Origin of the sequence: Nocardia aurea, from assembly GCF_003123685.1 — a bacterium.
Taxonomy (GTDB): Bacteria; Actinomycetota; Actinomycetes; order Mycobacteriales; family Mycobacteriaceae; genus Nocardia; species Nocardia aurea.
In genome coordinates this window covers 57,429-172,771 of the sequence record NZ_QCYJ01000103.1, presented here as the reverse complement: position 1 = coordinate 172,771, position 115,343 = coordinate 57,429, and the positions used below count along the sequence as shown (strand labels likewise).

Genomic DNA, 115,343 nt, shown 5'->3' with positions numbered 1-115,343 from the left:
GTGCCGTATCTGCGGAGTACGGCCATGCTCCACATCGTCATGAGCGCCTCTGCCAACGCCGAACTCGACGGAATCAACGCCGCACAAACCGCGCTGCTCCAAGGTCCGGACTCGCTGGCGCCGACCTTCGAGTATGCCCGCAACCACCAGATCGCAACCGATGAGAACTGGCCACGACTTGCCGCCGCCGGCGCCGCCGCGATCGACAGATTCGTGAACAACACCGCGATCGACGAGTTCGTCAACGCCGCACGAAAAGACGTAGCGGCCGGCTAGACAGCCAGCCCCGCACCACTGCCGCGCGTAGTAGGAGGCACCGCTCGTGATCGTCGTGCTGATCGTCCTGACGCTCGCCGTGGGCCTGATCGCCTTCGAACAGGCCTATGAGCATCGCGTCCAGGTCCTCAGCCAACCGGAATCCGAAAAACGGCGGTGATCACCCTTTCGGCCGACGTATCTACCTGGAAGTTTGCCGACCCTTGGCGAAGTAGAGGTCACCCGGGGTGGGCCCGGGCGCGAGTGAACGGTGCCGGTTCGATTGGCGATGTCTTTCCGATCATGCGACGTTGGGGGCACTCAGGCGCCATCCTTGTCTCTCGATCTCGTTCCCCAGCTCCTTCTACCGATCGGGATCTGATTCCTCGCAGAGGCGACGGACACCGCGATCCCCTGCTGGGCAGGAGTCGCCACCGCCGAGAAGGTCGTTTCGAAAGCGTGGGAGTCGAACGCATAGGGCGTGGTGTACTGGTAGCCCATCTCGAGTGTCTCCCGGGCCCGGAATTGAACAACGCTCCGATCCGCATCGTCGTGCAGGACATGACCTTGACACGGGCACCGGGCACCGTGGCGAGTCCGATGTATTGACGACCGGTCAGTGGCGCGGCCGTGGGCAGGTGCCAGATGCTGCCCCGCGCGACCGGATCGGTGCCGAGGATTGAGCACAGTGCCGCCTGCGGGACTCAGCAAAGACAGCGCCTGAGAGTCACTTAGGCGATCGAGCGCGGACCTCAGTCTTCGAAATCATTGGTGGGCTGTGGCATCGGCGTAGAATTACTTGCCGATTCGTTCGGCGCGCTGCGGACGCGAAAGCGCCACAACCTGGTATGACGAAGCGATTGTTCTTCCTGCTTGCCGCGCCAGCGCTGGACTAGCGCGCCCCTTCAGCAACGCCGAAGGCAAAATCATCACAGTCAGGAGGAAGAGTGGGCTGTCCCAAGCGATTGAGGCCACCTGGTCCGCCCCCCAGAGGGCAGACTCTGTAGCACGACAGTGAGATATTTCGTAGTTTCATAATTGGCAGCCTGGAAGCACTCCTCTATTGCCCACCTGGCTTCGGCGACCGCGACGCTTGTTCGTGCATATCCGGCGGGGAGGGCACCGAAATTCCGATCCATGATTCGGGCCAGTTCCCGGTCGATCAGCGCTCGCCCTGAGCTTCAGACTACGATGAACACTCCGAGCTGGGAATTCTCCGCCCACCCGATCATGTCCGAGTACCGGCGTTGCACCCCAGCCGATTCCCCCCCTTGTTGAGAAATCCGGTCTCGTCCACCACCAAGACCCTATCTGCACAGGCCAACGCCTATTCCACATGCGAACGCCGGCCGTCACGCAGGTCGTCGACACCCCACCCGCGACCCCGTCAACGCACCTCGCAGCATCAGCTCGACGCTTGTCGTAATCACGCGACCGCGCGGCTGATCACCAAGCGTTGGATCTGGTTGGTGCCCTCGAAGATCTGCGTGATCTTCGCTTCGCGCATATACCGCTCGACACGGAAGTCCCGGGTATATCCGTAGCCACCCAGCACCTGTACCGCATCGGTGGCAACCTTCATCGCAGCGTCGGACGCCACCAGTTTGGCCACCGACGCATGCCGCGAATACGGCAAACCGGCGTCGCGACGTCGCGCGGCGTCGAGGTAGGTGGCCCGAGCCGAGTCGATCGCCGCGGCCATGTCGGCGATCAAGAAACCCAGCCCCTGGTGGTCGATGATCTTCTTACCGAATGCCGTGCGCTCACCCGCATAGGCCAGTGCTTCGTCGAACGCCGCCTGCGCCAATCCCACGGCCACCGCGGCGATCCCGAGCCGACCGGAATCCAGTGCGCTGAAAGCGATCTGCAAACCCTGCCCCTCGGCCCCGATCCGACGTTCCTCACCGACGAAGGCATTGTCGTAATGCGCCGAGGTGGTCGGCACCGCGTGCAGACCCATCTTCTCCTCAGGTTTACCGAAGGACAGCCCCTCTGTGCCCTTGGCCACGAGCAGACACGAGACTCCACGGGATCCGTCACCGGTACGTGCGAAGAGATTGTAGAAATCAGCGATGCCACCGTGGGTGATCCACGCCTTCGCGCCGTTGACCCGATACCCGCCCTCGACCCCGGTGGCCCGACAGGCCAAGGCTGCGGCATCCGAGCCAGCCTGCGGCTCGGACAGGCTGTAGGCACCGATCATGTTGCCGCCGAGCATCTCCGGTAGCCAACGCTGTTTCTGCTGCTCGGTGCCGAAGGCCAGCAGCGGATGGCAGGCGAGACTGTGCACGCTCACCGCGACCGCCACCGCCGCCCACCGCGCCGCGATCTCCTCCAGCACCTGCAGGTACACCTCGTAGGGCTGCCCACCACCACCCCACGCCTCCGGGTAGGGCAGGCTCAGCAGCCCCGCCTCACCCAAGGTGGCGAAAACCCCGTCGGGATAGGTCTGCGATTTCTCGTGCTCGTCGACGATCGGGTCCAAGACCTTGTCGGCGATATCACGGGTCAGCGCGATCAGATCACGAGCCTCTTCGGTGGGCAGCAGACGTTCGACAACCACAGACTTCTCCCTTGAGGCACTACGAAACCCAGTACTAGATTACTGCCCAAAGTACTGAACGGCGGACAGTACTGCAAGGCGGCCTTCAGTACTATTGATCTCATGGAGCAGCTGACCCGACGGAGTTTCGCGACCCGACGCCGTGGCGAACTCTTCGACGCACTGCTCGATCTGTTCCTCACCGAAGGCTTCGCACACCTGACCGTCGATGACATCGCCCGCACCCTGCGATGCTCGAAATCCACCCTTTACACTCTCGCGGACAGCAAGGAACAACTGGTCCGCGCTGCTACCGTGCACTTCTTCCGACGGGCCACCGACGACATAGAGACTCGCATCCACGGCATCATGAGCGCTCGCGAGCAGATCACCGCCTACCTGTCCGCTGTCGGCATCACCCTGGCCACTGCGTCGGACCGGTTCATGGCCGACCTCGACGCGTTCACTCCCGCACGCGAGGTGTACGAGAAGAACACTCGGCTCGCCGCGCGCCGTGTCCGGCGACTGATCGACGACGGTGTCGACCGCGGCGAATTCCGCGACGTGCACGCTGCCTTCGCCGCCGACCTCGTCGCCACCATGATGGTCCGCATCCAACAACGCGGCGTGCGTGAGAGCACCGGCCTCGACGACGCCGACGCCTACCGAGAGCTCGCCGCTATCCTCACCGCAGGCATCAGTGTCTAGCGTCTAACCCTTTCCAATTGCGGCTGATCACGACCGGGCGGGCAGACCGAGGACCCGATGCGCTATGTGGTTGAGCGCGAACTCGTTGCTGACCGGTCCGGAACGCGACAGCCGCGCGTCCAGGTAGATGTCGAGCATGCCCTCGTTCTCCTCCCAGGCTGTCGCGCCCAGTACCTGCATCGCATGGTCAGCGGCGTCGTGGGCGAGATCGGCGGCGAGTAGTTTCGCGATGTTGATGTCGCCTGCGATGGTGTCGGCATCGGCACCTACATCGATGCGGGCCGCTGTGCGATACACCAGCATTCGTGTCGCCGCCAACCGGGCATGTAGAGCGGCCAGAGGGTGCGCGATCGCCTGTTCGGCACCGATGGGGTCTTTGCCGGCGATGACTCGGTTCTTGGCGTGCGCTATCGCACGGGTGAGACTATAGGCCGCCGTACCGGTACAGACGGCCGCCGTCAGCACCCGCTCGACATGCGTGAACGGCCACATCGTCAGCAACCCCTTCCCCTCGACGCCGACGAGCGCGTCGCCGGGAACCGAGACATTGTCGAACTCGAGCTGATACTGACGGACTCCTTCGCGGTAGCCCATCGCCACTTCCCGGATGGTTATGCCTGGCGAGCGCGGATCTACCAGCACAGTCGTATACCCGGCGGCACGGTCGCCGAGGTCGGCGCGCCCGAGAACCAGCACACGGTCGACCACGTCCACTCCGGAGACGACTCTCTTCAGACCGTTGACGAGGAAACGCTCGCCGACATTTCGGATCTCGGTCTCGACACCGAACATGTTGTGGCCCGAACGTGGTTCCGTCGCGGCAATTCCGAGGTGCGAAGCTCCCGCGGACACGCGAGGCAGCCACATCTCCTGCACCGACTGCGGACCGGCCGTCGCGATGGCGTAGCAGATCGACGCTGACAGCACCGGCATCCACAACACGATTCCCTGTTCAGCGAACGCCTCCAGCACGAGCGTCATCCGGAGAAGTCCGTTGTCGCCGCCCGACGGACCCAGCCCAGCCCACCCCCGGTCACGGAAGGCCGTCCATAACTCGGGGTGTATCTCACTGTGATCGATCAGATGCCGACGAACGTCGCCCGCCCGCGCCCCGAACTCGGCCGCTGTTCGTCGGGCCTCGTCCTGTAGTCGAGCGTGTTCACTCGAGAGTTCGAACGAATTGGCAGTGTGCACGAAGGCTGTCATCGGTACTCCGGCTTCTGGTCAGCTGACACCACGCGAGCAGAGTAACACTCCGGAGTAATACTCTGCTCGTGAATGGTGATCGACCAGGGACACGGCCGCCGAAGTGCTGCACCGATCCGGAAAGAAGCGGAAGAGCACTACTCTGCAAACGGTGGGAGTCCGCGAGCGAGTTCTTCAGGCAGCGTTGCACTGCTTCGACGAGGACGGGTACGAGCGGACCACGATCGCACGAATCCGGGAGCGCAGCGAGGTATCGAACGGAGCGTTGTTCCACCACTTCGCCAGCAAGGACGCGATAGCGGGCGCGCTGTACGTGGATTCGATCCAGTCGATCCACGACGGTTACCGCGAGGTGCTCGCCACCGGGCCGACAACAATCGCCGACGCCGTCGGCGGCCTGATCCGGCATCAGCTGTCGTGGATCGAGGCCAATGTGGCGCGCGCGCGGTTTCTCTACTCTCAGGGCCGACTCGACTCATCGAGCCAGGACGGCACGCGACTGCGGAGCATGAACGACGATATTCTCGGCTCGTACCGAGAGTGGTTGGCACCCTTGATCACCCGTGGTGAAGTTCGCGATCTGCCGATGACGGTAATGGTGGCCGTCATCACCGGGCCCGCTCACGCCATGGCCCGCCAATGGCTCGCCGACCAACTTCCCGGCTCGCTGATCGACTACGCCCAGGATCTGACCGACGCCGCGGTCGCCGGTCTCAGCGCAAACGCGACCGAGCCGAGCGGGCACACCGCGCGCCATATCGAAGGCCGGGTACGAGTGCAACTACTCGATGCCGACGGAGCGGTACTCGCCGAAACCGAGGTCGGCACGACACTCAACCCCCCGACGCACCGCGCCGCACATCGATAGCCGCCGAATACCCGACCCGCGGCGGCGATTCCGTTCACCACGCCGAGCGATACAGGCGTCACAGCTCCTGCCGAGCCTCTCGGGCACAATCGCGCCTTTACCGACCTACCACCTTCAGATAGATTACATAGTGAACTATGTAATCTATGGTGGCGCATCGGGCGCCGCCGTGAAAGGACATCCGAGATGCAGATCAACGACAGCGTGGCAGTCGTCACCGGCGGCGCCTCCGGCCTCGGCCTTGCCACCACCAAAGCCCTGCTCGCCGACGGTGCCCGCGTCGTCATCATCGACCTCGCCTCCTCCGACGGCGAGGCCGTCGCAAAGGAATTGGGCGATCGCGTGCGTTTCGTCGCCGCGGATGTCACCGACGAGAGCGCGGTATCCGATGCCCTCGATGTCGCCGAATCACTCGGGCCGGTGCGGGTCGCGGTCAACTGTGCGGGAATCGGCAATGCCATCAAGACCGTCGGCAAGAACGGCGCCTTCCCGCTCGACGCCTTCACCAAGGTCGTCACCGTCAACCTCATCGGCACCTTCAATGTGCTTCGCCTCGCCGCCGAGCGCATCGCGAAGACCGAACCCGTCGACGGCGAGCGCGGTGTCATCATCAATACCGCCTCGGTCGCCGCCTATGAGGGTCAGATCGGTCAGGCGGCCTACTCCGCGTCCAAAGGCGGAGTCGTCGGCATGACCCTGCCCATCGCGCGCGACCTCGCGTCCTTGCTCATTCGCGTCAACACCATCGCACCGGGGCTTTTCAAGACCCCGCTGCTCGGCAACCTCCCGGACGAGGCTCAGCAGTCCCTCGGCGGCCAGGTCCCGCATCCGTCCCGGCTCGGCGACCCGTCGGAGTACGGCGCCCTCGCAGCGCATATCGTGGCCAACCCGATGATCAACGGTGAAACCATCCGCCTCGACGGCGCCATTCGGATGGCGCCGCGCTGAGGTTGTCCGGGAGCGTGGGGTGGTTCGCACGACAGCAGACCACCCCACGCTGATAGACCGGTCAACCTGGCTCGCGCGAGCGCCACCATGGTCGGTCATCAGTTGGCGCCCGAACACCGCGACATCGAGCGCCGCGGGGTGCACGACGAGGATGTACTCGACCTCCTGCGGATAGATGTTCACTCCGCCCGGAGAGGATCGGATAACGATCTCGCGTCAGGTACCCGCCGCGTCGGGGAAGGTCTCGTCATCGATGAATCGCGGACCGCGAATCATCGCCCAAAGTCGGTGGGCAGTATCGAGCACCCTCTCCGACGACTCGGTCTCGTCGGAACGCAGCCAGTACGACAGAAAACCCAGAATCCCCCCTGCGATGAACTGTGCCGACTCGTCGGCGTCGGCCCCTGCCACGCGCCACTGCACCAAACGTTCGGCTAGATGGCCCGCAACCATCTCACGCGCGATGCCCGCCACGCTGCGTGCGCCGATCATCCTGCGATAGACCACACGATGCTGATTGACCTCACGAAGAAAATCGACCAGCGCCCCCGGTATATCGGACGAGTCCGGCTCCCCACCCGCGTCGGCGGACGCACGGATCTGCTCGATCAGCGCGTCGGCGGCCAGTTCGTCCAGAGACGCGTAGTGCAGATAGAACGTCGGCCTGCTGACTCGGGCACGCTTGGTGATATCGGTGACCGAGATCTCGTTCCATTCGGCTTCGGCGACGAGGTCCAAAGCAGCGGTCCGGAGGCTATCGCGGGTACGCACCACCCGCGCATCGAGCCGTTCCGATGCGAGGTCGAACGCCTCCGACGAACCAGTCGTCACCATTCCTCCAGCAATCCGGGCGAGCTGCACGACATATGTCGCACAACCACCGTAGATCAGACCGCTCCGAAAGCCTGTCACCTACCGACTTATCTCGGTGGTCGGAGCCGAAAGCGACTACTGGAATACTGGCCCCGCAGACAAAAGTGACCGTACTGCGCCCGGTCGATCGGCCATCTCGCCCGAGAGCGGTATCGGCCGGGCATCACGAACGGGAGATCAGGCCGATGTCGCGGCCGCAGCGCCCACGGCCACCACTGCCTCGTCGACCTCGGCATTCTGCAGTGCCGCCATCCCGGGAACCTCGGACCTGTTCCGTAGCACCCCCAGTAGCGCGAGCGCGGCGATACCCCAGACCGCCATGACGGCCAGGTCGGCTGCTATACCGTGGCCATCGAAATACACGATCGCGCGCAGCGCGGACAGTCCGCGGGCCGTGGGCAGGATCTCGTGGATCCAGCGATAGAACTCGGGTGCCAGATCGAGCGGGACGGTAAGCCCGGAGGCGGTCACCCCGCCGAAGACCAGGACCAGCAGCGACAGCATGATCATCGCCGGGCCTATCAGCCGCATACCTGCCAAGGTGACCAGTCCGCTGACCAATGCCAGTCCCGCCAGTAACGCCGTGCTCGCCGAGGCATTATCGGAGAAGATGTCGAATATCACCCAGCCGTACAGGGTTTCGATACCGGCGACTACCACCGACATCACCGACACGGTCAGCACCTGCCAGCCGATGGGCAGGCGTGCCGCGATCATGCAGACGATCAGGCCACTGAGAAATCCGCCGACGATCGCGCCGATCCCTATGTACAGCGCGCTCGTACCGAGTCGATCCGCCGACGGTAGCGGCGCCACATCATGGACTTCGACGGGTGTTCCGAGGGATCGGGCCACCGACGAGAACAGCGTTTCGGCAGCGGTGGCCGACTGCGTTCCGCCCGCGGAGGCGATGTAGAGATCTCCGGTCACCGGATCGTAGGCGGCTCGCAGGTCGAGCCCACGCAACTGCTCCGCGGCGATGTCCACGTCAGGGAGCCGCCGTACATCGAACCCCTCGGCTGCGACGGCAAGTCGCCCGACCACAGTGTTCGCCTGCGGGGTGTCGCCGATGACGGCCACCCGCAACCCGTCGGGGGTCGGCGAGTGCAGAGCGCCGATGAACATACCGGGCAAGAAGATCAGGAAGAACAGCGGCAGCATCAATACACCGGTGATCAGTCTGCGCTGAGAAAGCGCTGGATCCATCACCGGTGCGGGGGTATTCGGCATGAAGGTCGGCTCCTGAACGATGTCGCGTGGTGTCATCGGGCAGCCCCCGCGGGTTCGCCCTCGACCGCCGCCGCTGCCTCGGCCGGGGGCTGTTGCGCGCCACGAAGCCGCGACAGCCAGATCAGTCCGGCGCCGAGGCCGATCCACAGACCGATGATCGACAGATCCGCCCCGATGCCGTGTCCGTCGAAATAGATCGTGCGGCGCAAAGCGTCGAGCACGGCCGAGGTCGGCAACCAGGAATGCAGATGTGTGAACAGCGCGGGGGTCATATCGACCGGCACCGCAGCGCCCGATGACGGGATACCGAGAATGATGAGGATGACAATGCTGACCAGTGTCATCGCGGGTCCGATGAGTTTGATGCCACCCGATTGCAGTAGACCGGCGGTGACAACGGCCAGCCACACCAACCCGGCGACCGCGAACAGATTGTTCGTGACCGCCCCGTACATGCTGTAGGCAACGAAGGTCGTCACGATAGCGGCGATCATCCCCATCAGCGCGATGATGCCGAGTTCGGTGCGCAGCGACAGCCCCGACACCGCCAGATTGAGCACGGTCGCGGTCACGAAACCGGCCAGGATGGCGGCGAGTCCGACGAACAGGAAACTCATACCGAGGCGATCGAAAGCGGGCAGTGGCGCGATATCGCGCACGGTCAATGTCATGCCCAGCCCATCGGCGACGGCCTCGAACGCCGTTGTCACCGTGGCGGCGGCGGCGGCGCTGCCCGCACCGGCCACATACAGCGTGCCAGTCGCCGGATCGAACGCACCGCGGATGTCGAGAGTTTCGAGATGCGCGCGCGCGGTGTCGATATCGGCCACATTCCCGATATCGAACGCGGGCGCCATTCGAGCCGATAGTACGGCTACAAGCCGCGTGGCCTGCTGATCGGTGCCGATCACCTCCACGCCCATGGCGCGCGGGCTCGGTTCATGTAGGGCGTACAGGTAGACACCGGGCAGCGCGATTGCCATGAACAGCGGAAATATCAACGCGCCGAGCATGAGCTTCGCAGTGCTCTGCCACCCTCGGTCACGGCTCGGCCGAGATGAATTGGCCACAGCTCTCTTCCTCAGAACGGACGAACGAGATCATTTACAGATGTAAATTAGCACAACACCTGTAAAAAAGAGCAGCTAAAAAGGTGACCTGGCCCTCGTCGTCGTCATCGACCCGAGCCTGCTCCAACGAAGATGTTCGTCGCCAAGAATCTGTGGCCGAGTGCGCTTCGCCGCCGCGGACGTCACCGACGAGGCGCGGTGTCGGATGCGCTCGAGGTCGACGGCTAGGCGAAGCACCTGGATATCGGTCGACGCACTTACCTGGTGCCGGCCGCGCGGTGGTCGGCAATCAACTGCCGCCGCAGGATCTTCCCGCTCGGCAGCCGTGGAACCTCGCCGAAACCGACCGAGCGGGGCGCCTTGTAGTGCGCCAGCTTTTCGCGGCAGTAATCGATCAGTTCGCGCTCGAGGCCCACTCCACAGGTCACTCCCGGAGCAGGTTGGACGACGGCGTGTACACGCTGGCCCATCTCGTCGTCAGGCAAGCCGATCACCGCTACGTCGAGCACCGAGGGATGCGAGATGAGAACATCTTCGATCTCTTGCGGATAGATGTTCACCCCGCCGGACAGGATCAGATCGGACCGTCGGGCCGACAGGTAGAGATAGCCGTCCTCGTCGACGTGCCCGAGGTCGCCCAGCGTATTCCAACCCTTGTCGTTGAACGCCTCCGCTGTCTTGGCCGCATCGCCGAGATACTCGAATCGTTCGACGTCACCGAACCAGACGGTGCCTACCTCGCCGGGGCCGAGCTCGCTACCGTCGGCGTCGCAGATGTGCACGACACCTCGAACCGCCCTGCCGACCGAGCCTCGATGCTCGAGCCACTGCGGCGTGTCGATCATGAAGAAGCCGGTTCCCTCGCTGCCGGAGTAGTACTCGGTCAGCGTGGGCCCGAACCAGTCGATCATTCGCTCCTTGACTTCCACCGGACACGGCGCGGCGGCGTGCACCACCAGTCGAACGCTGGATACGTCGTAGCGCTCCCTGACTTCTTCGGGCAACTTGAGCATCCGCACGAACATGGTGGGGACGAATTGCGCGTGGGTCACCCGGAATTCGTCGATGAGTCGCAGGGTGCGTTCCGCGTCGAACTTGTCCATCACGATGGCGGTGCCACCGTTGCGCACGGTGCCCATGGTCCATCCCAGCGGAGCGGCGTGGTAGAGCGGCCCGGGACTGAGGTAGACACTGTCGGGCCCGAAACCGAACGCGGTGCCCATCATGTGGTCGATTGCCAATCCGGTTCCGAACGGGTGTCCGGCCAGTTTCGGAAGAATTCCTTTGGGGCGTCCTGTCGTTCCGGAGGAGTACAGCATGTAGTAGCCCTCGCACTGGTCATCTATCGGCGTGTTCGGCAGTCCTGCGACCACGTCGTCGAGTCGCTCGACGGTGTCGGTATCGCCGCCTGCCAGCAATCGTGATCGCAGCTCGGGCGCGGCGACTTCGGCCGCCTCGGCGAGATCGGTCAGCGACGCCGAGTGGATCAGCATCCGCGCACCGCAGTTCGCGACGATATAAGAGGCCTCGTCGGCGCTCAGGTGCCAGTTCACCGGCGTGTAGAGCAGGCCGGCCCGCTGCGCGGCCCACACGACCGGGAACAGCTCGATCTGGTTCTGCATCAGGATCGCGATATGGTCGCCGGGCCCGAGTCCCCGGGACCGGAAGAAGTGCGCGATCCGGTTCGAGCGCTCCTCGAGCTCGCGGTAGGTCAGCATTGCGCCGCCTGCGGCCATCACGATCGCGGGTTTGTTCCCGTGTCGGGCCGCCAGTTCCGTGAGATTCACGCCGTACCCCTTTTTCTGGTCGAGTGGTGTCGGAGCGAGCCTGTTCAGCCGTTCTCCGACAGGGCCTTACGCCACTCCCCCGGCACGCGCGCCTTGTCGAGTTCTTCGGCGAGCCGGTCTACGACCGTCTGCACGCTCGGCACGTCATCGATCACCCCGGTCGAGTGACCCGCGCTCCACACCGACTTCCACGGTTTGATGCCCTCGGGCAGGTTCGGCCGGTGTCTGCCGCTCGGACGAGGCAGGTTTTGCGGGTCCAGGCCTGCCCGGATCATCGAGGGGGCGAGGAAGCTCGCGGGGAGACCGGCGATCGCGTCGGTGAAGATCACGTCTTCGCTCTTGGAAGTGACCAGCATTTCCTTGTGACCGTCGACGGCGCCGGACTCCGCGGTCGCGATGAATCGGGTGCCCATCACGACGATATCGGCGCCGAGCGCGAGCGCGGCCGCGATCCCGTTACCGTCGGCGATCCCGCCGGCCAGCATGATCGAGCCGTCGAAGAAGCTGCGAACCTTGGGCAGGAACGAGAACGGCGACAGCGTGCCCGCATGACCGCCTGCTCCCGCGCAGACCAGCATCAGCCCGTCGACGCCCGCTTCGATCGCCTTCTCGGCGTGCCGGATGGTGGTCACATCGTGAAAGACCTTGCCGCCCCATTCGTGTGCCGCGTCGACGACTTCCCTCGGATCGCCCATATTGGTCAGGATCAGCGGTGCCCGATGCTTACGCACGGTGGCCAGCGCCTGGTCGCGCGCTGTCCGGTCCATCGCCGCCGAGGCGAGCATATTCACGCAGAACGGCGCGAATTCGGCGCCTGCGTCCACCGTGGCCTTCTCGGCTTCGCGAATCGCGTGCAGCCACGAATCCAAGGTTTCCGGGCTGCGCGGGTTGGCCGACGGGAAAGCCCCGATGATGCCTGCTCGGCAGGAGGCGATGATCAGGTCCAGATTGGAGACGATGAACATCGGCGCCGCCATCACCGGGATCCTGAGCGAGTTCCAGTTGATCATGGGTTGCCTCTCTCGGCGAAGTATTCCTTCCGCAAGTCGGCCTTGCGGATCTTGCCCACCGCGGTGCGCGGCAGTTCGTCGACGATCACCAGCTTTTCCGGCGTCTTCTGCTTGGCCAGTCCGGATGCGGCGAAGTGCTGACGGATCTCGTCGAGATCGAGTACCGCATCGGGTGCGAGTACCACGACCGCGGCGGCGACCTCGCCGTACCGTTCGTCCGGCGCCGCCACCACCGCGCTGTCGGCCACAGCCGGATGAGTGCGCAGCACATCCTCGATCTGGCCGGAGGAAATCGTCTCGCCCGCGCGGATGATGACGTCCTTGATCCGATCGGTGATCGATACCCGGCCGTCGGAGTCGAGGTGGCCGAGGTCGCCGGTGCGCATCCAGCCGTCGTCGGTGAACGCGGCGCGGTCGAGCGCGGAGTCGCGATAGCCGACGAATTGGTCCGGTCCGCGGGTGATGATCTCGCCGACGGCCCCGACCGGCACGTCGCGGCCGTCGGCGTCGATGACGCGGATCTCCACGCCGGGCAGCGGTGCGCCGTCGGTGTGGAGGCGGGCGTCCTGCGAATCGTCGACGCCGCACACGGAGATCGTCGGATGCTCGGTCGCTCCGTAGCACCGGTAGGTGGTGATGCCCGCCGCCGCGGCACGCCTGCCCAGTTCGTCGGGAACGGTCGCCGCGCCGACCATCAATTCAGTCAAGGTCGTCAACTTGTCGCCCCGGTCGGCGAGATCCAGGATCCCGGCGAGGTGGAACGGGGTACCGACAGTGGAGGTGACTCCGTACCTGGCGATCAGATCGACCGCATCGTGTGGATCCCAGTTCTGCATGTACACGCTGGCGGTCCCGTGCACTATCGGGCGCAGGATGCTCGCGACACCCGCGATGTGGCCAGGCGGGAACGAGACGAGATGCACCGACGCCTCGGTCGTGTTCTGCAGGTGCGGCATGGTCCGTTGCTCGGCGAGCATCGAGTTGTGGGTGTGCTGAACACCTTTCGGCGCCGAGGTGGTCCCGGATGTGTAAACGAGCAGGCATACGTCGTCGGAGCGAACCTGCGGCCTGCGGTATCCGCCGCCCGTGTCGAGCTGCGCCCACGCTGTCGCGCCCGCGTATTCCGCGTCGCCTACCACCACGATTCGCTCGAGGGTCGAAACGGCGGACAGCTCTGCGATCCGTTCGGTGTAGCGGATCGAGCGGACCCGATCCGGCATGATCAGGACCTTCGCCTCGGACTGTTCGAGGATGAACGACAACTCGGCCGTGCCGTAGATATGCACGACCGGGACAAGCGTCGCTCCGGTGAGAAGTACCGCCTCGTAGGCCACCGCGCATTCGAACTGATTGGGCAGTTGCACTACCACCGTGTCGTTGGGCCCGACGCCCATGCCCTGTAGCGCGGCCGCGATCCGCGTCGCCTCGCGATGAATCTCGCCCACCGAGGTTTCGACCGCAGTGGCGTCGCCCGCGAACACCATCGGCACGTCCGCGTGGACCGAACCACCGACCTCGCACACGTCGATGACGGTGCGGTCGGAGTACCAGCCCGACCGATACCATTTCGCGCGCAACGTCTCCGGGTCGAAGACTGTCGTGTCGGACGCCATCACACGTTGGCCTCGTTCAGGCGGGGAGACCGCCGCAAGTGCTTGTGCCGCAACGCGCGGGGTTCGTAGACCAGGTCGGCGCGGGCGATCGTCGTGCCTGGAGCGACCACGTCATCGATGAGGTCGAGCACCTCGTCGGTCAATACGGTATCGATGACCTTCAACTGGCTCTCGAGTTGGTCCATCGTGCGCGGACCGATGATGGTCGAGGTCACCGCGGGATGCGCGAGCGTGAATCCGAGCGCCAGGGTGATCAGGTCCGTGCCCGCTTCGGTTGCGATGCCGTCGAGGCGGTCCAACAGTTCGAGTTTGCGTTGCGCGCCGTCGGAGTCGAGCCGCCACGCCCCGCGACCGAGACGACTGAAACGTGCCGCGTCGCCGCCCGCGTTGTCGTTGCGATACTTTCCGGTGAGCCAACCGCCGTTCAACGGACTCCAGACGATCGCGCCCATGCCATATCGCTGGCAGGTGGGAAACACATCGCCCTCGGCGCCGCGCACGAAGATCGAGTACGGCGGCTGTTCGCAGCGCGGTTTGACATGCCCGCGATCGGCTGCCACCCACTGTGTTTCGACGATCGCCTCCGCGGGAAACGTCGATGTGCCGACCATCCGTACCTTGCCGTCACGGACCAGGTCCGAAAGTGCGCCGAGTGTGTCATCGAGATCGGTGGCCTCGTCGAGCCGGTGCACCTGGTACAGGTCGATGTAGTCGGTGCCCAGGCGGCGCAGGCTGTCCTCACAGGCCCGTACGATCCAGCGGCGTGACGCCCCGCGATGGTTGGCATCGCGACTCATGGGATTGAAGAACTTGGTCGCGACCACCACGTCGTCGCGTCTGCCCGCGATCGCCTTGCCGACGATCTCCTCGGACTCGCCGCGGGAGTACACGTCGGCGGTGTCTATGAAATTGATGCCGGCGTCCAACGCTCGGTCAATGATTTTCCGGCAATCGTCGTGGTCGGTGTTGCCGAGCGCTCCAAACGACATCGCGCCGAGGCACAGGCGCGAGACGGTCACTCCGCTGCGCCCGAGATGCTTGAACTCCATACCTATCGTCCCTTCCACACGGGTGCGCGCTTTTCCACGAACGCGCGCGGCCCTTCCTTGGCGTCCTCGGTCTGGTGAATACGCTGGTGCTCAGCGTGGCAACGCGCCCAGTCGTCCTCGGCGTTGACGAACCGTGAGTCGACCAGTCCGGCGACCAAGCGTTTGTTGGCCCGCACCGCCAGTGGTGCATTCGTGGCAATCGCCTGCGCCAACTCGATCGCCGTCGCGAGGGCTTGCCCATCGGGCACTACCCGATTGACCAACCCCCACTTCTCGGCTTGCGTTGCACTGAATCGTCGACCGAGAAGCAGGATCTCCATCGCGACTGTTCTCGGCACCCATCGCGATAGCCACACCACTCCTCCGCCGGAGGCGATATATCCGTTGCGCACTTCCGGCAGGGAGAACTCCGCGGATTCCACCGCGACCACAAGGTCACAGGCCATCGCGATCTCAGCGCCGCCCCCGATCGCGTGGCCGTTGACCGCGGCCACGACCGGCTTGTCGATCGGATGCTCGCAGATCCCACCGAATCCCCAGCCGCGCTTGGCAGGATCGGCGGGTTCGATTCCGCGACCGTCGGCCATCGCGGTGAGGTCTCCTCCACTGCAGAAGCAGGAACCATTCGAACCGGTCACCACGACAGCCTGCACAGCGGGGTCATCTCGCGCGTATTCCAAAGCATCACCGATGCCTTCGGCGACCGCTGAATCGACGGCATTGCGAACCTGCGGGCGATTGATCGTTATCACCAGGACAGCGCCATGCAGTTCGGTGAGGACGACGCTCTCGACCGATTCACGAACGGCGGCTTCTCGGATCGCGATGGGATCACGCGTGTCCTCGCCGGGGGACACTTCGGCGTGGTTCATAACGCCGATCCCTCGTTCGAGGCGGCCCGTATGCGCACCGGCCGGTAGCACACACCCAGCAATGCCGTCGCCGCCACCAGGCCGAGCCCGGCGGACAGCCCGAATCCCGACCACCCGATGAGGATGTTCTTCCCGAAGATCGCCCAGTCCAGACTTATTCGCCCCGCCCCGGCGATGGCGACCGATACGGCGCAGATCGCGAGGTTCGCGTTGTACTCCCACCCGTTCGAGGCGATGAAGAAGCCGTGGTCTCGGTGTACCGTCCACGTGGCCACCGCCATCAGTGACACGAACGCGGCGGCGGCGAACGGAGTGAGCAGACCGAGCGCGAACAGGATTCCGGCACCGATCTCGGTGCAAGCCGCAAGCCATGCCTGTAGTCGGCCCGGACGCATACCGATACTGTCGAACCAACGCGCGGTTCCGGGAATTCGTCCACCGCGGAACAGCTTTCCGTATCCGTGGGCAGCCATCGTCAGTCCCGCGCCGACACGTAGCAGCGCCAGACCCATGTCGATCGGGGTCATGAGATCTCCATTTCGGGCGGTATCAGCTCAGCCGGGCAAGTACTGTGCCCGCGGCGCGGTCGCGCAGATTCTCCGGTCGGCCGAGCGCGACCTGGTTGGCGATGCCGCGGCGCAACAGCAGGTGCGCGGGGTGTTCCCAGGTGAAACCGATGCCGCCGTGAATCTGAACGCAGCCCTCGGCCACCGAGACCGCGCTGTCCATCGCGGCGGCCGCGGCGATGTCCGCGGCGAGCCGTGCCTCGCTGTCGTTCACCTCGTGTTCCGCTGCGGACAACACCTGCCCGCGCGCCCCCTCCGCGGCGACCAACATGTCGGCGCAGCGATGCGAGACGGCCTGGTACGAGCCGATCAGGTGACCGAACTGCTCGCGCTGGCCGGCCCAATCGACGGCCAGAGCCAGCGCCCGGTTCGCGACGCCGACCGAATCCGCGGCGACTACCACCTGCGCGACTCGCCGAGCGGCGTCGAGGATCCGGGTCACCTCCGCTCCACGAGCGATGATCTCGGGCTCGACCCCGTCGAGCACGACAATCCCGATCGTGGCGGTGACGTCCACCGATTCCTGCGGGGCGACCTCGGCGTGGATGGGATTCACGATGCCGAGAACGAGTTCGCCGGTGGTCGCCTCACGGGCGAGGACGACCAGTCGATCGGCGACCGGCGCACCCGACACCCGTTCTACCGACCCCGACAGCCGGGCACCCTCCAAGGCCGGCAACGGGCCGTCGATAGCCCAGCCGTTGTCATCGACCGGGACGACGAACGCCGCGGTGGCTCCGTCGCACACCGCGCGGACAGCCTCGACCGCGGATGCCTGCCGCAGCACTTCGAGCGCGATGAGTGTCGGAACGAGCGGTACCGGGGCAACCGCGTAACCAGCCTCTTCGACAGCGACCGCGAGCAATCGCAGGCTCGCACCGCCCCCACCGAGTTCCTCGGGAACCGCGAGACCGGGCAGCCCGAATCTGACCAGTTCGTTCCAGAGCCCTTTATCGTAGTCGGCGGTCTCGCGTGCCCAGGACAGCAGCCGATCGGTGCTGGTATAGGACGCCAGCGCCTTGGCGAGAACCTCACGCAACGCGGCCTCGTCCTCCTGCGGCTCGGTCAGCGGGCGGCCCGGCGCGACCGGCGCCGGACGAGTGCCCTCGCCGCGGTGTGACGGCAGCCCGAGAACCTGCTCGGCGATGGCGTTGCGCTGTATCTCCGCGGTACCGGCGCCGATGGTCGAGGCCCGGGTCATGAAGTAGCCGTACGTCCATCGGCCGCCGTCGACCGCGCCCGGGGACCGGTTGCCCAGGGCCGCGCCCGCTCCGGTCAGGCGCTGGGCCAGCCGATGCAGTTGCTGTTCGAACTCCGACTTGACCAATCGGTTGACCGAGGCGACGCCGCCCGGATCCGCTTCGCGCAGTACGGCGTCGAGCGCACGCGCACTGTTGGCCGCGATGGCTCGCACTCCGGTCTCCACGGCGGCGAGTTCCTGACGCACCAGGGCGTCATCGGCGTAGCCCTGGGCGATCGCGAGGGAGAACACCTTGTCGACCAGCCCGCGGTAGCGGAATTCGTCGGCGAGGAAAGCTGTCGCTCGTTCGTGGCCGAGGGAGGTGCGCATCACCGACCAGCCCTTGCCCTCCTCACCCACCAGGTTCTCCGCGGCCACCACGACGTCATCGAAGAAGACTTCGGCGAAGTGGTGCCCACCGGAGGCATCCGCGAGCGGGCGAACGTCGATGCCGGGCGAGTTCATCGGGATCAGCAGGTAGCTGATTCCCGCTGTTCCGCGGCCGGCCGGACCGGTGCGCACCAGCGCGAACATCCAGTCGGCCGCTGTTGCCTGGGTGGTCCAGATCTTCTGGCCGGTGACGCGGTAGTTCTCGCCGTCGCGAACCGCCCTGGTCGACAGCGAAGCGAGGTCACTTCCCGCGCCGGGTTCGGAGAAGCCCTGGCACCAGATCTCATCGGCCCGCAACAGCGGCTCGAGGAAGCGCTTCTTCTGGGCTTCGGTGCCGTAGACGATCAGTGTGGGCGCGACGATGAAGGCGATCGGGTGCGGGTGCTTCGGCACACCGGCGGCGCTGGTCATCCGGTAGTAGTCGAGCTGATCCTCCAGACCGAGATCGAGACCGCCGACAGCCGTCGGCCAACCCGGTGCCGCTAGTCCGGCGTCGACCAGCTCCGACTGCCAGGCCCGCGCGGCCGCAGCACGCTCCTTCGGAGTCTTCGGCCGTGGCCGAGTCGCGTAGGCGTCGAGCAGGGCGGTCAATCGAGCGCGCCAGTCGCCCGTCCCGATCGGACCCTCCGGCGACTCCGTCATCGATCCCTGCACCGCGCCTCCTCCATCATTCCTCAATAATTACTAGGTTAACTTAGTGATAGATTACAGCCAGGTGACCGAGATCGGAAGTACCAACGAAAAACCGATGGGTGGCGCAGCGTTGCCGCCGCGCCACCCATCGGTACCCCGCACTCTCAGACGCCGGGCAGAAGCAGTTCGCGCGCCGCGGCCCGATATTCCTCGCTCGGTTCGACCGAGCCGGAGCAGCCGTCGGCGGTGTTGACATCGACCGAGCAGGACGCCGCGACCTTCACGCCTTCCTGGAAGAGCCCGGCACGGAACTCGATCGAGGACCGACCGATTCGTTGCACTCCGATGCCGAGCCGAACCTCGCCCGGGTAGTTCACCTCCGCGAGGTAATCGATCTCGAGATGGACCAGAACGGTCCGCCGCGACACGCCATCGGACAGCGACTCGTCGATCAGCCGATGCAGGCTGACACGTCCTTCTTCGAAGAATCGCGTGATCGCGACGTTGTTCACGTGATCGTAGGCGTCGATGTCAGCGAATATCAGACTGATCTCGCGATGACAGGGATACGACTCGAGCGACAGAGAATCGGTCAAGCAGAAACTTCCTGTCCGATGGTGTTCGGTGCGGACGATCGAAAGCTGGCCCCGGCCATATCAGCGGCGGTCGCTGTAGACCATTTCCTGTGCCAGGCTCGCCACGATCCGGCTGCCGTCGACGACAGTTCCCGAATACCAGCCACGTTTGCCCGCCGACACCCCCCTCCCGAGGTCGACGAAGATCCAGTCGTCCCAGCGCGGCAGGTGATGGAACCACAACGAGTGATCGATGCTCGGTCCGAGAACCTCGCTGCCGACAGTGCGTCGCAGTCCCGTCGAGAAGTCCGACATGTAGGCGATCGCTGCCGCATGGAGAAGCGAATCATTCTGTGGCAGTGGGCAATTGGGTCGCACCCAGAACCTCGCCGGAAAGAACTTCTCCGGACCGGACCAGTCCTGGACCCGGACCTGCAGCGCCAGTTCCGGATCCGGCGTGACGGCCGGGCATCGCTGCGGCGGAGCCAGCGGAACTACCTCCGAGGCAGTGTGCTCCTCACCTACCGCGGGTGTCCGAAAAGACGCCGACATGCTGAAGATGACTTCGCCGTCCTGCTGTGCGACGACGCGGCGCGCCGAGTAGGTCCCGCCGTCCCGGTCGTTCTCGACCCGAAAGATCACCGGGCGAGCACCGTCACCCTTGCGGAGGAAGTAGCCGTGTAGCGAGTGCGGAAGCCGTTGCCGATCAACGGTTTCGCCGCAGGCCAGTAGCGCCTGCGCGAGAACCTGCCCGCCGTACAGCGCGCGATCGACCTCGAACCGGTGCACGGAACGAAACAGGTCGCGGTCGATGCGGTCCAGCATCAGCACGTCCGTGAGCGGGACCGTCCGCAATTCGTCCGCGTACGCAGGCTCAGCTAGCTCCGGCATCTCAGATCGACTTGGCCGGGCGCTTGTCGAACCGGTCACCGATATCCTTGCCGTCCGGCCGCCACGATGCCGCGGCCTCGGCCTCCAGCCCGAGTGCGTGCGCGACCGAAGCGCCCGCGCCCTCTTTGAGCAGTCGCAGCATGCGCTGGACGGCCACCGGGTGGCTCGCAGCGATCGACCCGGCGATAGCGAGGGTGCGCTCCATCAACTGCTCGTGCGACACGACCTCGTTCGCCAGACCGATGCGCAGCGCGGTCGCCGAATCGATCGGATCACCGCTGAGAATGATCTGGGTCGCGGCGGGCAAGCCGACGATCCGGGGCAACATCGCGCTGCCGCCCCAGCCGTTGAGCAGACCGATCGAGGCGTGCGTGTCAGCGAAGACAGCATTTTCCGAGGCGATGATGAACGAGCAGTTCACCGCGAATTCGAATGCTCCGGTGTAGCAGGGCCCGTTGACTGCGGCGATCACCGGCTTGCCGATCGCCCGCACGGCTTGAGTCGGCGTGGTTCCCTCGGTGCGCGGCGGTGGACCCGTCAACGCTTCGGGCAGGTCCACGCCGGAGGAGAACGCCGTGCCTGCCCCGGTGATCACCACTACCCGAACGTCGGCGTCGGCGTCGGCCTTCCACAGTTCGCGCTTGATCGCCTTTCGCATGGCCCGATTGATCGCGTTGCGTCGATCTGGCCGATTCAACGTCAGAATCGCGACGTGGCCGTCGCGAGTCACCAGGACCGGCTCGTGCTCGATCTCGTCGTTCTTCTCACCCATCGGGACTCCTCCACATTCTCAAACGAATTCGACTACTGCCCGGGTGAACGCGTCGTTGTCATCTCCGGCGGCGGTATGCCCCGCCCCGCTCAGTTCGACGAACTGCGCGGTCGGCACCACCTCCAGGAACTTCTCGACGGCGTCCCTGCTGACCACATCGGACATCGCGCCTCGTACGACGAGCATCGGCACTCCCAGGTCGGCCGCGACCGCCTCCAGTCCGCGTACCCATGCCTCCAGGTCCCGCTCCGGCTTGCGGAGGAACTGCGGGTCCCAGTGCCATCGCCAACGTCCGTCCGGACGCTGCCTCAGATTGCGGCGCAAGCCTTCCTGGCTGTGCGGTCGCGTTCGGTGCGGCAGGTACGTCGCTATCGCGTCCGCGGCCTCGGCGAGGTCGGCGAAGCCGTCCGGGTTGCCCTCCATGAAGGTCCTGATCCTGCGGCTTCCGCTACCCTTCTCGAACCGCGGCACCACGTCGACCAGCACGAGTTTGCGAACTCGCTCGGCGCCGAGTTCGCTCGCGGCCTGGAGGCCGGTCAGTCCACCGAGGCTTGCTCCGACGATGGTGACCGGATCTCCGATCGCGTCGACCACCGCGCACACATCCCGGGCGAGCGTGTCCAGCGCGTACTCGGCCGCCGAATGCGCCCACGCACTGTCGCCGTGACCGCGAGTGTCGACCGCGACGACGCGAAATCCTCGGTCAGCCAAGCGGATACCCGTTTGCTTCCAAGAATGCCGAGTCTGTCCGGTTCCGTGCAACAGCAGCACCACGGGGTCGCCGTCGCGGCCCCACGAATCCCCCGCCAGCCGCAGTCCGCCCAACCCGCGGAATTCCACGGAACAATCCGAATTCGTCGTAGCGATACTCATCGCAGCTGTGTCCGACACCGTCAGGAGACCGCGACCGGATCCGAGATCAGTGCCGAGTTCCGACGCAGGACGGTCTCGGCCTCGGCGGCGATCCGGGTGACCAATTCACCGGCGGTCGGGATGTCGTTGATGAGGCCCTGCACCATCCCGACGGTCCAGATACCGGCCTCGGGATCGCCGTTCTCGTAGACCTTGCGTCCGCGTGTACCCGCGACGAGTTCCTGCACATCCTTGAACTGCCCACCCTTGGCGAGGATGTCGACCACCTCTTCGCTCACCGAGTTCTTCGCCGCGCGCATGGTGTTGCGGAGCTGTCGGAAGATGAGCTGTGTGTCCAGTTCGGTCGCCGCGACGATCTGTTCTTTGATCTTCTGATGGATCGGGCTTTCGACGGTGCACATGAATCGGGTGCCCATATTGATGCCGTCCGCGCCCAACGCCAGCGCGGCGGCGAGCCCTCGACCGTCCGCGAAGCCACCGGAGGCCAGGATCGGGACGGTCAGCTTGTCCGCTGCGGCGGGAATCAGCACCAATCCAGGGACGTCGTCCTCGCCGGGGTGGCCCGCGCACTCGAAGCCATCGATGCTCAACGCGTCGACGCCCAGGCTCTGTGCCTTGAGAGCGTGCCGCACGCTGGTGCATTTGTGGATCACTTTGACACCGTGCTGCTTGAAATGCTCGACGTGCACCTGCGGATTGGAACCCGCGGTCTCGACGATCTTCACCCCGGAGTCGATGATCGCGTGCCGGTACTCCTCGTACGGAGGCGGATTGATCGACAGCGTGAGGGTGAGATTCACGCCGAACGGCTTGTCGGTCATCTCACGGGTCCGCGCGATCTCCCGGGACAGATCCTCCGGGGTCGGCTGGGTGAGTCCGGTGATGATGCCCAGACCGCCCGCTTCCGAGACCGCCGCGGCGAGCTCAGCACGGCCCACCCACATCATGCCGCCCTGGACGATAGGGTGCTCGACGCCGAACTCTTCGGTGAAGCGTGTCTTCAACATGGTGGGACTCCTAATCGTGCGCGGTGGTGGCCAGCGGCGAATCGGGCCGATAGAAGACGGCGTCGCGCTTCTCCAGAAAAGCCGCCTTGGCCTCTTGCGCCTCGACGCCGACGATGTTGTTGGCTTGGACGTGGTTCTCGCGCTGCAACGCGTCCGCGATGCCACCACCGGCAGCGGCCGCGTCGAGCAGCTGTTTGGTCAGCGACAGCGCCTGAGCGGGCGCGTGCACCAGGCGGCGGGCCATGATCTCGACGGTGGTATCGAGATCCTCGGGGGCGACGACCCTGGTGACCAATCCGAGCGCCGACGCCTCGGCGGCCGAGAGTATGTCACCGAAGAAGGCGAGTTCTTTGGCCTTCTGGAGTCCGACGAGTCGCGGAAGTAGCCAACTGCCGCCGAAGTCGAGCGACAACGCGCGGCGGATGAAGATCTGCGAGAACCTCGCCCGTTCGGTGGCGACGACCATGTCGCAGCCGAGCGCGAGGTTCCAGCCTGCGCCGACCGCGACGCCGTCCACCTTCGCGACGGTCGGGATGGTCAGCGCGGCCAGGGCTTCGGCCGCGTGGCTCGCCCGCTTCATGTAGTCCAAGGCGTCCCCGTCGAAGCCTTCGAGATCCGCCCCGGAACAGAAATCTCCGCCCGCTCCGGTCAGCACCATCACCCGGTCACCGTGGGTCCGTTCGATCTCGGTGAAGACCTCGGCCAGCTCGCGCCACATCGTCGGATTGCCGGCGTTCTTCTTCTCCGGCCGCGACATTGCGACCGTCACCACACCGTTGTGGCGTTCGACTTTCACCGTCTGCATCTCGCCCACCTTCTCGTCGTCATTCGTGACACCGCCGCCACGGACCAGACATAGATAACATAGTGCACTAAGTACATGCACCGCAAGGCGGGATTAGACGGGTGCCGCGGGCACCGCCCGAACGGAAACAGTTAGTTGCTCTCAGCACTTTTCCATCGGCGGCCGAGGCACTTTGCGATTTGCTCGCCATCGACAGATCCTCAGCGCTCGAGATCGTCGTCACGAACCAATGAATCGAATGCGCACCTAGTGAACTTAGATTGCTTATTGACACATCTCACTTGCCCACCTACGTTTACCTGACCTCTTGTTTGTGACCCGCATCACGGCACAGACGGCGCGGCTCGGCCGCGCGCAAACGCCCTGAGAAAAAGGAACTCCATGACCGACATCCGTGATAGTTCGCTATCCATCAAGGCCAGACTGGGTAGACTCGGCCTGATCGCACTGATTCCCGCGTTCGCCCTCGCCACCGCGTGCAGCGACGGAAGCGACTCCACGAGCACGTCGGCCGAGGCCCCGAGCAGCGCCTTCCCCGACAAACCGGCGACAGGCAGTCCCATCAGGATCGGCCTGATCAATCCCGAAGGCGGGCCTGCGGTTTCGCAGCCGTCCAACCGCGAGGCGGCCGAGGCGGTAGTCGCGTACGCGAACGCGAATCTGGGCGGGATCGCCGGACATCCTGTCGAACTCGTCGCGTGTGCGAGCAAGGAAGATCCCGCGTCGAACCGTGACTGCGCCAACAAGATGGTCGAAGCGAAAGTCTCCGCTGTCGTGGTCACCGCGACCGCTTACGGCGACACGATGGTCCCGATCATCGCCGGAGCCGGCATTCCCTACCTCACACCGGCCGGCGTCAGTGGCGCGGAGATGACCACCCCCAACGCCTTCACACTCACCGGAGGGTTCGCGGGCACCCTGAAGTCGATGGCGTCCTACGCCGGGAGCAAGGGCTACAAGAAGGTGACCGCCTTCGTGACCGATTCCGGTGCTGCGGCTCCTACGGCTAAGGCGATGGGTGGACCTGCCTTCGGTGCCGCGGGCATCGACCTGCAGGTCGTGCCCGTTCCGCTCGGCACGCCGGATGCGACGCCCCAGGTCAGCTCCGGGATCTCCAAAGACGTCGGCGCCATCGCCGTGATCGGTGACGCGACGATGTGCACGTCGGTGCTCAAGGCCCTCGGCACTCTCGGGGCGTCCCAGGACAAGATGCTCATTCAGCCGTGCCTGGATCCCGCGACCATCGAGGCGGTCGGCGACGCGATCGAAGGCGCCCACGTCTTCACCACCGCGGACCTGGTCTCCGACGACGCCGAAGCGGTGCTCTACCGGAGCGTGATGAAGAAGTACGCACCGAAGACCGATATCGCGGGCTACACCTACACCGGCTACCAGGGCATGCTCGGCCTGGTGCGCGCGGCGCAGGGCGTGACCGGTGAGCCGACCGCCGCGGCGGTCTCCACCGCGATCAAGACAGCCACGAACGTGAGCCTGCCCGCCGGGCACGGCATCACCTTCAGCTGCAACGGCAGCTCGATGTCGATCCTGCCCGCGATCTGCAGCACCCAGCTGGTGACCGTCACGATCAGCGACGGCAAGCCCTCCGATCCGCAGATCACCAAGTAATTCGGCGCACTCAGCGAAATGATCGGTACCCGAGGAGCTTTCCGTGACTGACCATCTGGTCTTCCTAACCCTGGGGCTGGGCAACGGGGCCGTGTACGCGGCCCTGGGACTGGCGCTGGTGATGACGTTCCGAAGTTCGGGCGTCGTGAACTTCAGTACCGGCGCGGTCGCCCTGTACGTGGCATACACCTATGGATTGCTGCGTAAGGGGCAACTGCTCAACCCGATTCCGGGGATGCCGAAGACCGTCGATCTCGGAGGGCGTCTCGGCCTGGTACCCGCGATGGCGATCTCGCTCGCCATCGCGGGAGTACTCGGAATACTGATCTACGCGATCGTATTCCGCCCGCTGCGCACCGCGCCTCCGGTCGCGAAGGCAGTCGCTTCGATCGGTGTGATGCTCTTCGTTCAAGCCCTGCTGGCCGTTCGGGTAGGTACCACACCGGTTTCGGTGAAAGCGATTCTGCCGTCCGGGGTGCTTTCGGTCGGCGATACCCGCATCCCCACGGACAGACTGTGGTTCGCGGGAGTCATTCTCGCGCTCGCGCTCGTACTCACCCTCTCGTTTCGCTGGACCCGATTCGGGCTTGCCACTCGCGCCGCCGCCGAATCGGAGAAGGGCGCCCTGGTCACCGGGCTCTCGCCCGAACGGATCGCCTTCGGCAACTGGGCGCTGAGCACGGTGGTGGCCGGGCTGAGCGGAATCCTGATCGCACCGATCGTGCCGCTCATCCCGGTCTCCTACACACTGTTCATCGTGCCCGCACTCGCGGCGGCGCTGGTCGGCAACTTCAACGCGCTCGGCCTCACCGTTGGCGCAGGTCTCGGCATCGGCATGTTGCAGTCGGAGATGACGCACCTGCAGAGCACCGTGAGCTGGTTTCCCCAGTCCGGCACAGCCGAACTGGTCCCGCTGGTGATGATCCTGATCTTCCTGGTGGTGCGCGGAAAACCGCTGCCGTCCCGTGGCGCGATCATTCAGCAGACGCTGGGCCGGGCTCCGCGTCCGCGTAATCTGCTGATCCCCACCGTGGTTTCGGTCGTCGTCGCCCTCGCCGCGCTGCTGCTGACATCCGGCAGCTACCGCGCCGCCGTGATCACCACCCTGATCCTCGCTGTCGTCGCGCTGTCCCAGGTGGTCGTCACCGGCTTCGCCGGTCAGATCTCGCTGGCGCAGCTCACGCTGGCAGGTGTCGGCGCGTTCACCCTCAGCCGCCTGACGAACGACCTCGGCATACCGTTTCCCATCGCTCCGGTGATCGCCGCGCTCGTCGCCACCCTGATCGGGGTGGTCGTGGGGCTGCCCGCGCTTCGGATTCGCGGACTGCCCGTCACCGTGGTCACCCTGGCGCTGGCGGTTTGCCTCGAGGCCTTCTGGTTCCGCAACAGCAATCTCAACGGCGGACTGCTCGGGGCCCACATCGAGAACCCCCGCCTGTTCGGCATCGATCTCGGTATCGGGGTAGGGGCGGGGTACCCGCGGATCTCGTTCGGCATCGTCTGTCTCATCACCCTTGTCCTGATCGCATTGTGCGTCGCCAGGCTGCGCACCAGTCGCCTCGGTGCTTCCATGCTCGCGGTGCGCGCCAACGAGCGTTCTGCCGCCGCGTCCGGAATCGACGTCGCGCGAACCAAGATCAAGGCCTTCGCCATCGGTGCGTTCATCGCCGGACTGGGTGGCGCCCTGATGGGCTACCAGCAGACGCTCGCGACGGCGGAGTCGTTCTCGGCTATCGCGGGAATCGGCCTGTTCGCCATTGTCTACATCGCCGGAGTCACATGTGTCTCCGGCGGCATCCTCGCCGGTGTCATCGGCGGGGGCGGCGTCCTGTTCATCGTCATGGACAGATTCATGCATTTGGGCGACTACTACGCGATCCTGTCCGGAATCCTTCTGGTACTGACCGTCATCCGGTATCCGGAGGGCCTGGTCGGGTACCTGCACGGGTACACGGCACGAATCCGCGAGGTGGTCGGTCGTCTTCGCCCGGTCCGGACCGGCGAGCCTGTCACGACACCGGCCCCGACTCCGGTCCGTGCCCCGCAGCTTCGAGAGACCTCCGACGAGATCCTGCTGGCCGCGCGGGGAATCGGCGTTCGCTACGGCGGTGTCGTGGCACTGGACGATGTCAACTTCGACGTCCGAGCCGGCGAGATCATCGGACTCATCGGCCCGAACGGCGCGGGCAAGACCACCTGCATCGACGCACTGAGCGGATTCGCTCCCGCGTCGGGCACGGTGACACTCGGCGACCTGCGCGTGGACGGCATCGATCCGCACAAACGGAGCAGACTCGGCCTCGGCCGCACGTTCCAGGGCATCGAGTTGTACGACGATCTGACCGTGCGAGAGAACGTCGAGGTCGGTGTAATGGCTGCGGCGCACCGTCCGGACGGCGGTGCCGCGCCTTCGAACGCCGACATCGATGCTCTGTTCGGTGTGCTCCACCTGGGCGAGGTGGCCGATCGTTCGGTCAGCGAGCTGTCCCAGGGGCAACGCCAACTGGTCTCTGTCGCCCGCGCCCTCGCCGGACGCCCCAGGATCGTCCTGCTCGATGAACCGGCCGCAGGCCTCGACAGCACCGAAAGTCGTTGGCTGGGTGAGCGTTTGAAAGGCGTTCGAGACGCGGGCGTGACGGTTCTCATGGTCGATCACGACATGGAACTCGTCCTCGACATCTGCGACCGGATCGTCGTTCTCGACCTCGGCCGCGTCATCGCCGCGGGCACGCCCGACCAGATCCGATCGAACCCCGATGTGGTGCGTGCCTATCTCGGCACCACCCACGCACCCACGGAGGTATCCGTATGACCACCGTTCTGGCATGTGCCGGAATCGACGCGGGCTACTCGGAGGGACGCCCGTGTGTGCGCGGTTTCGACCTCGCGCTCGCCGAAGGCGAGGTGCTGTCATTGCTCGGCCCCAACGGCGCGGGCAAGACCACCCTGTTGATGACCCTGGCCGGACTGCTGCCCAGTCTCGGCGGCACGATTTCGATCGCGGGCACCGTCGTCAAGCCCGGCCGCGCGCGGGCGTCGTCGCGAGCCGGGTTGGTGCTGGTGCCCGACGATCGCGCGCTGTTCACCGGTCTCACCGTGAAGGAGAATCTCCAGCTCGCCCGCGGCCGAACGGGGCCGGTCGTCGCCGACATCATCGAGTACTTTCCTCGGCTCGGCGAGCGGCTCGAGGTCGCCGCAGGCATGCTCTCCGGCGGTGAACAGCAGATGCTCGCGATCGGGCGAGCCCTCATGCAGAATCCGAAGGTCCTGCTCATCGATGAACTGAGCATGGGTCTGGCTCCGGTGATCGTCGAATCACTGCTACCGGTGATCCGCAGGGTCGCCGACGACAGGGGCGCCGCGGTCGTACTCGTCGAACAACATGTGCGACTGGCGCTGGAGATCGCCGACACCGCGATCGTTCTCGCACACGGACGCGATGTCCTGCGAGGCGGCGCGGCCGAACTCGCGGCCGCGCCGGAAAAGATCGAGCGCGCCTACCTCGGAGGCGTCGAGGCCGAAGCCGTAGTGTGACCGACCACGCGCGCCGCTGATGCCGGGCCGATTCGTCCTGGACGAATCGGCCCGGCATCGGTGATTCGACTCGGAGAATGCACTCAGGGCTGTCCGGGCCGCAGTGACACGAACAGTCCCTCCGCGTCCGCGAGCAGGGTGTCGCCATCGCGTAGTTCCGCGGTCAGGTAACGTTTACGGCCCTCTTCCCGGTCGAACCTGGCGGCGAGGCGGAGTTCACGATCCAGCGGTGTGATGGCACGGTAGTTCACGTGAAGATACGCGGTGCGCGACCTGGTGCGCCCGCCCGCGTTCGCCAGTCGTCCGAGTACCTCGTCAAACACCAGCGGTATGGCTCCGCCGTGGACCGCTCCCCCGCCACCGAGATAGAAGCGACTGAAACTGACCCGGCCGTGCACGTTGTCGTCGTCGCCGTCCTCCACCACGAACGCAGGTGCCATCGACTGGCCGCGGCCGGGAACATCCAGATGACCGGCAACCGATTCGGAATACGGGACCTGGTAGGCCGACAGCAGTCGTTCGATCTCATCGATTCGTTTGGTCACCTCGATGATCTCCGATACCGGCGGATTCGATCCGGCCACCCGATCCTGCATTTTCCGCAGGGATTCGATCATCGCGGCGAAATGCTGCGTGCTATCGGCCGTGACCGCCACTTTCCAGGCGGATTCACCCGACAGGGGGCTGAGATCGTACGGATTACCGCTGTCCGTGTGCGACATGGAACGTCCCTTCGAGCGTGAGAGCGTTCGGCGACGAGCCGACCGGTCTCGATGGTCATCCACCTTCGGTTCGATCGATACCGCGACCTGCTCACGCGCGGCTGTCGACGCTCTATCCCCGGCGTCCCCGTTCGGAAACGTCCGAAGGACGCCGCAAGACTCGAGCCGACGATGCGGGGTCGATAACCGAAAGGATACTGCGCTCGGCCGATGGGCGACCGACGCGCACGACGAAGACCGCCTCCGCCGGCACGGCTGAGACGGTCCTGTCGTATGAAACCTGCGACTTCACTAAGAGCGCAACCGAATCGTCGGCTACCGCGACTTCCAGACGGGAGCGCGCTTCTCCGCGAAGGCGAGCGGGCCCTCCTTGGCGTCCTCGCTGCTCATCAGCCCTTGCCACTCGGCCTCCGAATGACCCCATCTGCGGTTCTCATCAGGTCGGTCGCCCGCCTCGATGCCAAGCGCGATCCGCTTGCTGGCCTGCACCGACAGCGGAGCGTTGACCGCGATCCGTTCAGCCAGCGTGAGCGCGGCCTCGACCGCGGTCCCTTCCGACACGACCTGGTTGATCAGCCCGTACTCCCGTGCGGTAGCCGCCGAGATCGGATCGCCGGTGAGGATCATCTCCATGGCAAGGCGCTGGGGTATCTGCGCGGGCAGTCGGAAAACTCCGCCTGCGCCCGCGAGCAATCCGCGCTTGACTTCGGGCAATCCAAAGGTGGCGCTCTCCGCCGCGACGATCAGATCGGCCGCGAGGGCGAGTTCGGTGCCGCCGCCGAGCGCGGTGCCGTTGACGGCCGCGATGGTCGGTTTGCTGACAACGTGCCGGACGAATCCAGCGAAGCCCCAATCCTCGTTGCCGGGGGCGAACACGCCCTCACCGCGCGAGATCGCCTTGAGATCCGCGCCGGCGCAGAAGGACTTGTCGCCGGAGCCGGTGATCACGATCACGCGGATCTCGGGGTCGTTCTCCGCCTCGACCAGTCCCGCGCCGACAGCCGCGCTGACCGACGCGTCGACCGCGTTGCGGGCCTCGGGGCGATTGATGGTGATCAGCAGGACGTTGCCCTTGCGCTCGACCAGCGCGCCGACCTGGGTTGACGCCGTCATGACCGCACCAACTCGAGAATCGTCGCGTTGGCCTGGCCGCCACCCTCGCACATTGTCTGCAGCCCGTAGCGAATGTCGTTGCGGCGCATGTGGAAGATCATGTCGGTCAGAATGCGGGCGCCCGAGCCACCGAGCGGGTGCCCCAGGGCGATGGCGCCGCCGTTGGGGTTCAGTTTGTCCTCCGGCGCGCCGATTTCCTTCTGCCAGGCCATCGGCACCGGCGCGAAGGCCTCGTTGACCTCGAAGACGCCGATATCGTCGACCGACAAGCCGGACCGTTCCAGTGCCTTCTCGGTGGCGGGAATCGGGGCACCGAGCATCATGACCGGATCAGCACCCGCCACGACAGCGGTATGGACCCGGGCGATGGGCGTCAGGCCGTGTTTCTGCGCGAACTCGTCACTGACGATCAGCAGTGCCGCGGCGCCATCGGAGATCTGAGAAGCGTTGCCTGCGTGGATGACACCGTCCTCCTTGAAAACCGTCTTCAGACCGGCCAACTTCTCGACGGTAGTGCCGCGACGAATACCTTCGTCCTTGGAGATCACGGTTCCGTCGGGCAGGGTGATGGGCACGATCTGCGCGTCGAACAGGCCCGCGTCCTGCGCCGCCGCGGCACGTTCGTGCGAGCGGGCGGAGAACGCGTCCACCTCGGCACGCGTCAGTGCCCACTTCTCGGCCATGATCTCGGCTCCCACACCCTGGTTGGGCGCGGCGTTGTAGCGTTCGGTGAATTTGGGGCTGATCGGGCTGCCACCCGCAGCCACCGACGCGGTCATCGGCACCCGTGACATCGACTCGACGCCACCGGCGACGACGGCTTCGTAATGACCGGCCAGCACACTGGCGACCGCGAAATTCAGTGACTGCTGCGATGATCCGCACTGCCGATCGACGGTGACACCGGGCACCGACTCCGGCCAACCTGCGGCCAGTACCGCGTTGCGCGCGATGTCGTGGGTCTGCTCGCCGACCTGCCCGACACAGCCCCAGATCACATCCTCGATCAGTTCGGGCGCGATGCCCGCCCGCGCGACCAGTTCCTGGAGTACCAGGGCCGACAGATCAACGGGGTGGATACCGGACAGTCCACCGCCGCGTTTTCCGACCGGGGTCCGGACGGCCTCGACAATTACTGCACCCATGGGGCTTTCCTTTCTACAGTCCGAGCGAGCGCCCGATGATTTCCTTCATGACCTGGGTAGAGCCGCCGTAGATCGTCTGGATCCGAGCATCGGCGTAGGCCTTGGCGATCGGATACTCCAGCATGTAGCCGTAGCCGCCGTGCATCTGTTGGCAGGCGTAGATCAGGCGCTGCTGCAATTCGGTGGTCCACCATTTGGCTTTCGCGGCGTCGGTGCCGTCGAGGGTGCCCGCGTTCAACGCGGTGATACACCGGTCGACGTAGACCTGCGCGAGATCGACCTCGGTCTCGAGTGTCGCCAGCTCGAACTTGTTCGCTTGGAAGGATCCGATCGGCGTGCCGAATGCCTTGCGGGACTTGACGTATTCGAGCGTCATGTCCAGCAGTGCTCGACACGAGGACACAGCGGTGACAGCGATGGAGAGGCGCTCCATCGGCAGGTTGTGCATCAGGTGCACGAACCCCTTGCCGACCTCGCCGATCACATTCGCCGAGGGAACCCGCACATTGTCGAAGTTCAACTCCGCGGTGTCCTGGGAGTGCAGGCCGAGCTTCTCGAGGTTGCGGCCGCGCGTGAAACCCTCCATACCGCGCTCGACGGCCAGCAGGGTGAACGCGCCGCTGGCCTTGGCCTCGGCATCGGTGCGCGCGACCACGATGACGAGGTCGGCGTGGATGCCCGACGAGATGAAGGTCTTCGAACCCGTCAGCACCCAGTGGTCGCCGTCCTTGTGCGCCGACGTCCGAATCCCTTGCAGGTCACTGCCCGCGCCGGGTTCGGTCATCGCGACCGCCACGATCAGTTCGCCGCGCGCGAACGCGGGCAGCCACCGGGCCTTCTGCTCAGCGTTGGTGAGCCCGAGCATGTAGGGGGCGATCACATCGTTCTGCAGGGTGAAAGCGGGGCCACCCGACGACGCCCGGGACACTTCCTCGGCGACGATGGCGTTGTAGCGGAAGTCGTCGGACATGCCGCCCCCGCCGAACTCCTCGGGAACTGAGAACCCGAGCACGCCGAACTTCGCGGCGTCGACGTAGAGTTGCTTGTCGATGATGCCGTCCTTCTCCCACTGCTCCTGGTGCGGAGTCGCGTAGCGGGCCAGGAACTCACGTACCGTTTCGCGGTACTGGTCGTGTTCGGTGTCGAAGATTTCTCGTTGCATCTTTGCTCTACCTTCCCGATGCGATTGCTGAGACCGATTCGGATTCCTCTATCTCCGAGACCATTTCGAGGAGTCGGCGGCGGTCCACCTTCAGCGAAACGCTCCTCGGCAGCTCCGCAACCGTGTAGATCCGCACCGGGATCTCGTAGGCGGTGAGCTGGTTGCGGCAGAATGCCTTGAGTTCGTCCTCGACGACCTTCGCCGTGCTGTCGCGCAGTTCGACGACCGCGACGGGCACCTTCCCGAGCCGTTCGTCGTCGCGGCCGTACACCGTGGCGTCCAGGATCGCGTCGTGGGCGCGCAGCGCCTCGGCGACCGTTTCGGGATGGACCTTGAACCCGCCTCTGATGATCGCGTCGTCGGCACGGCCGTCGATGTAGACGAATCCGTCCTCGTCCAGGTGGCCGAGATCCGAGGTGCGTACCCATTCGTGCTTGCCGTTGCCGGTCTGACTGGAGCTGACCTCGAGGCGGCCGGACTCACCGAGCGGTAGGATCGTGCCGTCCTCGGCGACCGCCCGGAGACTGACTCCTGGCATTTCCCGGCCCACGCTGCCGCGTTTCTTGGTCCACCACTGCGCGTGCATGGGCTTCGTCCATCCAGCGATGGCTCCCGAGAACTCGGTGGCTCCGTACATGATCAGCACAGGGATGCCGTACTTGGCGGTGAACTCGTCGGCGAGATCCGGGTTGACGAATGTCGTCCCAGCGGTGATCGCACGCAAGCTGGACAGATCCTCGGCTGGGATGTCGGCGCTGAGCACCGCCCGGATACCGGCGGGCGGTAACCCCGCGACCTTCGGTCGATGTTCCTTGACCGCGGCACACCAGCCCCCGACGGTGAAGCGTGGAAGCAGAACGAACGGCCTGGCTTCGGCGAGGTTCTGCAGTACCCCCCACAGCCCGCCGATATGCACGATCGGGAGAGTCACCAGCGCCACACGCCCGCTGAGCAGCTTCCGATCATCGGGGCCTGCCGCTCCGGTGTGTCCGTGCACGGCGGCGAGCGCCGCTTCCAACTGACGCCAGGTCAGTGGGATCCGCTTGGGCGGGCCGGTGGTGCCGGAGGTGAACATCTCCACACCGACCGCGTCGGTGGTCACACTGTCCGGCTCCGACCGGGCATTCATGGCGGGGGTTTCCTCGGTTGTCGCGACGACCTGCGAACCATCGACCGCGAATCCGATCATGCCGCCGACCACCGCCGCCGACCGGAACAACGGCTCGTTCCACATCGCCGAAGATGCGAGGACCGCGCTGGGACGCGCGCCCGTCATGTCGGCGGTCAGCCGAGCCACCGGCTGCATGGGGTTGAGGGTGATGACAGTCCGGCCCTGACCGAGTATCGCGATCAGTGCGGCGATCGACTCCATCCGGTTGTCGAGAACCACCCCGATTCTACTGCCCTCTCCGCACCCGGCCCCGGCGAGTTCGGTGTCCAGGGTTTCCGCGAGTGTCCGGACCTCACCCCAGGTGAACCAGGAATCGCCCTGCTGAATCATGGCAGCGTCGTCGTCGGCCTCCCACAGCCTCGCCAACGCTTCTCTGATACTCGTCATTCGTAACCTCCCACTCTTGCGGTAGCGGGCCACCGAGCCGGGACACGCCGGCCCCGGCCGTATCGATCGCCATGATCACGCAATCCGGAATCCCGGCTGTCGTATGCTCTATTCAGAAGATAGCTGACATGGTTAACTAGGTCAACATTCAAGGGAGTGACATAGTGGATTTCGCATTGAGCGCCGAGCAGGAAGATCTTGCCGCCAGCGAACGCGCCTGGCTGACCAAGCACGACCCCATCGCCGTGCTCCGGCCGACCATCGACGCAGGCCCGGCCCGAGTTCCCGATGCCGCCGTCGAACACGTCGTCGAGTCGGGACTGATCGGCCTGCTGACCGACGAAATGGGCGGAACCCATGTCGACCTCGCCGTGCTGGTCGAAGAACACGGCAGGGCCGCCAGCGCCGTGCCGCTGGCCGAGTTGGCCCTCGCCACCGCGCAACTCGACGAACTCGATCACCCGCTGACCGCACTCGCCGAGGCGAACGCGAACGGCGCGGCTTCGATTCCGCTCGTGCTCGCCCCGGCTGACAGCGCGGCTCTGGTCGCCGAGATCAAGGGCGCGCAACTGTCGATCAGCGGTGCGACCCGTCCCGCCACCGCGCTGCTGGACGCCACCGGATTCCTTGTCGCGGCGACTACTTCGAACGGAACCGAAGTTCTCGCCCACGTACCGGGCATCGGTGCGGGCGTGGGCATACGAACGCTGGAGACACTGGACCTCACGAGGTCCTGGTCTGTCCTCGACCTCGACCTCTCGGTGCCCGCAGAGGACTGGGTGGCCGTGCCGACCGGCACCGTGGCCTACCTCGAGGATGCACTGGCCTTCTATCGGAAGATGGACGCACTGGGTGCGGCCGAGCGTCTCGTGGAACAGACGGTCGAATACGCGGGCCAGCGCACCCAGTTCGGCCAGCCGATCGGCGCGTTCCAGGCCGTCAAACACCACTGCGCCGACATGGCACTGCAGACCGAAGCCGCGCGTGCGACACTCTGGGCCGCCGCCGTCGCACTCGACGGCGCCGATTCCGCTCGGCGCGCCACCGCGGTGTCGGCGGCCGCGGCGTACGCGGGTGAGGCGAGCAGCACGGTCGCCTCACTGGCGCTTCAGGTTCACGGCGGTATCGGATTCACTTGGGAACACGATCTGCACCTGCTGACGCGCCGGATCAAGGTGGACGAATTGCTGAACGGCTCGGTCAGCTGGCACCGTCGCAGGCTCGCTGACGCCTGAGCCGAGAGCCGTTCCCACCGGAGATTTTTCGAGCCCCATCCCAGCACCACACCACAGACGAGGCATCCGCGTATACCGCGGATGCCTCGTTTCCTGATTTCGAACCGGAGTGCCATGAAAGTCGATCTGCCCCTGTCCTCCCCGACCGGAGCGCTCGCCGACGTCGCGGCCATGGCCCGCGAGGCGGAGTCGAGCGGTTTCGACGGCGTCGCGTACAGCGAGGTCGTCTCGGATCCCCTGTTGCACCTGACCATCGCGGCCGGCGTGACCGAAAGAGTCGATTTGCTGACCAACATCGTGGTCGCGTTCGCCCGGTCGCCGATGACCCTGGCCGTCCAGGGCCGGGCCCTGCAGGACTACAGCGGCGGCCGACTCACCCTCGGGCTCGGCAGCCAGATCAAGCCGCACATCGAGCGACGATTCTCGATGACCTGGAGTTCACCTGCCCCCAGAATGGCAGAGTTCGTTTCCGCGATGCGCGCGATCTGGCACTCGTGGGCCACCGGCGACGTGCTCGACTTCCGGGGTGACTTCTACACCCACACGCTGATGACACCGATGTTCACGCCATCGAGCGACTTCCCCGCGCCGAAAGTGCTGCTGGCGGGGGTCGGCGCGAAGATGACCGAGACCGCGGGCCGAGTCGCGGACGGCCTACTGCTGCACCCGTTTTCGACGGACCGATACCTGCGCGAGGTGACACTGCCCGCGCTCGCGAAAGGGCGCGACAGCGACGCCGCCCCCACGCATGCCCCGGAGATCGTCAGTTCGGCGTTCGTCGCCACCGGCCACACCGAAGAGGAGATGAACGCGGCAATGGCGGCGGTACGACAGCAGATCGCCTTCTACGGCTCGACCCCGGCGTACCGGGTGGTGCTCGACCTGCACGGAATCGGCGAACTCGGCGAGGAACTGACGCGATTGTCCAAGAGCGATCGGGAAGACAAGTGGTCGGAGATGGGAGCACTCATCGATGACGACGTGCTCGCCCTGTTCGCCGTGACCGGCTCACCCGACGACGCCGCGGCGGCCTTGCGCGCCAGGGTCGGCGACGTGGTCACACGCTACGAGATCAACAACATCGGCGTCCGGACACCGAGCCTACAGATCGCGCTCGCCCACGCGCTGCGGCAGTCGGCGGCGACCTGAGCTGCCGCGAACCCGGGCTTGCGCAACGAACTCTCCCCGGCATCGCGGTGCGGCGCCGGGGAGAACCAAGAGTAGGACGGTCCGGCGACGTCAGCGCGGCATACCCAGCCCACGCTCGGCGATGATGTTGCGCATGATCTCCGAACTGCCGCCCGCGATCGTGTACGCACGTGCATAGAGGAATTCGTCCTGCCACCGCCCGTGGTCGACAGCGGCGGGGTCACCTTCGACCAGGACGCCCGCCTCACCGCTCAGTTCCAGCGCGAATCGCGAGATCTCCACGCCGAGTTCACTGAACATCAGCTTGGCCATGGGCGCGTCCTGCACTCGCTCGGTGCCGCGCGACCATCTGCTGATGTTGGCGTAGACCAGTGCGGACAGCGCCTCGACCGCCGCGCTGAGCCTGCCGAGCGTCTCCTGGACCGCGCCGTCCTCGATGGCCGGGCGGCCACCCCGGTCGACCCGCTTCGCCAGGTCGATGAGCGCGTCCACGTTCTGGCGCAACAGCACCACACTGGTGGCGACGCCGGTGCGTTCGTGCCCGAGACTCGAATTGGCGATCCCCCACCCGGCGCCGAGCTCGCCGATCAAGGCGTCCGCGGGCAGTTCGACACCGTCGAGGAATACCTCGTTGAAGTCCGATGTACCGGTCATCTCACGCAGCGGGCGCACGTCGATACCGGGCAGGGTCATATCGATGATGAAGGCGCTGATGCCCTTGTGCTTGGGCGCGTCCGAATCGGTGCGCGCCAGCAGATAGCCGTACTCGGCCCATTGTCCGTTGGTGGTCCACACTTTCTGGCCGCTGACCCGGAATCCGCCGTCCTCGGTGCGCACCGCCTTGGTCCGCAACGACGCCAGGTCACTGCCGGAGCTGGGCTCGCTGAACAGCTGGCACCAGGTGTCCTCGCCCGAGCGGATGCCCGGCAGGTAGCGCCGACGTTGTTCTTCGGTGCCGAAGTCGATCAGAGCGTAGGAGACCAGACCACCCGCGCCCGCGAAGTGCGGCGCTCTGGCCCTGGCGATCTCTTCCCCGACCACCACATCACGCTCGGTCGAGTGGGCACTGCCGCGACCGCCGTACTGCTCCGGCCAGTCACCGCCCAGGTATCCGGCGGCGTAGAGCCTTCCGATCCACTCGGTGATCAACGCATGCTCTGCCCGGTCCTCGGCGGTACGCACCCCGGCTTTCGGCGTGATCTTCGGCGCGTTGGCCTCGACGAATTCCCGTACCTCCAGCCGGAACCGCTCGAGTTCGGGGCTCATTCCGTAGTCCATCTCAGCTACTCCTTCTGCGGATGCCCGCGGCGACCCGACGGTCAGCGGACCTCGTACTTACGGGTGGGCGTCTCCGACCGGACGACCTGCGCCTGGCCGATCGGGTTGCCGATCACCGTGTACGCCATCGCGGTGGCCAGCGCGTGCGAGCGCCCGGTATCGCGCGATTCCCAGATCGCCCGGACGCTGCCCTGCACCGCGGCCGCGGGCTTCGCGGCGATGCGTTCGGCGAGTTCCTGCGCGCGGTCCCGCAGTCGCTCACGTGGTAGCACCTCGCTGACGAAGCCGATCTGATGCGCGCGTTCGGCCGACATTCGTTCGTCCAAACCGAGCAGAACCATACGCAGCACCTCGCCGATCGGAATGCGGTGCGCAAGTCCGATCGGCTCGAGCGCCGCGACCAAGCCGTAGGAGACATGTGGGTCGAAGAACTGCGCGTCGTCGCTCGAGAGGATGATGTCCGCTTCGTTGAGCCAGTACAGAGCGCCACCCGCGACCATCCCGTGCACCGCGCAGATCAGCGGCTTCCAGCAGCCGTTCTGCTTGGGCGACAGATCGACGCCGGGATCCTGCCTGCTGAACGGGTTCTCCGCAAGGAAGGTCCCCTCCTTCACATCCACGCCGGTGCAGAACGCGCGATCGCCGTTGGCCCGCAGCACGATCACGTGCACGTCGTCCTCGTCGTCGGCGAACCGCCACAGCGCCCTGAACTCCGCGCGCATCGCGTCGGTGAAGGAGTTCAACCGATCCGGCCGGTTGAGAGTGATGGTCAGGACATGCTCCTTCAACTCCGCGATGACCGTGGTCAAACCGTTCAGATCCATCGTTCCTCCTACAGTCGCCTGTGACATTTCCGAACTATACCTATATAACTAGGTCAATCATCTAATATTCGAATTGCGGGTCATCAGCGGGGGTCGACTACCGCTACGGTTCCGTACAAAACTGACTCAGTCATCCCGCACGCTCGTGTCATCTCTTGCCGCTGCGGACGACCGACCACTCCCGAAGGCCAGGAACCGACCATGTCACAAAGCCTGCTGTTCTCACCGTTGACGCTGCGCGGCGTCACGATCAAGAACCGTCTGTGGGTCGCGCCCATGGCCCAGTATTCCGCCACCGACCACGGTGTTCCGACCGACTGGCATCTCGCCCATCTCGGCGGTATGGCACGCGGAGGCGCCGGACTGGTGATGTCGGAGGCCACCGCGATACTGCCCGAGGGACGCATCTGCATCCCCGACGCGGGGATCTGGAGCGACGAACATGCCGAGGCGTGGTCCCGGATCACCCGGTTCATCGTCGCCCAGGGCGCGGTTCCCGCCATGCAACTCGCCCACGCGGGCCGCAAAGGCAGCACCCAGATCCCGACCGAGGGGCGCGACGCGATCGGCGAAGCCGAGGGCGGCTGGCGTACCGTGGCGCCCTCCGCGATCGCCTACCAGGGATTGCCGGTGCCGCACGCGCTGACTGTCGAGGAGATCGCGGACACCGTCGCGGCCTATGCCGCCGCCGCGCGGCGGGCCGTCGCCGCGGGTTTCCAGGTATTGGAAGTCCATGCCGCGCACGGCTATCTGCTCAACGAATTCCTGTCCCCACTCGGCAACGAACGTACAGACCGATACGGCGGCGATTTCACCGGCCGCACCCGCATCCTGCACGAGGTCGTCGCGGCCATACGCGCGGTTGTCCCCGAGTCGATGCCGCTGTTCGTGCGCCTATCGGCCACCGACTGGGCCGAGGGCGGGTGGACCATCGAGGACACCGTGCGGCTGTGCGCCGCGCTGGAGGGTACCGGCGTCGACATGATCGATATCTCCAGCGGCGGCATGGTCGCGCACCAGAAGATCACCGTCGGCCCCGGCTACCAGGTCCCGTTCGCGCGGGCAGCGCGCCAGGCCTGTTCCATCCCGGTGATCGCGGTCGGACTGATCACCGACTCCGGCCAGGCCGAACAGACCCTCGTCGACGGGGCGGCCGACGCGGTCATGTTCGGCAGACAACTGCTGCGGGACCCGCACTGGCCCTTCCGCGCCGCGGTCGAACTGAAGTCGGAGTTGCGCTGGCCCGGTCCCTATCGCTCGGCCCGATACCAGGGAAGCATCCCCTGATTCCCACCCGCGCCGCCAGGCGGGTCGTCGTACGACAACTCGTCGGCTGTGACGTGACCGCGGTCGAAGTCCAGTGTGTCCTTGGCTTCGCGACGCGGTCGAGGAGGCGCACTCGCTCACAGGGAGAGGGTGGCACCGAGTGGCGAGGCGGGTGTGAAAGTGACCGGTAACCCGATGAAACCATTGACCACGCCGATCGAGGGATACGGCTGCGTGACCCCCACAACATAGTCCGGCATCCGTCGCAGGACCTCTTCGAGCACGATCCGCGCTTCCGACCGCGCGAAGTGGGATCCGAGACAGCGATGGATTCCGAGACCGAACGACTGATGCCTGTTTGGGAAGCGGTCGAGGATCACCTCATCGGGGTCATCGAACACCTCGGGATCGAAGTTCGCCGACGACCAGGAGACGAAAACTCGTTCTCCCGCGCCTATTTCCTGATCGCCGACGACACACGGGCGGGTCGTCGTGCGCGCCAGTCCGGCGACCGGCGAGAAATACCGCAGGAACTCCTCGATCGCCTTCGGAAGTAGATCGGGGTTCGCACGTAGCAGATCGCGCTGTTCCGGATTCCGGTGCAGCCATTCCAGCGCGTTGCCGATCAGACTTCCCGTGGTGTCGACACCGCCGAAGATCACCAGCGTGATGATTTCCATCAGCCTGTCGTCCGGCAGCGTCGCTCCGTTGATCTGCGCCTGTACCAGATAGGAAATCAGATCGTCACCGGGTTCCGCACGACGGCTGGCGATGACTTCGGTGACCTGGCCGAGGATCGCCACGAGATTGCCCATGGCGCTGAGGTATTCGGGCGTTTCGGGTGCCGAATGAATGAGCGAGTGTGTCACGTCGGAAAAGACCTGCCAGCCATCGAGCGGCATACCCAACAGCGCCATGGTGAAAATGGCGGGCACCGGCGAGGCTATGTCGAGAATCAGGTCCCCGCGTCCGGACTCGATGATCGAGTCGATGCAGTAGGCCGTAGCCTCTCTGACGAACGGCTCCCACTTCTTCGCTTCCGCTGGTGAGAAATGACTGGACAGCAACTTCCGGTACTCGAAGAACTCCGGAGGATCCATTTCGATCGGAACCTGCCGCATCGGACTTACCGGAATAGTGGTTCCGTGATGAGCGCCATTGGGTAACCGGAAATAGGACGAAAAGGTCTCGTCGTCACGTACGACCTCTGCGACGTCGGAGTACCGACTCACCACCCAGTACCCGTCGTGCGCCTCGGTATGGGCGACGGGGCATCGATCACGTAGATCGGCATTGACCTGCCGCCAATTCCTGGCGTACTCGGATGAATGATGATCGAAAGACACGATATTCATGGGACCTCCAAGCGCTGCGATCCAGCGGTGCCGGAGCACATCAACGAATGATTTCGACAGCCTGTTCCGGGCAGGTCGTAGCTGCCATCTCCGCGGAAGCTATGTGTTCTTCCGGCACGATCACGTCCCTGACGGTCGCGTATCCGTGCTCATCCAGATCGAACAAACCGGGCAGAACCGCAGCACACAAGGCATGGCCCTGACAGCGCTGAGGGTCGACGGAGATCCTCACTCCCTCTCCTTCGTGAAACGGTGTAGACCACTGCGGATCGAGCGGTTGCAGCACGGACACGGCGGCGCGTCGGTCCGGCGCGTACCGCGCCGGACCGCCCAACCTCGCCGATGCAACCAGTGGCACTTTCGGCCTCCGAGCAGAGTTTCCTCAGTTGTCGCAGGCGACTACTCCAAGCGCGATCAGCTCGTCGATGCGCTCCTGCCCGACTCCGATCTCGCTCAGGACCGGGCGGGTATGTTGGCCGATAGTGCAGCCCGCGTCGGCCTTGGTCCGCGAGCGCGAGAAGCGGGTGAGCGGGGCGAGCCGCCGGTGCTCATCGAAGATCGGGCTGACCGCCGCGACACTGTATCCGGCCTCGAAGAAGGGGTCGGTTTGCAACGCCGATTCGGAGTTACGTTCGAGAATCGCGACGCACCCCACATCGGTGGCGGTGAGTTCGTCCTCCCACTGTTGCTTGTCCTTGTTCGCGAAAACCCCGGCGAGCACCTGCGCGAGGGCCTCGTCGTTATCGCGACGGTCCTGTGGAGAAGAGAAGCGCGGGTCCGAAGCCAGATCGGTATACGGCGCGAGCGCTTTGACCAGCGTCTCCCACTCGCTCGGCAGCGGGGCGGCGAGGAAGACCCAGCCGTCGGCGGCCTGATACATCCGGTAGAGCGCGTCGAGGCCGTAGAAATGCGCGTCCGCGGTGGCGATTTCCGGTCGCCCCTCGTAGCTGACGTTGTACGAGATCAGCGCTTGATGCACCGTGCCGAGCATGGTGGTGACCATGTTCGAGAGTTCGATTCCGTTGCGCTTGGCGTAAAGACCGACCAGCATCGCCGAGGCGACACCCAGTGCAGCGATACCGTCGGATTGCACGGCGGGCACCGCGCCTGCCGCGTGCAGGGTTCGTCCTCCTGCGCGCAGAGCGTCCATATCGCCGGGTGAGTTGGTGGCATCGCGGCCATCGACGGCCGACAGTCCGGTGGCCGCACCGATGGAAGGGGCATAGGCAGGCCGGGCGGCGTAAGGGCCGTCGACACCGTAGCCGGGGGTGCTCAGATATACGAGATCCGGATTGATCGCCTTGAGCGTTGCCTCATCGATCTTCGCCCTCGCCGCAGCCGCGCCGCGGAAGCACTGCAGCACGATATCGCTACGCTTGACCAGCTCGTAGACCAGTTCCAGTCCCGCGGGTGACGCGAGATCGATCGCGACGCTCTCCTTGCCCTGCAGCACCTTGGCGCCGCCGGCTTCGGGGAAGGCCACGAGGTTGCGGATATTGTCACCCTCGATCGGTTCGACTTTGATCACCCGCGCCCCGAGGTCTGCGAGCAGTGTCGCCCCATACGGTCCCGCGAACATCGTTCCGAATTCCAGCACCGTGACTCCGCGCAGCGGCAATTCCTCCGGCGCGGTAGCGACCGCCGCCGGTGCCTGCGCGGACGTCCCTAGGACGGCGCGGACCTCGGCGTCGTGCTGACCGGGAAGTGGGGCCGGACGCAGCGTCGTCAGCGGCTTGCCGTCCAGGTGGATGAGGGTGGACGGTTGGCGCACCGGACCGATCCCCGGGTTGTCGACGCTGACGACACGACCGTCGGCCAGCACCTGTGGGTGGTCCAATGCCTCGTCGGGCGTACGGAACGCCTCCGCGCTGATGTCGCGGTTGGTCTCGAAGACCTGTTGCCATTCCTCGAACGTCCGGGAGCCGACGCGTTCGAGCATCATCTCCCAGAATTCCGTCCGCAGTTCGGCGGTCGGAAGCATGGGGAACCCGGCCCATTTCGGGTCGGCCAACTCCTTCAGCAGATCGAGTTCGGTCAGCCACGCCTGCATCAATCGCGGCGCGGTCTGTGCGAACTGGAGCCAGCGACCGTCTTTGGTCGCCGCGATCAGCAGAGCGTAGATCAGGTACGCCTGCGGGCGGCCGTCGTCGTCGTAGGCGACGTCCATCGGACTGAAGGCGTCGGGGTATCGGTCGAGAACCATCTCGTAGAACCAGTTGTACGGATCCATCGCACCCATACCGGTCACCAGGTTCGACTCGACGACCTGCCCGCGGCCGCTCGACATTCGCTCGATCAACGCGGCGAGGATGCCCTGAACGGCGGCCTGCGACGCTCCGAACGACGCGTAGGGTGCGGTGACGAACGCCGGACCCGGGCGGGTGGTCAACTGGCGTTTCTCGAACATGACGCCGGTCTTGGCCATCACCAGAGCTTCCCAGCCCTTGTAGCCCTTCCACGGGCTGGTGCTCCCCCACCCCGTGATCGAGGCCCAGATCAGTCGCGGATACTTCTCGGCCACCGACTGCGCGGTCAAGCCGATCCGATCCGTCGAGGTCGGACGCATGGTCGTGATAAGTACGTCCGCTGTTCCCAGTAGGGCGCGCAGAGTCTCGAGGTCGGCGTCGGCGTGCAGGTCCAGGGTGACACTGCGTTTGCCGCGCAGCAGTCCGGGCCATCCCGCGTTATCGCGCAGGGCGCTGCCGCCGGGGGGCTCGACCATGATGACGTCTGCGCCGCAGTCCGCCAAGAACTGACTCGCCTGCGCGCCCGGCAGTGTGGTCGAGAGGTCGACGACCACCAGTCCCGCGAGGGGACCCGAACTCGTCTCGTGGTCCGGTCCTGTCGTCACAGTGAATTCCTTTCGTACAGAATGATCGGCACCGCAGCGCGACGCCTTCGCCCGTCATCGCGTCGGCGGGCGGGAGGAAAAGATCAAGCGATGGCGATGTTCTTGAAGCGGAGGAACTCCTCGATGCCCTGTCGGCCGCCTTCCTTGCCGATGCCGCTGAGGCCGATGCCGCCGAACGCGCGATTGACACCGAGGTTCATCGCGCCGTTGATCAGGACTTCACCGGTGACCAACTCTTCGGCGACTCGGTGCGCGCGGCGCAGATCGTTGGTCTGGATGTAGCCGGACAGGCCGTACTCGCTGCTGTTGGCGATCTCGATCGCCTCCTCCTCGGTGGCGAACGGAGTGATGGCGAGCACCGGGCCGAACACCTCCTTCTGCGCGAGTTCCGACCCGGGGTCCACGTCCGCGAACACGGTCGGTTCGAGGAAGAATCCGTCGGCGAGCGCCCCTCCGACCCGGCGGCCACCGGTGACCAGACGTGCGCCGTCTGCCTGCGCGCGCTCGATCATGGCGAGGATGCGATGCAGAGCTGCCTCGTTGACGACGGGCCCGGATACGGTCCCCTCGGCCAGCGGATCGCCTACGGTCAGGTACTGGGCGAAGGCCTTGACCCGGCCGATCATCTCTTCATAGATGCTGTCCTGCACCAACATTCGGGTCGGCAGTGCGCAGCCCTGACCACTGAGAGCGCCGATGGACATCATCGTGCCGTGCGAGCATGCCTGGTCGAGGTCGGCGTCGGCGAACACGATATTCGCCGATTTGCCGCCGAGTTCGAGGACCGACGGCTTCATCAGATCGGCGCAGCTGTGCAGGATCTTGCGCGCGGTGTCGGGGCCGCCGGTGAAGGTCACCTTCTTGACCAGCGGATGCGCGACGAGCGCGGCGCCTGCCTCCGGAGCACCCGGCAGCACGTTGACCACACCCTCTGGTATCCCCGCCCGCTCGACCAGATCAGCGAAGAGTTCGGCCGTGAACGGGGTCAGCTCGGACGGCTTGACCACCACCGTGTTGCCTGCGGCGAGCGCGGCCGGAATCTTCATCGCGAGCGAGATGAGTGGCCCGTTCCAGGTGATGATCACGCCGATCACGCCGTACGGCTGTCCGAGCGAGTACGAGAACTCGCCATCCGGGCCGAACGCTCCGGTGACCTCCGAGGTGAGCTTGTCCGCCCAGCCCGCGTAGTAGCGGGTCCACTCGATGGACGACGCGACCAGGCCTGCCGCCACCGGCACGGGGGTCCCGTTGTCGAGCGCACCCAGGCGAGCGAACTCGTCGGCGTCGGCCTCGATCAGGTCGGCGAGCCGGGTCAGCATGCGCCTGCGCTCGGCAGGCCGGGTCCGGCGCCAACTCGCGAAAGCCTCGTGCGCGGCACGCACCGCCCGATCGACCTCGGCCGGGCCCGCCAACGGAATCAACGCGTCCACCTGACCGTCGACCGGGTTGATGTGCTCGTGTACGCCGCCCGATCCGGTCACGATTCGCTCGGCACCGATTCGGAGGTGCACCGCGGGCCTGGTCGTGTCGACTGCCTGACTGCTCATGGATGAGTCACTCGCTTCACTGCGATCGAATGAGAGATAACAACGCCATCTTAGTTATCTATGTTGCGTAGCTCACACAGTATTACGGACTCTATATGTCCGCAAGTAGCAAATATCGGACCACCGATGCGCGACATCGATCAGGGGGTGTGATTGGTTGATCCGACACGAACACGCAGACACTCGCCTCGAGGGGAGAACCCACATGGCCCGGCAAGCCGCACCGCTCGGGCGCCCGCGTGACCCCGAACTGGACGAGAAGCTGATGACCGCGGCATTGCTCGAGTACGCCCGGCTCGGCTGGGGTGCATTCACCATGCAGGGCGTCGCGAGGCGGGCGGGCGTCGGAAAGGCGGCCCTCTATCTGCGCTGGGCGAACAAGGAGCAACTGCTGGCCGACAGCGTCGAATCGGTGGCGCTGACCTTACGCGTCAATGTGGATACCGGCTCGCTGACCGGCGATTTGACCGCGCTGGCCACCGCGTTGCTCGAGCATTTCCTGGATCCCATCGGCTGGGCGACTCTGCGTATCACCATCGATGTCACCGCCGAGTTCACCGATCTGCAGCCCTTCCAGCAGCGCATCGTGAAGTCCCTGCGCGCGTCGGCGGCCGGAGCCTTCGATCGCGCCGTGGAGCGCGGCGAAATGGCCCGCGGCACCGCCCACGAGCCGCTGATCGAGTCTCTGTTCGGCTCCGTGCTGATGCATACGCTGTCGCGCTCGCAAGAGGAACGCGACCATGCCCGCGCGCACCCCGGCGAGCACGTCGGCCCGCTGGTCGATGTGATCGTTCGATCCGTCCAACCAACAAAGAAGTGATTGCACATAGATAACCCAGTGGGTTAACTTGGGTCCAAATCATGCGCCCACACCCGCACACGGGCATCCGATGGTGAACCGTGTCGAATTGACGGAGGATCACCATGACCGGCCTCGAGGGCAAAGTCGCCCTGATCACTGGCGCCGCACGCGGGCAGGGCCGCTCCCACGCGGTGCGCTTGGCGAGCGAGGGGGCCGACATCATCGCCCTCGATATCTGCGCCGACATCGACACCATGGACTATCCCAACGCCGATTCGGCGGACTTGAAGGAGACCGTCACCCAAGTCGAGGCGCTCGGCAGGCGGATCGTGGCCATCGAGACCGATGTCCGCGACGCCGCCGCGACCCGCGCGGCAGTCGACCACGGCTACGAGACTTTCGGACGGATCGACATCGTGCTGTCCAACGCGGGCATCGTGCGGCTCAGCGACGGCCCCGACGACTACGCCCGCGCGTGGCAGGACGTGATGTCGACAAACCTGAGCGGCGGATTCCACGTCGTCACAGCCGCGGTTCCGCATATGGTCTCCGGCGGGCGGGGCGGTTCGATCGTGTTCACCGGATCCACGGCGGGCGTGCGTCCCACCGCGAACCTGAATCCCGCCGCACTGGCCTATACCGCGTCCAAATGGGGCCTGGTCGGCATCTGCAAGCAGTACGCCGCGTCGCTGGCAGAGCACTCGATCCGGGTCAACATCGTGCACCCGACCGGCGTCGCGTCCGGCATGACGATGAACGAGGCGATGGGCCGCCTCATGCAGGAGGCCGCCGCGGGAGGCGACAACTCCATCGCCCAGATGCAGAACGCGCTGCCGATCGCGATCCTGCAACCGAGCGACATCTCCGACGCCATCGCATTCCTCGTTTCCGATCAGGCCAAATGGATCACCGGGGTATCCCTACCGGTGGACGCGGGATTCTCCATCCGCTGAGCCTCACTCGTCGGATGGGGTCGGCACAGGCCGCCCCACTCGCGCAGAACCTCGAAGGGACTTCGAGGTTCACGGCGACGATCTCGTCGGCGAGTCCCGCACGCGGTACGCCTCACTCCCGAGGTGAACGGTCAGCCGAGTCCGTACTCCTCCAGGAGGGAGGCGTACCGCGCGCGGGCGGCGTCTCGGCGCGTCGGAATATGTTCGGAGGGAAAGAGTCCCGCAGCAGGTCGATATCCGTCGAGCACCCGTTTGGCGACAGTCGTCTTGTGCACCTCGGTAGGGCCGTCGGCCAGGGCCAGCGAGGGCACGCTTGTCCACCATTCGTAGAGCGGCAGTTCGGTGCTGACGCCGAGTGAACCGTGAAGCTGTACGGCCCGGCCGATGATGTCGGCGAAGACTTTCGCCATCGCCACCTTGCACATCGCGATATCGGTGCGTGCCGCGCCGTACGGCTCGTTGTCGATGATCCACGCGGTCCGCATCACCAGCAGCCGGAACTGGGCCAGTTCGATCCACGAATCCGCGATGAACTGTTGAACCATCTGCTTGTCCGCGAGCAACTCGCCCTGCGTGCGCCGCGACAGCACCCGCTCGGCCATCATGTCGAACGCGCGTCGGCATTTGCCGACCGTACGCATCGCGTGGTGCACCCGGCCACCGCCGAGTCGGGCCTGCGCTACCTCGAACCCCTGTCCGGGGCCGCCGAGAATCGCATCGGCGGGCACCCGCACGTCGTTGTACCGGATGTAACCGTGCGTGCCCTCGTCGAGTTCCTCCCGATCAGGCATCACCACGACGTTGCGAATGATCTCGATTCCCGGCGTCTCGGCGGGCACCACGAACATCGACATCCGTCGATAGGGAGATGCGTCAGGATCGGTGACAGCCATGACGATGAAGAAGGCCGCGTAACGGGCATTGGAGGAGAACCATTTCTGTCCGGTGATGACCCACTCGTCACCATCGCGGCGTGCGGCGCAGACGAATTCCTTCGGGTCGGCGCCCGCCTGCGGTTCGGTCATCGAGAAACACGAGACGATATCGCCGTCGAGCAACGGCCGCAGGTACCGCGACTTCTGCTCCGGGGTGCCGAACATGGCCAGTATCTCGGCGTTACCCGTGTCCGGCGCCGCGGTACCGAACACGGTCGGCGCCCACATCGAGCGGCCGAGGATCTCGTTCATCAAAGCGAGCCGGACCTGTCCGTAGCCCTGTCCGCCGAGTTCAGGTCCGAGGTGACATGCCCACAGCCCCCGTTCGCGCACCCGCTGCTGCAGTGGTCTCAGGATCGCGCGCGCAGCCTTGTTCTCGGTGTTGTACGGCTGACCGATATGCGGGAACAGCAAGTCCAGTGGCTCACACTCTTCACGGACGAAGGTATCCATCCAATCGAGCTCGGCTTGGAAGTCGGGGTCCGTACGGAATTCCCACATGGTTCTCGGATCCTTTGTGTCAGAGGAAAAATAGTGTGCGGACCGGTGACGGTCACTGCCCGAGCAGGGCCATCGCCTCATCGAGCAAACCCGGCAGCGCGGGCTCCATCCGCCGAAACGGTGCGGGCATGACCTCCGCCTTGCGGGCCCGCTTGATCAGCAGCGCGGTGGCTGCGGCTTCCTTGTACCGGGTCAGCGCGTCGAACCAGGTCAGATCGGGAACAGCCTGTCCGAGTGCGTGCTCGTACTCCCGGACCACCTCCGCGATGATCGGCGTGCCGCACGGCTCGACACCGGGCGCGGCCGGGTGGTGCGCCTCGTCGGTGAAGTAGGTCAGCCAACTCAGGTCGACCCGCGGATCGCCGACCGACCAGATCTCCCAGTCGATGATCGCGGTGACCCGATCGCCTTCGCACAGGGTGTTGCCGAGCCGGTAGTCACCATGGTTGATCACCGGCTCGACCGGTTCGGGCATGCACCCGCGTAGCGCCTGCGCACAGGTTCTGTAGTCGCCCTGCAGGTCGGGCGGTGCAGTCTCGAACGCTGTTGTCCACCTGTCGATCTCGTTGCCCAGGGAGACGATGGACTCGTCACCGAGACCGACCTTCGCCGGCTCGACACGGTGGAGGTGGGCGAGTATGCGGGCTGCGTCGAGGTATCTGGCTCGGATTCGGGGCATCGACGCGACTTCTCGCGCCTCATCGAGAATCGGCTCGACACACTCTCCCGCAACCAGATTCATCGCCACGAACGGCGAAGTCCGGGGCGGGACGCCCTCGTCTTCGAACAGCACGGCGGGCACCCGCACGCCCGGCGCGTGCGCCAAGGCGGCCATCACGCGACTCTGTCGTAGTACGTCCCTGTTGCGCACAGGCGCCAACCCGGGCGGCGCGACCTTCAGCACGACCGGGATGTCCACCCCCGGCGCAGTCAGGGTCGCGGTATAGGTCAGGCTCGATGCCCCACCGGCCAATTGCCGCACGCCCGACACCTGCGCGCCCGCGATGGACCGTGCCGCCGCCGAGGTCGCGCGTACCGCGAGTTCATCGGCGAAGGTCGCCTCGTCCAGCCGAATAGCCGAATCTGACTGTCGCATCGAAATGTTCCTCTCAGAGCGAGAACAGGACCGCTCACGGGTCCGGCTACAAAAATCGAACTCTCATTCTGAGAACATCATTCTGACTTCAGTGATGGATGTCAACCCCGGAAACAGCGAAACGCGGGCCCGGAAACCGGGACCCGCGTTGCGACAGAACACTATCGATGAATCAGAGCGTCAGATTCTCACGCCTGGGCCGGGCGGAACACCGGCAGTTGCCAGCCGTCCGAAATCGGCCAGAAGGTCACCTCCAGCTCCATCCCGATCCGCACCTCGCTCGGATCCACGTCGATGACATTGGTGACCAGCCGAGCATCACCGGCACCCTCGAGCGAGACCACCGCACCGACCATGGTGATGTCGGGAATTCCGGGGAAGCCGTGGATCACCGCGTAGCTGTAGACACTGCCGCGCCCCGAGAGCTGTTTCCAGTTCTTCTCGGTGGACTGACATTCCGGACAGAACGGAGTCGGCGGCATCCGGAAGTGCCCGCACGAACCACACTGCAGCACAACGAGTTCACCGTCCTTGGCATGTAACCAGAACGGCTCGGTGTCACTGTTGGTGGTAATACGGACCGCTTCGGCAGGCAACGCTGTCGCACGCACGTCACTCATGCCGCGCTCCCCAGGATCAAGCCGCTGACCGGCAGCGAAGCGGGTCCGCCTGTGGCAAGGGCGAACTCGGCATCCTTCACCTGGTTGATCGCAGTACCGCGCATCTGCTCGACCGCCTCCTTGATATGGGTCATCCCGATGATGTAGGCCTCCGACAGCTGGCCGCCATGGGTATTGACCGGGATCGACCCGCCTTGATAGCGGATCGCACCGCTCTCGACGAAATCGCCACCTTCCCCCTTGGCGCAGAATCCGTAGTCCTCGAGTTGCATGAGCACCATGGGTGTGAAGTGGTCGTAGAGCAGTGCCACGTCGATGTCCTCGGCGGTCAAGCCCGACTGTTTCCAGAGCCGTTCGGCGATCGGCGCGTTGCCCGAAGACGCGAAATACTCATCGGGCATCCCGTACCAGGCGAACGCGCGGCCCCACTCTCGACGGCCGCCGTGCGCGACCGCGACGACCGGAACCGGCTTCTGCCTCAGATCCGCGGCCCGTTCGGTACTTGTGGTGATGACCGCGACGGCCCCCTCGGTCTCGAGACAGAAGTCGTAGAGACAGAGCGGATCGGCGATCATACGCCCGTTGAAGTACTCCTCCTTGGTCAACGGCTTCTTCTGAATCGCCTTGGGGCGGTTGAGCGCGTTCTCCCGGGTGGAGATGGCGATCTCAGCGAACGCGTCGCGACGAGTGCCGTATAGATGCATATGCCGACGCGCCAGCACCGACATCAGATGCCCCGGACCGGACAGCCCCGACGGCTGCAGGAAGGAGTTGATCGGATCCGGCGCGCTGGCCGCGAACACCGAGCCCAGGCGCTGTCTGTCCTGCTGCAACGTCATCACCGTGACCACCGTGGTGGCATCCCCGGCCATGATCGCCGCACGGGCGAGTCCGATCGAACCGGCCGCACCGCCGCCACCGGAGGTCAGCGACGCAGTGAAGGTGACCTCCGGGATACCCAGGGTCTCCATGAAGTCGGCGGTGTCCATCTTGTCGCCGTATCCGGCGCCCGCCCCGGAGTAGTAGGCGAATCCGTCGATTTCCTTGACCGAGATGCCCGCGTCTTCGCACGCCGCCAGGATCGCCTTGCCCGCCAACTCCAGATTCGTCTGCGGAGCGGACCCGCCGCGTTTGTAGTACGGAGTCGCCCCTACACCGACGATCGCGACATCCCTCAAGCCGTTGGACACATCAACACTCCATTCTGGTTGCCGCCGATCACCGACGCTGAATTTTCGCGTGTGGATCAGACACAGCACGCACCCGCATCATGTGAATACGAAGCCACTTCACATATATCACATAGTAATCTATCAAGAACAGGAGGGCGCCTACCGCACGACCCTCTCGCCCAGTATGGTCGCCGAAAGTTCAAATCTCCCTCGCGCCGCGGAACAACAGACCCCACCTGGCGGCCCACGTCCGGCGCGAACAGAAGAGCGACGGCCCCCACCTGCGCAATCACACAGATGCGCCTCGCTGACCCCGACGCAGGGGCGACATGGCCACCACACACACCCGGGATCGCGTCGCCGCAGGTCCAGACGACCGCATCTGCGCTTGCGTCGCAGCGACCAGCATTACCTATTGAACTTAGTACGATATATTGTAGTAGCTTGGGCAATTCACCGGGCAGGTGCGGCGCACACAGTCCGCACGCGGATACCCCGCGCGCCGACCAGATGGTTTACTTGGCCGACGAAGATGAACTACGGGAGGTAATAAGTGGCTGACAGGGCCCTCGCACCGATCTTCGACTCGCGCAATGCGGCGTCTCGCCCCATCCGGACGCCGAAGACCGCCGAACTGGTTGCACGCAACCTCCGCAGCATGATCATCGACGGCAGCCTGAAGGACGGCGATCACCTCCCGAACGAGGCCGAGCTGATGGAGCACTACTCCGTCAGCCGCCCCACCCTCCGCGAGGCGGTGCGCGTCCTCGAATCCGAACGTCTCGTCGAAGTGCGCCGCGGGTCTCGCTCCGGTGCGCGCGTGTGCGTCCCCGGCCCCGAGATCGTTGCACGACCGGCGTCGCTGCTGCTCGAATTGTCCGGCGCCACAGTGGCGGATGTGTTCGTCGCGCGCGAGGCCATCGAGCCCGACGCGGCCCGCATCCTCGCGACGGAGGGCACCGAGGAGGACTTCGACGAACTGGAGCGAATCGTCGACGAGGAGATCCCCGCGGCCTTCGCCTCCGACAACCTCGCCGCTGGCACTTCGGCGTTCCACTTGCGGATGGTGCAACTGTCCGGGAACGCGACACTGGCCATTATCGCCGGAATGCTCCACGAGATCACCGAACGCCACACCGGCGCGGTGCTTCTCGACACCCGCCCGGACAAGGAGCGCTACGAGTCCTCGTACAAACTCGAGATCCGTTCCTGCCGACGGTTGATCAAATTGCTGCGCGCCCGAGACGCGGAAGGCGCGTTCACGCACTGGCAGAAGCACATGGTCAACGCCCGCCTGTCACTGCTGGAGGGCCGTGAAGACGTCCAGGTGCGCGACATTCTCGATTGACCCTCCCGACAACGTGCGCCGAGTGAACGGTGCGGTTTCGGGCATCCCCGAACCCGCCCCCGGCGCCCGGACAAGCCGAATCGCCGGGTGGCAGCGCACACCCGGCGATTTCGTTTCGACTTCCCGCTCGTAGAACCGGATTCAGTTGGCGGGCTTGCGGGCCGCGGCCCTCAGCTCACCGTTCCGTGCGAGCATCTGTGCGGCGACCGCCTCCAGGTCCTTGGGCGCGCTCGGCAGTGCGACCAGGCCGCCTTCACGGCTCGGCAACGCGATGGTGGCACTCGCGGGGCAGGTGACCTCGCCGCGCTGGCTGGTACCGCGGAACTCGACGTCGACCAGGTAGCGATCGCCGTCGATCCGTTTGCCGACGACTTCACCGGTGATGGTGTGGGTGTCGCCCTGGTAGTTGAACTTGCGCATCTGGCTCGACATGCTCACCAGCCATGCGTTGTCGCCCATCCAGTCGGTGATGTAGTGCGAGAGCCAGCAGTCGCGCATCATGCCGTAGTCGTACGCGGCGGGCAGACCGATCGAGCGCGCGTAGTCGCTGTCCCAGTGGATTCGCTGCGCGACGTCCGGAATCCCCTGCTCGTTCGGAATGTAGAACGCCGCGATGCGCTGACGATTCTGATAGGTCAGGCGGCCGGTCGACGGCGTGTAGGGAGCGAAACCGTAACCACCGGAATGGAAGACAACCATATCGGTGGTCGTGAGCGGTCCCTTGGCCATCGTGCCGAGGTTCTCGCCCACCGCGACGTCCTCGAAGTACCTCGTGTCGGCGCCTCGGCGCCGTTCGGCCGCGTAGATCTCATCGATCTTCGCGATGTCTTCGGGGGTATAGGTGGCAGGCTCGGTCGCCTGGTACTTGTTGCGCTTCTTCGATTCGTGGCGCTCGGTGTGGATCGTGATGACCTTCTGCACCTGAACGACTTCGGCACGCTGGTTCATCTGCACATGCGAGCGGGTGACGATCAGGGAGCGGCCCGCGAACTCGGACTCCTTGAGTTCCACGTCACTGAAACCTTGGAACGAGTACAGGGTGTCACCGTCGTAGACAGGGCGATACCACTCGGTCGTGGTCCCCGAGACGAATACGTGGATGCCTCGGAACGAGGGGCGGCGCTGCTCCTTGGGGACCGGGTCGGCCAGTAGTCCTCGGGTAAGGGCGATATTGATCATCGGGGGCGCGATCTGGCCGCCCCAGCGGGTGTCGAGGCCGTACTCCTCGTCGACGAAGAGCGGGTTGTCGTCACCGTAGCTGCGCGCGAAGTTGCGCATGACATCCGGCGTAGCGCGGGTGAACTGCTCACGCTGGGTCACCGCGTGGTAGATGCCGACCAGATCTCGCGCGCGCTGGATGTCCTGGTCGCGGAAGGTGTACACCTGCGGCGCGTCGTTCTGCTTCTCTTCCGTGGTCGTCATCTCTACCTCCGTGATCGTGAGCTGATGTGGGCCCGCGCGCGATTCCGCGACCGAGTCCGATACCCGAGGGGCGCACATCCCACCTTACATAGAAAGTAAACTAAGTAAAAGAGGTCGCGCCTTCTTCCTAGTCCAGATATATATCTAAGTTATCTATGTAACGCCGCCTGTCGGGCGAAGAAACGGCGGTGCCCCTCCCATCCGGGAAGGGGCACCGCCGTCGATCGGATCCAGCGTTCAGGCCACGACGTCGTCGGCCAGAATCCGCTCCAGCACATGACGACGCACGAGCTTTCCGGTCTCGGTGCGGGGCAGTTCGTCCCAGTACACGATCCGCTCGGGCGTCTTGCTGCCGCGCAGTACCGCGCGCACGTAGTCCTGCAGATCCTCGGCGGCCAGCTCCATACCGGCGCGCACCACGACGGCCGCCTCGATCCGCTGTCCCCACTCTTCGTCCGGCACACCCACGACCGCGGTGTCGAGCACTGCGGGATGCCGGAGGATGACGTCCTCGATCTCGGCGGGCGCGATGTTCTCGGCTCCACGAATGATCGTGTCGTCCAGACGTCCACCTATGTACAGGTATCCGGCTTCATCGACGAACCCTTTGTCTCTTGTGTCGAAGAAGCCGCGGTCGTCGACCGCGCGTCCGATACCCGCGTACTCGGCCGATACCTGCTCACCCCGCACGCAGATGCTGCCGGTGACACCGGGACCGACCACCGCACCGTCCGCGTCTCGGATCTCGAGGTCGATGCCCGGAACCACCCGCCCGACCGAGCCCAGCCGAGCACGAACGGCGGGCTCGGCACTGGCGAGCGCTTCCCGATGATCATCGGGTCCGAGCACCGCGACCGTGGAGCTGGTCTCGGTCAGCCCGTAGGCATTGACGAACCCGACCTCGGGCCACATCCGCAGCGCCCTCTCGATGAGGGCGGTGGGCATCGGAGCCCCGCCGTAGGCGAGACTGCGCAACGAGGGCAGCGACTTGTCGTCGTCGGCTTCGATGATCCGCGACAGCATTGTGGGGACGACCAGCGCATTCGTGATCTCCTCCTCGCGCGCGAGCTGGAGCCACTGCATGGGGGTGAACTGTTCGAGCACCAGGGTTCGTCGACCGGAATACAGGCTGGTGATCGCATTCGCCACTGCCGCGATGTGATAAGGCGGAACACTGATGAGCGCGGCGTCCGCGGGCTCGGCGGAAGCGAACTCGACCGACCCGAAGACGTAGGAGGTGAGATTCTCGTGCCGCAGCAACACACCCTTCGGAGCCGAAGTCGTGCCACTCGTGTAGATCACGACCGCCGGTGCGTCGGAATCGGTTGTGACATCGTCGCCTGCGGCGGGTTCGGCAGTTCGGGCCAACCACTGCTCGGGAGTGAGAGCAGCCAGGCCCGCATCCCGCATCGCGGACACTTGCGCTTCGTCGGCGATGCCGATCGCGCGCGGATGGTTGGCGAGCAACGCCTGGAGTTGCTCGGCACCGAGTCGATAGTTCACCGGAACCAACGGCACCCCGGCCCGCGCCGCGGAGAACATCGCGACCGGGAAGGCAGGGCCGTTGACCGCGAGGTAGACCACCGCGTCGGCACCCGCTTCGCGAATCGCCGCGGCACCCGCCTGGGACATCTCACCGAGTCGTGCAGCCGTGATTCCGCCGTCGCGACGACCGATCACCACACGATCCCCGAAACCATCGATCGCCATGTCCAGCAGCATCGTCAAATTCATTCGAAACTCCACTAGGTTCGCGTACTGGTCGAATCGGCCGTCAGTCCGACGACGGCAGCGGTTTTGCCTCTTTGACCTGCAGCGAACGGTCATCTATCGCCAGCGAACCGTCACCCCCCTTGGTGCACAGCACCTCGAGACCCGTTTCCTCATCGACGTAGCGCTTACCGAGCAGCGTGCCGGAGCGACGTTCGGGGTCGATGCCGCTGCCATCGCCGAGTCCTGCGCGGCCCGCCACCATCTCCGCACCGCCACAGGTAAGAGCGATCTCCCCCTGGGGTGCCCGCACGACGATGAGTGCGGTCGCGTCGGTGGTGCTTGCCAACGACTGGCCTACTTTGAGAATCACGTGTACCTCCATCTGCGTCTCCGACCGGAACTGGCCAGCAGTCTCGGAATCTCACCGGCCTGAGACTCCTGTCACGTAGTTAAGATAGTACTATAAGTGAGAGAGGTGCAGTAGAGCCCTCCCAGAATAACGACGCCCCTCGTGCAGTCCTCACCAACTCCACGAGGGACCACCGGATAGGAACACATATGGAGATCAACGGTAAGAACGCGATCGTCGTCGGCGGCGCCTCCGGCATGGGCAAGGCCAGCGCCGTCGCTCTCGCCGCGGCGGGTGCGCGAGTCGCGATCCTCGACCGGGAAGCCAGCGACGGCAAAGCGATCGCCGACGAGATCGGCGGCGTCTTCCACGCCATCGACATCACCGACTTCGACGGTACCGAAGAGGTCCTCGCGGCCGCGGTCTCAGACCTGGGAAGCCTGCACATCGCTGTCAACACTGCAGGAGGTGGCACGGTCAAGAAGACCCTCGGCCGTAACGGTCCGCACGATCTCGAGACCTTCCGCCAGGTCATCGACCTGAACCTGATCTCCACCTTCAACCTCAACCGCCTGCAAGCGCTGCATATGAGCAAGAACGAGGCAGAGGACTCCGAGCGAGGCGTCATCATCAACACCTCCTCCATCGCGGCGTTCGAGGGCCAGATCGGCCAGGTCGCCTACACCGCGTCCAAGGCGGGCATCGCCGGTATGGCCCTGGTGATGGCCCGCGACCTCGGCCCCCAGGGCATACGGGTACTCGCCATCGCGCCGAGCCTCTTCGCGACCGGCGCCACGGCGGGTTTCACCGACGAGCAGGTCGCGCCGCTGGTCGAGGACGCCGCGTTCCCGAAGCGGATGGGGCGACCGGAAGAGTACGCGAAACTCGCGCTCGCCATCGTGGACAACCAGATGCTCAACGGTCAGTGTCTGCGACTGGACGCCGGTCAGCGGTTCGCACCCCGCTGATTCATCCACACCAGCAAGGAGCTCGCTCACCATGTCGTTGGCACTGACGGATGACCACCTCGCTATCGCGGACGCGGTCCGATCGTTCCTCGCCGATCAGAAGGCGCGGGAACTCGCGCGGGCCTTCCTCGACAGTCCGGACGCGGACGCGTCCGGACTGTGGCAGCAGTTGGCCGAGCTCGGCTGGCTCGGGCTGCACCTGCCCACCGAGGTCGGAGGCGACGCCTACGGGCTACCCGAATTGGCGATCGTCGCGGAGGAACTCGGCGCGGTGATCGCGCCGATCCCGTTCGTCGCGACCGTCGTCACTTCTTCCCTGCTCGCCGCCGCCGACGCGAACACCGCGGCGCAGGCGCTGCTTCCCGGATTCGCGGACGGTTCGCACCGCGCGGGACTCGGCCTCAGCGGTGCGCTGGTCGACGACGGGACCGGCACGGTGAGCGGCATCGCGGGCCCGGTCGTGGGCGCAGGCGCGGCCACCCTGCTCGCGGTTCGGGTCGGAAACGACATCGCACTTGTGCGAGCGGACGCCGACGGCGTCGACTCCGAAGTCGTCGACGCGCTCGATCACACACTGCAGATCCGTAACGTGACGCTGCGGCGGGTCACCCCCGAAGCAGTCCTGCGCGATGCTGCAGCAGTCGCCGCCCGCACCGCGCAGATCCTCGGCGCCGCCGAAGCGGCCGGCGGCGCCCGGGCCACCCTCGAGCACGCATTGGGCTATGCGAAGGTCCGTGAGCAGTTCGGACGCACCATCGGCTCGTTCCAGGCTGTCAAACACCACCTCGCGAACATGCTGGCCGGTTCCGAGCTGGCAGTCGCCACAGCCTGGGACGCCGCGCGCGCGGGCGTGGACGGTGTACAGGGCGCGCTGGCGGCGAATGTCGCGGGGGTGATCGCCTACGACCAGTACGTTCTCAATGCCGAGAAGAGCCTGCAGATCCATGGTGGGATCGGCTTCACCTGGGAGCACGATTGCCATCTGTATCTGCGCCGCGCCCAGAGCATTCGAGCGTTGTTCGGTGCGGTGGGCGTCGCAGGGGACGCGGTGTACGCGAGTGCGGCCGAGGGGGTGCGGCGCGAGTACGCCGTCGATCTACCACCCGAGGCCGAGGGGTTCCGCGCCGAAGTATCCGCGTTCGTCGCCGAGCTGAGCACCGCGCCGGAATCCGATCGGCGGCCGATGCTGGTCGACTCCGGCTATCTGATGCCGCACTGGCGCAAGCCTTTCGGCCGTGCGGCCGGTCCGGTGGAACAGCTCGTCATCGACGAGGAATTCACCGGGGTGGAATTGCCGCACCTGGGTATCGGGGCCTGGGTCACGCTGACACTGAGCCAGCACGGCACACCGGCGCAGATCGAACGGTGGATTCGAGCGAGTCTGCTCGGTGAACTGGTCTGGTGTCAGTTGTTCTCCGAGCCCGGCGCCGGTTCGGACGCGGCAGCGGTGAGCACCCGTGGCGTGCGGGCCGAAGGCGGCTGGCGAGTGACTGGACAGAAGGTCTGGACGTCGAACGCGCAGAACTGCAATCGGGGGCTGGCGACCATACGGACCGATCGCAACACGCCGAAACACCGGGGAATCACGGCGATGGTTATCGATCTCGACGCCCCCGGGGTCGAGGTGCGTCCCCTACGTGAGATCACCGGCGACGCCGTGTTCAACGAGGTGTTCTTCGACGATGTATTCGTCCCCGACGCCGATGTCGTCGGCGAGGTCGACAACGGCTGGACAGTCGCCCGCGCGACACTCGGCAACGAGCGTGTCTCCATCGGCGGCATGGCGCACGGCCGGACACCTTTCGACCTGATCGATCTCGTACGCGCGGGCGGAGCCGATGCGGCGAAGGTTCGGGAGGTCGCGAACCTGCTCGCCCACGAACAGGCGCTGCGGGTGCTGAACCTGCGCCACGTCGCCCGTGCCGTCACCGGCGCTGCGCCTGGCCCCGAGGGGAGCGTCACCAAGATGCTCTCGGCCGAGCATCTGCAGCACACCGCCGAGGCCGGTATGCGGCTCGCGGGCGCGGCCGCGGTGGTGGGACAACTCCCGGAGGTCGGCCGCGACTACCTGTTCGGCCGGGCGCACACCATTGCCGGCGGCACGTCGGAGATCAATCGCAATGTGATCGCCGAGCGGTTACTCGGACTTCCTCGCGAGCCGATGCCACGCTGACCAGCGCTACTCGGGTGCCTTCTCCCAGCGCCCCGGCGTCCCGACGACTACCACCGCCGGGACGCTGGGGCTCTACCCGCGCAGCAAGAAGTCTTACTTAGTTATATACTTCGATTCATGTCCAGTTCCCTAGAGGCAGGCGTGCTCGATCCCCCGCGCGACCCTCATCCACCACTCGGGCGCATCCTCGAACTCGAGGAGGTCGACACCGACCTCTACCTCGGCCGTTCCTACAACGACACGGCCTTGCGCATATACGGCGGCCAGGCCGTCGGGCAGGCTCTGGTCGCCGCGGGCCGAACAGTGCCCCCGGAACGCCGAACACATTCGCTGCACGGGCATTTCATCCACCCCGGCAACCCGCACTCGCCCGTGCTGTACTACGTCGAGCGAGTCAGAGACGGCGGAAGTTTCACCACCCGATCGGTGCGGGCGACTCAAGCTGGACAGACCATCTTCCTGCTGACCGCGTCCTTCCAGCGCCGCGAAGAAGGGCTCTCATACCAGGCCACCGAATCCACCGCGCCCCCGCCGGAGGATTTGCCCACCTTCGACGACTCGGTCGACCCGGAGTATCTGGCGGGGGCCGCGTGGCTACCTCATCTACGCGCGAACATCGCCGTCGATTTCCGATTCCCGGAGGAGTATCCGCGAATCGCCAACGCGCGCGGCGAGTCCCGCCCCCCTCGCCAGAGGGCTTGGGTCCGGACAGCCGAACGGCTCGACGCCGACCCCCTGACCCAGGCGGCTGGCTTCGCGTATGCCTCGGATCTGTTCCTCCTGTCATCGACGCTACCTCCGCACGCCGTCACCATCGACGAGCCCGGCCTGCAACTCGCCAGCCTCGACCACACCGTCTGGTTGCACGAGGAATTCCGAGCCGACGAATGGCACCTCTACGAACAGGAAGGACTGTGGACCGGCGGCGCCCGCGGACTCGCACGTGGCCACCTCTACGACCGCAACGGCGTTCTCGTGGCCAGCACCGCGCAAGAAGGGCTGCTGAGACTGGGAAGAAGTCGTGCGTAGCCGCGAACTCTCTGCCGCACAACAATATTGACTCGACTATCGGCTGGCAGGTGCGCCCGTCCATGCTGTCGGCGGGATGCCCGCGTCAGGGAGCAATGTGCGGCGAGCGAACGCGATCCACTCGACCAGGTGCGGATCCTGATGCGGATTACGCGGCTCGAAAGCATAGGTCATTGCTACCCCCCGCATGCCAGTATTCAGCATCTCACGAACCGCGATGTAGCCCGGTTTCGCCACCAGCGCGGGACCGAAGAAATTATCGGTGGCCGAACGCACCATAGCACCCATCACATGCTCCTCCGGAATCAGCGCAGCCCTGAGGTGCTCGTGCGAGCGCGCCGCCATCCACAATTCCATCGAGGCCCAGAAATACGGCTGCTGATATGTCATCCACATCGCCTCCACCGCGACTGCGATACGCTCGTGCTCGCTGGTCGGCCAGTCGGTGCGCGAGCCGAGGTGACGCACCCGTTCGGCAGCGAGATGATGGACAGCCGCGATCAACAACGCGTCCCGTGACGGGAAGTGGTGCAGAAGGCGGCCCCGCGAAACAGCGGCCGCTTCTTGGATCGCCAAAGTGGTCGCGCCGGAGTATCCACTATCGACCAGGACCCGAACCGCAGCATCCAGAATCTGGATTCTGCTGATTCGGCTACGCCCTTGCTCGCGCGCTGTATCGTCCACCCACCCGCCTCCTGCTCGACCACCGACTCCGATGATCGATCATCATCCAGTGACGTCGCGACCGATCAGTCGTCGGGCGATCATCCACTGCTGCAATTCGTTGGCTCCTTCGAAGATCTCCAGAATCTTGGCATCGCGATAGAGTTCTTCGAGCCGCACCGACTCTCCCGTTTCTGCGACCTGGCGGGCGAAACCGTATCCGCCATGGATCTGCATGGAGTCGCGCACGGTGTCCACAGCGATCCGAGTTCCGAAAGCTTTTGCCATCGCCGCCTCCGGTTCGGCCGAGTGGTCACCACGGTCCAGCCGGATCGCGGCCTTCTGATAGAGGCTGCGGGCCATCTCGATCTCGGTAGCCCGTTCGGCCATCTTGAACTGCCAATACTGCATCCTCCCGAGCGGCCCACCGAATAGATTTCGGGTGCGCAGACGATCCACCGCCAGATCCAGCGCGGCCTGCGCGACGCCCACGCCCGCGGCGCCGATCCCGATCCGCCCTCGAGTCAAGCAGGACAACGCGACCGACAGGCCTGCGCCGGGATCACCCAGCAGATTCGTTCGCGGTACGAACACATCCTCGAAAACGATGTCCGCAGTGAGCTGGCCGCGGTGGCCCATCTTGAGATCAGGGGCACCGACCCGAACTCCGGGTGAATTGCGCAGGTCGATCATCAGCATGTTCATCCGGGCGCCACTACGGCACAGCACCGCAGCCCATGACGCCACTACGCTGTTGGTGATCCATCGCTTACGTCCGTTCACCAGGAAGCCGCCCTCGGTCGGGGTCGCGATAGTCTGCAACGCGTCCACCGACAGATCACTACTCGCAGCGGGCTCGGTCGTCGCGAACGAGAAGGCCTCCGTCCCGGACACGAGTGCGGGCAGCAGCCGCGATCGCAGTTCCCCGCTCGCGAAACTCAGAGCTTGCGGTACCAGGATGCACTGCCCGTCGTACACGCCAGCCATCGATGACGAGTGGTACGCGATCTCCTCTGTGGCGGTGCATGTGCCGAGCATCGGGAATTCCAGTCCACGACCATATTTCGCGTCGAATGGAAGGCCGAACAAACCCTCGGAAGCGAGTCCGCGGAAAGCATCCCACGGAAAGTTTTCCACCGACTCCGCCTGCTCCCCGATCCGACGCGCCACGGGCGCGACCACACGGGTCACCGCTGCTCGAGTCTCCGCACGCAGCGCGACAGTCTCGGCGGGAAGCCAGGTGTCGTGCCACATCGAGTCCTGCGTGCGGCGAATCGCAGTTGCGACGACGGCGTTCTGTGTCATGGGATGCCCTCCGGCTCGGCGCATTTCGTGTGAGCGAGTATGTCGATGAGGCCCACAGCAGATCAACCAACAAAACAGTCAATCCAGACTGTTGATTAACGGTACGATGATCTAGGCTCGATTGCAAGCAGCATTCGATATCACGCATTCGAGGCCGCCTGCCTCGATCATGCAAACAATCAGATCAGACTGCAGAATGTGATCCGGCGTCTGAACCTATCCGACCATGAGATTGGCCAATCGAACATTGCCACGGGCGACCAGTCGCGCGGCCTCGTCGCGCACAGTCACCTCCCACAGTTGCTGGCTGCGTCCGCGGTGCAACGGAAGCGCCTCCGCAGACAGCGCACCCTCCGACACCGAGCGGAGAAAGTCGGTGTTGTTGTTGACGCCCACAACATTCCATTCCGGCCCGGCCCAGGCCGCACCCCCGACGCTCGCGAGCGTCTCGACGATCGCGCAGTAGACGCCTCCATGCACGATGCCCGCGGGCTGGTGATGTTCGGGCCCGATCTGCACCGTGCAACGAACACGATCCCCGGTGACCTCGATCCAGGACAGACCGAGCACTCCGTTGAATCCGGCCGTGACGACGACGGCATCTTCACTCATCTTCGCTCCTGTCGAAATATCTTCTGTATCAACGTGGCCCATACGACCAGCCCACCCCGGATGGGACAGGCGGGCAGGGCGCTACTCATTCCGGGCCCGCGCTTCGATTCCGAGCGCGCCCTTGATCGATGACGGTGGTCCGTCGATCGGCGACGCGGGATGGATCGAACCCCTCCATCCACGCGCGAGAGGTCGCATCCTCGACGACCAGCGCCGGATCGACGAGATGAGCCTCGGCGCGGCGGTACGACTCCAGTAACGTCCGGACGCCCGCCCGATCGTTGCCGACCACCGAGACCGCCACCTCGATCGCCGCGGGTAGAAGCTCCTCATGCGGCACGACTTCGGTCACCAGACCTACCCGCAGCGCGGTCGCCGCGTCGACGAACTCACCCGACAGGCTCATGCGGCGCGCGAAGCCGCGTCCCACCGTCGCAGGCAGTCGGGAGGTCAGACCCCAGCCGGGGAGGACTCCGACTCCGGCATGGGTGTCGGCGAACCGAGCGCGCTCCGAAGCGACGAGGAAGTCACAGGCCAGCGCCACTTCCAAACCGCCGGTGATCGCCGCACCGTTGACGGCGCCGATCATCGGTTTCGACAGTGGACGCCAGGGATGCCCGATCGGGATGCCCGCCTCCTCGACCCGAACGGCATTGTCTCCGGTCGCACCAAGTTCACGCAGATCCAATCCCGCGCAGAACGCCGGATCGGTGCCGGTCAGGATGATCGCGTCGACGCGATCATCGTCGTCCGCGGCGGCGAGTTCGCGACGTAGCGCCTCGATCAGACCACTGGTCAGCGCATTTCGTGCGGCCGGACGGTGCAGCGTGAGGATGAGGACCCCACCGCGCTGTTCGACGAGCAGGATCGGCTCCCTCGGTACTTCGGCGTTGGCCATATCTACTCCTCGACGCGTCACCTGCCGGTCAACCATCGGACAGCTTACCTGACTTGTTAATCTAGGTTATCTAGGTAATGTGTTGCCGTATCCGCGCAGTCCGCGCCGACCGAGGACGTCTCCGCGCACGGTGCTGTGACATACGGCGACGTAGCCACCCGGACAGTGCGCGACGCTCGACAGCGAATCGGTGACACAAGGAGTTCGAGTGACCAACCCGCTGACCGACCGGCTCGCGGCGGCCGTCGAATCCCGACTCCACGCGTACCTCCCGCCGGAGACCTTCACCGCGAACACCCCGGTCGGGAACTGCCAGGGCGTGACGGATCAGGTGGCGATGTCAGGAACTCCCATGCACTACCCCACGGTGCTGGTCAGGTCGAAAACCTGGCCGCAGGTACCGAAAACGATGATCTCACGGTATCGCGTCTGGGCAGCCCCGCCACGGATCCTCAGGATCAGGACGCCCGCCACCCGTGCACTTCGTACTTCCCGAACTGTTGGGCCGCGGCGGCTCGAGCAACCTGCGACTCGACAGCATCGGCAAGGCTGTCAGCGAATACTCGCGCGCCCGCGTGGTCGAACTACCCGTCGAACTACTCGAACATCAAGTGATGCGACGGTCGGGCGACCTCGTGAGCGAGAACCCGAATGAACGATTTACAAGGAGGCACCGGTTTGGTAGTCGAAATCCCAGCGGGCCTGGTCGCCAGAGGACCGGCCGAGCCCACACCACCTCGGCGCCCCGGGTCCGTGCGGCGCACATCGACCATCGATATGCGGTGGCCCGACGGCCCCGGAACCCGACTCCGGCTGGCCGGGCGCGCACGCGATCTCCTGACACCCCACGACGGCGGCGATCCGGCGGTGCTGCGCGAGGACAGCATGCGGGTGGGAATCGACTCCGCGACGCGCACTATCGAGGAGATCGACACCGATCCTCCTCGCCCGAATGTGGCGAAGTTGATCGGCGCGCGAGGCGGCGGCAACTCACGCGCTGTGCTCGCCGCGGCCATGGCAGACGAGTCCTCGGCGGGAACCCCGCTGTACCTGCTGCTCGACGACATCGCGGGCGCGTCCCTCATCGCCGGGTTCGCCTACTCGCGATGGGTCGACCGCGACCTGCTCATACAGGCGGTCAGCGCCGGGCCGGTCCGCGATATGACCGGCATCTGCACGGGATTCCAACCCGGTTCCGGCGCCCTGATGCCGGATGGTTCTTCCAAATGGAATCATCAGGTCCGGCCCGTCGAACCCCTGCCGCGCGCGGACGACGCAGTGAGTTGGCACGCGCTGGAAGAGATCACGGACATGTCGATGCGTCGAGCACGCCGTATCGACGTACACGTCGGGGAGGTCATCTGCATCGACTCGATGTTCCAGGACAGTTCGACAATGCCAGCGGGAGGCCGCGTCGCGGTACACGAGTACCGCCTGACGGCCACCGCACATCCGGACACCGGGGAGCTGCTGACGATCGACGCAGACCCCCGCGTACTGCCCTACGACGAGTGCCCCCTTGCCTCACGCAATGTTGAAAAGATACTTGGCACAACGCTTTCCGAACTCCGCGCGGTCGTGCTCGCCGAGTTCTCCGGTATCGAGGGCTGCACCCACCTCAACGACGCGATGCGGGCACTCGCCGAGGTTCCCAGCCTGGTCCGGGCCCTGCGTTACGACGAAAGCCCCGAGCGTCGACGATAGAACCGAGCTTCCACCACGACCGGGACGATCACCCGCGGCGCTTACGCCATCCCGATCCCCCCGAGGCAGAATCGCAGCAGATGCTCGCGGTCGGCCGCGGTCGGGATCGTGCCGCTTTCGTGATAGCGGGTGGTCATACTGAGAACCAACGTTTGCACCAACAGCGCGGAGCGCTCGTGATCGACAACTCCGGCGTCGGCCAGAACCGCGTCGAGCACGCCCAGAATCCGTTGGTGACCGACGGGTTCGATCTCACTCTTGTCCCGGGCGACCTGGCCGACATTCCACAGGATCACCGCACTGAGTTCCGACAGACGGGAGTCCTCGATCTGCGCCAACACGCCGTCGATCCAGGCTCGGATCCGATCGTGGGCGTCCGAACACTTCGAGACACGATGGTCCAAATAGCTGCACAGCGTCAGCAGTCCCTGCTCGTAGGTCGCCACGATGACGTCATCACGCCCCCGGAAGTGGCGATAGAACGCCTGGTTCGTCACGCCGGCCTCCCGAACGATCTCGGCCACCTTGGGAACCTCCGTCCGCCCCTTGCGGAGCATGACGTCCTGGGTGGCACGGATCAGTTTCTCGACCTCGTCGTCGTACAGCGCCTGCCTGGCGGGATTGGCGACCCGACGTAGGTGGCGACCACCGGAAAGGACCGATCCCGCGACTTTCCCGCTGCGGTCGGTCACCGGCACCCCCCTGACTTCAGAACGACGGTTCGGAAACGACGTTCTGACTCTAACACTGGCTGCGGGACCACCGGTCTACGCGGGGAGGCTTCCCGTGTGAATGCGCGCTTGGCGCAGCCCCTCTTCCTGAGTCGGCGCCCGGGTCTCCCACTCACCGCATGTGCAGAAGGCGCGGTAGTGATCGCCTTCTGGCAGCACGGCCTGGCCGTCGTGCCAGCCACCGGTATTCGCGATCGCCATGAAGAATTCCAGCGGCTTCTCGTTCAGACCGCTCTCGTCGTCGTCCATCGTTCGTTCCTCGCTCTCGACTGTCCGGCCGGTTCGATCAGTGCGCGTCGACGGGGACCGGCGGGACATCCGGGAACAGCTCGTAGAAGGTGCCCTGCGTGATCCGCAGCCGAGTCTCGTCGCAGATTCCGTCGAACAGCCCTTTGAGAGTGTCCTGGGTGTGTCCGAAAGTGCCTTCCATATGCGGGTAGTCACTGCCGAACATCACATTCTTGTAGCCCATGTGCTCGTAGGCCGCGACCGCGGTCTCATCGTGCTGGAACGAGGCGTAGATCTGGGAGAACAGGATTTCCTTCGGATCGCGCTTCAGCTTGGGCCGCACCGCCATATGGTGCTGACGGTAGCCCTCGATCATGCGGTCACCGAGGAACGGAACCCATGTCGCGCCTCCCTCGGAGATGAGCACCTTGAGATCCGGATGGCGGTCCAGCGCACCGGAGGCGACCATCTTCATCGCGGCGCGCTGACCGGAGAACGTGGTCTCGGTGTAGTTCATGACCGCGCCGCCGGGACCACGGTAGGTCTGACCGGCACTGCCCGAGGTCATATCGACCGGATCCGTACCGATGTGGAATGCCAGGACGATGCCCGCGTCCTCGGCGACCGCCCACAGCGGCTCCCAGCTGTCACGGTGCCAGTCGTCGGCGCTCGGATGCGGCGTCGTGGGCAGGAATACCGCCTTGAAGCCGTGCTCTGCCGCCCATTTCAGCTCTTCCACGGCGTCGTCGACATCCAGGGTCGAGATCTGCGCGGTGACGACATAGCGGTTCGATACAGCGACGATCTCCTCCAGCGCCCACTCGTTGCTGGCACGCATGCAGGCTTTCAGGAGTTCCGGGGTGCGAAAGGTCGACGCCCACATACCCAGCGACGGGAAGATGACCTCGCCCCACACGCCCTCCTTGTCGAGGTCGTCGAGCCGAGCGCGCGCGTCACGGACACCTTTGGGCTTGTGACTTTCCTCCACGAACTTCACCGCCGCCGAAGAGGGCAACTTTCGCCGGAACGACTGACCGTCCACGTGCACGGTCTCCCACTCTCCGTCGGCTTCCTTCTCCGCGCGCGGAGTGAGGTCTGCGAGGCGTTTCGGCAGTCGGCTCTGCCAGAGGTCATCCGGCTCCAGGAAGTGCGAATCGCCGGAATTCGTCCAGATCTTGGTCACGTCTATCTCCCAACAGGTTCGAAGGCGCGGTCACGATGCCGGTGGAACACCAGGTCGGCCGCCACGAATCCAGCATCGCACCTCCAGATGCCCTTGTCCAGACATTTTTAATCAATATCCATTATCTTTTTGCCCGATCCTGCGATGCTCTGCCTTCCACTACGTCCCATCCTCGATCATGTAAGGTCATAACATTAGGTTTGGACATACTTCCGGGACAGGTGTTCGATGACAGACGCGCCACGCACCGTCGAACGCGCAAACACGCGCAAACATGCGACCGGCGAGACAACCCGGGTCGCACTACTGGAGGCAGCCGAGCAACTGTTCGCCACCCGAGGACCGGACGCCGTCACTTCGCGCGAAATCCAGCTGGCCGCGGGCCAATCCAACTCGTCGGTGATCGGCTACCACTTCGGATCACGCGACGGACTGATCCGCGCGTTGATCGAATACCGCCTGGCCGACCTCGACGCGGACCGGCAGGCCGTACTCCACCAGATGCGCGCCGACGGCACCGAGGCCGATCCGCGCGCCGTGGTCTGGCTCATCGTCCGCCCACTCGCCAACAGCATCGGCGCCGGGCAGATGTTCGTTCCGTTCCTCGCCAGGCTCAGCGAGAATCCGGAAGCCCGCACCGAATACTGGCCGCAGCACCTCGATGACCCGTGGAGTTCGGATCGCATGGAGGAATTGGTCGAGGCGGCTCTACAGGATCTACCCGAACGCGTGCGCCGGGGCCGCACCTTTCAGCTGTACAACAGCGTGTTGAATCTGCTCGGCTCCAGCGCGCGGACGACACACCGCATCAGCGAGGCTCAGCTGCACAACTACGTCGACGGCTGGGTCGGGATGCTCACCGCCCCGATCTCGTACGAGACCCGCGGACTACTGACCGAGTGAACCGACGTGACGCGCGATCAGTCCCACAAACGCCCACACGGCAACACCGGCAGATCCGGGTTCACTCTGCCGTCCAGCAGAACCTGCACCTCGGAGGGCCATCGCCGCACCGCCGCCGCGAAGTTCCGCCCTTGACCGACCGTCGCCCGGAACTCCAACAACAGCCCGTCGGCGAGCAGGCACACTCGGCATTGCTCTTCACCGGACCGATCTCCACCACGCCGCGCCACATCGTCGGCCTCATGCCCGAATTCGCCTGGCACCTCATGATTCCAGCCCATAGCGCGATTTCCGATCATCGGTGACACCCCACTCTCGGGATGTCCTTAACTAAGTATACCAAGTGAACCTGATTAGTTAGGTAACGATCCACCCGTCGACCATACTCTGGATCACGAATTCGACCATATGACAACGCATCACCATCGGCGCATCCGAACGGATCGGCTCGCAACCGATCGCGATCCGACGCACCTCGATCCACTCGGGCTCGATCACTCATTTGCCGATAATTAACTTAATAATTCATCTAAGTTGCCTCTATTTACGATAGCAGGTCCGATCCGTGGCCGCCAGGCGGCCTGTGCCCCGAGTCGCGCCGGAGTCGCTCGGCACTCGAACTTGTTCATCCGGGATGATGATGTCGAGGGGACCGTTCGCCAAGGTGTCGACCAAATACTCGAAGCCTGCGTCGTCGCCGCTCAGGGAGTCCAAAGCCGCTCGAACATCCTTGCGCAGAAAAGGCATTGCCGGTTGCAGGGAACTCCTGGGGTCGCATCGCATGTAGCGGAACGCCGCGCTGTCACCGCTGCACGAGTCCAGAATCGCCGCGAGCTCGGCGCGGGAGAACCCGGCTTGCTCGGCCAGTCCGCCCGCGGCTTCCGCGATCTGCATGTGTGCGGCGAATATGAGGTTGTTGAGGAGTTTCACGGCGGTGGCGCGACCGATCTCGCCCAGCGGGCTGATGGTGCTCGCGTAGCTCGCCAGAGCCGGTCGGACGATCCGCAGGTCCGCGTCGGCGCCGCTCGTCAACACCGTCAGTCCGCCGCGGCCGATATCGTCAGGGGTCCCGCTGACCGGTGCGTCGACGAATCCGACTCCCGCCTGCCGTGCCGACTCCGCCAGATCGCGCGTAGTGGCGAGGGTGCTGGTGACATGCGATACGAGCACCGCGCCGGGTGGCAGCCGAGAGATGATGCCCTCGGCGCCGAGGGTGAGTTGCTCGAGCTGTTTGCCGGAGAACACACAGACGATGCAGATCCGGCAGTCCGCGAACGCGTGCGCCGGATCGGTGCTGACCAATGCTCCTGAGCGCGCGATACGCTCGCGCCCCTCTTCGCTGCGCACGTACACGCGAACAGGGAAGCCTGCTCGACGCAGGCGCTCCACCATCGGAGTCCCCATACGACCCGCGCCGACGAAGGAGATCACGGGCTCGGCGGTGGTGTCCGTGGACAAGGGAGGTCCTTTCGTCGAGGTCCCGTCGTCGGCGCACCCGCGACGTCGATGAGAATCTTGGCGTGGGGACTCGCCGCCTGTGCCGCCCATGCCGCCGAACCTTCGTCGAGCCGGCGGTGGACCACGATCGGCACACGCAGGTCCGCCTCGCGGGCGAGGCCGAGCAGCCGCCGCCACACCCCGTGCCGCTCGGCGGGCGAACGCTGGCCGGTGCCGACGGTGGTGTGCGTTCGGTAGAGCAGATCACCGGCCGCGACCGACGCGACCGATCCAGCCAAGGTGCCGACCGTGACCAGTCGCGCACCCCACCGGGTCGCCTTCAGCGCCGCCTCGAACGGTCGGCCGTAGACCAAGTCGATCACCACGTCGAAGCCCTCGCCGCCACTGGCCCGGCGCATGCGGTCGACGTCGTCCTCGGCACCGGTCATGACCACGACCTCGTCCGCGAGGCCACGCGCCCTGACCGCTTCCAGCGCTGCGGCGTCGCGGGCCGCCGCGACGACGGTCCCCGCCCCGAGGTGTCGTCCCAGGCGCAGGCCGAGTTGTCCCAGTGTGCCGGTGCCACCCACGACGAGCAGGCGGTCTCCCCGCGTGAGCCCCGCCGCCTCCAGCGGCAGGAGAATGCCCGTGCCCGCGATGCCCATCGTGATAGCCGTCGCGTCGTCGACGTCGTCCGGGACGTCCCAGACCTCGTCGGAGGGCACCAGCGTGCGCTCGGCGAGGGCGCCGTACGGCGCCACGGATCGCTCGCCGAAGTAAACCCGGCGCCCGTCCTCGGCACGCCCGACACCCTCGCCTCGGACAACGCACGGGTACTCGATTCCGAGCCGGTAGGCACCGGCGACATCCCAGCCACCGAGTCCCGCGGTCTCGACGTCGATCAGGACCGCCCCGTCCCTGGCCGTCGGCTCCGGCAGGTCCCGCAGGACGGGGGGCGCGCCCCGCTTCTCGATCACGACCGCGCGCACGAACTCCCTCCTCGAGGTCCCGGTTCGGATAGCGGCGGCACAGCGGCGTGGTAGCCCTCCAACGGGATGTCCAGTGCGGCGACGACGCGGGCGACGTGGATATACCAGCTGACCGTGAGGACGAGCTCCACCATCATCTGCTCATCGAGATACGCGGCGGCGGCGTGCCATGTCGCATCGGAGACGGCGCCGTCGACGAGCTCAGCGGTCAGGGCGAGAACCGCCAGCTCGACCGGTTCGAACGCCGCATCCACGCCGCCGGCGGACGCGAGCGCCGCCACCTTCGCCTCGGATACGCCCGCCCGCACCGCGAGAAGGATATGACTGCGCCACACATAGTCGCTTCCGCACAGTTGGGCGCACCGCAGGACGGCGAGTTCACGCAACGCGCGCGAGCTGCGCGCGTCATCGCGCAGCGCCCAGGCGAAGTCGATCCATCCTTGCAGCAGGTGGGGCGCGGCACCTAGCGCCTGGTAGAGCCGGGGGACGCCGCCCGCCTCCCGGGTGACGTGGGCGTAGATGGCGGCGAGCGTGTCGTCACCGTCCGGTTCGGCTCGCAGCGTCACCCGGCTCATATCGTCACGTGATGACACCGCGCTCCTTGAATTCGATGATCCGCTCCCAGTCGTATCCCATCTCGAGTAGCAGTTCCTCGGTGTGCTGGCCGTGCTCGGGTGCCGCGACCGGGGTAGCCGGCTCCTCGTCGAACTGAACCGGGTTGGAGACGACGGCGAGTTTGCCTCCGCCAGCGGTTTCCAGGACCGGCAGATAGCCGTTGGCCGCCACCTGTGGGTCTCGATGAACCTCTTGCGGAGTTTGCAGCGGCGACCAGACGCCTTCGATATCGGCGAGCGCCTCGCGCCACTCCGCCACGGTCCGGCTGAGGAATACGGCCTTGAGTTCCTGGGTGCACTCCCGCGCGTTCTTCTCGCGCATGTTGTGGCTGTCGAAACGCTGGTCATCGATCAGGTCGGGTCTGCCCATCGCGGTCACCAGCTCGTCCCAGTAGCGGTCCGACTGGAGCATCGTGAGGTTGAGATAGCGACCGTCCTTGGTGGGATACATGCCGACGGTCGGGTTGATCATGGCCTCGGGGTCATAGCGGTAGACGTCCTGCTCCGGGAACAGCCCGGCCGACGCCATGTCGACCGAGATGTTCCACATCGCGAGGTTCAACAGCGAGACATCTACGACGGACGGCTCACCGGTTCGCTCACGCCGGAACAGTGCGGCCGTGAGGCCGCCCGCGATCGTCAGGCCGCCCATCACGTCACCGAAGGCCGAGCGCATCCGCACCGGGTACTCGCCCGGCGGACTGATCGCGTAGCCGATGCCGCCGCGAGCCCAGTAGGTCGACGAGTCGAATCCGCCCTTGTGGGCGTCGGGACCGCGCACTCCCGCGCCGTGGCCACGGCCGTAGATGATGGCCGGGTTGGCCGCGCGGATGTCCTCCAGCTCGATGCCCAGCTTCTTCCTGGCGTCGGGCAGGAAGTTCGTGAGGAAGATATCGGCGGTCTTGCACAGTACGTAGAGCAGCTCTCGCCCCTCGTCGCTGGTCAGGTCGAGGCCGAAGCTCCTCTTGCCCCGGTTGGGGACCTCCATCATGTAGTTGACGCCGCCTGCCTGCTGCGGAAGGAATTTCGAGTTCACCAGGCCTCGCTGCGCGTCCCCGGTGACCGGGTGCTCGATCTTGACGACGTCGGCCCCCCACTCGGCGAGGACCGCACCGGCCGAGGGAACGAAGGTCCACATCGCTACCTCGATGATGCGCACACCGTCCAACACGTTCGTCATCGCGTCCTCCAGTTCCTCCGGGTGCCGGGGCAGCCGAGCTACCCATGTGTCATATGCGACAATAACCGTCCTTCTTGTATCATACGGTCGAGACGCAGCTCCGCGTCAACAGCCCACCGGAAGGCAAAGGAATGACGACGGCTTCCCCCGCGGCCACCCCGCCCCTGCCGCGCCTCACACCGGAGACGGAATTCTTCTGGGCCTCCGGCGCCGATGGGTTGCTCCGAATCCAGCGCTGCCCGGAGTCGGGCACCTGGTATCACCCACCCCGCCCCGACTGCGGTCCCAACGGCGAGTACATCCCGGTGCCGACACCGGTCAGCGGACTCGGCACGGTCTTCAGCTTCACGGTGAACCGCCAACCCTTCCTACCGAGCATCGTGCCGCCGTACATCGTGGCCATCGTGGAACTCGACGAACAGGAAGGGCTCCAGTTGATGACCCGGCTGGTCAACTGCGCCACCGGGAACGTGCGCATCGGGCAACGCGTCCGCGTCATCTTCGAACAGCACGACCGGATCTATCTCCCCTTCTTCGAACCCCTCATGGACGGCGCCGACCGATGACGAGAAAATTCGAGCACGACGCCGCGATCACAGGTCTGGGCCGTTCCGACATCGGTCGCAGGCTCGGGCGCTCCGGTCTCGACCTGACTGTGCAGGCCGCCCGCGCCGCGGTCGCCGACGCCGGGCTCACCATGGCCGATATCGACGGTCTCGTCGCCTGGCCCGGGGAGTACCCGGCGGCTCCGGGGTTCAACGGACCGAGCCCGTGGCGGGTCAAGGGCGCACTGGACCTGGAGCTGAAATGGCATCTGGCGTGCCAGGAGGGTCCGGCCCAGTTCACGCCGGTCATGGCGGCCGCCATGGCGGTCTCCTCGGGCCTGGCGCGACATGTGCTCGTCTACCGCACCACCGAGGAGGCCACCGCGCAGGGCGCCGGCCGCCGACTGCGGACCGACGGCGGCGACCTCGGGGGCGTGACCGGCTTCCTGCAATGGCACCGCCCGTTCGGTGCGCTGTCCGCCGCCAACTGGCTGGCGCTGAACTATCAGCGATACCTGCACGAGACCGGCGCCCGCCGCGAACAGGTCGGCTGGCTGTCGGTGAGCCAGCGGCGCTACGCCGCCGACAATCCCGCCGCCATCCTCAAGGATCCGCTGACCATCGAGGACTACCTGGCGGCACGGATGATCAGCGAGCCGTTCTGTCTGTTCGACTGTGACCTGCCCGCCGACGGTTCGGTCGCGCTGGTGGTCTCGGCCGCCGAGACCGCGGCGGACGCCCCGAAGGCGGTCCGAATCGAGGCCATCGGCTCGGCGATGAGCAACAATCCCGGATGGGACCAGTGGCGCCATCCCCACCAGATGGCCGCCCAGGACGCGGCCAGGCACCTGTGGAGCCGGACCGATCTGAAACCCGCCGACGTCGACACCGCCCAGCTCTACGACGGCTTCACATTCCTCACCGTGGTCTGGCTGGAAACCCTCGGCTTCTGCGAATACGGACAGGCGCCGTCCTTCGTCGAAGGTGGCAAGAACATCGCACTCGACGGCGAACTGCCGCTCAATACGAGCGGAGGCCAACTCTCGGCCGGACGCCTGCACGGTTGGGGACACCTCTACGAGGCCTGCGCACAACTGCGTGGCGAGGCAGGCGATCGCCAAGTGGCCGGAGCCCAGGTCGCGCTCGCCGCCGCGGGCGGCGGTCCGCACGGTGGCTGCCTGCTGCTCACCACCTGACGAGAAGGACCGCATCCATGGCACTGGACGGATTCGACCTGCACCATGTGGCGCTGCGGATACGGCCCGGCACCGAGCACACGACCGAGGCATTCTTCGGCGAGGTGCTCGGGCTGCGTCCCGACCCCGGCGCCCGCGAAATTCCCGGCATCCCCCTGTTCTGGATGGACGTCGGCGACACCCAGGTCCACCTGTTCGCCCTCGGAGGAACCTCGGAGTACGCCCGTACACCCGACCGGGATCCGTTCACCCAGCACGTCGCGTTCGGGGTCCCCGACATCGCCGCGGCGTGCGCGGAGCTGGACCGGCTCGGAACGCCCTACTGGAAGGTCGGCCGAGACGAGAACCGGCAGGTATTCATCTACGACCCGAGCGGAGCCATGTTCGAACTGCACCAGATCGGCACCTGCAGGTGCAAGTCGGTCGCGCGGGCCGATCACACCGCCCAAGACAACAGCACCACCGCGTGACGGTCACACGGGAAGTCCGCGGCCGTGTCCGCGCGCGCTTCTCCTTCCCGTGACGCGGCGGGGTGTGGTCGCGACCAGCGGCGCGCTCTTCCGGGCCGCCCGACGGTTACCGGCCAACGTCGCGACCGAACTCCCCGTCACCGGCGCCGATCTCGGCGGACAGCGCGCCTACGACCTCGGCTTCGTGAATCGCCTGACCTCCGACGGGCAGGCGCCGGCCGTCGCCATGGAACTGGCGGATCTCATATGCCGATCGTCCCCGCTGTCGGTGTCCGAGACGCAGCGCGCCCAGCGCGCCGTGCCGGCCGACGAAGAGCGGTGCGGGTGGGCGGCGACCGCGACGGCGCGACAGGCGATCCGCGGGTCCGCCGATAGCTCACCGGCCCGCCCTCCGGGGGGTATCCAGCACCGGGGTATTCACGTCGATGACCACCTTGCCGACGACATCGCGTGCCGCCAGCCGTTGTAGCCCCTCGCGGACGTCCTCCAATGAATGAACCGAGCCGACCCGCGGCCTGACCTCGCCGCGAAGGTAGCGGTCGAATATTTCGCGCCGGTGCGCGGGAGCCACCTCTGGCAGATGTTCCATGATCGTGCGGTTCTCGAAGCCGACCATCCGCACCCCCTTGAGCAGCACCAGGTTGAGCGGGATGCGTGGAATCTCGCCGGAGGCGAACCCCACGACGACATACCGCCCGCCCCAACGCATCGCCCGCAGTGACTGTTCCGCGCTCGCCCCGCCCACCGGGTCGACGACGACATCGACTCCGCCGCCGGTGATCTGCTTCAGTCGCGATTTGAGGTCCTCGGTCGAATAATCGACCGTCGCCACCGCGCCTGCGGTCGCGCACGCCGCGAGGCGGTCGGTGCCACGGGCGATCGCGATCGGACGGGCGCCGAGAGCGCGGGCGATGTCGACGGTCGCGAGACCGACGCCGCCCGCCGCGCCGAGCACCGCCACCCACTCACCCGGCTCCGCGGCGCCGAATGTGCGCAAGGCGTGGTAGGCGGTCGTATAGGTGACGCTGAACGCGGCCAGCGAGCGCGGATCCACCCCGTCCGGGGGAACCACGGTGACGCGGTGGGCGTCGATCACGATCCGGTCGGCGAGCGCGCCGTGAGTGCCGAGTCCGCACACGACGTCACCCACGCCGATACCGGTGACATCGGAGGCGACATCGAGCACACGCCCCGAGAACTCGCATCCCGGCACGTAGGGCAGTGTGACGGTCGCCTGATAGGTACCCGCCATGATCAGCAGGTCGGGGAAGTTGAGCGCCGCGCAGGCCACGGCGACCCGGACCGTGCCCGGCCGAAGCTCGGGCTCCGGGATCTCCCGGATCGAGATGACCTCCGGGCCGCCACGGTGGCGGACGAGGGCGGCCCGCATCAGCCGCGACCTCCGTGCGGACCGACGACGTTGCGCAGCACACCGATACCACCGACCTCGGTCTCCACCACGTCTCCCGCCCGCAGGAACCGACCGTTCTCCAGACCGACCCCGCACGTCGTGCCGGTCAGGACGACGTCTCCGGGCGCCAGGGAGATGCGCGGCTTGAAGAAGTCCAGGATCTCCGGGACACGCCACAACATCCGACCGGTGGTGTCCTCTTGTCGGACCTCGCCGTTGACCCGGCAGACGATCTTCAGGTCCAGATCCGCCGCAGGCTCGAACTCGTCGGCCGTGACGATCCACGGGCCTATCGGCGTGCTCGCGTCGTTGGCCTTCATGCTGACCATATCCGGGCCCTTGTCACCGACGCGGAAGTTCCGCGCGCTGATGTCGTTGGCGACGGTATAGCCCAACAACGCGGACACCGGGCCAACCGTCAACGGGGACACGGGTCGACCGACGACCGCGGTCAGCTCGACCTCGTAGTCGAGTTCCTCGGTGATCGCGGGGTTGCGGATCTCGTCGTCCGGGCCGATCACGGCCGTGATCGGTTTGATGAACGACGCCAAGTGGGTCGGCCGCTCGGTCCGCCCGAGCCGCTGTAGGTGCTTCCAGTAGTTGGCCCCGACGCCGAGGATCTTCGCCGTCTGCTCGACCGGAGCGAGAAGTCGGACGTCGGCACGGTGCACGGTGGTCCCGGTGGTGGGTAGGTCCCGGAAGCCGGAGGCGACAAGCGCCGGAGCCCACTGCGCGATCGACCCGTCGATCGGCACGACCCGATCGTCTACCAGCACACCCCAGTGCCTGCCCCTACCGTTGTCGTAGCGGGCGATTCTCATTCGTGCCTCCAGGTGGGTTCGTGGGTGAGGTCGGCGGTGGGGCGGGCTCGGTCGGCGTCGCGCACCGTACGGCGCAACGCGATGTGTCGACCGATGAAGTCGGGCCGCGCGCCCGCGGCCCGCGCTGTGCCGGTAGTGCCGGAACCGACGACGACCATCGTCGCCTCGGCCGCAGCGACCACCTCTCCGGTCGACTCGAGGTACATCTCGGCCGACACCAGGCGCCGTCGCCCGTCGTGACCGACGATGCCCGCGCGGACGACGAGCGGCGTCTCGACGGGCACCGGACGCCGGTAGTCGATGTGCAGGCTCGCCGTTCGCGGCCGCTCCCCCAGTGCGAACACGGTGCGGCCGAGCACGTCGTCGAATACCGCTGCCGTCCACCCCCCGAAAGCGGTGCCGGGGCCCGCGTGCCAGTCGGCAGGACAGGCCCCTGCGGCCACGCACGCCTGCCCGACCGGGTCGACGGACCAGCTGGTCAACCCGAGACGGCACACCCGGCCGGACCGACAGCCACCGCACAGGGCCGACGAGCCGTCCGGCCCGGGTGATACATCGGGCCGGGACGGACAGCTTCCCACCGTCGAACTCCTTCGCTCGGCCTGCGGCTCAGACCGCGGCGGCGGGGAATTTCACCCGGAGTTCGCCGAGGTCGAGCACCGGCGTCGGCCACGTCATCTGCGGTGCGTCGCCGTCGATCTCGAAGTCCGGCACCAGCCGCAGCCACTCCTCCAGCACCAGCTGCATCTCCGCGCGGGCCAGGTGCGAGCCGAGGCAGCGGTGCACACCGCCGCCGAATGCCCAGTGACGCTCGGTGCGACCGAGCACGATCTCGTCGGGAGCGTCGTGCCGGTTCGGATCACGGTTGGCCGCGCCGAGGCATACCGAGACCCGATCGCCCGCCGCGATCGGGATCCCGTCGATCTCGGTGTCCTGGATGACGTAGCGCGGGGGAAACGGCGCGACCGGATTGAGGCGCAGGCTCTCCTCGACGAAGTCGGGGATCAGGTCCGGATCGGCCACCAGCCGCGCCCGTATATCCGGGTTGAGCACCAAGGTCTCGAAGGCGAACATCAGACTCTGGGTCACGGTGTCGAGGCCCGCCTGGACCATCAGGATCGACAGCCCGAGCAGTTCCTCGTCGGTGAACGCCTCCGACGACGGGTCGTTGACGATGTTGGTGAGCAGGTCGTCACTGTCGGTCACACCCTTGCGCTCCGCGATCTTGGTCTGCAGGTAGGTCATCAACGCGACGGCCGCGGCGGCGTCACCGCCTTCGAGCCCCTGCGGATCGGTGGACTTGATGACCCGGTCCTTCCACTCGATGAGCTGGTCACGGTCTTCCAGAGGAAGGCCGAACAGGACAAGGAACACCTGGGTCGGGAACGGCACGGCGAGCTCGCTGAAGATATCGGCCTCACCCTTCGCGACCATCGGCGCGATCAGATCGCGAACCTGTTCGCGCAAGCCGCCGTACATCTTCTTGATGACGCCCGGGCTGAAGAAGGGCGCGAGGATGCGGCGGTGACGGAGCTGCTCCGGCGGGTCGAACATCAGCGGCGGCTGGGGCACCGGGCTCTGCAGGACGTCGTACGCGCGCACCGAGGAAAAGATCTCGGGGTGCTGCAGCACCTGTTCGACCGCGCTGTCCGTGGTGGCCATGAACGAGCCGTGGACGTCCGCGATCGGACCGGCCTCGTTCAGCGCGCGCCAGCCGACGGCCCTGCCCTCGGCCGTCTGCATCGGCAATTCCATCAGGTTCACGGACTTCATCGTGCATTTCGCTTCGGTCATCGCGGGGCTCCTAGTTCGTCACACTTGTTCGGCACGGTGGACATCTGATACAGATTAAACATATTCCGTCGATTTGCATCAGAAACTTTCACGACTTGAGGTGCCCATGCGAGTAGCGCTCAACCACGCCCTCTGCCAGGGCCACGCCCGGTGCGCGACACTCGCTCCCGAGCTCTTCGAACTCGATGACAACGGCTACGTCACCACACAGAGCCACGAGATCTCCGCCGACGTCGAGGACGCGGCTCGACTCGGCGCCAAGGTGTGCCCCGAGAAGGTCATCAGTGTCCAGGAGTGATCCGGGCGACGCACTGCTCGCCGAGCGGGTGGACGACGTCCTCGTCCTCACCATCAACCGGCCGCACCGCCGAAACGCCATCGATCTGCCGACGGCCGAGGCGCTCGCGCTCGCGCTGGACGAGTTGGACGAGACTCCTGGACTGCGGGCAGGCGTCCTCACCGGCGCGGGCGGCTTCTTCAGCGCCGGGATGGACCTGAAGGCGTTCGCCGAGACAGGTGAGCGTCCGATCACCGCGTCCCGTGGTGGTCTCGGCATCGTCCGGCGGCCGCCGGTCAAGCCGATCGTCGCCGCTGTCGACGGCCACGTATTGGGCGGCGGTTTCGAGATCGCGCTCGCGTGCGACCTGATCGTCGCCGGAACCGGCGCGCGATTCGCGGTGCCGGAGGTCAAGCGTGGCCTGGTCGCCGCGGGCGGCGGGGCGATCCGGCTCGCCCAGCGACTGCCCCACCACCTGGCCCTGGAGCTGCTGCTGCTCGGCGAGGCCCTCCCCGCGAGCCGCGCCCTCGAACTGGGCCTCGTGAATCGGGTGGTGCCGTCCGATCGAGTGCGCGATACCGCAGTCGGGCTCGCTCTCGCGATAGCGCGCAACGCGCCGCTCGCGGTGGCTGCGACCAAGCACATCGTCGAGGCAACGCGCACACTGGGTTTCGACATCGCCTACGAACTACAGGAGCAGATCCTCGCCCCGGTTCGGGCGTCCCGCGACGCGCAAGAGGGAGCGCGCGCGTTCGCGGAGAAGCGCGAGCCCGCCTGGGAGGGCCGGTGAACGGCAGGTTCGTGAGCAACGTCCTGCGACCGGCCGACGTCGAGTCGGTCATCGAGCGCTCGCAGGAGCTCCGCTCGGAGGTCCGCGCGTTCCTCGCCGAGGAGCTGGCGGCCGGTCGGTTCACCCCGCGCGCGGACGCATGGCTGACGGGCTGGGACGAGTCCTTCAGCAGACGCCTGGGCGAGCGGGGCTGGCTCGGCATGACGCTCCCGACGGAGTACGGCGGAGGCGGACACAGCCCGATCGAGCGGTTCGCGGTGACCGAGGAGTTGCTGGCGGCGAGCGCGCCCGTAGCGGCGCACTGGATCGCCGACCGGCAATCGGCGCCATCGATCCTGCGCTTCGGCACCGAGGAGCAGCGACGGACGTACCTGCCCGGAATCGCTCGCGGCGAGATCTACTTCGGCATCGGCATGAGCGAACCCGACTCCGGATCGGACCTGGCCTCGGTCCGCACCAGGGGGAGCCGGGTCGACGGCGGCTGGCGACTGAGCGGCACCAAGGTGTGGACCAGCGGCGCCCACCACGCCCATGCCTTCGTCGTGCTCGCCCGCACCGCTCCACTGGACCTGCAGCACAGGCACGACGGCCTCTCTCAGTTCATCGTCGACCTCACCGCCCCTGGCGTCACGATCGGCCCGATCCGGCTGATCAGCGGTGAGCACCACTTCAACCAGGTGATCCTCGACGAGGTGTTCGTGCCGGACGGACGGGTGCTCGGCGAAATCGGCGACGGATGGCGTCAGGTGACCTCGGAACTGGCCTTCGAGCGAAGCGGTCCGGAGCGATTCCTGTCGACCTACCCCCTACTCGCCCTGCTCACCGATTCGGTCGCACGGAGTGCGGACGGCCGCGGCCGCCGTGAACTGGGCTCGTTGCTCGCCCGTCTGACCACGCTGCGCGAGATGTCGCTCGATGTCGCCACCGCCCTGGCCACCGGACGGTCGATGGATGTCCCCGCGGCGCTCGTGAAGGACCTCGGAACGACGTTCGAAGGGGATGTCGTCGACGTCGCCCGCACGCTGCTCGAGGAGGAACCGGATCCCGGGGCAGCCGACGAGCTGACCCGAATCCTGGCTCAGGCCATCCTGCACACGCCGGGCTTCACCATCCGCGGCGGCACCAACGAGATCCTGCGCGGCGTCATCGCGCGAGGAATGGGAGTCCGATGACCGTCGACAACAGACCGGCCGAGACGGACACCGACGAGCTGACCCTCGATGACCTCGACGCGCTGACCACCCTGGTCGGCGACGTTCTCGCCGAGGTCTGCACACCCGACCGGCTCGCCGACCCGGCGGGCGCGGCGGAGACTGCCTGGCGCGCCCTCGACGAGGTCGGGGTGACCAGGCTCGGGCTGTGCGAGACCGGTGGAGGGCACGGCGCTGACCTGTCGGCCGCCACCGCGGTACTCCGCGTCGTCGGGGAACACGCCGCCCCGGGGCCCCTCGCCGAGACCTCGTTGCTCGGCGGCCGGCTGCTCGAGGCCGCCGGGCTGGCGCAACCGTCCGGACCGGTCACCACCGGCCCCGCGACGCTGGTGACCACGCGCGAGGGCACCGGCCGACGGGTCCGCGGCACCGTACGCCGCGTTCCGGCCGCACCGGGCGCGACGACGGTCGCGATCGCCGTCGGTGACGACGGCGAAGAACTGCTCGTCCTGTTGCCCGACACCGGCCTCGAAATCTCCCACGGCCACAATCTGGCGCGCGAGCCCCGCGACACCATCACGATCGACATTGCCCTCGACACCGCCCATCCGCTTCCGGTCGGCACCGCGCGCGAACTCCGGCTGCGCGGCGGCCTCAGCCGGGCCGCGCTGTCGGCGGGCGCTCTGATCCGAGTACGTGACCGCACGCTGGCCTACGCGGGCGAACGCGTCCAATTCGGACACCCGCTCTCGGCGTTCCAAGCCGTTCAGCACCAACTCGCTCGATTGGTCGCGGAGACCGCGGCGGCGAACGCCGCCGTCGACCAGGCCGTCCGCGCGGCGCTGCGCTGCGGATTCGCCGACCCACACACCGAATTGGTTGTCGCCGCAGCGAAGGTCAGGACCGCGCAGGCCGCGACCCTCGGCCCTGCGGTCGCCCACCAGATACACGCCGCACTCGGCATGACCGAGGAGCACCCGCTGCACCACAGCACCACCCGGCTCTGGTCCTGGCGATCGGAATGGGGCAACGAGGCCTCCTGGTCCGAGACGATCGCCGACCGCGCCATTGCCGCCGGATCGACCGGATTGTGGCCTTTCCTGACAGGAATCCCAGGACTCCGATGAAGGACCTTCTCTACGCCGTGGCCGACCGGATCGCCACGATCACCCTGAACCGGCCCGCGCGAAAGAACGCCTTCACCCTCGAGATGGTCGACGCGTGGGCCGACGGGTTGCGTTCTGCCGCACGCGATCCGGAGGTCCGCGCCGTCGTGGTGACCGGGGCAGGCGATGCCTTCTGCTCCGGCGTCGACCTGTCCGCGCTGGCCGAGGTCGAGGACACCCCGATCGGCCGCAAGCGGATGCTGATGGACCGGGTTCACCAGGTCGCGATCGCCCTCGCCGACCTGGACAAGCCGGTCATCGCGGCGATGCGCGGGGCAGCCGTCGGCGCGGGACTAGACATGGCCCTGCTGTGCGACCTCCGCGTCGCGGGACGGTCGATCCGGCTGAGCGAGGGTTACATCACAGTGGGTCTGGTGCCGGGCGACGGTGGCGCCTGGCTGCTCCCGCGCCTGGTCGGTTCGGCCAAGGCCATGGAACTGCTGCTGACCGGCGACGTCGTCGGGTCCGACGAGGCGCTGCGACTCGGCTTGGTCAGCTACGTCCACGACGACGAGTCGGTGCTCGACGAAGCACTGGCGCTGGCCGCTCGGTTCGCCGCGAGGCCTCCGGTCCAGGTAGCCATGATCAAGCGGCTGGTGCGTTCGGCCGAGTCGGTCGATCTGCGCACACACTTCGACATGGTGTCATCGCATTTCGGCGTCGTGTCCGCGCTAGAGGACTACACCGAGGCCAAGGCTGCCTTCCGCGAGAAACGGTCCGGCGACTACCGCGATCGGTAACGTGCCCGGCGCGGACTCGGGTGGGACAGTAGCTGTCCCACCCGAGCGGATCACGGATGTCGCAGGGCGCGTTCACATCTCATCGACGGTCGACCAGTGCGATCAGCTCCCCGCTCAGCGGCAGGTCGAGCCGCTCGCGCTCGGCACGATAGCGCGCGACGTTTCGCAGTTTGACGTCCTCGTAGCCCCGTACCAGTTCCGCGGCGCCCGCGGCAGCCGCCGCGGTATCGTACGACTCCGGGGTCAGGGAGTCGGCCAGGAGCCGCACCAGGGCAACGTAGTCATCGACGAGGGCGCGCTCCACCCGACGCAGGTAGGCGTAGCCGAAGGGATCGGCTGCGGTGCCACGCAAACGCTTCATCCGCGCGAGCGTGCGCAACACCGGCCGCGCGGTCCGCGCGGGCAGTCGGATCTTCTTGTCGTAGCCGACAGCTCGCAGCATCGGAGGGTGCAGGTTGTAGGCAACTCGTCCACCGGCCGGGACCTGGTCCGCGACCTCGGCTTCCAGTCGCGGATCGGTCAGCAGTCGAGCGACCTCGTACTCGTCCTTGTAGGCCATGAGGTGGTAGGCGCCGCGAGCGACTGCCTGGCTGAATTCGTCTGTGGCGCCGAGCGCACACTCGGCCGTCCACGCCGACTCCACCAGGCCCACGTAGCCGCGCGCCGCCGCCGGACCCGAATGTGCCTCCAGGCCCGCGGCCCTGATCCCGGCGAGACGTCGGGTCTCTCCCTCCAAGACGGAATCACGCAGGTAGCGGGCTCCGTCATCGATGGCGGCCCCAGCGGGTACGGGTGAGGCCAGCTCAGCGAAGGCCGCCGGCTCGGCCACAGCGAAGCGCCCCCAATCGAAGGCGGCCAGATTGGCCTCGACCGCGACTCCGTTGAGTTCGACGGCCCGACGGACCGACGCGGGCGAGATCGGCAGTGCCTCCGCCTGAACCGCGGCGCCGACGAGCATCAGGTTCGCCGCCTCGGCGGAGCCCAGGAGCCGCTCGGCCGCACCGAGCATGTCGAACGAGATCAGCTGCCGTGACGCACCGGACAGACGCTCCAGCATCTCCCCCTCTTCGGGGTATCGGACCGAGGCGTCGTAGACCATCTCACCCGTGGCGGTGCGGCTCGTCGAGGCCACAGCGGTGGTGCCCGAACCTGCCACGGCCAGATTGCGCGGGTCGGTCGCGACCATCAGGTCGAACGCGAGAATCACATCGGCGGACCCGTCGAGCAGCCGGTTGGCACCAGCCTCGCCGGAGCTGAGCCGCAGGTGAGAGGTCACCGGACCTGCCTTCTGAGACAGTCCGGTCTGGTCGAGTCCGGCGCTGCGCAGACCTTCGAACAGCGCGGCGGCCGCGAGAACGGCGTTCACCGTGACCACTCCGGTGCCGCCGATGCCTGCCAGGAAGACGTCCCAGGTATCGGCGATCCGCGGCAGCACCGGATCGGGGACCGCGGGGGCGGCCCTGCGTTCGATCGTCGGCGCCGTCGCCCCGGGGTCGGTCAGAATCGTCACGAAGGATGGGCAGTCGCCCGCCAGGCAGCTGTAGTCGGTGTTGCACGAGGTCTGATCGATCCTTGTCTTGCGTCCGAGTTCGGTGTCCACCGGCTGCACCGACAGACAGTTGCTCTTCACCCCGCAGTCGCCGCAGCCCTCGCAGACCGCCTCGTTGATGACCACTTTGAGCGGCTGCGCGGCGACTTTGCCGCGCTTGCGGAGTCTGCGTGCCTCGGCCGCGCACTGCTGGTCGTAGATCAGCACGGTGACGCCGTCGACATCGCGCAGGATGCGTTGAGCCTCGTCGAGACGGTCGCGATGCCACACGTCGACAATCGGTGCGAAACCCGCGCGTCGGCCGTATTTTCCCGGCTCGTCGGCGCACACGATGATCCGGCGGACCCCCTCCGCGTGCAACTTCCGGGTGAGTGCGGCCACCCCGAGTGCCCCCTGCGCGTCCTGGGCGCCGGTCATGGCGACGACCTGGTTGTAGAGGACCTTGTAGGTGATGTTGACCCCGGCGGCGACACAGGCTTGCACCGCGAGTTGCCCGGAGTGGAAGAAGGTGCCGTCGCCGACGTTCTGGAAGATGTGCGGCACATCGGTGAACGGCGCTTGACCGATCCACTGCGCGCCCTCGCCGCCCATCTGGGTGATACCGGTGACCTGCGCGGTTTCCCGGCTCGCGATCGTCACCATCGTGTGGCAGCCGATGCCACCCGCGCCGATCGAGCCGTCGGGAAGGACGGTCGAGCGGTTGTGCGGGCAGCCGCTGCAGAAGTAGGGCGTGCGCCTGACGGCCGCGAGCGGAAGCAGCGCGCGCGACGGCGTCGGCGGGACGGAGAGTTCTACCCGGCCTCGGAGCACCCGCCGCAGCGGGGCCAGCAGGGTCTCGGCGGTGACGGTGCCCGTGACCGGTACCAGCGATTTCCGGTCCCGGTCCCTGGCTCCGGTCACGAGCGGCGCGCCGGGGCGGCCGTAGAGGATGTCGCGGACTTGCGCCTCGATGAAGGGCGTCTTCTCCTCGATGACGAGCAGTTCCTCTAGCCCTTCGGCGAATCGGCCGAGGATCGTGCCGCCCAGCGGGTACGGCATGCCGATCCGCAGCAGCCGGATCCCGGCCCGTCGCAGCGAATCGTCGTCGCCGAGGCCCAGATTGCGCAGCGCCTGCCGCACGGCGTCGTACTGCAAGCCTGCAGCGACAATGCCGAGCCAAGCGTCGGCCGTGTCGATCTCGACCACATCGAGGTGGTTCACCGCCCCGTACGCCTCCACCATCGCCCAGCGCGGCCCGAGAAGATCGGCTTCGGCGAGCAGACTGTCGGTGGGGTCGGCGGCGATGCGCTGACGGTAGGTCCAGGCGGCGCCGTCCCACATGATCTGCGGGACCCGCGAGCGCAGCGCCGCGAAATCCGCGTCCACGGTGAATACACCGTCGGCGACGTCGGCGACGATCTTGAGCGCCACCCATACTCCGGCGGCGCGGGACATGGTCACCGCGTGCATGCCCATGGTGACGACTTCAGTGGCGTTGCGTGGGTAGAGCACCGGGATGTTCATCGCGGCCAGTGAGCGCTCGCTGACGCACGGCACCGACGACGACTTCGAGCCGGGGTCGTCGGCGGCGAGCACGACCACGCCGCCCGACGGGTGCGCGCCGTAGAGCGACCCGTGGCGCAGCGCATCGCCTGCCCGGTCCACGCCGGGGCCCTTGCCGTACCAGATTCCGACGACCCCGTCCACGGTCCGTACGCCGGTCGGCAACTCAGTCTGACTACCCCAGACCGAGGTCGCCGCGAGTTCCTCGTTGAGCCCGGGAACGAGCCGCATTCCGTGCTGGGTCCGAAGCTCGGGAACGCCCGCCAAGATCTTGTCCAGACCTGCAAGCGGACTGCCCGGATATCCCGACACCAGACTGGCGGTGGACAGACCCGCGCGTTCGTCTCGCGCCTGTTGCTCGACCAGCAGCCGGGCCACGGCCTGGGCTCCGCTCAACAGCACCGGTCCTGCTCCGAGGCGGTAGCGGTCTTCGAGGTGGTAGTCCAGCGGTGCTGCCGAGGCGCCGGTGGCTGTCGGCGTGCTACATCCTGCGATCTCCGTCACGAGTCCCTTCCTGGTCGACCTGGAACATCAGATTGACGAATGAGACAGATAATTGTCAATATGTTCCATCAAGGTTGGGCACTGTGCTCAGCGAGACCGTTCCGGACGCGCACGAGGTGATCCGAATGAGCAGCATCGACAAGCTCGACGTCGCACTGCTGACCGCGCTGGACACCGATCCCCGCGTCGGGATCCGCGAACTCGCCGGGCGACTCGGCGTCGCCCGCAACACCGTGCAGGCCCGACTGCGCCGGTTGACCGACACGGGCGTCCTCGACGCGTTCACGACTCGGATCAACCTGCGCGAAGTGGGGCTGCCCGTGCACGCCTTCGTGCGGATGGAACTCGCACAGGGCGCGCTGGCCTCGGTCGTCGAGCAGTTGCGCGCCCCGCCTTCGGCGCTGGAGGTCCACGCGACGACCGGCCGCAGCGACCTGCTCGTTCGAGTCGCCACACCCGGCAATCCGGAACTCCAGGAACTCCTGCACGACCTGCTCGCGATCCCGGGGGGTGGTGCGGACGAATACCGAGATCGCGCTCACCACACCGGTGCCCTATCGGGTCGGCCCACTGCTGCGGAGCATGACCACCGGCACAGGCCGGGGCCGGGGTGCTCAGGACTCCGGGTAGGTGTAGATGCCGTGGCCGGTCTTGCGCCCGAGCCGCCCCGCCGACACCAGATTGCGGAGGGTCACGGTCGGTTTGAACCGATCCCCGAGAGTCCGCTCCAGCGACTCCAGGATATGCAGATAGGTGTCCAGCCCATTGAAGTCGCCGAGTTCCAGTGGCCCCATGGGCCAGTTGAAGCCGACTTTCAGCGCCTTGTCGATATCCTCCGCGCTCGCGACACCCTCCTCCAGCATCCGAAGGCATTCCAGCCGAACCAGAGCCGAGATCCTGGAGGTCAGGAAACCCGGGCTGTCCTTGCGACACAGGACGGTTTCCTTTCCGAGCGACGCCCCGAACTCCAGCGCCCGCTCGATTACCTCCTCGCTCGACTCCAATCCCGCCACGACCTCGATGAGGCGCATCAGAACGGGTGGATTGAAGAAATGGAGGCCGACCAGTCGCGAGGCGGCGACCGGGATCGCCGCGCCGATGGCCGTGATCGAGAGCTGGCTGGTGTTGGTGGCGAGGAGGGCATCGGCCGGGGCGTACCGGGCCGCCTCGACGAAGACGGCCCGCTTCACCTCGAGCACCTCGATGACCGACTCGATGACGATGTCGGCATCGGCGACCGACGCGGCGACCGACGTGCCGGTGAGCACGCGCTCGAGGATGTCTTCGGCGTCGGACTCGGCCACAGCGCCCTTCGCGACGAACCGACGCAGGCTCTCCTCGATCGAGGCCCGACCGCGGCGCAGTTGTTCCTCTCCCACATCGACCAGGGACGTGTCGTGGCCCGCCGTCGCCACCAGCTGAGCGATTCCGCTTCCCATCGTTCCCGCACCGATCACCGTGATCCGCATTCGACTCCGCCTTCTCTGGTCGTCATTCTCTCGCCGTTCACAACTAGAGACAAATATGACACTATCTGATCAAGTCGTATCAAGACGACGGGTGGTCATCCGCCGTCGGAACCGAGTGGGAGGCAGGACGTGAGCGAGACCTTTGTGGTCATCGGAGGTGGGGTCGGCGGCGGGACCGCCGCATTGGCCCTGCGGGCCGAAGGCTTCACCGGCCGGATCGTCGTGCTCTGCGAGGAGCCGCGGGCGCCGTATTCCAAGCCGCCACTGAGCAAGGGGGTCCTGCGCGGCGAGGAGGACCCCGAACGAACCGCGCTGCGCCCGCCTGCCTGGTACGAGAAGAAGGACATCGAGATCCGCACGGCGGTGGCCGCAACCGACCTGGACGTCGTGCGGAAGGTCGTGCAGCTGTCCACCGGCGAAGAACTGGCATACGACAAAGTCCTCATCGCGACCGGCGGCCGCCCACGCACCCTGCCGGGCTCCGACGGCGTGCCCGGTGTCTTCACCCTGCGCAACGTCGAGGACTCCCTCGCGATCGGGCGACAGCTGGGACCGGACACCAGGCTGGTCGTCATCGGCGGCGGTTTCATCGGCGGTGAGGTGGCAGCGAGTGCCAGCGCCCTCGGCTGCGAGGTCACTGTCCTGGAGGGCAGGCGCGCCCCGCTCGAGCGACTGCTGCCGCCGACCCTGGCCGGGCTCTACATGCGGCTGCACACCGAACACGGCGTCACGTTCCATACCGACATCGCGGTATCCGACATAGCTGAAGGGCCGCGCGGATTGGTGGCCCACGCCGCGGACGGCACCAGCTACCCGGCCGACCTGATCGTGGTCGGAATCGGCATGGTGCCGCGCGACGACCTCGCACTGCGCGGGGGCCTGCGGGTGGAGAACGGGGTCGTCGTCGACGCGCAGTGCCGGACGTCGGATCCCGACGTCTTCGCGGTCGGTGACGTCGCCAATGCCCCGCAGCCCTACCTCGGTCGACGGATGCGCGTCGAACACTGGCAGAACGCCCAGCACCAGGCCAAGATCGCGGCCAAGAATATGGTGGGCGGCAGCGAGGAGTTCGCAGAGGTGCCCTGGGTCTGGTCCGACCAGTACGACGTCACCATCCAGATCGCAGGCAAGCCCCAGCCGACCGACGATGTGCATCTGCGCGGAGATGTCGACGGCTGGAACTTCTCGGCGGTGCTCACCCGCGACGGCGGGCTCGTCGGCTGTGTCGCATTCAATCGCACAGACGATGTCCGGTCGGTTCGGCGCATCATGACCGAACGGCTGCCGGTCTCCCTCGAACACCTCACCGATTCCCGCCACGATCTCGGCGAACGGGCCGAGTCGGCTGCCGCCGCGACGCAGAAGGAGTATGTATGAAGCTGGGACGTCTGGCCGACGGGCCTACCACGTTCTGGGCTCTGGTCGACGACGACGAGACTTGGGTCCGCCCGATCCGCGGCGGTATCGGCGAATGGGCCCGCCCACTGAGCACCACCTGGGACACGGGCGTCCTGGACTTCGGAATCCCGCGCCCCCTCGACAGCCTCACGATCCTGGCACCCGCAGAGGAGACCTCGAAGGTCGTCTGCCTCGGCGCCACCTATGCCCGCCACGTCGCCGGCCTCGGCATCACGCCGACCCCGCATCCGGCCGGCTTCTGGAAACCGTTCGACGCGCTCATCGGCGCATACGACGACATCGAGTACCCCGCGATCAGCGAGGCGCTCGACTTCGAGGTCGAGTTCGTCTTCGTCATGGCCGGGCCGGTGGACCGCACGGCACCCGCGGGGTCGGTCCTCGGCTACACCGTCGGCAACGACACCTCGCTGCGCGACCTCCAGTTCGGCGGATCGGTGACCGGGATGGACATGTTCTCGGCGAAGAGCCAGGTCCGCGCGACCCCGCTCGGGCCGTGGATCGTGACCGCCGACGAGTTCGGCCCCGGCCTGCCGGACCTTTCCCTGACGCTGACCGTCAACGGCGAGAGGCGTCAGTCGGCGCGGACGTCGGATATGTCGTTCTCCCTCGACACCCTCGTCACCTGGGCCGACGAGCGCACACCGTTGCGAGCCGGGGACGTCGTCTTCACCGGCACCCCCGACGGCGTCGGTCACGAGGACGGACGCTACCTCGCACCGGGCGACCTTGTCGAGATCAGCATCGAGCACCTCGGGGCACAGCGCAATCGAGTCGGCGCGCGCCCACCGGCGGTGACCCGATGACCTCGCCTTTCACGATGCTGCTGAGCGGCGACCTGATGGTGAAGGACGCCGACCGGATGGCAGAACTGTTGACCGCCAAAGTCGGCGTGTACGGCCACCCGAACTGGCGCCAGGCCTTCCCCGGCCACCCCTATGTCGCCCATTTCCTGCGCACCCACAAGTCGCTGGCGGTCGCACCGACCCGTATCGAGCCCCAGGGCCATCTCGACGCACCCAACCAGGGCGACCCGATGTTCCCGATCTATCTGCACAGCCTCGAGGAATTCCAGGGTCCGACGCGTCCGATCAAGACACACGCGACCGTGCTCATCACCGACGACCTCGAAGGCATGGTACAGCGACTGCACGAGCGGAAAGTGCCTTTCCGCGTCGCCCGGCTCACCCCGGAGATGCCGTTCGACCGGATCTGGCTCGGCTGCCGACCCGAGGATCCGCGCTACCGCCCCGAGATCGACGGCGGATTGTGCGTAGAGATCATGGCAGCGGGCCCGCTTCAACTGCCCGACGCGGCCTACGACGTCCCGCCACCGGAGCCGCGTCACCCGCGCCCCACCGATCTAGTCCGTGTCGTGGCCCGCGGCTTTCTCGTGCGCGACCTCCACGATGTGCTCTCGCGGTTGCGCGCGAACCTGGACTGGGAACCGGTGACGATCGAGGAATTCCCGGACGAGGGGCTGCGCCGCGCGCGGATGGGCTTCGCCCTCGGCCACAGCGGCACACTCGACCTGATCGAGCCGACGAAGTGGGCCACCGACGAGGGTCGGTACCTCTACAACTGGGGGCCGGGTCCCTACTACATCCGGCTCTCGGCGATCGACCTCGACGCGAAGGAAAAGGACCTGGCCGAGCGCGGCACGCGGTTCAGTCGGATCACTCTCGGGTCGGCTGGCGGGGAACTGCTCCGGATCGATCCGGACGAGTTGGACGGTGCGCTGATCGAGATCGTCGCGCATCAGGGGTGAAACTCGAAATGCCCTGCGGGGCCGGGATTCCCGGCCCCGCAGGGCATTTCCTGTCTCTGTGTCACCGGCCGAGGCGTTACAGGCCGAGGTCCTTGGCGATGATCGTCTTCATGATCTCGCTGGACCCGGCGTAGATCCGGGTGACCCTGGCGTCGGCGTATGCCTTGGCGATGGGGTATTCGAGGATGTAGCCGTACCCGCCGTACAACTGGAGACAGCGGTCGACGACCCGGCCCTGGAGTTCGGTACAGAACAACTTGACCTTCGCCGCGTCGGCGGGGCCGAGTTCACCCGCCTCATGGGCGAGTAATGCACGGTCGAGCAACGACTGTCCGGCCTCGACTTCCGCGGCGCACGCGGCCAACTCGAACTTGGTGTTCTGGAACGAGCCGACCGTGGTGCCGAATGCCCGCCGCGTCGATACGTACTCGACCGTGGTCTCGACGGCGCGCAGCGCCGCAGCTTGACTGTTGACCGCGATCGAGAGTCGTTCCTGGGCGAGGTTGCGGGTGAGATGGCCGAACCCCTGCTCCTCCGCACCGAGCCGATTCGCCACGGGCACACGCATATCGGTGAAACTCAGCTCGGCGAGGTCCTGCGACTTCAGGCCGAGTTTCTCGAGCTTGCGCCCGCGGACGAACCCCTCGGTCTCGGCGTCGACCACGAGCAGCGAGATCCCGTCGCGGCCCGCGGCGGGGTCGGTCTTGACCGCGAGGATGAGCAGATCCGCGGTCCGGCCGTTCGTGATGAAGGTCTTGGACCCGTTCACGATGTAGTGGTCGCCGTCGCGCACCGCGGTCGTCCCCATCGCCTTCATATCCGAGCCCGCGCCCGGCTCGCTCATCGCCAGCGCGGCGATCGCCTCACCGCTGGCAAGACGCGGAAGCCAGCGCGCCTGCTGCTCGGCGGTGGCGAGTTCGAGGAAATACGGCATGCAGATGTCGGTGTGTACGCGCAGGCCGCCGAGGGCCAGTCCGGCACGCTGCGCTTCCTCGGTGAGGACGACGTTGTAGAGGAACGATGTCTGCCCGCCCCCGCCGTATTCCTCCGGGATCTGTGTGCCGAGCGCGCCGATCTTGCCTGCCTCCCGCCAGAATTCCCGGTCCGGGTGCCCGATAGCTTCCCATTCCTCGTAGTGGGGCACGGCCCGCGCCTGGAGGAATCGGCGCACGGTATCCCGGAATGCCTCGTGATCCTCGTCGAACAGGGTGCGTCGCATCATGGTGGTGACTCCGCGTGTTGGATGGTCCGGGCCGGTGCACGCGGCCCGTCAGAGCCGTTCGACGACCAGCGCGTTGGCCATGCCGCCGTTCTCGCACATCGTCTGCAATCCGTAGCGTCCGTCCGATGCCTCCAGCGCGCCGAGCATCGTGGTCAGCAGGCGCGCACCCGAGGCGCCGAGCGGGTGCCCGAGCGCAATGGCACCGCCGGACGGATTGAGCCGGTCGCCGTCGGCATCGAAATGCCGCTGCCAGGAGAGCGGTACGCTCGCGAACGCCTCGTTGACCTCGATGTGATCGATCTCCTCGAGCTTCAGCCCAGCCCGGTCGAGGGCCCTCTCCGTGGCGGGGATCGGACCGGTGAGCATCGTCACCGGATCGGAGCCGACCACTGCGGTCGACAGGATCCGAGCCCGCGGACGCAGCCCGAGCTGTGCGGCCTTCTCCTCGCTCATGAGCAGCAGAGCCGCCGCGCCGTCGGTGATCTGGGAGGAGTTACCCGCCGTCACCGACCAGGTGATATCGGGATACCGCTCTGCGGCGGAGTCATCGGCGAATACAGGTCTCAGGCCGGCGAGCGCGTCAGCAGTGGTCTCTGCCCGGACCGTCTCGTCCGCCATCACCTGCCGCTGTGAGCCGTCACCGCCGGGCACGGTGACAGGCACGATCTCCCGTGCCATCACATCACGTGCCGCTTCGGCGCGGGCATGAGACCGCGCGGAATACTCGTCCATATCGCGTCGAGTGATGCCGTAGCGGGCCGCCACCAACTCCGCCGAAACTCCCTGTCCGACAAGCCCGGGCGCATACCGTGCCGCGACTCCGGCGCCGAACACATCGGCGCCGAGACGGGCCGAACCCATCGGGACACGACTCATCGACTCCACGCCGCCCGCGACAGCGATGTCATAGGCGCCCGCCATGATCCCGTGAGCGGCGAATTCCACGGCCTGCTGGCCCGACCCGCAGCGGCGGTCGATCGTCACCCCGGGCACGTGATCCGGCATTCCGGCCGCCAGCCAGGCGAGTCGACCAGGCGTGAACGCCTGTTCGGAGGCCTGGCTGACGCAGCCGATGAGGACGTCGTCGACCAGCGCCGGATCCACTCCGCTGCGCCCGATCAGGCCCATCAGGACCTGGGCGAGCAGGTCGACCGGATGCAGTGTGGACAGCGCGCCGCCTGGCTTGCCCCCACGGGCCTGCCTGCCGCGGCCGAGCGGGGACCGAACGGCCTCGACGATGACGACCGGGGAACCGCTCACGATGCCGGGGTCCCGATGAGTGCCTGCTCGCGCAGCCGCTCGCAGATCGCGGGATTGCCGAGGATCTCCTCGTACCGGTCACGTTCGGTCGCCAGATCCCAGAACGTGTCGGCGACCTGCCCGGAGGTGATGTGCGCGGCCAGGTCCTCGTGGAAGACGCGGTATTCGTCCCAGGCGCGGTCGCCCGGGCGCCGCGCGGTTACATCGAGGCTCTTCGCGCGCTCGGAGTCGCCCTCGATGATGAGTCCGGCGATCGGCACGGCACCGACGTAGACACCCTGCGAAGCGACGTCGACGTACAGGCTCTGGACGTAGTTGCGGATCGCCGCGCAGGCCATCGCGTAATTGGAGCTGAAGAGCACCGGATCGATCGCGGACATCGGCATGCAGAACAGCAGGGCGCCGTCGCGCCGCTCCAGCATGCCCGGCAGCACGTACCCGACCGCGGCGACCGCGCCGTTGAGGAGATCGATCATCGGCGCGAGTTTCTCGACCGTGATGTCGCGGGGGGCACACATCGTGCCCGAGGTCGCGGGCGGGCCGTAGTAGAGCGTGTGAATCGCTCCGTGCCGCTGCTCGATCTCGGTGAGTGTGGCCCGCAGCGCGACGAGGTCGGTGATGTCGGTGGCGTGCGCCGAAGCGGTGATGCCCTCGGCGGTGAGTTGCTCGACGAATCCGGCCAGACGTTCGGCATTGCGCGCGACGAGCGCCACGCGGTATCCGTCACGGCCCCACCGTCGGCCGACGGCCAGCCCGATACCCGGGCCCGCCCCGATCACGACGATCGTCTTCGCGACCTCGTTCGACATCCGATGTGCTCCTGTTCAGGCAGATTCAAGGGTGATGGCGACTTCGGGGCACGCGTCGGCCGCCTCGACGGCGGCTTCGACGTGCTCGTCGTCGACCACGTCGTCATCGACATACACGAAGCCTTGGCCGTCGAGTTTGAAGACCGAAGGGCAGATCTCCGCGCAGATGCCGTATCCGCAACATTTCTCGGAAGCGATCGACACCTTCATCGTCATGACGTTGCCTCCAACGAATAGGAACCGACAGCCGGTGGCCGCGGGGTGGACGGGGGTAGTGACGCGAGGACCGGGACGAGGGCGCGCCGCAGGATCTTTCCCGTATCGGTGCGCGGCAGTTCGTCGAGGACATGAACCAGATCCGGTGTCTTCGAGCCGCGTAGCGCGGCCCGAACCCACTCCCGCAGCGCCGCGGGGTCCGGTACCCGGCCGGGGCGGCCGACGACCGCCGCGGCGATCCGCTGACCCCATTCCTCGTCGGGCACGCCGACGACCGCCGCCTCCGCCACCGTCGAATGCTGTTCCAGTACATGCTCGATCTCCGCGGGGGCGATGTTCTCGCCGCCGCGGATGATGGTGTCGTCGGCACGACCGTGGATGAACAGATAGCCTTCGGCGTCGATCCTGGCGAGGTCGCGGGTCGCGAACCAGTCGCCTGCCCCGACTGCGGCCCCGCCCCGGTACTCGCCCGAGACCTGCTCGCCTCGGACGAACAGCAGTCCCACTTCTCCGGCAGGCAGCGTGCGCCCCTCGGGGTCGCGGATCTCGGCCTCGAGATCGGGCACCAGTCGGCCTGCTGAGCCGAGGCGCGCGCGAATATCGGGGTCGGCATCGGCCACCGCGCTGCGGTGGTCCTCCGGCCCGAGCACGGCGATGGTGGAACTCGTCTCGGTCAGGCCGTAGGCATTGACGAAGTCGACGTCGGGGAACAGGGCGAGTGCCTGCTCGATCACCCGTGTCGGCATCGGCGCGCCGCCGTAGGCGATCGACCGCAGGCTGCGCGGCACCGGCTCACCGGTCTGCTCGAGATGCGCGACGACCCGGGAAAGCATCGTGGGCACCACCATCACCTGGCTGACCCCTTCGCGAGCGACGGTGGCGAGCCAGCCCTCAGGGGTGAACTGCCGAAGGTGGACGACGCGGCGGCCCGCGTACAGGTTCGTGATCGTGTTGGCGACACCGGCGATGTGATAGGGCGGCACCGCGACCAGCGTGCAGGCCTCGGGCGCCGCCCCGGCGAATTCGACCGTGGAGAAGACGTAGGCCGTCAGGTGGCGGTGGCGCAGTACCGCCGCTTTCGGCGCCGCCGTGGTGCCGCTCGTGTAGAGCAGCAGCGCGACCGAATCCGGATCGCCGACGGGGACGGCAGCGGCGGGGATATCCTGCCCGGTACGGGCCATCCACTGCGCGCTGGTCGCCGAACGAGCGGGGTCCGCGCCGATGCCGTCGAGGATCTCGCGGTCGGCGATGACGTAGGCTGCGGAGTTCTCGGCCACCAATGCCGCGAGCTGGTCGGTGGCGAGCCGGTAGTTGAGCGGTACGAACGGCACGCCCGCGCGGCTCGCCGCGAAGAGCGACACGGGGAACATCTCGTCGCTGATGCCGATGTAGACGAGGTGGCCCGCGCCGGTGTCGCGGAGCACGGCCGCCCCGTTCTCCGCGCGCCGCCGCAACTGCGCGGCCGTCATTCCCGTCTCGGCCGATCCCAGAACGACCCGGTCGGGCATCCCTTCGGCCACCATGTCGAGCAACAGATTCAGGTCCACAGGCTGCGCCTCAGTCCGAGGACGGCAGGGCTTGGGCCCCACGCATCTGCCGTGTGCGCTCGTCGATCGCGAGTCGTCCTGATCCGCCTTTGGCGGCAGAGCACCTCGAGACCGGTCTGCTCATCGAAATAGCGCTTGCCGAGCAATACCGGCTCGGACTCGACCGGCGCGTCGGCGCGGGCCGGCGCGGCCGGGTCGGCGGCGCCGATCATCGCGACGGCACCGGAGGTCGGGGGCACGTCGACGGCGGTCGGTCGCACCACGACGATCTCGACATGGGACAACGCGCGCCGCAGCCGGACGCCTGGCTTGCCGACTAGACCCACCATCAGGGACCCGTTTCTGCTCGTCGAAACAATTATTGAGCAGATGATACAACTATTGTATCATCTGTGCAAGATTATCGGGTGGGACGACTCACTTCAGCGCCGCGAACGCCGCGCCCGGTCGGCGCTCACGCCGGCAGGCCTGCGAAATCCGTCGGCTCGCGGATCGACGCGACGACGACTTCGACCGGGTAAGCCATCGCCGCGCCCAGGGCGACGCCAGGTCTTCCCTGTCCCGGGACTCTCCCAGATCAGCAGAGGAATATCTGCTCGGACCACGAGAACGAGGGTATCGAGCGCCGCGGAGGTCACCGGTCACCGACCGACGGACTCCGTGGCGGCGTATACCGTGGCGGTTCGGGGGGCATCGGTGTTGAATTTGTGCCCCCACACCGACAGGCTCTCCGACTTGCCTTCCACGAAAGGGTGCGCCGTACTGTCTTCGATTCCCCCGTGGATGTACTCGATCGGGAAGCCCGACGGGGAGAAGTGGTAGAAGGAGATCACCGGGTCCTGCGTGTGCCTGCCCAGCGTCGCCATCAGTGGATAGCCGCGCTCCAGCACCCGGTCATAGGCGATTCCCACGTCGTCGAGGTCGTTGACCTCGATGCCGACGTGGTTGAGGCCCAGCAGGCCGGGGACGATCGAGTAGCCGATCGAATGGGTGCGGTGGTTACGTTTGGGCCGGTAGAATCGGCGCTTGCCGACATCGGCGCCCGAGCCGAACCACTTGAAGCTCAGCACCTTCTCGATGAAACGGTCGAGGTCGTCGGTCCACTCCGGGACCGTGACGACGACATGGCCGAAGCCACCGTCGCCGGTGACGAAGCCGTGGTGCGGACGCCCCGGCAGGAAGGTGTGGGTGTTGAACGCCGCGCCGTAGAAGAATTCGTGTCGGACATGATCCGGACCGATGATCCAGGCCATGGCGTGCACGGCCCGCTCGTCGCAGAGTTGCCGGTCGGCGACGTCGGCGGTATATCCCGCCACTTCCAGGATCCGCAGGCACTCGTCCCATGCGACCCGATCGAGCAGTTCCCACCCCACGTAGGCCAGCCGCTCCTGCTGACCGGGGTGCAACGCGATCCGATGGTGTCGGTCGTCCATCCGAAGGAGGAGCGTCTCCCCCTCGCTCGGGCGGACCTGCATGCCCAGCACGTCGGGAGCGTAACTCCGCCAGTCCGCGACATGCGCACTCGTCAGGCCGATGTAGCCGAGGCCAACGATGTCCATCGCAGTCTCCTTCTGCTCGAACTCAGTTGGCCGCGGACGAGGCGATCTTCTTCAGTGCGCGGATCTCCTCGGAGGACAGCTTCGACTCCGGAAGCTTGAGCAGCGGCAGCGCGTTCTCGAAGCGGATCTTGTCGCGGTCGGCCTCGTCGAGGCCCATCCCGCTGGTGAGGTCACCTTCGTGGGTGTCCGCACCGGAGAAGTTGTCGCCGTAGACGACCTGTTCGACACCCACCTCACCGACCAGCGCCCTGCGCATGTGCGGGCTGGCGATATCGAGGTCGTAGAAGAAGTTCGGGTTGTACTCGATGAGGTCCTTCTTGTTCCTCGAGTCCGGAGCCATCGTCTTGTTGGTCGCGTTGAAGCGCTCGAGCTGGAAGGGCACGAACCCGCCGCCGTGGGTGATCAGGATCTTCAGATCCGGGAACTCGTCGAGGACGCCACCGTTGGTGAGCCACCAGTAGAACAGCGTCTCGTCACTGTTCATACCGACGATCGAGGTGGTGTCGAACGGATCGTCACACGCCTTCTCACCCCAGGTGACCGATTGGTTGTAGCCGTGCACGAACACCATGCAGTCGAGTTCGGAGACCTTCTCCCACAGGGGACGGAACTCCGGATCGTGGACCTCCAGTCCGCCGAAGTTGCGAGCCCCCATCATCAGACCCTGTGCGCCGAGTTCGGTGACGGCGCGCTCGAGCTCCCTGGCCGCGGCGACCGGATCCTGTAGCGGCGCGTGGGCCCAGAAGTAGAACCGATCCGGGCCGTGCGTGCAGAATTCGGCCATCGAATCGTTGGTGGTCTGGGCGTACCGGATCGCGAACTCGCGCTCGTAGTGGTAGCCGACCATGTGCAACGGCATCGAGAAGATCATCTTGTCGATGCCCGCGGCGTCGAGCGCCGCGAGCCGCGGCTCGGGTTGCCACCGCTCCAGCATCTCTTCGAGACGCTGTGGAGCCTGGCGTTTGGAGCCCAGCTTCCAGTCGCCGATCCGCAGGCCGCCGTCCCAGAAGGGCCCCCACTTCTCGTGCTGGTTGAACTGTCCTTCGAGCAGCTGATGGGCATGCAGATCGATGAGCATGAGGCTGTCCTCCTGGCGGTCTGGCGATACAGCACATTTATGCACACGATACAATTATTGTCAATAATGTCTCATGCTTGTTAGTGTGACTGACGGCACACCGAACCGGCTCGGAAGGACGCACAATCTATGCGCTACGTGACATTCACACTCGACACCGCGATGGGACCACTCACCCGGGTCGGAAGTCTCACCGCCGCGGGCGACGTGGTCGACCTCAATTCGGCCTACCGCCACACCCTCGCCGACACCCTGGCCCCCGAACGAGCCCGCGCCGTGGCCGACGCGGTCGTCCCGACCGACCTGATCAGCCTGCTCGGCAACAGCGGTCTCGGCCGCGACGCCGTCGCCGCAGCGCTGGAGTCGCTTCCCTCGGAAACCCCCGGCACCCGGGACGCGAACGGCGCGACCCTCGTGCACGCCCGCAGCGCCGTCCGCCTACTGTCCCCACTGCCGCGGCCGACCAGCCTTCGCGACTGCTCGGCGTACGAGAAGCATATCCACAACTCGACACGGGGCAGGATTCCGAAGCGGTGGTACGAAGCTCCGACCTACTACAAGGGCAACCCGGCCTCCGTCATCGGCGACGGCGCCGACGTTCTCGTTCCGCCGGGCTCGAACGCCTGCGACTACGAACTCGAGTACGCCGCCGTCATCGGCAAGACCGGACGCGACCTCGACCCCGACGAGGCACTCGACCACATCGCAGGCTACCTGATCTTCAACGACGTCTCGATCCGCGACGTCCAGTTCCGGGAGATGTCGGTCGGCCTCGGCCCCGCGAAATCCAAGGACCTCGACGGCACCAACGCTCTCGGCCCCGCACTCGTGACGCCGGACGAGTGGGATCCACACGAGGAGCAGACGATGCGCGCACTCGTCAACGGCAAGGAGTGGAGCGTAGGCGTCACCACCACGATCCACTTCTCCGTCGGCGAGATCCTGAGCCACATCAGTCGCGGTGAGACCCTGCGCGTGGGCGACGTCGTCGGCACCGGCACGGTCGGCGGCGGATGCGGCTTGGAACTCGGCCGTTATCCCACGCCAGGCGATACGGTCACCCTGGACATCGAGGGCCTCGGCCGACTCATCAATACGTGGCGTGCGTCATGATCAGCACGAAGGAACAAATTGAACACGAATGACTGTTAATGTAGCTTTCGTGAGTAAGAACTCGACGCAGACCTGGGAACGCATCCTCGACGGTGCCCTTGTTGCGCTCGCCCGCCGAGGGCAGCACAAGTTCTCCATGACAGATGTGTGCGCCGAGTCGGGCGTTTCCCGGGGGACTCTGTACCGCTACTTCGAGAGCAAAGAAGACGTGATCGCGGCCGTCGAGGAGCGTCTGGAGACGCGCCTGCGGGAGCGCATCACGACCGCGATCGCCGAGCGCCCGCAGCCCGAGGAGCGCCTCGCGGTCGTCGTCGACGCCTTGGTGCGGCACCGCGCGGAGTTCCCCGCGATGGAGTTACTGGCCAGAACCGAGCCGGGCATGGTCCTGGACCGCTTCGCCACGCGTTTCGACGCCCTCGTCGCGCTGCTGCAGGAATGCCTGCATCCCGCGTTGACCCAGTCCCCCCAGGTCCAGCAGAGGGCGGTGACCACGGAGCAGGTCGCCCGGATCATCGTACTGTGCGGTATCGCGTTCTCGACATTGCCTGCCTCGGCTCCGACGTCCATCGAGGAGCTGACCTCGACCCTCGGGGGACTGCTCGGTATCGACTCCGTGTCCACCGAGTCCGGCAGGCGACTGGTCGGTTGACCTGGGTGCGCCGCTCCGATCCGATGCGGCCCCTGGCCGTAGACTCCACGGCATGAGCGGAATACCCGCGCGCGATACCGTCGATGTCATCCTCGATGGTGCCATGCGCGCACTCGCGCGACACGGCAGTTCCCGGCTGTCGATGACCGACATCTGCCGCGAGTCCGGCGTCTCTCGTGGCACGCTCTATCGCTACTTCGCCAGTCGCGACGAGGTACTCACCGCGGTCAACCTGCGCATCTCCTCGCTGTCGAAGGAGACCTTCGACCGAGCGGTGGCCGAGGAGCCTGCGCCCGAACATCGGGTGCGCGTCATCCTGCACGCCATGCTGAACTTCCCGAACACATTCCCGCACATGCGGACGATGTTCAAGTACGAGCCGAAGCTGTCCTTGGACTTCCTGATCGACCAGATGCCCGGTGTGATCGAGTCTCTGGTCCCCTACCTCGAGCCCGCCTTGGCGGACCTACCCGCCGCGCGCGCGGGATTGCTGACCGCGCGGGACCTCGCCGAATTCCTGTACCGGATCGTCACGTCGTCGTTCTTCATACCGACCGGCGACTCCGCAGCGCTCGAGCGAAAGATCTCGGCGCTGTGGGACTTCGCCATCGACAAGGGCGTCGAGCACGACGGTCGGCGTCCCCTCGACCGCACGGCCAACGCCACCTAGAAAGCTCGCGAAACCGGGCCCGAGCCGATGCTCGGGCCCGGTCTCCATGGACTGGGTCGAAAGTCGTTAGCTCACAACGGGATACCGATCGCCTTGATCTCGAGGAACTCCTCGAGTCCCTCGACGCCGTATTCGCGCCCGATCCCGCTCTGCTTGTACCCGCCGTACGGCGTGTCCGGGGCAGTGAACCCGCCACCGTTGACACCGATCGTGCCGGTCCGGACCCGACGGGCGACCCGCGCGGCCCGCTCGATGTCGGCGCTGAAGACCGAACCGGACAGGCCGTAGGGCGAATCGTTCGCGATCCTGATCGCGTCCTGCTCGTCGTCGTATCCGATGAGGGACAGGACCGGACCGAAGATCTCCTCCCGCGCGATCCTGGCGTCGTTCGACACATCGGCGAACGCGGTCGGCTGAACCCAGAAGCCCTTGTCGAACTGCTCGGCGGGGCCGCCGCCCACGATGAGGTCGGCCTCCCGCTTGCCCGCCTCGATGTAGTCGAGCACCCGGTCACGCTGCCTGGCGTTGATGAGCGGCCCCATCATGTTCACGGGGTCCTGCGGGTCACCGTAGGGGAGCTGACCGTAAACCGCCTTCACGATCTCCGTGGCGAAACCCATCTGCGATTTCGGCACCAGGACACGCGTCATCAGCGCACAGCCCTGGCCCGCGTGCAGACACACGATCCCGGCCGCCAAAGGGAGGATCTGGGTCAGGTCCGCATCGTCGAGGATGATCGCGGCGCTCTTGCCCCCCAGCTCCAGTGACACCTTCTTCACCGTCTCCGAGCCGTTGCGCATGATCAGCTTGCCGATCTGGGTCGACCCGGTGAAAGTGACGTGGTCGACCGCAGGATGCGTGGTCAAGAGCTCGGCCACCGCGTTGTCCTTGGTCGTCACGATGTTCACGACACCGGCTGGGATATCGGTGCGCGACACCGCCTCGGCCAGGAGCGTGGCGGAGAACGGGGTGTCCGGCGCCCCCTTGAGTACGACGGTGCAGCCCGCCGCGAGCGGCGCGCCCAGCTTCGCGAGATTCAGTTGGAACGGGTAGTTCCACGGCGTGATCGCACCGACGACGCCGCCGGGCTCCCGGCGGACGATGCGCTTCGATTTCACCCCCATGAATTCGGTGACGGGTCGCTCGGTCTCCCACCCATAGGTGCCCATCAGCTCCGGCCAGTAGCCCAGCCACTCCACGGGTGCGTCGACGCCGATGGCCCGCGCGAGACCGACCGGCATGCCCACCTCGGCCGTGTGCGCCGCGCGGATCATGTCGATGTTCGCCCGCAACTCCGCCTGGAGTTGGGTGAGGCAATGACGTCGGAAATCGACGTCTTCGGCCCATCTGCCCTCGTCGAAGGCTCGGCGCGCGGCCGTCAGCGCACGTTCGACGTCCTCGGTCGTGGCATCCGGCGCCGTTCCGATGACCTCTTCGTTCGCCGGGTTGACATTGTCGTACTCGCGACTGCCGGTGGCCCCGACGAGTTCTCCGTCGATGAGCATCCGCTGCTGGTCGAGCTCCATATCCATCCTCCGTCGTCCGCGTCCCACTGCGGTGGCCACACCACGCTCCGACAATAGATCTAATGTGACTAATTGCACAAGAGTCGTACCTTCTGTACATTCGCGTTGTCTCGCAGGAGCGGGCAACGAACAGGCAGAGAAGGTGGCACATGGGCAGAATGGACGGGCGCGTCGCATTCATCACCGGCGCGGCGCGCGGCCAGGGCCGGTCGCACGCGGTGCGGCTGGCAGAAGAAGGAGCCGACATCGTCGGCATCGACATCTGCGAGAACATCGAGGTGGTCCCCTACAACCTCGGCACCGAAGGCGACCTCGCCGAGACCAAGCGACTGGTCGAGAAAACCGGCCGACGAATGCTCACCTTCAAATGCGACGTCCGCGACTTCGACGGCATGAAAGAGTCCTTCGAAGCCGGTGTCGCCGAGTTCGGACACATCGACACGGTGATCGCGAACGCGGGCATCGTGATGTTCAACACCAAGGAGCGCGACAACGTCGAGGCCTGGGACGTCGGCATCGGCGTGATGCTCAGCGGCGTTCGCAACGCGATCCAGGTCGCCTATCCGCACATGGTCGAACGTGGCCAGGGCGGCGCATTCATCCTGATCAGCTCCTCGGCGGCGCTGCTCGGCAAGACCACCGCCAACGGCGGCGACGACGCCTACGGCATCGCCAAACTCGGTGTCATCGGCTTGGCCCAGATGTACGCGAACTACCTCGGCCGCTACAACATTCGTGTCACCGCGATCGCACCCACCGGCGTCGCCACGCCGATGATGACGGAGAACCCCGAGGCATTCCCGTTCATGGCCCAGAACGCGGAGGTGCTGGGCGATATGAGCAACCTGCTGCCGGTCCAGATGATCACCGCCGAGGACGTCAGCGAGACCGTCCTCTTCCTCGCCGACAACACGACCGGCAAGTACTTCACCGGCAGCGTTCTCAAGATCGACGCGGGCCTGACCGCCAAATAGAGTTCGATCATGCTCACCAACAGCGGCGTACAGCCCCGGCCGGGCGCCGCTCGTCGCATCGGGAAGGACTCGCTATGCCCCTGCTAGAGGACAAGATCGCCCTGATCACGGGGGGCGGCGCGGGCTTCGGCCGCGGCATGGTGACCCGATTCGCGCAGGAGGGTGCGCGGGTCCTCGTCGCCGAGTACGACGCCGCGCGCTGCGAAGCACTGCGCCACGACTACGAGGGAGACGACCGAGTCCATATCGTCGCTACCGATGTCCGGGAGAAGGATCAGGTCCTGGCCGCCGTCGACGCCGCCGTGAAAACGTTCGGCGGGCTCGACATCCTGGTGAACAACGCGATCACCCTCTCACCGCGGCTACCACTCGAGCAGAAGACCGACGAGATCCTCGACGGCACTCTGCACGCGGGGCTGTGGGCCGCGTGGTGGGCGATGCACGCCGCCCGACCGCACCTGCGGGCACGCGGCGGCGGCTCGATCATCAACTTCAGCTCGATAGACGTCGAGACAGGCGCCTGGCTCAACGCGGACTACGTGGTGACCAAGTCCGCGATCATGGGACTCACCCGCAATGCCGCCCACGAGTGGGGCCGATTCGGCATCCGGGTCAACGCCATCGCACCCGCCGGCATGGGCAGCCAGTTCATGAATTACGTCGAAGAGATCCCCGGCTTCGCCGAACGATCTGCGGCGTTGAAGCCGCTGGGCCGCAACGGCGACCCGGAACACGACATCGCACCGGTCGCGGTGTTCCTCGCCTCCGAGATGTCGCGCTACGTCACCGGCGAACTCATCCACGTCGACGGTGGACTGCACCTGCCCGGTTACCAGTCGCGACCGCCCGACCTCACCGCCTTCGCTTCCTGACCGCGACCGAAGAAACTGCCAATGCATATCCATGCCACCGCTTTCGGTCTGGGGCCCGGACAGCACCCCCGACGTCGTCGGCCGGATCGGCGCGCTGCTGCGCGACGTGGCCGGCGACGCGAGCGGGATCGATGAGGTCTACGCGGGCCCCAATCTCATGAGCGCCCAGACACACGCGGTCGTCGTGGTGGTCGATGATCGCGTCGGTTTGGACGAGTTCGACGCACACCCCCTCCGCGGAGCCGTCGGCACGGCCTCACCTCGATCGTCACCGCCCCGGTCGGCCTGACCTGAACGGTTCGCCTGAACCCGCTCGCACAGACGAATGCGGCACCGGTTCGCTTGAAGCGAACGGGCGCGGCATTCTGCGCTGTCCGGGACCCGAGGTGCGACGACCTACAGGATGATGGTCATGTTGGGGAATCCCACCGTGGACTGGTCCATCAGGAAGGTGCGGCGCGTAAGCAGGAAGCCGGAGCCGTCGCGCCGCAGCACATCGTTGCGTTCACCCGACATGATCAGCGGCACCGACTCGGAGTGGCGGTTGCGAGTTATCAGCACCGAGCTGATGACCGTGAACTCGTCCGGGGTCGTGCCCTCGAAGACGCGGATGTTCGTGACCAGGCGACGCGAGCGCGATACCGGATTCTCGCACCACGGGCTCGCGGTCGTCGCCAGCCGCAGGATCTTCATCGTCAGCGTCGTATGGTTCTCGTCGTAGTGGAACATGTTGTCCGCGAACTGCGATCGCGTGTCATCCCGCAAACGGGTCTGACGCACGGGAATCCGATAGACGATGTCCTCGGCGATGAGCTTGGTCCAAGCGATCGTGTGCCCGCCGTCCAGGAGCGCGGTCTCGTCGTGGAGCCAGTCCACGATCCGGTGGTAGCGCGGATCCCCGGAGCTCACCCGGACCCCGAAGTCGGGTACGGGCCCCTGCTGGACCGGCGTTGCGGTCTCGGTCATCGCTGTGCCTCTCTTCGTCGATGTTCTCAGTGGTGGGCGTCCGGGCCCCACGGGTCATCGAGCATGAAGTCGCGCCACCGCAGCCACCAGTTCCACTGGGAGTCGTCCTTGGTGAAGCCGGGGTAGAGGTGCCCGCCGCCGGGGAACTCGCCCTTGTCCCAATAGCCGGTCAGTGGCTGGTCTTCGCCGGTCAGAGCGCCGTACTTGATGGTGCCCTGGCTGCCCATGTAGCCCTTCGACGCGGCGGTCATCAACGGCCAGGTGTCGGCGTCGTCGGTTTCGACGAATCCGGTGCTGCCAAGGCCGAGGGTGGACGCCCGGCGCATCAGGTCCTTGAACTCCGGGGGCGCGTCCTTCTCCACGAGGAACCAGTTGATGAACTCGAATTTGTCCGGGCCCTTCGGCACGAAGGAATGCCAGCTGATGATGGCCGCCATGCCCATCGGGGTCGGGAATTCGAAGCAGAAGGTGCCCATATTCGGGAACAGGCCCCCGACGCTCGGCGGGTAGTCCGCCAGCACAGTCATCTGATCCTCGGTGAGGGTATCCGCGAGCTGCTCGGCCATTTCCGTGGTCATGCCGGGGGGAAGCATGATCGTGCGAAGTTTCTCGAACGGGGGCAGACTCTGCGCCGCGAGGACGGCCTCGCGGTTGTTCTTCCACTTGCCTTTGCGCCGGTCGATGAGACGCAGGCCGTGGCCGTTGGCGCTCACGTCGATGCCGTACATGGACGAGTCGTCCGACTCCGAGGCGGCGAGTTCGTTGATAGAGCGGTGCAGGGTCATCGCGTGGTAGCCGTCGCCCGCGTGCTGCTCGCCGGGGCATTTCCAGTTCGCCGGGATGATGAAGCGCTGGGGTGGGCCCAGGACCTCCAAGCCCGATTCGCTGCGCGCGAACATCAGGTCCTGATAGAACTTGATCTCCCCGAGGTACTCCTCCAACGAGGGCGCGTCGGGATCCCAGGTGGCGAACACGAATCCCGAGTACTGCTCCACCCGGGCCTTCTTCAGCCCGAGTTCTTCCTTGCTGTGGAACGCGCCGTGCATGTTCTCCCTGGCGACGGGCGAACCCATGAAACGGCCCTGCTCGTTGAAACTCCAGCCGTGATATGGACACTTGAACTGCTTCTCGTTGCCCGCTTCCGCACGACACACCTGCATTCCGCGGTGTGTGCAGACATTCAGCACGACATTGATCTCGCCGTTGCGTGAGCGCGTGACGATCACCGGATCCAGACCGATGTCACGTGACACATAGTCGAACGGCTCTGGGATCTCAGTCTCGTGAGCGAGCACCGTCCACGCGCGGCTGAAGAGCCGCTCGAGTTCGAGCCGGAACACCTCGGGGTCACTGAGAAGCCGCATCGACACCTCGTGTTTCTCGAGATCGATCAAATCGGCCAGCGGTGTGCCGTCGGACAGGATCGGCCCGGTGACCTTTGTACATCCCATTTCTATCGTCATGGGTTCTCACTCCTCGGGTGGTGGATGTGTAGCGACGCAACCTCGTGGACCGGGCTCAGTCCCACCGGACATTGATCGACGTCGGCTGGCGGAGGTTGGCACCCCGGATCGCGAGCGGCTCGGCGTCCTCGTCGGCACGCAGCCTCGGGAACTCGTCGAGCATCAGGTTCAGCGCCTTGCTCATCTCGAGCTTGGCGAGGTTCATCCCCATGCATGTGTGGGGGCCGAAGCCGAAGGCGATGTTGGGCTTGTTCATCGCGCGGCGGATATCGAAGGTATCCGGGTTCGGCCACGCGTCAGGGTCACGCAGACCCGACCCTTTGACGATCGTGACACCGGACCCCTCCGGGATGGTGACGCCGCGGACCTCGACATCGCGCGTCGCCGTGCGGGCGGCAACCATCGAGACCGGCTCGAACCGGGTGCCCTCGGTGATCGTCTTCGGCACCAGATCGCGGTCGGCGCGCACTTCGGCGAGCACCTCCGGGCGATTGAGCAACAGAACCAGGACGTTGCCGAAGGAACGGGTCGTCGTTTCGGCCGCCGCGGGCAGCAGCGAACGGGTGAACACGACCACCTCGTCGTCGGTGAGCGTTTCCCCGTCGACCTCCACCCGCAGCAGATGCGAGATGAGACTGTTACCGGGCGCTCCTTCCGATCGGCGCCTCCGCACGATCGGCAGTAGGTCGTCGTACAACGCCTTGACCGAGGCGATCGCCCGCTCCCGGTTGATCGCCGCCTGCCCCTTCTTGGCCGGATCGGTACTGCCGAAGCCCAGCAGGATCGTCAGGGCCTTGGTCTGGAAATCGTGGAATCTCTCCTGGTCGTCGGCGGGGAAGCCGAGGATCTCGTAGACGATCCTGACCGGAAAATTCACGACGAACTCGGTGAGGTCGGCGCGGTCGCCCCGCTGCGAGAGTTCCGAGATCATCCGCCTCAGCACCGGTTCGACGATATCGGCACCCCAGGAATCGAAGTTCTGTCGGCCCAGACCGGGCATCAGCAGTTTGCGCAGGCGCGAATGCTCCTGCCCATCCACACCGGTGACCACCTTGCCGAGCAGCGGACGGAAAGCCGCCGAGACCGCCTCGCTCGGGAATGTCTCGGTGTCCTTGAGCAGGGTCAGGCAGTCCTCGAATTTGAAGACCGAGTAGACGTCGCGCTCGCCGTTGAAACCTCCGGCCATCGACGGTGTACCGAACTCCGCGAGCACATCGCCGTGACGCACCGGTTCGGTCTCGCGATACTTCGCGAACACCGGATAGGGATCTTGGACGGAACCTGCGCTGAATGCCTCACTGATCTCGACCATCAGCTGGGCCGGCGTCGGGACCTCGTTCACTTCAGTGGTCATACGGGTCATTCCTTCGTATTGATCGGGGCCAGCGCCATCGCGCGTGACGGCCCGACGGTCGAGAGCTGCTCGGTGATGCCTCCGTCGACCGTGATCACCTGACCGGTGACATACGACGAGAGGTCCGATCCCAGATAGAGGACCGCGTTCGAGATGTCGCGGGGGCGTCCCAGGCGCTGGATCGAGCAGTTCGGCTCGAACATCTCCCTCATCTGGACCGGGAACGACGCGGCGCGTTCCTCGCCGACGATCAATCCCGGTGCGATCGCGTTGCATCGCACGCCCTGGGGGCCGTACTGGACTGCGATGTGGCGGGTGAGCGAGTTCAGGGCGCCCTTGCCCGCGGCGTACGCGGTATTGCGGATGTCGCCCCGCAGCGACTGGCCCGAGGAGATGTTGACGACAGAGCCGCCGCCGGCGGCGGTCATTGCCGGGACGGCGTGTTTGCACAGCAGCATCGGCGCGGTCACATTGATCGCGGTCGACTTCTCCCACAGCTCGAGCGTGGTGCATAGCAGATCGCCGTCCTGGCCGGACAGGTGGGTCGCCCCGGCGTTGTTGTCCAGGATGTCGAGTCGGCCGAATGTGGACATGGCGAGGGCGACGATCGATTCCGCAGTCTCCTCGGCGGTGATGTCCCCGACGACAGAGACCGCCTCGTGTCCGGCGTCCTTCAGCTCCCCCACGACCTCGTCCACGCGACTCGCGGCCAGGTCGGTGAGGACGAGACGGGCACCCTCCTGCGCCAGCAGCCGCGCCGTGTCGGAACCGATGACACCGCCCGCCCCGGTGACGATCGCGACCTTGCCCTCCAGAAGACCCACGAGAACTCCTCACCGGGCGAATGCCCGTCCATGAATGGCGTGACTCACCTCACCACTTACCGAACATATTAGACAGATATTGCCTAGTTTGGGCAATATCTGTCGCCCGAACAACCCTCGCGATAGACCGATCACATGGCACGAATCATGTGACCGATGTCTCTCACACTCCTTGACATGTTTAACAGTGATGACACAAACTGTTCCATCAATGAGAGATCCTTCTCATGTTTTCCGGAGGTTTGCTGCGTATGTCGTTGCGGTCGGTCCACAGCGCCGGAAGCGGGCTCGTACCCGCAGTGACACGACCACTAGGGGCCGTCCTATATCGCGGACGACGCGGCGCCATCCGCCGCACCCGGCTCCATACCGATGCCCCCTGCTGGGACGCCGCGGAGGAGCGAACCGCAGTGGTGACCGCCCGCGCGGCCGCCCTCGCGGGCACCACTGCGGACGCCCGAGTGCTCCTCGCGACGATGGTGGCGTCGGTGGCGTACGCAGAACTAGGCGAGCGTTCGACGTCACCGATGCTGGCCGGACACCCGGCTACCGCAGCCTTCGACACCGCCAGTATCGCCACCTGGCTCCGCCGGATCGGTGACATCATCGCCGAGAGCGGCACCGACCTGTACTCGCAGGCACGAGTGCTCGCGGACGCGGTGCTCACCCACCCCGACACGACCGAACAGGTCCTCGCGGAGGCATGGATCGCGGCGTGCGGCCTCACCCTGCTCGAGGAGCTCGCCGAGTCTTCGGCGGCACCCGACGCGGAGACTCGTCTCATCCAACGCACCGTGGCGACCACGGTGGCTTCCCGTCGACTGGCCCCGGATGCACGGATCGCCAGGCTCACCGGAGTCGATCGTCAGACCCTGGCTCTGTGGCGACGCTTCGGTCCGCCGTCACCGGACAGCCGGGGCCACCACATCTCCGCCCCCCTTTGCGCAGCGCTCACCGGGATGACGGGACCGCAGTGGCGCGCCCTCCATGCGGGCGGGCGGGTGCCAGAGGCCCACGACGACGCGCACGGCATTCTCAACTGGGACGAAGGTGAGGTACTTCGCTGGGTCGGCACCCACTCCGGGGACGACTGTCGGCGACGGTGTTGCCACCACCAGCCGGAGCCGAGCCGGGTCGCGGTGGCGGCGGGGCCTGCCGCCACCGCGCCGAGTGGCGCGGATCGGCGTACGCGGCTCACCCTCGTGCGATGACGAGCGTCGAATCACTCGGGCGTAGAGAGCACAAGAAGTTCGTGCTACGCCGTACGGTCCGCGACACCGCGTGGCGGCTGGTCGCCGAACGCGGGTTCGACACCGTCACCGTCGATGAGATCGCTACCGGCGCAGGCATTTCCGTGGCGACCTTCTATCGCCACTTCTCCGGCAAGGAGAGCGTCCTCACCCGGCGCTGGCTGTCGCCGGAGCGTATGGCGCAACTCGAGCCCGAGCTCGACCGTGACCACGGACTGCCCCGAGCCGTGGAGTCGCTCTTCGAGGCCTATGTAGGCATCGTCGCTCACTACCAGGTAGACCTGATCACGCGACTGAAGGTGATCCACCTCGACACCGGACTCCAACTCGCCATGGCCCGCGGCCGCAACGAGGACACCCGAACACTGACCGGGCTCTTCGCGGAGATCTCCGACCAGCCGGCGGACAGCCTCGCCATGCGTTTGGCCGCGTCACTGACCAGCAGCGCGCGCATCGCCGCTATGTCGCGATGGGCCGAGTTGGACGGACATCCGACGCTCGGCGTCCTGCTCCACGAGGTCGCCGAGACGCTCGCGCCGTCACTACACCGGTGCGAGACAGCGATCAGCACCTCGGTCGACGCTGACAGCAGCCGGGCGACCTGACGCCGCTCGTCACGACATCGGTCCGACCGCTCCCGGTCGAGGGCGACCGCGAGCGGCGGGGGATAGGTCCAGAGCGCGAACCGGGACAACCCCGCAGCGACGTCGGATCCGTCGACCACCCCCGAATCTCCGGCGAAGATCTCGACGAGAGCCACCGGAGACCGGCGGCGGCCATGGCCACACCCACTCCCCCCGAGGAGGCGTCGGCGCCCGCGAGCACGAGCGTCCGCGACCGCGAAAGCGCCACAGCCGAGCGGCTGGATCCGCTCCGGCGACCAGCACGAGCGCTCCGCAATCGATGCCGGCCAGGAAGGCAATCGAGATCGAGGCGATCGTGGAGTACCGTCGGGTCGCGGGTAAGGCATCACGCGCGATCGCCATGGCCATCGGCAACAGTCCGAATCCAGCGCCCTGAGCGACCCGCCCCGCCAGGAACGTGGAGAATCCGAGCGGACAGGGCGGCCGTCACCGTCCCGACCAGCACGATCAGCAGCGTGATTACGATCACCGGTCGGCGGCGCGAGCCCTCACCGAGCCGTCCGATCACGGGCGCACTTACCGCGCCGAGGAGCAGCGGCCCGGTCAATGTCCACTGGGCCGCGGGCCAAGGACACGTCGAAGAGGTCCGCCACCTGCGGCACCAGTGGAGCGTCGAGACTTCTGACGAGCGGACTCACCGCGGCCAAACAACATCAGTGTCGGAACGAAGAGGCGATGGTGACCGGAAGGCGCTGCCTCGTTCCGGTCGGTCAAGCGTCGAACCGCAGGATCTTCCTGGCGTTCAGCTCCGTGATCTTGTGGCAGTCCTCATCGGACAGCTCGGCAAGGGTCTCCGCCGCCCGCTTGCGGCTGTTCGGCCAGTTCGAGTCCGAATGCGGGTAGTCGATCTCGAGCATCACCCGATCGGCGGGGATCCCGCGGGGACCACCGAGGTTCTCGATGCCATGCACGTCATCGATGAAGCAGCCCCAGAAATGCTCGTAGAACAGCTCCGACGGGCGCGTGTTCTTGTCGATGTCCTGGTACCAGCGGTGCCGCTCCCAGGTGTAGTCGGCCCGCTCCAACAGATACGGGAACCAGCCGATGCCGCCCTCGGCGAGGATGAACTGCAACTTCCGGTGCTTCTGCAACCGACCGGAGAAGAGCAACTCGACGGCGGACCACATCAGATTGCTCGAGAACAGCGTGATCGCGACAGCGTACGGCACTGCGGAGGTCTTGGCCGCCTCCGCCGAACGACCGGCGACACCGGTGGAGGTGGTGAACGGGAAACCCGGCACGAACCCGCCGGACCCGAAATGCAGGCTGATCGGCATCTCGGTCGCCTCGCACACATCCCACAACCGAGTCCAGTGATCATTGCCGAAGCCAGGCAGACCGAGCGGGATCGGGTTGTCGGGGAAGCTGATCGTGCGGCAGCCCTTGGCTGCCAGCCGCTCGACCTCCCGCACCGTGGCGTCGATATCCCACACGGGCAGGATGCCGAGAGGGATCAGCCGGTCGGGGTGGGCGGCACACCACTCGTCGATATGCCAATCGTTCCACGCCTTGACGCAGAGCTCGGCGAGTTCCTTGTCCTTCGCCCGATGGAAGACACCGCCGCCGAAACCCGGGAAGGACGGAAAGCACAGTGCCGCGCACACACCGTCCAGATCCATGTCTGCGACCCGCGCGTCCGGCTCGTAGCAGCCCGGGATCATGTCCTGGTACCGAACGGGCTCCATACCGAAGTCCTTGGGCTCCCTGCCCGCGACGGCGTTGACGCCGATATAGGGGAACAGCGCGCCTTCGTACTTCCAGGTGTGGTTGCCCTCGGCGGTCGTGATGATCTGCGGAGCCGTGCCCTGGTACTTCGCGGGGAGGCGGTCCTGCCAGACCCGCGGGTGCTCGATGACGTGGTCATCGACGGAGACGATCTGCATATAGTCCTGCAGTGGCACGCCAACCCCTCCTCAAGGTATAAATAATACACTTATCGTAACTAATGTTCCATCCGAGCGAAAGCTCGAGAGAGGTCGGGTGCCCCCGTGACGACACCGTCGAGCCCAGTCCCGCAGAGCGCACCCTCCCAGGAGGAGGACGACCACGACCTGCTGACATACGGCATCGCGGGCGACCGCCTCCGGGAGGAGATCGAACTCGAGATCGACCGCTTGGAGACCGCGATCGCGACCGGCCGGGACGACGACGCCGACAGGAACCGATCCAGAATCCGAGACCTCGAGGCGGCGTTCTCGCGGCACACCTCGGCACGCGACCGCGAGTTCGACGAGAAGCGATTCTTCGGCGAGCACGTCGAAGACGACAAGCCGTCCCCATGACGGTCGCCGGTATGGCGGCGGACGCCATCACACCTCGTCACCCAGCACAGGCGGGATGTCGTCATCGGCCACGCCCCGGCATGGGTCCAACGGGACATATTATTCACATTTTATCTGATATGAATAGTCCGATTGGCCACACTCCGAGGAAACGAACCTCCGGTCAAGACCAGAGACAGTCGGCGGTCTCGGATGCCGTACAGCACGCGATGCCCTCATTTCTGCAGGTACGCGAGATCGACTTCGATGGTGTCACCGCTGACATAGGTGGACCGGTCGCTCAGTAACCACGCGACCACGTCCGCGATCTCAGCGGGCTCCGCCATCCGTCCGGACGGCATGAGCGCCGCGAAGGCCGCCTGCACATCGGCCGGCAGCGACATGATCCCCGGAGTTGCGACCACGCCGGGTGCCACGGCATTGATTCGTATGCCGTCGGTGACGTATTCGATGGCCGCCGTCCGCGTGAGACCGACGATCCCGTGTTTGCTCGCCGAATAGACCCCTTGCGTCGCAGCGGCTTTCAGTCCCGCACCGGAGGCCATGTTGACGATGGCGCCGCCACCGTGTTCGAGGAGATGTCGCAGCTCGGCGCGCATGCACAACCATGTTCCCCTGAGATTGACCGACATGAGGGCATCCCAGGTTTCGGTCGACACCTCGTGCAGCCGCATCGGCGGATGACTGAAACCCGCGTTGTTCACCGCGAGATCCAACGTCCCGTATTCGTCCACCGCCCTGGCGACGAGCGCATCGACTTCCGATTCGTTCGCGATGTCG

At 66.1% G+C, this 115,343-nt stretch carries 107 protein-coding genes and 1 pseudogene (2 of these 108 cut by a window edge); 39 read left to right on the top strand and 69 right to left on the bottom strand.

Features of this window, described 5'->3' with window-relative positions:
* On the top strand, positions 1–276 hold the 3' portion of the coding sequence (locus DAT37_RS21960; RefSeq protein WP_198654383.1) for a hypothetical protein. Its footprint begins 423 nt before the window's first position; 276 of the gene's 699 nt are visible here — the last part of the coding sequence; the start codon falls outside the window, past its left edge; its stop codon occupies positions 274–276.
* A 1,405-nt stretch (positions 277–1,681) separates the two neighbouring features.
* On the opposite strand, the gene DAT37_RS21950 is transcribed toward DAT37_RS21960, so the two are convergent.
* Entirely contained in the window at positions 1,682–2,818 is a 1,137-nt protein-coding gene (locus DAT37_RS21950; RefSeq protein WP_109526712.1) for an acyl-CoA dehydrogenase family protein, read from the bottom strand.
* Positions 2,819–2,920: 102 nt separating this feature from the next.
* On the opposite strand from DAT37_RS21950, the gene DAT37_RS21945 reads away from it, so the two are divergent.
* Positions 2,921–3,505, top strand: a complete 585-nt coding sequence (locus DAT37_RS21945; protein ID WP_198654382.1) for a TetR/AcrR family transcriptional regulator — start codon at positions 2,921–2,923, stop codon at positions 3,503–3,505.
* Positions 3,506–3,532: 27 nt separating this feature from the next.
* Here DAT37_RS21945 and DAT37_RS21940 read toward each other — a convergent pair whose 3' ends face one another.
* Entirely contained in the window at positions 3,533–4,711 is a 1,179-nt protein-coding gene (locus DAT37_RS21940) for an acyl-CoA dehydrogenase family protein (RefSeq protein WP_109526711.1), read from the bottom strand.
* 151 nt (positions 4,712–4,862) lie between these two features.
* On the opposite strand from DAT37_RS21940, the gene DAT37_RS21935 reads away from it, so the two are divergent.
* Both DAT37_RS21935 and DAT37_RS21930 read left to right on the top strand, forming a co-directional pair.
* Complete coding sequence (locus DAT37_RS21935; protein ID WP_109526710.1) at positions 4,863–5,579, top strand: TetR/AcrR family transcriptional regulator; 717 nt, start codon at positions 4,863–4,865, stop codon at positions 5,577–5,579.
* 186 nt (positions 5,580–5,765) lie between these two features.
* Complete coding sequence (locus DAT37_RS21930; protein ID WP_109526709.1) at positions 5,766–6,527, top strand: 3-hydroxyacyl-CoA dehydrogenase; 762 nt, start codon at positions 5,766–5,768, stop codon at positions 6,525–6,527.
* A 216-nt stretch (positions 6,528–6,743) separates the two neighbouring features.
* On the opposite strand, the gene DAT37_RS21925 is transcribed toward DAT37_RS21930, so the two are convergent.
* The 16 genes from DAT37_RS21925 to DAT37_RS21850 form a co-directional block, all read right to left on the bottom strand.
* The gene (locus DAT37_RS21925; protein ID WP_157978610.1) at positions 6,744–7,388 is read right to left on the bottom strand and encodes a TetR/AcrR family transcriptional regulator; all 645 of its coding nucleotides are present in this window, start codon (positions 7,386–7,388) and stop codon (positions 6,744–6,746) included.
* A 189-nt stretch (positions 7,389–7,577) separates the two neighbouring features.
* Entirely contained in the window at positions 7,578–8,630 is a 1,053-nt protein-coding gene (locus DAT37_RS21920; RefSeq protein WP_157978609.1) for a DUF3533 domain-containing protein, read from the bottom strand.
* Between the two features lie 32 nt (positions 8,631–8,662).
* Positions 8,663–9,700: an ABC-2 transporter permease gene (locus tag DAT37_RS21915; protein ID WP_157978608.1), complete on the bottom strand. Its 1,038-nt coding sequence runs from the start codon at positions 9,698–9,700 to the stop codon at positions 8,663–8,665.
* 257 nt (positions 9,701–9,957) lie between these two features.
* On the bottom strand, positions 9,958–11,436 hold the full coding sequence (locus DAT37_RS21910; RefSeq protein WP_232839975.1) for an acyl-CoA synthetase: 1,479 nt from the start codon (positions 11,434–11,436) through the stop codon (positions 9,958–9,960).
* A gap of 95 nt (positions 11,437–11,531) precedes the next feature.
* Positions 11,532–12,497 (bottom strand): NAD(P)H-dependent flavin oxidoreductase, encoded by a 966-nt coding sequence (locus DAT37_RS21905; RefSeq protein WP_109526704.1) that lies wholly within the window; start codon positions 12,495–12,497, stop codon positions 11,532–11,534.
* Positions 12,494–14,110, bottom strand: coding sequence for an AMP-binding protein (locus DAT37_RS21900; protein ID WP_109526703.1), 1,617 nt, complete (start codon positions 14,108–14,110; stop codon positions 12,494–12,496). The genes DAT37_RS21905 and DAT37_RS21900 overlap by 4 nt, the downstream gene beginning before the upstream one ends.
* On the bottom strand, positions 14,110–15,159 hold the full coding sequence (locus DAT37_RS21895; RefSeq protein WP_109526702.1) for an aldo/keto reductase: 1,050 nt from the start codon (positions 15,157–15,159) through the stop codon (positions 14,110–14,112). Before DAT37_RS21895 ends, DAT37_RS21900 begins: the two co-directional genes overlap by 1 nt.
* A 2-nt stretch (positions 15,160–15,161) precedes the next feature.
* Positions 15,162–16,031, bottom strand: a complete 870-nt coding sequence (locus DAT37_RS21890; RefSeq protein WP_109526701.1) for an enoyl-CoA hydratase-related protein — start codon at positions 16,029–16,031, stop codon at positions 15,162–15,164.
* Entirely contained in the window at positions 16,028–16,558 is a 531-nt protein-coding gene (locus tag DAT37_RS21885) for a DoxX family protein (protein ID WP_109526700.1), read from the bottom strand. Before DAT37_RS21885 ends, DAT37_RS21890 begins: the two co-directional genes overlap by 4 nt.
* A gap of 22 nt (positions 16,559–16,580) precedes the next feature.
* Positions 16,581–18,869: an acyl-CoA dehydrogenase family protein gene (locus DAT37_RS21880; RefSeq protein ID WP_109527319.1), complete on the bottom strand. Its 2,289-nt coding sequence runs from the start codon at positions 18,867–18,869 to the stop codon at positions 16,581–16,583.
* 155 nt (positions 18,870–19,024) lie between these two features.
* Positions 19,025–19,456, bottom strand: a complete 432-nt coding sequence (locus DAT37_RS21875; RefSeq protein WP_109526699.1) for an acyl-CoA thioesterase — start codon at positions 19,454–19,456, stop codon at positions 19,025–19,027.
* A gap of 60 nt (positions 19,457–19,516) precedes the next feature.
* Positions 19,517–20,326 carry an acyl-CoA thioesterase gene (locus tag DAT37_RS21870; protein WP_109526698.1) on the bottom strand — a complete coding sequence of 270 codons (810 nt, stop codon included), beginning with the start codon at positions 20,324–20,326 and terminating at the stop codon, positions 19,517–19,519.
* A gap of 1 nt (position 20,327) precedes the next feature.
* Positions 20,328–21,098 (bottom strand): enoyl-CoA hydratase-related protein, encoded by a 771-nt coding sequence (locus tag DAT37_RS21865; RefSeq protein WP_109526697.1) that lies wholly within the window; start codon positions 21,096–21,098, stop codon positions 20,328–20,330.
* A gap of 18 nt (positions 21,099–21,116) precedes the next feature.
* Positions 21,117–21,971 carry an alpha/beta fold hydrolase gene (locus tag DAT37_RS21860; RefSeq protein ID WP_109526696.1) on the bottom strand — a complete coding sequence of 285 codons (855 nt, stop codon included), beginning with the start codon at positions 21,969–21,971 and terminating at the stop codon, positions 21,117–21,119.
* Between the two features lie 20 nt (positions 21,972–21,991).
* Positions 21,992–22,978 carry an NAD(P)H-dependent flavin oxidoreductase gene (locus DAT37_RS21855; RefSeq protein WP_109526695.1) on the bottom strand — a complete coding sequence of 329 codons (987 nt, stop codon included), beginning with the start codon at positions 22,976–22,978 and terminating at the stop codon, positions 21,992–21,994.
* Positions 22,979–22,988: 10 nt separating this feature from the next.
* Entirely contained in the window at positions 22,989–23,783 is a 795-nt protein-coding gene (locus DAT37_RS21850) for an enoyl-CoA hydratase/isomerase family protein (RefSeq protein WP_109527318.1), read from the bottom strand.
* Positions 23,784–24,164: 381 nt separating this feature from the next.
* Here DAT37_RS21850 and DAT37_RS21845 point away from each other — a divergent pair, with 381 nt between their 5' ends.
* The 3 genes from DAT37_RS21845 to DAT37_RS21835 are packed head-to-tail and all read left to right on the top strand — an operon-like array spanning position 24,165 to position 28,943.
* Positions 24,165–25,409, top strand: coding sequence for an ABC transporter substrate-binding protein (locus DAT37_RS21845; RefSeq protein ID WP_109526694.1), 1,245 nt, complete (start codon positions 24,165–24,167; stop codon positions 25,407–25,409).
* A 43-nt stretch (positions 25,410–25,452) separates the two neighbouring features.
* Entirely contained in the window at positions 25,453–28,221 is a 2,769-nt protein-coding gene (locus DAT37_RS21840; protein ID WP_109526693.1) for a branched-chain amino acid ABC transporter permease/ATP-binding protein, read from the top strand.
* Positions 28,218–28,943, top strand: a complete 726-nt coding sequence (locus tag DAT37_RS21835; protein WP_109526692.1) for an ABC transporter ATP-binding protein — start codon at positions 28,218–28,220, stop codon at positions 28,941–28,943. The genes DAT37_RS21840 and DAT37_RS21835 overlap by 4 nt, the downstream gene beginning before the upstream one ends.
* 83 nt (positions 28,944–29,026) lie before the next feature.
* On the opposite strand, the gene DAT37_RS21830 is transcribed toward DAT37_RS21835, so the two are convergent.
* From DAT37_RS21830 to DAT37_RS21810, 5 genes are all read right to left on the bottom strand, one after another.
* Entirely contained in the window at positions 29,027–29,665 is a 639-nt protein-coding gene (locus tag DAT37_RS21830; RefSeq protein ID WP_232839919.1) for a hotdog domain-containing protein, read from the bottom strand.
* Positions 29,666–29,980: 315 nt separating this feature from the next.
* Positions 29,981–30,778, bottom strand: coding sequence for a crotonase/enoyl-CoA hydratase family protein (locus DAT37_RS21825; protein ID WP_109526691.1), 798 nt, complete (start codon positions 30,776–30,778; stop codon positions 29,981–29,983).
* Complete coding sequence (locus DAT37_RS21820) at positions 30,775–31,923, bottom strand: thiolase family protein (protein WP_109526690.1); 1,149 nt, start codon at positions 31,921–31,923, stop codon at positions 30,775–30,777. Before DAT37_RS21820 ends, DAT37_RS21825 begins: the two co-directional genes overlap by 4 nt.
* 13 nt (positions 31,924–31,936) lie before the next feature.
* Positions 31,937–33,085 (bottom strand): acyl-CoA dehydrogenase family protein, encoded by a 1,149-nt coding sequence (locus tag DAT37_RS21815; protein WP_109526689.1) that lies wholly within the window; start codon positions 33,083–33,085, stop codon positions 31,937–31,939.
* 7 nt (positions 33,086–33,092) lie between these two features.
* Complete coding sequence (locus DAT37_RS21810; protein WP_109526688.1) at positions 33,093–34,643, bottom strand: class I adenylate-forming enzyme family protein; 1,551 nt, start codon at positions 34,641–34,643, stop codon at positions 33,093–33,095.
* Positions 34,644–34,807: 164 nt separating this feature from the next.
* On the opposite strand from DAT37_RS21810, the gene DAT37_RS21805 reads away from it, so the two are divergent.
* Entirely contained in the window at positions 34,808–35,878 is a 1,071-nt protein-coding gene (locus DAT37_RS21805) for an acyl-CoA dehydrogenase family protein (RefSeq protein ID WP_109526687.1), read from the top strand.
* A gap of 114 nt (positions 35,879–35,992) precedes the next feature.
* Entirely contained in the window at positions 35,993–37,027 is a 1,035-nt protein-coding gene (locus DAT37_RS21800; protein ID WP_109526686.1) for a TIGR03617 family F420-dependent LLM class oxidoreductase, read from the top strand.
* A 90-nt stretch (positions 37,028–37,117) separates the two neighbouring features.
* On the opposite strand, the gene DAT37_RS21795 is transcribed toward DAT37_RS21800, so the two are convergent.
* Positions 37,118–38,305 (bottom strand): acyl-CoA dehydrogenase family protein, encoded by a 1,188-nt coding sequence (locus tag DAT37_RS21795; RefSeq protein ID WP_109526685.1) that lies wholly within the window; start codon positions 38,303–38,305, stop codon positions 37,118–37,120.
* Between the two features lie 41 nt (positions 38,306–38,346).
* Complete coding sequence (locus DAT37_RS21790; RefSeq protein ID WP_109526684.1) at positions 38,347–39,129, bottom strand: enoyl-CoA hydratase/isomerase family protein; 783 nt, start codon at positions 39,127–39,129, stop codon at positions 38,347–38,349.
* Between the two features lie 201 nt (positions 39,130–39,330).
* On the opposite strand from DAT37_RS21790, the gene DAT37_RS21785 reads away from it, so the two are divergent.
* Positions 39,331–40,416, top strand: coding sequence for an NADH:flavin oxidoreductase/NADH oxidase (locus DAT37_RS21785; RefSeq protein WP_109526683.1), 1,086 nt, complete (start codon positions 39,331–39,333; stop codon positions 40,414–40,416).
* Between the two features lie 116 nt (positions 40,417–40,532).
* Here DAT37_RS21785 and DAT37_RS21780 read toward each other — a convergent pair whose 3' ends face one another.
* The 4 genes from DAT37_RS21780 to DAT37_RS21765 form a co-directional block, all read right to left on the bottom strand.
* Complete coding sequence (locus DAT37_RS21780; protein ID WP_232839918.1) at positions 40,533–41,789, bottom strand: cytochrome P450; 1,257 nt, start codon at positions 41,787–41,789, stop codon at positions 40,533–40,535.
* A 1-nt stretch (position 41,790) separates the two neighbouring features.
* Complete coding sequence (locus DAT37_RS21775) at positions 41,791–41,982, bottom strand: ferredoxin (RefSeq protein ID WP_109526681.1); 192 nt, start codon at positions 41,980–41,982, stop codon at positions 41,791–41,793.
* A gap of 150 nt (positions 41,983–42,132) precedes the next feature.
* Positions 42,133–44,601 carry a CaiB/BaiF CoA transferase family protein gene (locus DAT37_RS21770; RefSeq protein WP_232839917.1) on the bottom strand — a complete coding sequence of 823 codons (2,469 nt, stop codon included), beginning with the start codon at positions 44,599–44,601 and terminating at the stop codon, positions 42,133–42,135.
* Between the two features lie 83 nt (positions 44,602–44,684).
* The gene (locus DAT37_RS21765; protein WP_109526680.1) at positions 44,685–46,148 is read right to left on the bottom strand and encodes an aldehyde dehydrogenase family protein; all 1,464 of its coding nucleotides are present in this window, start codon (positions 46,146–46,148) and stop codon (positions 44,685–44,687) included.
* Between the two features lie 205 nt (positions 46,149–46,353).
* On the opposite strand from DAT37_RS21765, the gene DAT37_RS21760 reads away from it, so the two are divergent.
* Complete coding sequence (locus tag DAT37_RS21760) at positions 46,354–46,968, top strand: TetR/AcrR family transcriptional regulator (protein WP_109526679.1); 615 nt, start codon at positions 46,354–46,356, stop codon at positions 46,966–46,968.
* Between the two features lie 104 nt (positions 46,969–47,072).
* Positions 47,073–47,903: a mycofactocin-coupled SDR family oxidoreductase gene (locus DAT37_RS21755; RefSeq protein ID WP_109526678.1), complete on the top strand. Its 831-nt coding sequence runs from the start codon at positions 47,073–47,075 to the stop codon at positions 47,901–47,903.
* Positions 47,904–48,034: 131 nt separating this feature from the next.
* Here DAT37_RS21755 and DAT37_RS21750 read toward each other — a convergent pair whose 3' ends face one another.
* From DAT37_RS21750 to DAT37_RS21735, 4 genes are all read right to left on the bottom strand, one after another.
* The gene (locus tag DAT37_RS21750) at positions 48,035–49,339 is read right to left on the bottom strand and encodes an acyl-CoA dehydrogenase family protein (protein WP_109526677.1); all 1,305 of its coding nucleotides are present in this window, start codon (positions 49,337–49,339) and stop codon (positions 48,035–48,037) included.
* A gap of 52 nt (positions 49,340–49,391) precedes the next feature.
* Positions 49,392–50,435, bottom strand: coding sequence for a phosphotransferase family protein (locus DAT37_RS21745; protein ID WP_109526676.1), 1,044 nt, complete (start codon positions 50,433–50,435; stop codon positions 49,392–49,394).
* A gap of 188 nt (positions 50,436–50,623) precedes the next feature.
* The gene (locus tag DAT37_RS21740; RefSeq protein WP_109526675.1) at positions 50,624–51,055 is read right to left on the bottom strand and encodes a Zn-ribbon domain-containing OB-fold protein; all 432 of its coding nucleotides are present in this window, start codon (positions 51,053–51,055) and stop codon (positions 50,624–50,626) included.
* Positions 51,052–52,245 carry a thiolase C-terminal domain-containing protein gene (locus DAT37_RS21735; RefSeq protein ID WP_109526674.1) on the bottom strand — a complete coding sequence of 398 codons (1,194 nt, stop codon included), beginning with the start codon at positions 52,243–52,245 and terminating at the stop codon, positions 51,052–51,054. Before DAT37_RS21735 ends, DAT37_RS21740 begins: the two co-directional genes overlap by 4 nt.
* A gap of 535 nt (positions 52,246–52,780) precedes the next feature.
* Here DAT37_RS21735 and DAT37_RS21730 point away from each other — a divergent pair.
* Positions 52,781–53,575 (top strand): FadR/GntR family transcriptional regulator, encoded by a 795-nt coding sequence (locus DAT37_RS21730; RefSeq protein WP_109526673.1) that lies wholly within the window; start codon positions 52,781–52,783, stop codon positions 53,573–53,575.
* A 141-nt stretch (positions 53,576–53,716) separates the two neighbouring features.
* On the opposite strand, the gene DAT37_RS21725 is transcribed toward DAT37_RS21730, so the two are convergent.
* From DAT37_RS21725 to DAT37_RS21715, 3 genes are all read right to left on the bottom strand, one after another.
* Positions 53,717–54,997, bottom strand: coding sequence for an FAS1-like dehydratase domain-containing protein (locus DAT37_RS21725; protein ID WP_109526672.1), 1,281 nt, complete (start codon positions 54,995–54,997; stop codon positions 53,717–53,719).
* Positions 54,998–55,234: 237 nt separating this feature from the next.
* Positions 55,235–56,731 (bottom strand): class I adenylate-forming enzyme family protein, encoded by a 1,497-nt coding sequence (locus DAT37_RS21720; protein ID WP_109526671.1) that lies wholly within the window; start codon positions 56,729–56,731, stop codon positions 55,235–55,237.
* A gap of 40 nt (positions 56,732–56,771) precedes the next feature.
* The gene (locus DAT37_RS21715; protein WP_232839916.1) at positions 56,772–57,092 is read right to left on the bottom strand and encodes a hypothetical protein; all 321 of its coding nucleotides are present in this window, start codon (positions 57,090–57,092) and stop codon (positions 56,772–56,774) included.
* 176 nt (positions 57,093–57,268) lie between these two features.
* Here DAT37_RS21715 and DAT37_RS21710 point away from each other — a divergent pair, with 176 nt between their 5' ends.
* The 3 genes from DAT37_RS21710 (at position 57,269) to DAT37_RS21700 (ending at position 61,229) form a co-directional block, all read left to right on the top strand.
* Positions 57,269–58,027: an SDR family NAD(P)-dependent oxidoreductase gene (locus tag DAT37_RS21710; RefSeq protein WP_109526670.1), complete on the top strand. Its 759-nt coding sequence runs from the start codon at positions 57,269–57,271 to the stop codon at positions 58,025–58,027.
* A 31-nt stretch (positions 58,028–58,058) separates the two neighbouring features.
* A complete protein-coding gene (locus DAT37_RS21705) occupies positions 58,059–60,200 on the top strand; it encodes an acyl-CoA dehydrogenase (RefSeq protein ID WP_109526669.1) in 2,142 nt (713 codons plus the stop codon).
* 117 nt (positions 60,201–60,317) lie between these two features.
* On the top strand, positions 60,318–61,229 hold the full coding sequence (locus DAT37_RS21700) for an acyl-CoA thioesterase (protein WP_109526668.1): 912 nt from the start codon (positions 60,318–60,320) through the stop codon (positions 61,227–61,229).
* Between the two features lie 36 nt (positions 61,230–61,265).
* Here the strand turns inward: DAT37_RS21700 and DAT37_RS21695 are convergent, their stop codons facing one another.
* The 4 genes from DAT37_RS21695 to DAT37_RS21680 form a co-directional block, all read right to left on the bottom strand.
* Positions 61,266–61,913: a TetR/AcrR family transcriptional regulator gene (locus tag DAT37_RS21695; protein ID WP_109526667.1), complete on the bottom strand. Its 648-nt coding sequence runs from the start codon at positions 61,911–61,913 to the stop codon at positions 61,266–61,268.
* A 42-nt stretch (positions 61,914–61,955) separates the two neighbouring features.
* Positions 61,956–63,197, bottom strand: coding sequence for an acyl-CoA dehydrogenase family protein (locus DAT37_RS21690; protein WP_109526666.1), 1,242 nt, complete (start codon positions 63,195–63,197; stop codon positions 61,956–61,958).
* Positions 63,198–63,413: 216 nt separating this feature from the next.
* Positions 63,414–63,809, bottom strand: a complete 396-nt coding sequence (locus DAT37_RS21685; RefSeq protein ID WP_109526665.1) for a PaaI family thioesterase — start codon at positions 63,807–63,809, stop codon at positions 63,414–63,416.
* Positions 63,810–63,894: 85 nt separating this feature from the next.
* Positions 63,895–64,707, bottom strand: a complete 813-nt coding sequence (locus tag DAT37_RS21680) for an enoyl-CoA hydratase (RefSeq protein ID WP_109526664.1) — start codon at positions 64,705–64,707, stop codon at positions 63,895–63,897.
* A gap of 678 nt (positions 64,708–65,385) precedes the next feature.
* On the opposite strand from DAT37_RS21680, the gene DAT37_RS21670 reads away from it, so the two are divergent.
* On the top strand, positions 65,386–66,411 hold the full coding sequence (locus DAT37_RS21670; protein WP_232839915.1) for a DUF2889 domain-containing protein: 1,026 nt from the start codon (positions 65,386–65,388) through the stop codon (positions 66,409–66,411).
* A 41-nt stretch (positions 66,412–66,452) separates the two neighbouring features.
* Here the strand turns inward: DAT37_RS21670 and DAT37_RS21665 are convergent, their stop codons facing one another.
* From DAT37_RS21665 to DAT37_RS21655, 3 genes are all read right to left on the bottom strand, one after another.
* Positions 66,453–67,103, bottom strand: a complete 651-nt coding sequence (locus tag DAT37_RS21665) for a TetR/AcrR family transcriptional regulator (RefSeq protein ID WP_157978607.1) — start codon at positions 67,101–67,103, stop codon at positions 66,453–66,455.
* Between the two features lie 75 nt (positions 67,104–67,178).
* Positions 67,179–67,391 (bottom strand): hypothetical protein, encoded by a 213-nt coding sequence (locus DAT37_RS21660; protein ID WP_109526660.1) that lies wholly within the window; start codon positions 67,389–67,391, stop codon positions 67,179–67,181.
* Between the two features lie 37 nt (positions 67,392–67,428).
* Positions 67,429–68,553 carry an amidohydrolase family protein gene (locus DAT37_RS21655; protein WP_109526659.1) on the bottom strand — a complete coding sequence of 375 codons (1,125 nt, stop codon included), beginning with the start codon at positions 68,551–68,553 and terminating at the stop codon, positions 67,429–67,431.
* A 228-nt stretch (positions 68,554–68,781) separates the two neighbouring features.
* On the opposite strand from DAT37_RS21655, the gene DAT37_RS21650 reads away from it, so the two are divergent.
* Positions 68,782–69,456 (top strand): TetR/AcrR family transcriptional regulator, encoded by a 675-nt coding sequence (locus tag DAT37_RS21650; protein ID WP_109526658.1) that lies wholly within the window; start codon positions 68,782–68,784, stop codon positions 69,454–69,456.
* A 17-nt stretch (positions 69,457–69,473) separates the two neighbouring features.
* On the opposite strand, the gene DAT37_RS44190 is transcribed toward DAT37_RS21650, so the two are convergent.
* The 5 genes from DAT37_RS44190 to DAT37_RS21630 form a co-directional block, all read right to left on the bottom strand.
* Positions 69,474–69,719 carry a hypothetical protein gene (locus DAT37_RS44190; protein ID WP_157978606.1) on the bottom strand — a complete coding sequence of 82 codons (246 nt, stop codon included), beginning with the start codon at positions 69,717–69,719 and terminating at the stop codon, positions 69,474–69,476.
* A gap of 277 nt (positions 69,720–69,996) precedes the next feature.
* Positions 69,997–70,914, bottom strand: a complete 918-nt coding sequence (locus DAT37_RS21645) for an NAD(P)-dependent oxidoreductase (RefSeq protein WP_198654381.1) — start codon at positions 70,912–70,914, stop codon at positions 69,997–69,999.
* A complete protein-coding gene (locus tag DAT37_RS21640; RefSeq protein WP_109526656.1) occupies positions 70,884–71,882 on the bottom strand; it encodes a zinc-binding dehydrogenase in 999 nt (332 codons plus the stop codon). Before DAT37_RS21640 ends, DAT37_RS21645 begins: the two co-directional genes overlap by 31 nt.
* Positions 71,867–72,475 (bottom strand): carboxymuconolactone decarboxylase family protein, encoded by a 609-nt coding sequence (locus DAT37_RS21635; RefSeq protein ID WP_157978605.1) that lies wholly within the window; start codon positions 72,473–72,475, stop codon positions 71,867–71,869. The genes DAT37_RS21640 and DAT37_RS21635 overlap by 16 nt, the downstream gene beginning before the upstream one ends.
* Positions 72,462–73,676 (bottom strand): CaiB/BaiF CoA transferase family protein, encoded by a 1,215-nt coding sequence (locus DAT37_RS21630; RefSeq protein ID WP_109526654.1) that lies wholly within the window; start codon positions 73,674–73,676, stop codon positions 72,462–72,464. Before DAT37_RS21630 ends, DAT37_RS21635 begins: the two co-directional genes overlap by 14 nt.
* Before the next feature lie 131 nt (positions 73,677–73,807).
* Between DAT37_RS21630 and DAT37_RS45595 the strand changes: the two genes are divergently transcribed.
* Genes DAT37_RS45595 through DAT37_RS21620 form a run of 3 tightly spaced genes read left to right on the top strand, consistent with a single transcriptional unit; the run spans position 73,808 to position 75,887 of the window.
* The gene (locus DAT37_RS45595; RefSeq protein WP_232839914.1) at positions 73,808–74,242 is read left to right on the top strand and encodes a Zn-ribbon domain-containing OB-fold protein; all 435 of its coding nucleotides are present in this window, start codon (positions 73,808–73,810) and stop codon (positions 74,240–74,242) included.
* Entirely contained in the window at positions 74,239–75,417 is a 1,179-nt protein-coding gene (locus DAT37_RS21625; RefSeq protein WP_232839913.1) for a thiolase C-terminal domain-containing protein, read from the top strand. The genes DAT37_RS45595 and DAT37_RS21625 overlap by 4 nt, the downstream gene beginning before the upstream one ends.
* Before the next feature lie 17 nt (positions 75,418–75,434).
* Positions 75,435–75,887, top strand: a complete 453-nt coding sequence (locus DAT37_RS21620) for a VOC family protein (RefSeq protein ID WP_109526652.1) — start codon at positions 75,435–75,437, stop codon at positions 75,885–75,887.
* A 376-nt stretch (positions 75,888–76,263) separates the two neighbouring features.
* On the opposite strand, the gene DAT37_RS21615 is transcribed toward DAT37_RS21620, so the two are convergent.
* The 4 genes from DAT37_RS21615 to DAT37_RS21600 form a co-directional block, all read right to left on the bottom strand.
* Complete coding sequence (locus DAT37_RS21615; RefSeq protein WP_109526651.1) at positions 76,264–77,277, bottom strand: NADPH:quinone oxidoreductase family protein; 1,014 nt, start codon at positions 77,275–77,277, stop codon at positions 76,264–76,266.
* Positions 77,277–78,119, bottom strand: coding sequence for a fumarylacetoacetate hydrolase family protein (locus DAT37_RS21610; RefSeq protein ID WP_109526650.1), 843 nt, complete (start codon positions 78,117–78,119; stop codon positions 77,277–77,279). The genes DAT37_RS21615 and DAT37_RS21610 overlap by 1 nt, the downstream gene beginning before the upstream one ends.
* Complete coding sequence (locus DAT37_RS21605) at positions 78,116–78,601, bottom strand: PaaI family thioesterase (RefSeq protein ID WP_157978604.1); 486 nt, start codon at positions 78,599–78,601, stop codon at positions 78,116–78,118. Before DAT37_RS21605 ends, DAT37_RS21610 begins: the two co-directional genes overlap by 4 nt.
* A 127-nt stretch (positions 78,602–78,728) precedes the next feature.
* The gene (locus DAT37_RS21600) at positions 78,729–79,913 is read right to left on the bottom strand and encodes a cytochrome P450 (RefSeq protein ID WP_109526648.1); all 1,185 of its coding nucleotides are present in this window, start codon (positions 79,911–79,913) and stop codon (positions 78,729–78,731) included.
* A gap of 106 nt (positions 79,914–80,019) precedes the next feature.
* Here DAT37_RS21600 and DAT37_RS45590 point away from each other — a divergent pair, with 106 nt between their 5' ends.
* From DAT37_RS45590 to DAT37_RS21575, 5 genes are read left to right on the top strand one after another with little or no spacing between them, the layout of a single operon-like run.
* On the top strand, positions 80,020–80,211 hold the full coding sequence (locus tag DAT37_RS45590) for a ferredoxin (RefSeq protein ID WP_109526647.1): 192 nt from the start codon (positions 80,020–80,022) through the stop codon (positions 80,209–80,211).
* Positions 80,198–80,980, top strand: a complete 783-nt coding sequence (locus DAT37_RS21590) for a crotonase/enoyl-CoA hydratase family protein (protein ID WP_232839912.1) — start codon at positions 80,198–80,200, stop codon at positions 80,978–80,980. Before DAT37_RS45590 ends, DAT37_RS21590 begins: the two co-directional genes overlap by 14 nt.
* Positions 80,981–81,003: 23 nt before the next feature.
* Complete coding sequence (locus tag DAT37_RS21585; RefSeq protein WP_408637432.1) at positions 81,004–82,152, top strand: acyl-CoA dehydrogenase family protein; 1,149 nt, start codon at positions 81,004–81,006, stop codon at positions 82,150–82,152.
* Positions 82,149–83,258 (top strand): acyl-CoA dehydrogenase family protein, encoded by a 1,110-nt coding sequence (locus tag DAT37_RS21580; protein WP_109526645.1) that lies wholly within the window; start codon positions 82,149–82,151, stop codon positions 83,256–83,258. The genes DAT37_RS21585 and DAT37_RS21580 overlap by 4 nt, the downstream gene beginning before the upstream one ends.
* Positions 83,255–84,037 (top strand): enoyl-CoA hydratase/isomerase family protein, encoded by a 783-nt coding sequence (locus tag DAT37_RS21575; RefSeq protein ID WP_109526644.1) that lies wholly within the window; start codon positions 83,255–83,257, stop codon positions 84,035–84,037. The genes DAT37_RS21580 and DAT37_RS21575 overlap by 4 nt, the downstream gene beginning before the upstream one ends.
* A gap of 79 nt (positions 84,038–84,116) precedes the next feature.
* Here DAT37_RS21575 and DAT37_RS21570 read toward each other — a convergent pair whose 3' ends face one another.
* A complete protein-coding gene (locus tag DAT37_RS21570) occupies positions 84,117–87,623 on the bottom strand; it encodes an indolepyruvate ferredoxin oxidoreductase family protein (protein ID WP_109527313.1) in 3,507 nt (1,168 codons plus the stop codon).
* Between the two features lie 134 nt (positions 87,624–87,757).
* Here DAT37_RS21570 and DAT37_RS46255 point away from each other — a divergent pair.
* Positions 87,758–88,081: pseudogene (locus DAT37_RS46255) on the top strand (Lrp/AsnC family transcriptional regulator); the annotation flags it as partial.
* 165 nt (positions 88,082–88,246) lie between these two features.
* On the opposite strand, the gene DAT37_RS21560 reads toward DAT37_RS46255, so the two are convergent.
* A complete protein-coding gene (locus DAT37_RS21560; protein ID WP_109526643.1) occupies positions 88,247–89,101 on the bottom strand; it encodes a 3-hydroxyacyl-CoA dehydrogenase family protein in 855 nt (284 codons plus the stop codon).
* 129 nt (positions 89,102–89,230) lie between these two features.
* On the opposite strand from DAT37_RS21560, the gene DAT37_RS21555 reads away from it, so the two are divergent.
* Genes DAT37_RS21555 through DAT37_RS21545 form a run of 3 tightly spaced genes read left to right on the top strand, consistent with a single transcriptional unit; the run spans position 89,231 to position 92,285 of the window.
* On the top strand, positions 89,231–90,478 hold the full coding sequence (locus DAT37_RS21555; RefSeq protein WP_109526642.1) for an NAD(P)/FAD-dependent oxidoreductase: 1,248 nt from the start codon (positions 89,231–89,233) through the stop codon (positions 90,476–90,478).
* On the top strand, positions 90,475–91,323 hold the full coding sequence (locus DAT37_RS21550; RefSeq protein WP_109526641.1) for a fumarylacetoacetate hydrolase family protein: 849 nt from the start codon (positions 90,475–90,477) through the stop codon (positions 91,321–91,323). The genes DAT37_RS21555 and DAT37_RS21550 overlap by 4 nt, the downstream gene beginning before the upstream one ends.
* On the top strand, positions 91,320–92,285 hold the full coding sequence (locus DAT37_RS21545) for a VOC family protein (RefSeq protein ID WP_109526640.1): 966 nt from the start codon (positions 91,320–91,322) through the stop codon (positions 92,283–92,285). The genes DAT37_RS21550 and DAT37_RS21545 overlap by 4 nt, the downstream gene beginning before the upstream one ends.
* A gap of 76 nt (positions 92,286–92,361) precedes the next feature.
* Here DAT37_RS21545 and DAT37_RS21540 read toward each other — a convergent pair whose 3' ends face one another.
* From DAT37_RS21540 to DAT37_RS21505, 8 genes are all read right to left on the bottom strand, one after another.
* On the bottom strand, positions 92,362–93,504 hold the full coding sequence (locus DAT37_RS21540; RefSeq protein WP_109527312.1) for an acyl-CoA dehydrogenase family protein: 1,143 nt from the start codon (positions 93,502–93,504) through the stop codon (positions 92,362–92,364).
* A gap of 51 nt (positions 93,505–93,555) precedes the next feature.
* Entirely contained in the window at positions 93,556–94,767 is a 1,212-nt protein-coding gene (locus DAT37_RS21535; RefSeq protein WP_109526639.1) for a thiolase family protein, read from the bottom strand.
* On the bottom strand, positions 94,764–95,576 hold the full coding sequence (locus tag DAT37_RS21530) for an SDR family NAD(P)-dependent oxidoreductase (RefSeq protein ID WP_109526638.1): 813 nt from the start codon (positions 95,574–95,576) through the stop codon (positions 94,764–94,766). Before DAT37_RS21530 ends, DAT37_RS21535 begins: the two co-directional genes overlap by 4 nt.
* A gap of 15 nt (positions 95,577–95,591) precedes the next feature.
* Positions 95,592–95,792 (bottom strand): ferredoxin, encoded by a 201-nt coding sequence (locus DAT37_RS21525; protein ID WP_109526637.1) that lies wholly within the window; start codon positions 95,790–95,792, stop codon positions 95,592–95,594.
* The gene (locus DAT37_RS21520; protein WP_109526636.1) at positions 95,789–97,339 is read right to left on the bottom strand and encodes a class I adenylate-forming enzyme family protein; all 1,551 of its coding nucleotides are present in this window, start codon (positions 97,337–97,339) and stop codon (positions 95,789–95,791) included. The genes DAT37_RS21525 and DAT37_RS21520 overlap by 4 nt, the downstream gene beginning before the upstream one ends.
* Complete coding sequence (locus DAT37_RS21515) at positions 97,330–97,668, bottom strand: hypothetical protein (RefSeq protein WP_109526635.1); 339 nt, start codon at positions 97,666–97,668, stop codon at positions 97,330–97,332. The genes DAT37_RS21520 and DAT37_RS21515 overlap by 10 nt, the downstream gene beginning before the upstream one ends.
* Positions 97,669–97,980: 312 nt before the next feature.
* Positions 97,981–98,898, bottom strand: a complete 918-nt coding sequence (locus DAT37_RS21510; RefSeq protein ID WP_109526634.1) for a VOC family protein — start codon at positions 98,896–98,898, stop codon at positions 97,981–97,983.
* Between the two features lie 22 nt (positions 98,899–98,920).
* Positions 98,921–99,976: an amidohydrolase family protein gene (locus DAT37_RS21505; protein WP_109526633.1), complete on the bottom strand. Its 1,056-nt coding sequence runs from the start codon at positions 99,974–99,976 to the stop codon at positions 98,921–98,923.
* 129 nt (positions 99,977–100,105) lie between these two features.
* Between DAT37_RS21505 and DAT37_RS21500 the strand changes: the two genes are divergently transcribed.
* The 3 genes from DAT37_RS21500 to DAT37_RS21490 are packed head-to-tail and all read left to right on the top strand — an operon-like array spanning position 100,106 to position 102,408.
* Positions 100,106–101,089: a fumarylacetoacetate hydrolase family protein gene (locus tag DAT37_RS21500; RefSeq protein ID WP_109526632.1), complete on the top strand. Its 984-nt coding sequence runs from the start codon at positions 100,106–100,108 to the stop codon at positions 101,087–101,089.
* Positions 101,090–101,138: 49 nt separating this feature from the next.
* Entirely contained in the window at positions 101,139–101,738 is a 600-nt protein-coding gene (locus DAT37_RS21495; RefSeq protein WP_157978603.1) for a TetR/AcrR family transcriptional regulator, read from the top strand.
* A 52-nt stretch (positions 101,739–101,790) separates the two neighbouring features.
* The gene (locus DAT37_RS21490) at positions 101,791–102,408 is read left to right on the top strand and encodes a TetR/AcrR family transcriptional regulator (protein ID WP_109526630.1); all 618 of its coding nucleotides are present in this window, start codon (positions 101,791–101,793) and stop codon (positions 102,406–102,408) included.
* A gap of 71 nt (positions 102,409–102,479) precedes the next feature.
* On the opposite strand, the gene DAT37_RS21485 is transcribed toward DAT37_RS21490, so the two are convergent.
* Positions 102,480–103,934: an aldehyde dehydrogenase family protein gene (locus DAT37_RS21485; protein ID WP_109526629.1), complete on the bottom strand. Its 1,455-nt coding sequence runs from the start codon at positions 103,932–103,934 to the stop codon at positions 102,480–102,482.
* A gap of 149 nt (positions 103,935–104,083) precedes the next feature.
* Here DAT37_RS21485 and DAT37_RS21480 point away from each other — a divergent pair, with 149 nt between their 5' ends.
* From DAT37_RS21480 to DAT37_RS21470, 3 genes are all read left to right on the top strand, one after another.
* On the top strand, positions 104,084–104,908 hold the full coding sequence (locus DAT37_RS21480) for a mycofactocin-coupled SDR family oxidoreductase (protein ID WP_109526628.1): 825 nt from the start codon (positions 104,084–104,086) through the stop codon (positions 104,906–104,908).
* A gap of 74 nt (positions 104,909–104,982) precedes the next feature.
* Complete coding sequence (locus DAT37_RS21475) at positions 104,983–105,780, top strand: SDR family NAD(P)-dependent oxidoreductase (protein ID WP_109526627.1); 798 nt, start codon at positions 104,983–104,985, stop codon at positions 105,778–105,780.
* Between the two features lie 31 nt (positions 105,781–105,811).
* Entirely contained in the window at positions 105,812–106,069 is a 258-nt protein-coding gene (locus DAT37_RS21470) for a hypothetical protein (RefSeq protein WP_109526626.1), read from the top strand.
* Between the two features lie 107 nt (positions 106,070–106,176).
* Here DAT37_RS21470 and DAT37_RS21465 read toward each other — a convergent pair whose 3' ends face one another.
* From DAT37_RS21465 to DAT37_RS21450, 4 genes are read right to left on the bottom strand one after another with little or no spacing between them, the layout of a single operon-like run.
* The gene (locus DAT37_RS21465; protein ID WP_109526625.1) at positions 106,177–106,746 is read right to left on the bottom strand and encodes an aromatic-ring-hydroxylating dioxygenase subunit beta; all 570 of its coding nucleotides are present in this window, start codon (positions 106,744–106,746) and stop codon (positions 106,177–106,179) included.
* Positions 106,747–106,772: 26 nt separating this feature from the next.
* Positions 106,773–108,209 carry an aromatic ring-hydroxylating oxygenase subunit alpha gene (locus tag DAT37_RS21460; RefSeq protein ID WP_198654380.1) on the bottom strand — a complete coding sequence of 479 codons (1,437 nt, stop codon included), beginning with the start codon at positions 108,207–108,209 and terminating at the stop codon, positions 106,773–106,775.
* Between the two features lie 55 nt (positions 108,210–108,264).
* Positions 108,265–109,563, bottom strand: a complete 1,299-nt coding sequence (locus DAT37_RS21455; protein ID WP_157978602.1) for a cytochrome P450 — start codon at positions 109,561–109,563, stop codon at positions 108,265–108,267.
* Between the two features lie 5 nt (positions 109,564–109,568).
* Positions 109,569–110,387 carry an SDR family NAD(P)-dependent oxidoreductase gene (locus DAT37_RS21450; RefSeq protein WP_109526622.1) on the bottom strand — a complete coding sequence of 273 codons (819 nt, stop codon included), beginning with the start codon at positions 110,385–110,387 and terminating at the stop codon, positions 109,569–109,571.
* A gap of 410 nt (positions 110,388–110,797) precedes the next feature.
* Here DAT37_RS21450 and DAT37_RS21445 point away from each other — a divergent pair, with 410 nt between their 5' ends.
* The gene (locus tag DAT37_RS21445) at positions 110,798–111,598 is read left to right on the top strand and encodes a hypothetical protein (protein ID WP_109526621.1); all 801 of its coding nucleotides are present in this window, start codon (positions 110,798–110,800) and stop codon (positions 111,596–111,598) included.
* Complete coding sequence (locus DAT37_RS21440) at positions 111,595–112,242, top strand: TetR/AcrR family transcriptional regulator (RefSeq protein ID WP_109526620.1); 648 nt, start codon at positions 111,595–111,597, stop codon at positions 112,240–112,242. Before DAT37_RS21445 ends, DAT37_RS21440 begins: the two co-directional genes overlap by 4 nt.
* 749 nt (positions 112,243–112,991) lie before the next feature.
* On the opposite strand, the gene DAT37_RS21435 is transcribed toward DAT37_RS21440, so the two are convergent.
* Complete coding sequence (locus DAT37_RS21435) at positions 112,992–114,182, bottom strand: amidohydrolase family protein (protein WP_109526619.1); 1,191 nt, start codon at positions 114,180–114,182, stop codon at positions 112,992–112,994.
* A gap of 87 nt (positions 114,183–114,269) precedes the next feature.
* Between DAT37_RS21435 and DAT37_RS21430 the strand changes: the two genes are divergently transcribed.
* The gene (locus DAT37_RS21430) at positions 114,270–114,563 is read left to right on the top strand and encodes a hypothetical protein (protein WP_109526618.1); all 294 of its coding nucleotides are present in this window, start codon (positions 114,270–114,272) and stop codon (positions 114,561–114,563) included.
* A gap of 215 nt (positions 114,564–114,778) precedes the next feature.
* Here DAT37_RS21430 and DAT37_RS21425 read toward each other — a convergent pair whose 3' ends face one another.
* A protein-coding gene (locus tag DAT37_RS21425; RefSeq protein ID WP_109526617.1) for an SDR family NAD(P)-dependent oxidoreductase crosses the window boundary here: on the bottom strand, positions 114,779–115,343 show its 3' portion. Its footprint extends 182 nt past the window's final position; the window shows 565 of its 747 coding nt (coding positions 183–747); the start codon falls outside the window, past its right edge; it ends in the stop codon at positions 114,779–114,781.

Coding starts and splice junctions, on each gene's coding strand:
- DAT37_RS21945 (WP_198654382.1), top strand. CDS start 2,921: ATGGAGCAGCTGACCCGACGGAGTTTCGCGACCCGACGCCGTGGCGAA.
- DAT37_RS21940 (WP_109526711.1), bottom strand. CDS start 4,711: ATGACAGCCTTCGTGCACACTGCCAATTCGTTCGAACTCTCGAGTGAA.
- DAT37_RS21930 (WP_109526709.1), top strand. CDS start 5,766: ATGCAGATCAACGACAGCGTGGCAGTCGTCACCGGCGGCGCCTCCGGC.
- DAT37_RS21920 (WP_157978609.1), bottom strand. CDS start 8,630: ATGCCGAATACCCCCGCACCGGTGATGGATCCAGCGCTTTCTCAGCGC.
- DAT37_RS21910 (WP_232839975.1), bottom strand. CDS start 11,436: ATGGCCGCAGGCGGCGCAATGCTGACCTACCGCGAGCTCGAGGAGCGC.
- DAT37_RS21905 (WP_109526704.1), bottom strand. CDS start 12,497: ATGATCAACTGGAACTCGCTCAGGATCCCGGTGATGGCGGCGCCGATG.
- DAT37_RS21900 (WP_109526703.1), bottom strand. CDS start 14,110: ATGGCGTCCGACACGACAGTCTTCGACCCGGAGACGTTGCGCGCGAAA.
- DAT37_RS21895 (WP_109526702.1), bottom strand. CDS start 15,159: ATGGAGTTCAAGCATCTCGGGCGCAGCGGAGTGACCGTCTCGCGCCTG.
- DAT37_RS21890 (WP_109526701.1), bottom strand. CDS start 16,031: ATGAACCACGCCGAAGTGTCCCCCGGCGAGGACACGCGTGATCCCATC.
- DAT37_RS21885 (WP_109526700.1), bottom strand. CDS start 16,558: ATGACCCCGATCGACATGGGTCTGGCGCTGCTACGTGTCGGCGCGGGA.
- DAT37_RS21880 (WP_109527319.1), bottom strand. CDS start 18,869: ATGACGGAGTCGCCGGAGGGTCCGATCGGGACGGGCGACTGGCGCGCT.
- DAT37_RS21870 (WP_109526698.1), bottom strand. CDS start 20,326: ATGCCGGAGCTAGCTGAGCCTGCGTACGCGGACGAATTGCGGACGGTC.
- DAT37_RS21865 (WP_109526697.1), bottom strand. CDS start 21,098: ATGGGTGAGAAGAACGACGAGATCGAGCACGAGCCGGTCCTGGTGACT.
- DAT37_RS21860 (WP_109526696.1), bottom strand. CDS start 21,971: ATGAGTATCGCTACGACGAATTCGGATTGTTCCGTGGAATTCCGCGGG.
- DAT37_RS21855 (WP_109526695.1), bottom strand. CDS start 22,978: ATGTTGAAGACACGCTTCACCGAAGAGTTCGGCGTCGAGCACCCTATC.
- DAT37_RS21850 (WP_109527318.1), bottom strand. CDS start 23,783: ATGCAGACGGTGAAAGTCGAACGCCACAACGGTGTGGTGACGGTCGCA.
- DAT37_RS21845 (WP_109526694.1), top strand. CDS start 24,165: ATGACCGACATCCGTGATAGTTCGCTATCCATCAAGGCCAGACTGGGT.
- DAT37_RS21835 (WP_109526692.1), top strand. CDS start 28,218: ATGACCACCGTTCTGGCATGTGCCGGAATCGACGCGGGCTACTCGGAG.
- DAT37_RS21830 (WP_232839919.1), bottom strand. CDS start 29,665: ATGTCGCACACGGACAGCGGTAATCCGTACGATCTCAGCCCCCTGTCG.
- DAT37_RS21825 (WP_109526691.1), bottom strand. CDS start 30,778: ATGACGGCGTCAACCCAGGTCGGCGCGCTGGTCGAGCGCAAGGGCAAC.
- DAT37_RS21820 (WP_109526690.1), bottom strand. CDS start 31,923: ATGGGTGCAGTAATTGTCGAGGCCGTCCGGACCCCGGTCGGAAAACGC.
- DAT37_RS21815 (WP_109526689.1), bottom strand. CDS start 33,085: ATGCAACGAGAAATCTTCGACACCGAACACGACCAGTACCGCGAAACG.
- DAT37_RS21810 (WP_109526688.1), bottom strand. CDS start 34,643: ATGACGAGTATCAGAGAAGCGTTGGCGAGGCTGTGGGAGGCCGACGAC.
- DAT37_RS21800 (WP_109526686.1), top strand. CDS start 35,993: ATGAAAGTCGATCTGCCCCTGTCCTCCCCGACCGGAGCGCTCGCCGAC.
- DAT37_RS21795 (WP_109526685.1), bottom strand. CDS start 38,305: ATGGACTACGGAATGAGCCCCGAACTCGAGCGGTTCCGGCTGGAGGTA.
- DAT37_RS21790 (WP_109526684.1), bottom strand. CDS start 39,129: ATGGATCTGAACGGTTTGACCACGGTCATCGCGGAGTTGAAGGAGCAT.
- DAT37_RS21785 (WP_109526683.1), top strand. CDS start 39,331: ATGTCACAAAGCCTGCTGTTCTCACCGTTGACGCTGCGCGGCGTCACG.
- DAT37_RS21765 (WP_109526680.1), bottom strand. CDS start 46,148: ATGAGCAGTCAGGCAGTCGACACGACCAGGCCCGCGGTGCACCTCCGA.
- DAT37_RS21760 (WP_109526679.1), top strand. CDS start 46,354: ATGGCCCGGCAAGCCGCACCGCTCGGGCGCCCGCGTGACCCCGAACTG.
- DAT37_RS21755 (WP_109526678.1), top strand. CDS start 47,073: ATGACCGGCCTCGAGGGCAAAGTCGCCCTGATCACTGGCGCCGCACGC.
- DAT37_RS21750 (WP_109526677.1), bottom strand. CDS start 49,339: ATGTGGGAATTCCGTACGGACCCCGACTTCCAAGCCGAGCTCGATTGG.
- DAT37_RS21745 (WP_109526676.1), bottom strand. CDS start 50,435: ATGCGACAGTCAGATTCGGCTATTCGGCTGGACGAGGCGACCTTCGCC.
- DAT37_RS21740 (WP_109526675.1), bottom strand. CDS start 51,055: ATGAGTGACGTGCGTGCGACAGCGTTGCCTGCCGAAGCGGTCCGTATT.
- DAT37_RS21725 (WP_109526672.1), bottom strand. CDS start 54,997: ATGACGACCACGGAAGAGAAGCAGAACGACGCGCCGCAGGTGTACACC.
- DAT37_RS21720 (WP_109526671.1), bottom strand. CDS start 56,731: ATGAATTTGACGATGCTGCTGGACATGGCGATCGATGGTTTCGGGGAT.
- DAT37_RS21715 (WP_232839916.1), bottom strand. CDS start 57,092: ATGGAGGTACACGTGATTCTCAAAGTAGGCCAGTCGTTGGCAAGCACC.
- DAT37_RS21710 (WP_109526670.1), top strand. CDS start 57,269: ATGGAGATCAACGGTAAGAACGCGATCGTCGTCGGCGGCGCCTCCGGC.
- DAT37_RS21705 (WP_109526669.1), top strand. CDS start 58,059: ATGTCGTTGGCACTGACGGATGACCACCTCGCTATCGCGGACGCGGTC.
- DAT37_RS21700 (WP_109526668.1), top strand. CDS start 60,318: ATGTCCAGTTCCCTAGAGGCAGGCGTGCTCGATCCCCCGCGCGACCCT.
- DAT37_RS21690 (WP_109526666.1), bottom strand. CDS start 63,197: ATGACACAGAACGCCGTCGTCGCAACTGCGATTCGCCGCACGCAGGAC.
- DAT37_RS21685 (WP_109526665.1), bottom strand. CDS start 63,809: ATGAGTGAAGATGCCGTCGTCGTCACGGCCGGATTCAACGGAGTGCTC.
- DAT37_RS21680 (WP_109526664.1), bottom strand. CDS start 64,707: ATGGCCAACGCCGAAGTACCGAGGGAGCCGATCCTGCTCGTCGAACAG.
- DAT37_RS21660 (WP_109526660.1), bottom strand. CDS start 67,391: ATGGACGACGACGAGAGCGGTCTGAACGAGAAGCCGCTGGAATTCTTC.
- DAT37_RS21650 (WP_109526658.1), top strand. CDS start 68,782: ATGACAGACGCGCCACGCACCGTCGAACGCGCAAACACGCGCAAACAT.
- DAT37_RS21630 (WP_109526654.1), bottom strand. CDS start 73,676: ATGACGAACGTGTTGGACGGTGTGCGCATCATCGAGGTAGCGATGTGG.
- DAT37_RS45595 (WP_232839914.1), top strand. CDS start 73,808: ATGACGACGGCTTCCCCCGCGGCCACCCCGCCCCTGCCGCGCCTCACA.
- DAT37_RS21625 (WP_232839913.1), top strand. CDS start 74,239: ATGACGAGAAAATTCGAGCACGACGCCGCGATCACAGGTCTGGGCCGT.
- DAT37_RS21620 (WP_109526652.1), top strand. CDS start 75,435: ATGGCACTGGACGGATTCGACCTGCACCATGTGGCGCTGCGGATACGG.
- DAT37_RS21615 (WP_109526651.1), bottom strand. CDS start 77,277: ATGCGGGCCGCCCTCGTCCGCCACCGTGGCGGCCCGGAGGTCATCTCG.
- DAT37_RS21610 (WP_109526650.1), bottom strand. CDS start 78,119: ATGAGAATCGCCCGCTACGACAACGGTAGGGGCAGGCACTGGGGTGTG.
- DAT37_RS21600 (WP_109526648.1), bottom strand. CDS start 79,913: ATGACCGAAGCGAAATGCACGATGAAGTCCGTGAACCTGATGGAATTG.
- DAT37_RS45590 (WP_109526647.1), top strand. CDS start 80,020: ATGCGAGTAGCGCTCAACCACGCCCTCTGCCAGGGCCACGCCCGGTGC.
- DAT37_RS21580 (WP_109526645.1), top strand. CDS start 82,149: ATGACCGTCGACAACAGACCGGCCGAGACGGACACCGACGAGCTGACC.
- DAT37_RS21575 (WP_109526644.1), top strand. CDS start 83,255: ATGAAGGACCTTCTCTACGCCGTGGCCGACCGGATCGCCACGATCACC.
- DAT37_RS21560 (WP_109526643.1), bottom strand. CDS start 89,101: ATGCGGATCACGGTGATCGGTGCGGGAACGATGGGAAGCGGAATCGCT.
- DAT37_RS21550 (WP_109526641.1), top strand. CDS start 90,475: ATGAAGCTGGGACGTCTGGCCGACGGGCCTACCACGTTCTGGGCTCTG.
- DAT37_RS21545 (WP_109526640.1), top strand. CDS start 91,320: ATGACCTCGCCTTTCACGATGCTGCTGAGCGGCGACCTGATGGTGAAG.
- DAT37_RS21540 (WP_109527312.1), bottom strand. CDS start 93,504: ATGCGACGCACCCTGTTCGACGAGGATCACGAGGCATTCCGGGATACC.
- DAT37_RS21530 (WP_109526638.1), bottom strand. CDS start 95,576: ATGTCGAACGAGGTCGCGAAGACGATCGTCGTGATCGGGGCGGGCCCG.
- DAT37_RS21525 (WP_109526637.1), bottom strand. CDS start 95,792: ATGACGATGAAGGTGTCGATCGCTTCCGAGAAATGTTGCGGATACGGC.
- DAT37_RS21515 (WP_109526635.1), bottom strand. CDS start 97,668: ATGGTGGGTCTAGTCGGCAAGCCAGGCGTCCGGCTGCGGCGCGCGTTG.
- DAT37_RS21510 (WP_109526634.1), bottom strand. CDS start 98,898: ATGGACATCGTTGGCCTCGGCTACATCGGCCTGACGAGTGCGCATGTC.
- DAT37_RS21505 (WP_109526633.1), bottom strand. CDS start 99,976: ATGCTCATCGATCTGCATGCCCATCAGCTGCTCGAAGGACAGTTCAAC.
- DAT37_RS21500 (WP_109526632.1), top strand. CDS start 100,106: ATGCGCTACGTGACATTCACACTCGACACCGCGATGGGACCACTCACC.
- DAT37_RS21490 (WP_109526630.1), top strand. CDS start 101,791: ATGAGCGGAATACCCGCGCGCGATACCGTCGATGTCATCCTCGATGGT.
- DAT37_RS21485 (WP_109526629.1), bottom strand. CDS start 103,934: ATGGAGCTCGACCAGCAGCGGATGCTCATCGACGGAGAACTCGTCGGG.
- DAT37_RS21480 (WP_109526628.1), top strand. CDS start 104,084: ATGGGCAGAATGGACGGGCGCGTCGCATTCATCACCGGCGCGGCGCGC.
- DAT37_RS21475 (WP_109526627.1), top strand. CDS start 104,983: ATGCCCCTGCTAGAGGACAAGATCGCCCTGATCACGGGGGGCGGCGCG.
- DAT37_RS21470 (WP_109526626.1), top strand. CDS start 105,812: ATGCCACCGCTTTCGGTCTGGGGCCCGGACAGCACCCCCGACGTCGTC.
- DAT37_RS21465 (WP_109526625.1), bottom strand. CDS start 106,746: ATGACCGAGACCGCAACGCCGGTCCAGCAGGGGCCCGTACCCGACTTC.
- DAT37_RS21460 (WP_198654380.1), bottom strand. CDS start 108,209: ATGACGATAGAAATGGGATGTACAAAGGTCACCGGGCCGATCCTGTCC.
- DAT37_RS21455 (WP_157978602.1), bottom strand. CDS start 109,563: ATGACCACTGAAGTGAACGAGGTCCCGACGCCGGCCCAGCTGATGGTC.
- DAT37_RS21440 (WP_109526620.1), top strand. CDS start 111,595: ATGACGAGCGTCGAATCACTCGGGCGTAGAGAGCACAAGAAGTTCGTG.